General features: G+C 45.2%; 103 protein-coding genes, 5 tRNA genes and 2 pseudogenes (1 of these 110 running past the window's edge). 38 read left to right on the forward strand and 72 right to left on the reverse strand.

All coding sequences use genetic code 11. The features are described from left to right. Positions 1 to 173: 173 nt before the first annotated feature. The 15 genes from tuf (AAEU32_RS09805) to deoC all read right to left on the reverse strand — a co-directional run bounded on the left by tuf (AAEU32_RS09805) (position 174) and on the right by deoC (position 18,284). The gene (gene tuf, locus AAEU32_RS09805) at positions 174 to 1,358 is read right to left on the reverse strand and encodes an elongation factor Tu (protein ID WP_347391331.1); all 1,185 of its coding nucleotides are present in this window, start codon (positions 1,356 to 1,358) and stop codon (positions 174 to 176) included. 57 nt (positions 1,359 to 1,415) lie between these two features. Then, positions 1,416 to 3,533, reverse strand: a complete 2,118-nt coding sequence (gene fusA / locus AAEU32_RS09810) for an elongation factor G (protein WP_421970362.1) — start codon at positions 3,531 to 3,533, stop codon at positions 1,416 to 1,418. A gap of 27 nt (positions 3,534 to 3,560) precedes the next feature. Continuing rightward, entirely contained in the window at positions 3,561 to 4,031 is a 471-nt protein-coding gene (rpsG, locus tag AAEU32_RS09815; protein WP_421970363.1) for a 30S ribosomal protein S7, read from the reverse strand. Between the two features lie 98 nt (positions 4,032 to 4,129). Next, positions 4,130 to 4,504 carry a 30S ribosomal protein S12 gene (gene rpsL / locus AAEU32_RS09820; RefSeq protein ID WP_105189351.1) on the reverse strand — a complete coding sequence of 125 codons (375 nt, stop codon included), beginning with the start codon at positions 4,502 to 4,504 and terminating at the stop codon, positions 4,130 to 4,132. Positions 4,505 to 4,693: 189 nt separating this feature from the next. After that, positions 4,694 to 8,872, reverse strand: a complete 4,179-nt coding sequence (rpoC, locus tag AAEU32_RS09825) for a DNA-directed RNA polymerase subunit beta' (protein WP_421970364.1) — start codon at positions 8,870 to 8,872, stop codon at positions 4,694 to 4,696. A gap of 90 nt (positions 8,873 to 8,962) precedes the next feature. Continuing rightward, the gene (rpoB, locus tag AAEU32_RS09830) at positions 8,963 to 12,988 is read right to left on the reverse strand and encodes a DNA-directed RNA polymerase subunit beta (RefSeq protein ID WP_421970365.1); all 4,026 of its coding nucleotides are present in this window, start codon (positions 12,986 to 12,988) and stop codon (positions 8,963 to 8,965) included. A gap of 273 nt (positions 12,989 to 13,261) precedes the next feature. Next, positions 13,262 to 13,624, reverse strand: a complete 363-nt coding sequence (gene rplL, locus AAEU32_RS09835; protein WP_070982798.1) for a 50S ribosomal protein L7/L12 — start codon at positions 13,622 to 13,624, stop codon at positions 13,262 to 13,264. A gap of 81 nt (positions 13,625 to 13,705) precedes the next feature. Continuing rightward, complete coding sequence (gene rplJ, locus AAEU32_RS09840) at positions 13,706 to 14,200, reverse strand: 50S ribosomal protein L10 (RefSeq protein ID WP_421970366.1); 495 nt, start codon at positions 14,198 to 14,200, stop codon at positions 13,706 to 13,708. A gap of 290 nt (positions 14,201 to 14,490) precedes the next feature. Then, entirely contained in the window at positions 14,491 to 15,195 is a 705-nt protein-coding gene (gene rplA / locus AAEU32_RS09845; RefSeq protein WP_421970367.1) for a 50S ribosomal protein L1, read from the reverse strand. 4 nt (positions 15,196 to 15,199) lie between these two features. Further along, entirely contained in the window at positions 15,200 to 15,628 is a 429-nt protein-coding gene (gene rplK, locus AAEU32_RS09850) for a 50S ribosomal protein L11 (RefSeq protein ID WP_105189357.1), read from the reverse strand. A gap of 184 nt (positions 15,629 to 15,812) precedes the next feature. Continuing rightward, positions 15,813 to 16,370, reverse strand: a complete 558-nt coding sequence (gene nusG, locus AAEU32_RS09855; RefSeq protein ID WP_421970368.1) for a transcription termination/antitermination protein NusG — start codon at positions 16,368 to 16,370, stop codon at positions 15,813 to 15,815. A gap of 4 nt (positions 16,371 to 16,374) precedes the next feature. Further along, positions 16,375 to 16,752 (reverse strand): preprotein translocase subunit SecE, encoded by a 378-nt coding sequence (gene secE / locus AAEU32_RS09860; RefSeq protein WP_421970369.1) that lies wholly within the window; start codon positions 16,750 to 16,752, stop codon positions 16,375 to 16,377. 125 nt (positions 16,753 to 16,877) lie between these two features. After that, positions 16,878 to 16,954, reverse strand: a tRNA-Trp gene (locus tag AAEU32_RS09865). Positions 16,955 to 17,022: 68 nt separating this feature from the next. After that, complete coding sequence (locus tag AAEU32_RS09870; protein WP_421970370.1) at positions 17,023 to 17,544, reverse strand: hypothetical protein; 522 nt, start codon at positions 17,542 to 17,544, stop codon at positions 17,023 to 17,025. Continuing rightward, positions 17,541 to 18,284, reverse strand: coding sequence for a deoxyribose-phosphate aldolase (gene deoC / locus AAEU32_RS09875; RefSeq protein WP_421970371.1), 744 nt, complete (start codon positions 18,282 to 18,284; stop codon positions 17,541 to 17,543). Before deoC ends, AAEU32_RS09870 begins: the two co-directional genes overlap by 4 nt. Positions 18,285 to 18,579: 295 nt before the next feature. Between deoC and cysG the strand changes: the two genes are divergently transcribed. The 6 genes from cysG to cysQ are packed head-to-tail and all read left to right on the forward strand — an operon-like array spanning position 18,580 to position 25,472. Beyond that, on the forward strand, positions 18,580 to 20,001 hold the full coding sequence (cysG, locus tag AAEU32_RS09880) for a siroheme synthase CysG (protein ID WP_421970568.1): 1,422 nt from the start codon (positions 18,580 to 18,582) through the stop codon (positions 19,999 to 20,001). Positions 20,002 to 20,043: 42 nt separating this feature from the next. Next, the gene (gene cysD, locus AAEU32_RS09885) at positions 20,044 to 20,943 is read left to right on the forward strand and encodes a sulfate adenylyltransferase subunit CysD (RefSeq protein WP_421970372.1); all 900 of its coding nucleotides are present in this window, start codon (positions 20,044 to 20,046) and stop codon (positions 20,941 to 20,943) included. Further along, positions 20,944 to 22,365, forward strand: a complete 1,422-nt coding sequence (cysN, locus tag AAEU32_RS09890) for a sulfate adenylyltransferase subunit CysN (protein ID WP_421970373.1) — start codon at positions 20,944 to 20,946, stop codon at positions 22,363 to 22,365. A gap of 2 nt (positions 22,366 to 22,367) precedes the next feature. After that, complete coding sequence (locus AAEU32_RS09895) at positions 22,368 to 24,086, forward strand: SLC13 family permease (RefSeq protein WP_421970374.1); 1,719 nt, start codon at positions 22,368 to 22,370, stop codon at positions 24,084 to 24,086. A gap of 15 nt (positions 24,087 to 24,101) precedes the next feature. Beyond that, positions 24,102 to 24,698 (forward strand): adenylyl-sulfate kinase, encoded by a 597-nt coding sequence (gene cysC, locus AAEU32_RS09900; protein ID WP_421970375.1) that lies wholly within the window; start codon positions 24,102 to 24,104, stop codon positions 24,696 to 24,698. Between the two features lie 3 nt (positions 24,699 to 24,701). Then, on the forward strand, positions 24,702 to 25,472 hold the full coding sequence (cysQ, locus tag AAEU32_RS09905) for a 3'(2'),5'-bisphosphate nucleotidase CysQ (protein ID WP_421970376.1): 771 nt from the start codon (positions 24,702 to 24,704) through the stop codon (positions 25,470 to 25,472). A 49-nt stretch (positions 25,473 to 25,521) separates the two neighbouring features. Here cysQ and AAEU32_RS09910 read toward each other — a convergent pair whose 3' ends face one another. Next, on the reverse strand, positions 25,522 to 25,821 hold the full coding sequence (locus AAEU32_RS09910; RefSeq protein WP_421970377.1) for a hypothetical protein: 300 nt from the start codon (positions 25,819 to 25,821) through the stop codon (positions 25,522 to 25,524). A 220-nt stretch (positions 25,822 to 26,041) separates the two neighbouring features. Here AAEU32_RS09910 and AAEU32_RS09915 point away from each other — a divergent pair, with 220 nt between their 5' ends. Both AAEU32_RS09915 and acnA read left to right on the forward strand, forming a co-directional pair. Then, positions 26,042 to 26,434 carry an RNA-binding S4 domain-containing protein gene (locus tag AAEU32_RS09915; protein WP_421970378.1) on the forward strand — a complete coding sequence of 131 codons (393 nt, stop codon included), beginning with the start codon at positions 26,042 to 26,044 and terminating at the stop codon, positions 26,432 to 26,434. A gap of 183 nt (positions 26,435 to 26,617) precedes the next feature. After that, positions 26,618 to 29,356, forward strand: a complete 2,739-nt coding sequence (gene acnA, locus AAEU32_RS09920; RefSeq protein WP_421970379.1) for an aconitate hydratase AcnA — start codon at positions 26,618 to 26,620, stop codon at positions 29,354 to 29,356. A 34-nt stretch (positions 29,357 to 29,390) separates the two neighbouring features. Here acnA and AAEU32_RS09925 read toward each other — a convergent pair whose 3' ends face one another. The 14 genes from AAEU32_RS09925 to rpsJ form a co-directional block, all read right to left on the reverse strand. Further along, positions 29,391 to 30,083: a hypothetical protein gene (locus AAEU32_RS09925; protein WP_421970380.1), complete on the reverse strand. Its 693-nt coding sequence runs from the start codon at positions 30,081 to 30,083 to the stop codon at positions 29,391 to 29,393. Next, a complete protein-coding gene (locus tag AAEU32_RS09930; protein ID WP_421970381.1) occupies positions 30,053 to 30,292 on the reverse strand; it encodes a hypothetical protein in 240 nt (79 codons plus the stop codon). Before AAEU32_RS09930 ends, AAEU32_RS09925 begins: the two co-directional genes overlap by 31 nt. 57 nt (positions 30,293 to 30,349) lie before the next feature. Then, positions 30,350 to 31,234, reverse strand: a complete 885-nt coding sequence (locus AAEU32_RS09935) for a transporter substrate-binding domain-containing protein (RefSeq protein WP_421970382.1) — start codon at positions 31,232 to 31,234, stop codon at positions 30,350 to 30,352. Positions 31,235 to 31,419: 185 nt separating this feature from the next. Beyond that, positions 31,420 to 31,677, reverse strand: coding sequence for a 30S ribosomal protein S17 (gene rpsQ, locus AAEU32_RS09940; protein ID WP_421970383.1), 258 nt, complete (start codon positions 31,675 to 31,677; stop codon positions 31,420 to 31,422). Beyond that, positions 31,677 to 31,868 carry a 50S ribosomal protein L29 gene (gene rpmC, locus AAEU32_RS09945; RefSeq protein WP_105189377.1) on the reverse strand — a complete coding sequence of 64 codons (192 nt, stop codon included), beginning with the start codon at positions 31,866 to 31,868 and terminating at the stop codon, positions 31,677 to 31,679. Before rpmC ends, rpsQ begins: the two co-directional genes overlap by 1 nt. Then, the gene (gene rplP / locus AAEU32_RS09950; RefSeq protein ID WP_105253321.1) at positions 31,868 to 32,281 is read right to left on the reverse strand and encodes a 50S ribosomal protein L16; all 414 of its coding nucleotides are present in this window, start codon (positions 32,279 to 32,281) and stop codon (positions 31,868 to 31,870) included. The genes rpmC and rplP overlap by 1 nt, the downstream gene beginning before the upstream one ends. Positions 32,282 to 32,293: 12 nt before the next feature. After that, positions 32,294 to 32,995: a 30S ribosomal protein S3 gene (rpsC, locus tag AAEU32_RS09955; protein ID WP_347391356.1), complete on the reverse strand. Its 702-nt coding sequence runs from the start codon at positions 32,993 to 32,995 to the stop codon at positions 32,294 to 32,296. A gap of 12 nt (positions 32,996 to 33,007) precedes the next feature. Continuing rightward, positions 33,008 to 33,340 (reverse strand): 50S ribosomal protein L22, encoded by a 333-nt coding sequence (rplV, locus tag AAEU32_RS09960; RefSeq protein WP_105189398.1) that lies wholly within the window; start codon positions 33,338 to 33,340, stop codon positions 33,008 to 33,010. Between the two features lie 12 nt (positions 33,341 to 33,352). Continuing rightward, positions 33,353 to 33,631: a 30S ribosomal protein S19 gene (rpsS, locus tag AAEU32_RS09965; protein ID WP_010367084.1), complete on the reverse strand. Its 279-nt coding sequence runs from the start codon at positions 33,629 to 33,631 to the stop codon at positions 33,353 to 33,355. A 16-nt stretch (positions 33,632 to 33,647) separates the two neighbouring features. Continuing rightward, positions 33,648 to 34,472 carry a 50S ribosomal protein L2 gene (rplB, locus tag AAEU32_RS09970; RefSeq protein WP_105189379.1) on the reverse strand — a complete coding sequence of 275 codons (825 nt, stop codon included), beginning with the start codon at positions 34,470 to 34,472 and terminating at the stop codon, positions 33,648 to 33,650. Positions 34,473 to 34,489: 17 nt separating this feature from the next. Then, positions 34,490 to 34,792, reverse strand: coding sequence for a 50S ribosomal protein L23 (gene rplW / locus AAEU32_RS09975; protein ID WP_105189380.1), 303 nt, complete (start codon positions 34,790 to 34,792; stop codon positions 34,490 to 34,492). Continuing rightward, entirely contained in the window at positions 34,789 to 35,394 is a 606-nt protein-coding gene (rplD, locus tag AAEU32_RS09980; protein ID WP_105189381.1) for a 50S ribosomal protein L4, read from the reverse strand. The genes rplW and rplD overlap by 4 nt, the downstream gene beginning before the upstream one ends. 17 nt (positions 35,395 to 35,411) lie before the next feature. Continuing rightward, positions 35,412 to 36,047, reverse strand: a complete 636-nt coding sequence (gene rplC / locus AAEU32_RS09985) for a 50S ribosomal protein L3 (RefSeq protein WP_105189382.1) — start codon at positions 36,045 to 36,047, stop codon at positions 35,412 to 35,414. A 27-nt stretch (positions 36,048 to 36,074) separates the two neighbouring features. Then, complete coding sequence (rpsJ, locus tag AAEU32_RS09990; RefSeq protein WP_010376390.1) at positions 36,075 to 36,386, reverse strand: 30S ribosomal protein S10; 312 nt, start codon at positions 36,384 to 36,386, stop codon at positions 36,075 to 36,077. 688 nt (positions 36,387 to 37,074) lie between these two features. Between rpsJ and plsB the strand changes: the two genes are divergently transcribed. After that, positions 37,075 to 39,513 carry a glycerol-3-phosphate 1-O-acyltransferase PlsB gene (gene plsB / locus AAEU32_RS09995; protein WP_421970384.1) on the forward strand — a complete coding sequence of 813 codons (2,439 nt, stop codon included), beginning with the start codon at positions 37,075 to 37,077 and terminating at the stop codon, positions 39,511 to 39,513. Positions 39,514 to 39,702: 189 nt separating this feature from the next. Here plsB and AAEU32_RS10000 read toward each other — a convergent pair whose 3' ends face one another. Both AAEU32_RS10000 and tesB read right to left on the reverse strand, forming a co-directional pair. Then, positions 39,703 to 40,005: a hypothetical protein gene (locus AAEU32_RS10000; protein WP_421970385.1), complete on the reverse strand. Its 303-nt coding sequence runs from the start codon at positions 40,003 to 40,005 to the stop codon at positions 39,703 to 39,705. Positions 40,006 to 40,494: 489 nt separating this feature from the next. Then, a complete protein-coding gene (gene tesB / locus AAEU32_RS10005; protein WP_421970386.1) occupies positions 40,495 to 41,352 on the reverse strand; it encodes an acyl-CoA thioesterase II in 858 nt (285 codons plus the stop codon). Between the two features lie 84 nt (positions 41,353 to 41,436). Here tesB and AAEU32_RS10010 point away from each other — a divergent pair, with 84 nt between their 5' ends. Further along, entirely contained in the window at positions 41,437 to 41,898 is a 462-nt protein-coding gene (locus AAEU32_RS10010) for an EVE domain-containing protein (protein ID WP_421970387.1), read from the forward strand. A 16-nt stretch (positions 41,899 to 41,914) separates the two neighbouring features. On the opposite strand, the gene AAEU32_RS10015 is transcribed toward AAEU32_RS10010, so the two are convergent. The 7 genes from AAEU32_RS10015 to AAEU32_RS10045 form a co-directional block, all read right to left on the reverse strand. After that, entirely contained in the window at positions 41,915 to 42,703 is a 789-nt protein-coding gene (locus tag AAEU32_RS10015; protein WP_421970388.1) for a TIGR00266 family protein, read from the reverse strand. 101 nt (positions 42,704 to 42,804) lie between these two features. Then, positions 42,805 to 43,017, reverse strand: coding sequence for a GDCCVxC domain-containing (seleno)protein (locus AAEU32_RS10020; protein ID WP_421970389.1), 213 nt, complete (start codon positions 43,015 to 43,017; stop codon positions 42,805 to 42,807). 163 nt (positions 43,018 to 43,180) lie between these two features. Next, positions 43,181 to 43,837, reverse strand: a complete 657-nt coding sequence (locus AAEU32_RS10025) for a CoA transferase subunit B (protein WP_421970390.1) — start codon at positions 43,835 to 43,837, stop codon at positions 43,181 to 43,183. Between the two features lie 2 nt (positions 43,838 to 43,839). Then, positions 43,840 to 44,541: a CoA transferase subunit A gene (locus tag AAEU32_RS10030; protein WP_421970391.1), complete on the reverse strand. Its 702-nt coding sequence runs from the start codon at positions 44,539 to 44,541 to the stop codon at positions 43,840 to 43,842. Positions 44,542 to 44,549: 8 nt separating this feature from the next. After that, on the reverse strand, positions 44,550 to 45,308 hold the full coding sequence (locus AAEU32_RS10035; protein ID WP_421970392.1) for a 3-hydroxybutyrate dehydrogenase: 759 nt from the start codon (positions 45,306 to 45,308) through the stop codon (positions 44,550 to 44,552). A 2-nt stretch (positions 45,309 to 45,310) separates the two neighbouring features. After that, on the reverse strand, positions 45,311 to 46,489 hold the full coding sequence (locus AAEU32_RS10040; protein WP_421970393.1) for an E22 family MetX-like putative esterase: 1,179 nt from the start codon (positions 46,487 to 46,489) through the stop codon (positions 45,311 to 45,313). Between the two features lie 12 nt (positions 46,490 to 46,501). Then, complete coding sequence (locus AAEU32_RS10045) at positions 46,502 to 47,806, reverse strand: GntP family permease (protein ID WP_421970394.1); 1,305 nt, start codon at positions 47,804 to 47,806, stop codon at positions 46,502 to 46,504. A 292-nt stretch (positions 47,807 to 48,098) separates the two neighbouring features. Between AAEU32_RS10045 and AAEU32_RS10050 the strand changes: the two genes are divergently transcribed. Both AAEU32_RS10050 and AAEU32_RS10055 read left to right on the forward strand, forming a co-directional pair. Continuing rightward, positions 48,099 to 50,390, forward strand: a complete 2,292-nt coding sequence (locus AAEU32_RS10050) for a TonB-dependent receptor (RefSeq protein WP_421970395.1) — start codon at positions 48,099 to 48,101, stop codon at positions 50,388 to 50,390. A gap of 149 nt (positions 50,391 to 50,539) precedes the next feature. Continuing rightward, positions 50,540 to 51,196 carry a response regulator gene (locus tag AAEU32_RS10055; protein WP_421970396.1) on the forward strand — a complete coding sequence of 219 codons (657 nt, stop codon included), beginning with the start codon at positions 50,540 to 50,542 and terminating at the stop codon, positions 51,194 to 51,196. Here AAEU32_RS10055 and AAEU32_RS10060 read toward each other — a convergent pair. Then, positions 51,193 to 54,654 carry a PAS domain-containing hybrid sensor histidine kinase/response regulator gene (locus AAEU32_RS10060; RefSeq protein WP_421970397.1) on the reverse strand — a complete coding sequence of 1,154 codons (3,462 nt, stop codon included), beginning with the start codon at positions 54,652 to 54,654 and terminating at the stop codon, positions 51,193 to 51,195. The two genes, AAEU32_RS10055 and AAEU32_RS10060, sit on opposite strands and share 4 nt — an antisense overlap. 118 nt (positions 54,655 to 54,772) lie before the next feature. Between AAEU32_RS10060 and AAEU32_RS10065 the strand changes: the two genes are divergently transcribed. Next, complete coding sequence (locus AAEU32_RS10065; protein WP_421970398.1) at positions 54,773 to 57,736, forward strand: DUF3857 domain-containing transglutaminase family protein; 2,964 nt, start codon at positions 54,773 to 54,775, stop codon at positions 57,734 to 57,736. Positions 57,737 to 57,755: 19 nt separating this feature from the next. On the opposite strand, the gene AAEU32_RS10070 is transcribed toward AAEU32_RS10065, so the two are convergent. Continuing rightward, entirely contained in the window at positions 57,756 to 58,361 is a 606-nt protein-coding gene (locus AAEU32_RS10070) for a lysophospholipid acyltransferase family protein (protein WP_421970399.1), read from the reverse strand. Between the two features lie 463 nt (positions 58,362 to 58,824). On the opposite strand from AAEU32_RS10070, the gene AAEU32_RS10075 reads away from it, so the two are divergent. Genes AAEU32_RS10075 through AAEU32_RS10085 form a run of 3 tightly spaced genes read left to right on the forward strand, consistent with a single transcriptional unit; the run spans position 58,825 to position 60,543 of the window. Continuing rightward, positions 58,825 to 59,502, forward strand: coding sequence for a CsgG/HfaB family protein (locus AAEU32_RS10075; protein WP_421970400.1), 678 nt, complete (start codon positions 58,825 to 58,827; stop codon positions 59,500 to 59,502). Positions 59,503 to 59,516: 14 nt separating this feature from the next. Continuing rightward, positions 59,517 to 59,861 carry a DUF4810 domain-containing protein gene (locus AAEU32_RS10080; RefSeq protein WP_421970401.1) on the forward strand — a complete coding sequence of 115 codons (345 nt, stop codon included), beginning with the start codon at positions 59,517 to 59,519 and terminating at the stop codon, positions 59,859 to 59,861. 1 nt (position 59,862) lies between these two features. Beyond that, a complete protein-coding gene (locus AAEU32_RS10085; protein ID WP_421970402.1) occupies positions 59,863 to 60,543 on the forward strand; it encodes a DUF799 domain-containing protein in 681 nt (226 codons plus the stop codon). Between the two features lie 178 nt (positions 60,544 to 60,721). Here AAEU32_RS10085 and AAEU32_RS10090 read toward each other — a convergent pair whose 3' ends face one another. The 10 genes from AAEU32_RS10090 to murB all read right to left on the reverse strand — a co-directional run bounded on the left by AAEU32_RS10090 (position 60,722) and on the right by murB (position 67,257). Next, positions 60,722 to 61,390: a penicillin-insensitive murein endopeptidase gene (locus AAEU32_RS10090; protein WP_421970403.1), complete on the reverse strand. Its 669-nt coding sequence runs from the start codon at positions 61,388 to 61,390 to the stop codon at positions 60,722 to 60,724. Between the two features lie 74 nt (positions 61,391 to 61,464). Further along, a complete protein-coding gene (locus tag AAEU32_RS10095) occupies positions 61,465 to 61,788 on the reverse strand; it encodes a low molecular weight protein tyrosine phosphatase family protein (RefSeq protein WP_421970404.1) in 324 nt (107 codons plus the stop codon). An 887-nt stretch (positions 61,789 to 62,675) separates the two neighbouring features. Continuing rightward, entirely contained in the window at positions 62,676 to 63,860 is a 1,185-nt protein-coding gene (tuf, locus tag AAEU32_RS10100) for an elongation factor Tu (RefSeq protein ID WP_421970405.1), read from the reverse strand. A 132-nt stretch (positions 63,861 to 63,992) separates the two neighbouring features. Continuing rightward, positions 63,993 to 64,068 (reverse strand) — tRNA-Thr (locus AAEU32_RS10105). A gap of 12 nt (positions 64,069 to 64,080) precedes the next feature. Further along, positions 64,081 to 64,155, reverse strand: a tRNA-Gly gene (locus tag AAEU32_RS10110). A gap of 46 nt (positions 64,156 to 64,201) precedes the next feature. After that, positions 64,202 to 64,286 (reverse strand) — tRNA-Tyr (locus tag AAEU32_RS10115). Positions 64,287 to 64,326: 40 nt separating this feature from the next. Further along, positions 64,327 to 64,402, reverse strand: a tRNA-Thr gene (locus AAEU32_RS10120). Positions 64,403 to 64,527: 125 nt separating this feature from the next. Continuing rightward, positions 64,528 to 65,223 carry a type III pantothenate kinase gene (locus AAEU32_RS10125; protein ID WP_421970406.1) on the reverse strand — a complete coding sequence of 232 codons (696 nt, stop codon included), beginning with the start codon at positions 65,221 to 65,223 and terminating at the stop codon, positions 64,528 to 64,530. Continuing rightward, entirely contained in the window at positions 65,220 to 66,206 is a 987-nt protein-coding gene (gene birA, locus AAEU32_RS10130; protein WP_421970407.1) for a bifunctional biotin--[acetyl-CoA-carboxylase] ligase/biotin operon repressor BirA, read from the reverse strand. The genes AAEU32_RS10125 and birA overlap by 4 nt, the downstream gene beginning before the upstream one ends. Then, positions 66,193 to 67,257, reverse strand: a complete 1,065-nt coding sequence (gene murB, locus AAEU32_RS10135) for a UDP-N-acetylmuramate dehydrogenase (protein ID WP_421970408.1) — start codon at positions 67,255 to 67,257, stop codon at positions 66,193 to 66,195. The genes birA and murB overlap by 14 nt, the downstream gene beginning before the upstream one ends. Before the next feature lie 107 nt (positions 67,258 to 67,364). On the opposite strand from murB, the gene AAEU32_RS10140 reads away from it, so the two are divergent. Continuing rightward, complete coding sequence (locus tag AAEU32_RS10140) at positions 67,365 to 69,203, forward strand: M1 family metallopeptidase (protein WP_421970409.1); 1,839 nt, start codon at positions 67,365 to 67,367, stop codon at positions 69,201 to 69,203. 50 nt (positions 69,204 to 69,253) lie between these two features. Here the strand turns inward: AAEU32_RS10140 and AAEU32_RS10145 are convergent, their stop codons facing one another. Beyond that, positions 69,254 to 69,844, reverse strand: a complete 591-nt coding sequence (locus tag AAEU32_RS10145; RefSeq protein WP_421970410.1) for a DUF2057 domain-containing protein — start codon at positions 69,842 to 69,844, stop codon at positions 69,254 to 69,256. A gap of 99 nt (positions 69,845 to 69,943) precedes the next feature. Here AAEU32_RS10145 and AAEU32_RS10150 point away from each other — a divergent pair, with 99 nt between their 5' ends. From AAEU32_RS10150 to AAEU32_RS10160, 3 genes are all read left to right on the forward strand, one after another. Then, positions 69,944 to 70,309, forward strand: coding sequence for a histidine triad nucleotide-binding protein (locus tag AAEU32_RS10150; protein WP_421970411.1), 366 nt, complete (start codon positions 69,944 to 69,946; stop codon positions 70,307 to 70,309). 201 nt (positions 70,310 to 70,510) lie between these two features. Continuing rightward, a complete protein-coding gene (locus AAEU32_RS10155) occupies positions 70,511 to 71,167 on the forward strand; it encodes a helix-turn-helix transcriptional regulator (protein ID WP_421970412.1) in 657 nt (218 codons plus the stop codon). Positions 71,168 to 71,305: 138 nt separating this feature from the next. Further along, complete coding sequence (locus AAEU32_RS10160; protein WP_421970413.1) at positions 71,306 to 73,465, forward strand: ATP-binding protein; 2,160 nt, start codon at positions 71,306 to 71,308, stop codon at positions 73,463 to 73,465. On the opposite strand, the gene AAEU32_RS10165 is transcribed toward AAEU32_RS10160, so the two are convergent. The 4 genes and pseudogenes from AAEU32_RS10165 to AAEU32_RS10180 all read right to left on the reverse strand — a co-directional run. Beyond that, positions 73,462 to 74,874 (reverse strand): mannose-1-phosphate guanylyltransferase/mannose-6-phosphate isomerase, encoded by a 1,413-nt coding sequence (locus tag AAEU32_RS10165; RefSeq protein WP_421970414.1) that lies wholly within the window; start codon positions 74,872 to 74,874, stop codon positions 73,462 to 73,464. The genes AAEU32_RS10160 and AAEU32_RS10165 overlap by 4 nt on opposite strands. A gap of 48 nt (positions 74,875 to 74,922) precedes the next feature. Next, positions 74,923 to 75,699 carry an amidohydrolase gene (locus AAEU32_RS10170; protein ID WP_421970415.1) on the reverse strand — a complete coding sequence of 259 codons (777 nt, stop codon included), beginning with the start codon at positions 75,697 to 75,699 and terminating at the stop codon, positions 74,923 to 74,925. Between the two features lie 9 nt (positions 75,700 to 75,708). Then, positions 75,709 to 75,951, reverse strand: coding sequence for a VF530 family protein (locus AAEU32_RS10175; protein WP_421970416.1), 243 nt, complete (start codon positions 75,949 to 75,951; stop codon positions 75,709 to 75,711). 67 nt (positions 75,952 to 76,018) lie between these two features. After that, positions 76,019 to 76,798: pseudogene (locus tag AAEU32_RS10180) on the reverse strand (glutamate synthase-related protein); the annotation flags it as partial. Between the two features lie 73 nt (positions 76,799 to 76,871). Between AAEU32_RS10180 and AAEU32_RS10185 the strand changes: the two are divergent. The 4 genes from AAEU32_RS10185 to AAEU32_RS10200 are packed head-to-tail and all read left to right on the forward strand — an operon-like array spanning position 76,872 to position 82,782. Next, positions 76,872 to 78,362 carry a site-specific integrase gene (locus tag AAEU32_RS10185; protein WP_421970417.1) on the forward strand — a complete coding sequence of 497 codons (1,491 nt, stop codon included), beginning with the start codon at positions 76,872 to 76,874 and terminating at the stop codon, positions 78,360 to 78,362. Then, positions 78,355 to 80,325, forward strand: coding sequence for a hypothetical protein (locus AAEU32_RS10190; protein ID WP_421970418.1), 1,971 nt, complete (start codon positions 78,355 to 78,357; stop codon positions 80,323 to 80,325). The genes AAEU32_RS10185 and AAEU32_RS10190 overlap by 8 nt, the downstream gene beginning before the upstream one ends. Next, positions 80,322 to 82,376 (forward strand): hypothetical protein, encoded by a 2,055-nt coding sequence (locus AAEU32_RS10195; protein WP_421970419.1) that lies wholly within the window; start codon positions 80,322 to 80,324, stop codon positions 82,374 to 82,376. Before AAEU32_RS10190 ends, AAEU32_RS10195 begins: the two co-directional genes overlap by 4 nt. Continuing rightward, positions 82,366 to 82,782 (forward strand): hypothetical protein, encoded by a 417-nt coding sequence (locus AAEU32_RS10200; protein ID WP_421970420.1) that lies wholly within the window; start codon positions 82,366 to 82,368, stop codon positions 82,780 to 82,782. The genes AAEU32_RS10195 and AAEU32_RS10200 overlap by 11 nt, the downstream gene beginning before the upstream one ends. A gap of 381 nt (positions 82,783 to 83,163) precedes the next feature. Here AAEU32_RS10200 and AAEU32_RS10205 read toward each other — a convergent pair whose 3' ends face one another. From AAEU32_RS10205 to AAEU32_RS10240, 8 genes are all read right to left on the reverse strand, one after another. Then, positions 83,164 to 83,946, reverse strand: a complete 783-nt coding sequence (locus AAEU32_RS10205) for a M48 family metallopeptidase (protein ID WP_421970421.1) — start codon at positions 83,944 to 83,946, stop codon at positions 83,164 to 83,166. 21 nt (positions 83,947 to 83,967) lie between these two features. Beyond that, positions 83,968 to 87,276 carry a type I restriction endonuclease subunit R gene (locus AAEU32_RS10210; protein ID WP_421970422.1) on the reverse strand — a complete coding sequence of 1,103 codons (3,309 nt, stop codon included), beginning with the start codon at positions 87,274 to 87,276 and terminating at the stop codon, positions 83,968 to 83,970. A gap of 10 nt (positions 87,277 to 87,286) precedes the next feature. Then, on the reverse strand, positions 87,287 to 87,937 hold the full coding sequence (locus AAEU32_RS10215) for a hypothetical protein (RefSeq protein ID WP_421970423.1): 651 nt from the start codon (positions 87,935 to 87,937) through the stop codon (positions 87,287 to 87,289). A gap of 54 nt (positions 87,938 to 87,991) precedes the next feature. After that, complete coding sequence (locus AAEU32_RS10220) at positions 87,992 to 89,380, reverse strand: anti-phage deoxyguanosine triphosphatase (RefSeq protein WP_421970424.1); 1,389 nt, start codon at positions 89,378 to 89,380, stop codon at positions 87,992 to 87,994. Continuing rightward, on the reverse strand, positions 89,380 to 90,594 hold the full coding sequence (locus AAEU32_RS10225; protein ID WP_421970425.1) for a restriction endonuclease subunit S: 1,215 nt from the start codon (positions 90,592 to 90,594) through the stop codon (positions 89,380 to 89,382). The genes AAEU32_RS10220 and AAEU32_RS10225 overlap by 1 nt, the downstream gene beginning before the upstream one ends. Beyond that, positions 90,584 to 92,101 (reverse strand): type I restriction-modification system subunit M, encoded by a 1,518-nt coding sequence (locus AAEU32_RS10230; RefSeq protein WP_421970426.1) that lies wholly within the window; start codon positions 92,099 to 92,101, stop codon positions 90,584 to 90,586. The genes AAEU32_RS10225 and AAEU32_RS10230 overlap by 11 nt, the downstream gene beginning before the upstream one ends. Before the next feature lie 27 nt (positions 92,102 to 92,128). Then, positions 92,129 to 92,713: a restriction endonuclease subunit S gene (locus AAEU32_RS10235; RefSeq protein ID WP_421970427.1), complete on the reverse strand. Its 585-nt coding sequence runs from the start codon at positions 92,711 to 92,713 to the stop codon at positions 92,129 to 92,131. 179 nt (positions 92,714 to 92,892) lie between these two features. Next, positions 92,893 to 93,123 (reverse strand): helix-turn-helix domain-containing protein, encoded by a 231-nt coding sequence (locus tag AAEU32_RS10240; protein ID WP_421970428.1) that lies wholly within the window; start codon positions 93,121 to 93,123, stop codon positions 92,893 to 92,895. 126 nt (positions 93,124 to 93,249) lie between these two features. On the opposite strand from AAEU32_RS10240, the gene AAEU32_RS10245 reads away from it, so the two are divergent. From AAEU32_RS10245 to AAEU32_RS10255, 3 genes are read left to right on the forward strand one after another with little or no spacing between them, the layout of a single operon-like run. Next, positions 93,250 to 93,783 (forward strand): VspR family transcription factor, encoded by a 534-nt coding sequence (locus AAEU32_RS10245; RefSeq protein WP_421970429.1) that lies wholly within the window; start codon positions 93,250 to 93,252, stop codon positions 93,781 to 93,783. Further along, positions 93,784 to 95,271 (forward strand): DEAD/DEAH box helicase, encoded by a 1,488-nt coding sequence (locus tag AAEU32_RS10250; protein WP_421970430.1) that lies wholly within the window; start codon positions 93,784 to 93,786, stop codon positions 95,269 to 95,271. Positions 95,272 to 95,287: 16 nt separating this feature from the next. Further along, positions 95,288 to 95,617 (forward strand): hypothetical protein, encoded by a 330-nt coding sequence (locus tag AAEU32_RS10255; protein WP_421970431.1) that lies wholly within the window; start codon positions 95,288 to 95,290, stop codon positions 95,615 to 95,617. A 183-nt stretch (positions 95,618 to 95,800) separates the two neighbouring features. Here the strand turns inward: AAEU32_RS10255 and AAEU32_RS10260 are convergent. Together AAEU32_RS10260 and AAEU32_RS10265 are read right to left on the reverse strand one after the other, a co-directional pair. Continuing rightward, positions 95,801 to 96,508 (reverse strand): annotated as a pseudogene (locus AAEU32_RS10260) (glutamate synthase-related protein); the annotation flags it as partial. A 226-nt stretch (positions 96,509 to 96,734) separates the two neighbouring features. Then, positions 96,735 to 97,040, reverse strand: coding sequence for a DUF6482 family protein (locus AAEU32_RS10265; RefSeq protein WP_421970432.1), 306 nt, complete (start codon positions 97,038 to 97,040; stop codon positions 96,735 to 96,737). A 134-nt stretch (positions 97,041 to 97,174) separates the two neighbouring features. Here AAEU32_RS10265 and AAEU32_RS10270 point away from each other — a divergent pair, with 134 nt between their 5' ends. Continuing rightward, on the forward strand, positions 97,175 to 97,897 hold the full coding sequence (locus tag AAEU32_RS10270; protein WP_421970433.1) for a pseudouridine synthase: 723 nt from the start codon (positions 97,175 to 97,177) through the stop codon (positions 97,895 to 97,897). A 164-nt stretch (positions 97,898 to 98,061) separates the two neighbouring features. On the opposite strand, the gene AAEU32_RS10275 is transcribed toward AAEU32_RS10270, so the two are convergent. Beyond that, positions 98,062 to 98,445: an MAPEG family protein gene (locus AAEU32_RS10275; protein ID WP_421970569.1), complete on the reverse strand. Its 384-nt coding sequence runs from the start codon at positions 98,443 to 98,445 to the stop codon at positions 98,062 to 98,064. Positions 98,446 to 98,737: 292 nt separating this feature from the next. Between AAEU32_RS10275 and AAEU32_RS10280 the strand changes: the two genes are divergently transcribed. Then, complete coding sequence (locus tag AAEU32_RS10280; RefSeq protein WP_421970570.1) at positions 98,738 to 99,553, forward strand: lipase family protein; 816 nt, start codon at positions 98,738 to 98,740, stop codon at positions 99,551 to 99,553. Between the two features lie 10 nt (positions 99,554 to 99,563). After that, positions 99,564 to 100,652, forward strand: coding sequence for a DUF4785 domain-containing protein (locus AAEU32_RS10285; protein ID WP_421970434.1), 1,089 nt, complete (start codon positions 99,564 to 99,566; stop codon positions 100,650 to 100,652). 52 nt (positions 100,653 to 100,704) lie between these two features. Here AAEU32_RS10285 and AAEU32_RS10290 read toward each other — a convergent pair whose 3' ends face one another. Beyond that, on the reverse strand, positions 100,705 to 101,160 hold the full coding sequence (locus tag AAEU32_RS10290) for a GNAT family N-acetyltransferase (RefSeq protein WP_421970571.1): 456 nt from the start codon (positions 101,158 to 101,160) through the stop codon (positions 100,705 to 100,707). 51 nt (positions 101,161 to 101,211) lie between these two features. Next, positions 101,212 to 102,468: a nitrate- and nitrite sensing domain-containing protein gene (locus AAEU32_RS10295; RefSeq protein WP_421970435.1), complete on the reverse strand. Its 1,257-nt coding sequence runs from the start codon at positions 102,466 to 102,468 to the stop codon at positions 101,212 to 101,214. 446 nt (positions 102,469 to 102,914) lie between these two features. Between AAEU32_RS10295 and AAEU32_RS10300 the strand changes: the two genes are divergently transcribed. From AAEU32_RS10300 to AAEU32_RS10330, 7 genes are all read left to right on the forward strand, one after another. After that, positions 102,915 to 103,766 carry a formate/nitrite transporter family protein gene (locus AAEU32_RS10300; protein ID WP_421970436.1) on the forward strand — a complete coding sequence of 284 codons (852 nt, stop codon included), beginning with the start codon at positions 102,915 to 102,917 and terminating at the stop codon, positions 103,764 to 103,766. Positions 103,767 to 103,770: 4 nt separating this feature from the next. Beyond that, positions 103,771 to 105,558, forward strand: a complete 1,788-nt coding sequence (locus tag AAEU32_RS10305) for a bifunctional protein-serine/threonine kinase/phosphatase (RefSeq protein WP_421970437.1) — start codon at positions 103,771 to 103,773, stop codon at positions 105,556 to 105,558. Between the two features lie 254 nt (positions 105,559 to 105,812). Beyond that, positions 105,813 to 108,359: a nitrite reductase large subunit NirB gene (nirB, locus tag AAEU32_RS10310; protein ID WP_421970438.1), complete on the forward strand. Its 2,547-nt coding sequence runs from the start codon at positions 105,813 to 105,815 to the stop codon at positions 108,357 to 108,359. A gap of 9 nt (positions 108,360 to 108,368) precedes the next feature. Then, positions 108,369 to 108,722, forward strand: coding sequence for a nitrite reductase small subunit NirD (nirD, locus tag AAEU32_RS10315; RefSeq protein ID WP_421970439.1), 354 nt, complete (start codon positions 108,369 to 108,371; stop codon positions 108,720 to 108,722). Between the two features lie 19 nt (positions 108,723 to 108,741). Next, entirely contained in the window at positions 108,742 to 109,662 is a 921-nt protein-coding gene (gene cobA, locus AAEU32_RS10320) for a uroporphyrinogen-III C-methyltransferase (RefSeq protein WP_421970440.1), read from the forward strand. A gap of 135 nt (positions 109,663 to 109,797) precedes the next feature. Continuing rightward, the gene (locus tag AAEU32_RS10325; protein ID WP_421970441.1) at positions 109,798 to 111,012 is read left to right on the forward strand and encodes an alginate export family protein; all 1,215 of its coding nucleotides are present in this window, start codon (positions 109,798 to 109,800) and stop codon (positions 111,010 to 111,012) included. Between the two features lie 173 nt (positions 111,013 to 111,185). Beyond that, the gene (locus tag AAEU32_RS10330; RefSeq protein ID WP_421970442.1) at positions 111,186 to 112,058 is read left to right on the forward strand and encodes an EamA family transporter; all 873 of its coding nucleotides are present in this window, start codon (positions 111,186 to 111,188) and stop codon (positions 112,056 to 112,058) included. Between the two features lie 28 nt (positions 112,059 to 112,086). Here the strand turns inward: AAEU32_RS10330 and AAEU32_RS10335 are convergent, their stop codons facing one another. The 3 genes from AAEU32_RS10335 to AAEU32_RS10345 all read right to left on the reverse strand — a co-directional run bounded on the left by AAEU32_RS10335 (position 112,087) and on the right by AAEU32_RS10345 (position 115,087). After that, the gene (locus AAEU32_RS10335; RefSeq protein WP_421970443.1) at positions 112,087 to 112,353 is read right to left on the reverse strand and encodes a DMT family transporter; all 267 of its coding nucleotides are present in this window, start codon (positions 112,351 to 112,353) and stop codon (positions 112,087 to 112,089) included. A 222-nt stretch (positions 112,354 to 112,575) separates the two neighbouring features. Continuing rightward, on the reverse strand, positions 112,576 to 114,108 hold the full coding sequence (locus AAEU32_RS10340) for a GNAT family N-acetyltransferase (RefSeq protein WP_421970444.1): 1,533 nt from the start codon (positions 114,106 to 114,108) through the stop codon (positions 112,576 to 112,578). 70 nt (positions 114,109 to 114,178) lie between these two features. After that, positions 114,179 to 115,087 (reverse strand): LysR family transcriptional regulator, encoded by a 909-nt coding sequence (locus AAEU32_RS10345; RefSeq protein ID WP_421970445.1) that lies wholly within the window; start codon positions 115,085 to 115,087, stop codon positions 114,179 to 114,181. Positions 115,088 to 115,221: 134 nt separating this feature from the next. Between AAEU32_RS10345 and AAEU32_RS10350 the strand changes: the two genes are divergently transcribed. Further along, on the forward strand, positions 115,222 to 115,343 hold the 5' portion of the coding sequence (locus AAEU32_RS10350) for a type 1 glutamine amidotransferase domain-containing protein (protein WP_421970446.1). Its footprint extends 727 nt past the window's final position; 122 of the gene's 849 nt are visible here — the first part of the coding sequence; it begins with the start codon at positions 115,222 to 115,224; its stop codon lies off the right edge, out of view.

Consider the following 115,343-nt stretch of genomic DNA (forward strand, 5'->3'; position numbering starts at 1 on the left):
CTTGGTCTACAACTGCCAATTTAAAAGCGAGGGAATAATCTCGTTGAGTTCTTTTGCCAATTGATTTCATTACACTCTCCAAATTAAGTTTGAAAAGTGTCAACGCTATTTAGGACGGGTCAATAGGCACAAAAAAGGCCGCTTTTAGCGGCCTTTTTTCTCGAGAGTAGCTATTACTCTACGATTGATGCTACAACACCAGCACCAACTGTACGGCCACCTTCACGGATTGCGAAACGTAGACCTTCGTCCATCGCGATTGGGCAGATTAGCTCTACTACCATCTTGATGTTGTCACCAGGCATTACCATTTCTACGCCTTCTGGTAACTGGATGTCACCAGTTACGTCAGTTGTACGGAAGTAGAACTGTGGACGGTAACCTTTGAAGAATGGAGTGTGACGACCACCTTCATCTTTTGATAGTACGTATACTTCTGCTTCGAACTTCGTGTGAGGAGTGATTGAACCAGGCTTCGCTAGTACTTGACCACGCTCAACTTCGTCACGCTTAGTACCACGTAGAAGGGCACCGATGTTCTCACCCGCACGACCTTCGTCTAGAAGCTTACGGAACATCTCAACACCTGTACAAGTTGTCTTCGTTGTATCTTTGATACCTACGATTTCAACTTCGTCGTTCACGTTGATGATACCAGCTTCAACACGACCAGTTACTACTGTACCACGGCCTTGGATTGAGAATACGTCTTCGATAGGCATGATGAATGGCTTATCGATGTCACGCTCTGGCTCTGGGATGTATGTGTCTAGCGCGTCTGCTAGCTCAACAATCTTGTCTTCCCACTCTTTCTCGCCTTCTAGCGCTTTAAGAGCTGAACCTTGGATTAGTGGTAGGTCATCACCTGGGAAGTCGTACTCAGAAAGAAGTTCACGAACTTCCATCTCTACTAGCTCTAGTAGTTCTTCGTCGTCAACCATGTCACATTTGTTCATGAATACGATGATGTAAGGTACACCAACCTGACGAGAAAGTAGGATGTGCTCACGAGTCTGTGGCATAGGACCGTCAGTCGCAGCAACTACTAGGATAGCGCCGTCCATTTGAGCAGCACCAGTGATCATGTTTTTAACATAGTCAGCGTGTCCAGGACAGTCTACGTGTGCGTAGTGACGTGTAGGAGTGTCGTACTCAACGTGTGAAGTTGAGATTGTGATACCACGCTCACGCTCTTCTGGAGCGTTATCGATTGATGCGAAGTCTTTAGCTGTACCACCGTATACTTTTGCAAGTACGTTAGTGATTGCTGCAGTTAGAGTTGTTTTACCGTGGTCAACGTGGCCGATTGTACCAACGTTTACGTGCGGTTTTACGCGTTCAAACTTTTCTTTTGCCATTTTAAAAATTCCTATAAAGAAATTAAAGTCCGACCCGAAGATCGGACCGAACTCAAATTACTTAACAGCGCGAGCTGCAATAATAGATTCTGCTACATTCTTAGCCGCTTCAGCATACTTGAGGAATTCCATCGAGTATGAAGCACGGCCTTGCGTTGCAGAACGTAAATCAGTTGCATAACCGAACATTTCAGAAAGTGGAACTTCAGCGTTGATTTGTTTCAATCCGCCTGGTGCCTCTTCCATTCCATCGATCATACCGCGGCGACGGTTTAAGTCACCTACAACATCACCCATGTTTGCTTCAGGAGTGATCACTTCAACCTTCATGATAGGCTCTAGCAATACTGGGCTTGCTTCTAGCGCACCGTTCTTCATTGCTATTGCACCAGCAATCTTAAAGGCCATTTCGTTCGAGTCGACATCGTGGAATGAACCATCGTACAGCGTCGCTTTCACGCCCAGTAGCGGATAACCAGCAAGGACACCTTGCTCCATCTGCTCATGGAGACCTTTTTCTACCGCAGGAATGTATTCCTTCGGTACTGCACCACCAACAACTTCGTTAGCGAACTCGAAAGTTGGTGCATCTTCATCACTGATATCAAGTGGTTCAAGTCGAACCCAAACGTGACCATATTGACCACGACCACCTGATTGACGAACAAACTTACCCTCAACCTCAACGGTTGAACGAATCGCTTCACGATAGGCAACTTGAGGCTTACCAACGTTACATTCAACTTTGAACTCACGTTTCATACGGTCGACGATGATATCTAGGTGAAGCTCACCCATACCAGAGATAATTGTCTGGCCTGATTCTTCGTCAGTTTGTACGCGGAAAGACGGGTCTTCTGCAGCTAGTTTACCTAGTGCCATACCCATTTTTTCCTGATCTGCCTTAGTTTTTGGCTCTACCGCAACAGAGATTACCGGCTCTGGGAATTCCATACGCTCAAGCGTAATGATTGAATTCGCATCACACAGGGTATCACCTGTTGTTACGTCTTTGAGACCAATCGCAGCGGCGATATCACCGGCACGAACTTCTTTGATCTCTTCACGTGAGTTTGAGTGCATCTGTACGATACGACCTAAGCGCTCACGCTTTGATTTAACTGGGTTATATACCGTGTCACCTTGGCCCACTGTGCCAGAGTACACACGGAAGAAGGTTAGCGTACCAACAAATGGGTCTGTCGCAATCTTAAACGCTAACGCCGAGAATGGGGCGTTGTCGTCAGCTGGGCGTGTATCTTCGGTTTCACCGTCATCAAGCACACCTTGGATTGCTTTAACTTCTGTTGGTGAAGGCATGTATTCAATAACGGCATCAAGCACAGCTTGAACACCTTTGTTTTTGAACGCACTGCCGCAACTCATTAGCACGATTTCGTTAGCTAGAGTGCGAGCACGAAGGCCTTCTTTGATCTCAGCTTCGCTGAGGTCGCCTTCCTCTAAATATTTGTCCATTAGTTCTTCAGACGCTTCAGCTGCCGCTTCGATTAGCTCGCTGCGGTATTCTTCAGCTTGGTCTTGAAGTTCTGCCGGGATCTCTTCGTATGTGAACGTCATCCCCTGGTCCGCTTCGTTCCAGTTGATGGCTTTCATTTTGATGAGATCGATTACACCTTTAAAGTCTTCTTCAGCACCGATAGGTAGCTGAATTGGAACAGGAGTTGCACCCAGACGGGTTTTCACCTGATCTACAACCGACAGGAAGTCGGCGCCCATACGGTCCATCTTGTTCACGAAGATCATACGAGGAACTTCGTACTTGTTGGCCTGGCGCCAAACCGTTTCTGTCTGTGGCTGTACACCTGATGAAGCACAAAGCACGACAACTGCACCATCAAGTACACGCAATGAACGCTCAACTTCAATCGTGAAGTCTACGTGTCCAGGGGTGTCGATGATATTGATGCGGTGATCGTCAAATTGCGCGTCCATCCCCTTCCAGAAACAAGTAGTCGCAGCAGACGTGATAGTGATACCACGCTCCTGCTCTTGCTCCATCCAGTCCATAGTTGCAGCACCATCATGTACCTCACCGATTTTGTGAGATAGGCCCGTGTAGAAAAGTACACGTTCCGTAGTGGTGGTTTTACCCGCATCTACGTGAGCACAAATACCTATATTGCGGTAGCGCTCAATTGGAGTTGTACGTGCCATATTATCCTCTTAAAGGTTAAGGACAGATTACCAACGGTAATGTGCGAACGCTTTGTTCGCTTCAGCCATACGGTGAACGTCTTCACGTTTCTTAACCGCAGAGCCTTTGTTATCAGCTGCGTCAACGATTTCTTGAGCCAGACGAAGGCCCATAGATTTTTCGCCACGCTTACGTGCAGCGTCAACCAACCAACGCATACCTAGCGCGTTGCGACGAACTGGACGTACTTCAACTGGTACTTGGTACGTTGAACCACCAACACGGCGAGATTTAACCTCTACCTGTGGGCGAACGTTCTCAAGTGCAGCTTCAAAGATTTCTAGGTGCGACTTGCCTGATTTCTCAGCAGCCACGTCTAGCGCACCATATACGATTTTTTCAGCAGTAGATTTTTTGCCGTCAAGCATTACTACGTTGACGAACTTTGCAAGTAATTCTGATCCGAACTTAGGATCTGGAAGAATTTTACGTTGACCTATAACGCGTCTTCTTGGCATTTTGAATCTCCGGTTGTCTTCAGGTCTGTCTTTTGAACAGATTCCCAAAACTAATATTTATAAAAACTTAAGTGCTTGGCCTTACTAACGGAGAACCATTAGCCCTTAGGGCGTTTTGCACCGTACTTAGAACGACCTTGACGACGGTCATTTACGCCTGCACAGTCAAGTGCACCGCGAACAGTGTGGAAACGTACACCTGGTAAGTCTTTAACACGACCACCACGGATAAGGATTACACTGTGCTCTTGAAGGTTGTGACCTTCACCACCGATGTATGATGTTACTTCGAAACCGTTCGTTAGACGAACACGCGCTACTTTACGTAGAGCCGAGTTTGGTTTCTTAGGAGTAGTAGTATATACGCGAGTACATACACCACGCTTTTGTGGACATGCCTTAAGCGCTGCTGAGTTACTTTTAGTAACCTTGCTGCGACGTGGCTTGCGCACTAGCTGGTTAATAGTTGCCATTAAATAGCTCCTGAAAAATTAAAATTACTACTGAAATTAAAAATTCCGCCCAATTTATCCACTGCGATAACACCAGCGAGTAAAAGGGTGGCGGAATTTTAATGACCAAAGTTTAGCCTGTCAACTAAAACAATGCCCAGAGCGGCAGAATACCACTCCAGGCATGACTTAATTATGACAAATTAAGGCTTACTCTTGGTCGCCAGATAAATCTGCATTAAGCGCATCTGTTAGTGCTTGAGTTGCCTCTTCTGCACTTACTGTTGGCTCTAGCAAATCTTCAGCTGACTGCTTGCGACGACTTTGACGATCTAAGTGATACGCAAAACCAGTACCGGCTGGGATCAGACGGCCCACGATTACGTTCTCTTTCAGACCACGTAGCTCATCGCTCTTACCATTTACAGCTGCTTCAGTTAGGACACGTGTTGTCTCCTGGAACGAGGCTGCTGAGATGAATGATTCTGTAGCAAGTGATGCTTTAGTAATACCCATCAGCTGAATTTCGAATTTAGCTGGGATCTTACCTTGCGCTTCTAGGTCACGGTTAGCAATGTTTACACGTGCTACTTCAACCTGTTCACCCGCTAGGAATTCAGAGTCGCCACCGTCGATGATGAGACACTTACGCAGCATCTGACGGATAACCGTTTCGATGTGCTTATCGTTGATCTTTACACCTTGTAGACGGTATACGTCTTGTACTTCGTTAACGATGTAGTTAGCTACATCAGTTACGCCACGTAGACGAAGAATGTCATGCGGAGACTCAGGACCGTCGGCGATTACTTCACCTTTAGATACTGTCTCACCTTCGAACACGTTAAGCTGACGCCACTTAGGGATCATCTCTTCGTATGCATCACCTTCTTCAGGCGTGATCACAAGACGTTTCTTACCTTTAGTCTCTTTACCGAAGCTCACCATACCTGAGATTTCAGCAAGAATTGCTGGATCTTTCGGCTTACGTGCTTCGAATAGGTCCGCTACGCGCGGTAGACCACCGGTAATATCTCGAGTCTTCGAACCTTCTTGCGGAATACGTGCTAGTACGTCACCTGGGTTAGATGTCGCGCCATCGCTCACTTCGATTGTGGTGAATGATGGAAGACGAATCTCCTGTAGGCCACGCTCTTCATTTTCAATGATTAGCTTAGGCTCTTTGGCGTTAACTTTTGCAAGATCTTTAACAACAACACGTGTTAGACCTGTAAGCTCGTCTGTTTGCGTTTCCGTGTTCGAGTCGTCGATATCGCTGAACGATACTTTCGACTTGTGCTCGATAATAATTGGGTGACTGTGCGGGTCCCACATCGCTACGATGTCGTTACCTTTCACTTCAGCACCGTCTTGTACAGTTAGTACTGCACCGTAAGGCACTTTATAACGCTCTTTCTCACGACCATGCTCATCGATGATAGTGATTTCTGTTGAACGTGAAGTGATTACAATCTTGCCTTCTGTGTTCAATACGAATTTCGCATTGTGCAGCTTAAGGCGACCGTTGTTCTTAACTTGTACGCTGTTCTCTGCTGACGCTCGAGATGCCGCACCACCGATGTGGAACGTACGCATCGTAAGCTGTGTACCTGGCTCACCGATTGACTGTGCCGCGATAACACCCACTGCTTCACCAGCATTGATGATGTGACCACGTGCAAGGTCACGACCGTAACAGTTTGAACATACGCCGAAGTCGTTTTCACAGGTAATTACTGAACGTACGCGTACTTCGTCCACTGAGTGCTCTTCTAGAAGGTCACACAGTTTCTCGTCGATCATCACGTTACGTGCAATCAGTACTTCTTCAGTACCTGGGATTACTACGTCTTCTGCAACTACACGACCTAGTACACGCTCGCGTAGCGGCTCAACTACGTCACCACCTTCAATAAGCGGCTTCATTGTTAGACCGTTTTCAGTACCACAATCTACTTCGTTGATTACCAAGTCTTGCGCTACGTCTACTAGACGACGCGTTAGGTAACCCGAGTTCGCTGTCTTCAATGCGGTATCGGCAAGACCTTTACGCGCACCGTGCGTCGAGATGAAGTACTGAAGTACGTTTAGACCTTCACGGAAGTTTGCTGTGATTGGCGTCTCGATGATTGAACCATCTGGACGTGCCATTAGACCACGCATACCCGCTAGCTGACGGATCTGAGCTGCACTACCACGTGCGCCCGAGTCGGCCATCATAAACACTGAGTTGAATGAGTCTTGCTCTTCTTCTTGACCTTCAGCGTTTACTACAGTGTCTTTCGATAAGTTAGCCATCATTTCGCGTGACAGGTTTTCGTTCACACGTGACCAGATATCGATAACTTTGTTGTACTTTTCACCCGCTGTTACAAGACCTGACTGGAACTGCTGGTTAATTTCAGCAACTTCCTCTTCGGCTGCTTCGATGATCTCAGCTTTAACCGGTGGAATTTCCATGTCATTGATACCGATAGACACACCCGACTTCATCGCGTAGTGGAAACCGGTATACATTACTTGGTCAGCAAAGATTACTGTGTCTTTAAGACCTAGTAGACGGTAACACTCGTTCAACATGCCTGAGATTTGCTTCTTACCAAGAGCGCGGTTTACTAGCTCAAATGGTAAGCCTTTAGGCATGATCAATGAGAAGATTGCACGACCAACAGTAGTCTCTACAATGCCAGTTACTTCGCTTGAAGTACCGTCTTCTGCAATAACAGTTTGTGTCATACGTACTTTAACGCGTGCGTGTAGTTCAGCTACGCCAGTACGGTATGCTTTTTCAGCTTCTTTCGCGTCTTTGAATACTAGGCCTTCACCTTTAGCATTAATGCGATCACGGGTCATGTAGTACAGACCCAATACAACGTCCTGTGAAGGTACGATGATTGGCTCACCGTTCGCAGGCGAAAGAATGTTGTTTGTTGACATCATCAACGCACGCGCTTCTAGCTGCGCTTCTAGCGTCAATGGTACGTGAACCGCCATTTGGTCACCGTCGAAGTCAGCGTTATACGCCGCACACACGAGTGGGTGTAGGTGAATCGCTTTACCTTCGATTAGTACCGGCTCAAACGCCTGGATACCCAAACGGTGAAGTGTAGGTGCACGGTTAAGTAGCACTGGGTGTTCACGAATTACTTCGTCTAGTACGTCCCAAACCTCTGGTACTTCACGCTCAACCATCTTCTTCGCAGCTTTGATGGTTGTCGCCATACCGCGGCGCTCTAGTTTGCCGTAGATGAATGGCTTGAATAGCTCAAGTGCCATTTTCTTAGGAAGACCACACTGGTGTAGTTTCAGTGTAGGACCTACGGTGATTACAGAACGGCCTGAGTAGTCAACACGCTTACCAAGAAGGTTTTGACGGAAACGACCTTGCTTACCTTTGATCATGTCTGCAAGCGACTTAAGAGGACGCTTGTTAGAACCAGTGATCGCGCGACCACGACGGCCATTATCAAGTAGCGCATCTACCGCTTCTTGAAGCATACGCTTTTCGTTGCGTACGATGATGTCTGGTGCAGCTAAGTCAAGAAGACGCTTCAAACGGTTGTTACGGTTGATCACACGACGGTATAGGTCGTTCAGATCAGAAGTCGCAAAACGACCGCCATCTAGTGGTACTAGAGGACGAAGATCTGGTGGAAGAACCGGAAGAACAGTCATGATCATCCACTCTGGGTTGTTACCAGATTGGTGGAATGATTCCATCAACTTCAAACGCTTAGTAATTTTCTTACGCTTTGTTTCTGAGTTGATAGTTGGTAGTTCTTCACGCATTTCTGCGATTAACTGACCAAGGTCTAGTTCTTTTAGAAGATCAAGTACAGCTTCTGCACCCATCTTCGCTTCGAACTCATCGCCGTGCTCTTCAAGAGCATCTAGGTACTCTTCTTCACCTAACAGCTGGCCACGCTCAAGCGTAGTCATGCCAGGCTCTGTCACAACGAATGATTCAAAGTAAAGTACGCGCTCGATGTCACGTAGCGTCATATCAAGCATTAAGCCGATACGAGACGGTAGTGATTTCAAGAACCAGATGTGTGCAACTGGGCTTGCAAGCTCGATGTGACCCATACGGTCACGACGTACTTTAGTCAGTGTTACTTCAACGCCACACTTCTCACAAATAACACCACGGTGTTTTAAGCGCTTGTATTTACCACACAAACACTCATAGTCTTTCACTGGGCCGAAAATACGGGCACAGAATAAGCCGTCACGCTCAGGCTTGAAAGTACGGTAGTTAATGGTCTCAGGTTTCTTTACTTCACCGAATGACCATGAACGCACCATGTCTGGCGAAGCAAGACCAATGCGAATTGCATCGAATTCTTCGGTCTTATTTTGTTGCTTCAGAAACTTAAGTAAGTCTTTCACCTTAGCTCTCCTGTCGGAGGTTAATCTTGTGGGCGGAAACCCGCCCATTCATTCTTTTCGCAGGTAGTGGGCGCTGTGCGCCCAACCGGCTTATTCTTCTTCAAGCTCGATGTTGATACCGAGTGAACGAATTTCTTTCAACAATACGTTGAATGATTCCGGCATACCTGGCTCCATCTTGTGGTTGCCATCGACGATGTTCTTATACATCTTAGTACGACCGTTTACGTCATCCGATTTCACTGTCAACATCTCTTGTAGCGTGTAAGCTGCGCCGTACGCTTCAAGTGCCCATACTTCCATCTCACCGAAGCGCTGACCACCGAACTGAGCTTTACCACCCAGCGGCTGTTGCGTTACAAGACTGTATGAACCTGTTGAACGAGCGTGCATCTTGTCATCAACAAGGTGGTTCAGTTTCAGCATGTACATGTAACCTACAGTTACTTGACGCTCAAACTGGTCACCAGTACGACCGTCATACAGCGTTACCTGACCGCTTGATGGATAACCACCTAGCTCAAGCATTTCTTTGATTTCGCTTTCTTTAGCGCCATCGAATGCTGGAGTTGCGATTGGTAGACCACCTTTTAGGTGCTCAGCAAGACGACGAATTTCGTCATCTGAGAAGCTGTCGATGTCTACTTTCTGACGACACTCACCTAGCTCGTACGCTTTCTTGATGAACTCGCGCAATTCGTGAAGTTCACGCTGCTCTTTGATCATCTCTTCGATGCGCTCACCGATACCACGTGCCGCTAGGCCCATGTGGGTCTCAAGGATCTGACCGATGTTCATACGTGATGGTACACCCAGTGGGTTCAACACGATATCTACGGTACGGCCTTTGTCATCGTAAGGCATGTCTTCTACTGGTACGATTGTCGAGATAACACCTTTGTTACCGTGACGACCCGCCATCTTATCACCTGGCTGGATGCGACGTTTAACCGCTAGGTAAACTTTCACAATCTTCAATACGCCCGGCGCTAAGTCATCACCTTGAGTGATCTTGCGACGCTTCGTTTCGAACTTCTTATCGTACTCAGCTTTAAGCTCTTCGTACTGAGCAGCAAGTTGCTCTAGTTCTGCTTGCTTGTCTTCTTCAGCTAGGCTTTGCGTTAGTAGCTTGTCTGCTGATAGACCTTCTAATTTAGCTGCATCAACACCTGAATCAGTCAGAAGCTTGCGCGCACGGCTCAATACACCTTCTTCAAGGATCTTGAACTCTTCGTTGAAGTCTTTCTTCGCTTCACGAAGCTGCATTTCTTCGATTTCTAGTGCACGCTTGTCTTTCTCTACGCCATCGCGAGTGAAGACTTGTACGTCGATAACTGTACCTGATACTGAGTTTGGTACACGCAGTGAGCTGTCTTTAACGTCAGACGCTTTCTCACCGAAGATAGCACGTAGTAGCTTCTCTTCTGGTGTAAGCTGCGTTTCACCTTTAGGTGTTACTTTACCTACAAGGATGTCACCGCCTTTCACTTCAGCACCGATGTATACAACACCAGACTCATCTAGCTTGCCAAGTGCTGACTCACCCACGTTCGGGATGTCGGCTGTGATTTCTTCAGGCCCAAGCTTAGTATCACGAGCAATACACTGAAGCTCTTGGATGTGGATAGTCGTTAGACGATCTTCTTTTACAACGTTCTCTGAAAGTAGGATTGAATCCTCGAAGTTGTAACCATTCCAAGGCATGAATGCCACGCGTAAGTTTTGACCAAGCGCCAAGTCACCTAGGTCTGTTGAAGGACCGTCAGCAAGTACGTCACCACGTACGATTGGCTCGCCTACCATGACAGTTGGCTTTTGGTTGATACATGTGTTCTGGTTAGAACGCGTGTACTTAGTTAGGTTGTAGATGTCGATACCTGCTTCGCCAGGTACACGCTCATCTTCATTTACGTTGATAACGATACGGCTCGCATCAGCGTAATCAACCACACCACCACGCTTAGCAACGATAGTTACACCTGAGTCTTTCGCAAGTGTAAGTTCGATACCTGTACCTACTAGCGGCTTGTCAGCACGTAGTGTAGGAACAGCCTGACGTTGCATGTTCGATCCCATCAATGCACGGTTCGCATCATCGTGCTCTAGGAATGGGATAAGTGCAGCAGCAACTGAGATTACCTGTTGTGGCGATACGTCCATATATTGGATGTCTTCGCGCGGCATCAAGGTTGATTCACCTTTGTGACGACATGTAACCAGTTCTTCTACGAATTCGTTGTTATCGTTCAAGTCAACGTTTGCCTGAGCAATTACGAAGTGACCTTCTTCGATAGCAGATAGGTAATCAACATCGTCAGTTACCACACCGTCTACCACTTTACGGTAAGGTGTTTCTAGGAAACCGAAGTCATTGGTACGCGCGTACGTAGACAATGAGTTGATTAGACCGATGTTTGGACCTTCAGGCGTTTCGATTGGACATACGCGACCGTAGTGCGTTACGTGTACGTCACGTACTTCGAAGCCTGCACGCTCACGCGTAAGACCACCCGGACCTAATGCAGAAATACGACGCTTGTGCGTTACTTCTGATAGCGGGTTGTTTTGGTCCATAAATTGTGAAAGCTGTGATGAGCCGAAGAACTCTTTCACCGCTGCCGAGATAGGCTTAGCGTTGATAAGGTCTTGTGGCATTACTGCGTCAAGGTCACCTAAGCTTAAACGCTCACGTACAGCACGTTCTACACGTACTAGACCAACGCGGAATTGGTTTTCAGCCATTTCACCAACAGAACGGATACGACGGTTACCTAGGTGGTCAATGTCATCAACATCGCCTTTACCGTTACGGATGTCGATAAGCACTTTCATAACAGACACGATGTCTTCTTTAGAAAGCGTACCTGGACCTTCGTCTGAATCGTAACCTACACGGCTGTTGAACTTCATACGACCTACAGTTGATAGATCATAGCGCTCTTCGCTGAAGAATAGATTTTCGAATAATGCTTCTGCTGCTTCTTTCGTTGGTGGCTCACCAGGGCGCATCATACGGTAGATTTCAACAAGCGCTTCTAGGCGGTTTGTTGTTGAGTCGATACGTACTGTGTCTGACATGTACGCGCCGCTATCTACGTCATTGATGTAAAGCGTTGCAATTTGTGTGTGGCCCGCTTTTACAAGCTCAGCCATTAGCTCAAGTGATAGCTCATCGTTCGCATTTGCAATCACTTCGCCAGTTGATTCATCGATGTAGTTTTTAGCTAGTACGCGGCCAATGATGTACTCGTGTGGTACTTCTAGTTGGTCGATGCCTTTTTTCTCGATGCTCTTAATGTGACGTGCAGTTACACGACGGCCTTGCTCTACAAGCACGTCGCCATCGTCGCCTTTGATGTCAAAAGCAGCCGTCTCACCACGCAGGCGTGAAGGTACCAGTTCCATAAGAACTTTACCGTCAGCCACTTCAAACGTAGTGGTTTCAAAGAATAGGCCTAGGATTTCTTCAGTTGAGAAATCAAGTGCACGTAAGATGATCGACGCAGGAAGTTTACGACGACGGTCAATACGTACATACAGGTTATCTTTAGCGTCGAACTCAAAGTCGAGCCATGAACCACGGTAAGGGATAACACGTGCGTTATAAAGCACTTTACCCGAAGAGTGAGTTTTACCGCGGTCGTTATCAAAGAATACACCAGGTGAACGGTGTAGCTGAGAAACGATAACACGCTCAGTACCATTGATTACAAAAGTACCAGTGTCAGTCATGAGCGGAATTTCGCCCATGTAAACTTCTTGCTCTTTGATGTCTTTAACAGTGCCTGGTGCTTCTTTGTCCATAAGCACTAGACGAAGTTTCACGCGAAGTGGAGCAGAATATGTCACGCCGCGAATTTGACATTCTTTAACGTCGAATACTGGCTCACCAATACGATAACTTACGTATTGAAGCTCAGAATTGCCCGAGTAGCTTTTAATCGGGAAAACGGAACGGAAAGCAGCTTCCAAACCGAAATCACCGTCAGCGTCCGGCGTTAAGAATTTTTTAAACGATTCTAACTGCATTTGCAGTAAGAAAGGCACATCCAAAACCTGTGGACGTTTACCAAAATCCTTACGGATACGTTTCTTTTCAGAATAAGAGTAAGCCATGGGGTTCCTCAGCTTGCTGATCTTTGACCCTACCTGATCTAGTAAGAACAGGACTTAAATTGACAATTACGCCAATTATTACAACATTTAGAGTTGCGTCTAAATGTCACTGCTATTGCCAATAAATAGTTATAACATATTGATAATAATAGTGAAATTTAGAAAAAGAGTGCACTAAAGTGAACTTTATCTCTATAGCGCAAAAGGGCCGGTGATTAAATAATCACCAGCCCTTGCCTGATTTCTCAGGCAGCGAACCTAGCGTATGCTAGATTACTTGATCTCAACTTCAGCACCAGCTTCTTCAAGATCTTTCTTAAGTGCTTCAGCTTCTTCCTTAGATACACCTTCTTTGATTGGTGCAGGAGCTGATTCAACAAGAGCTTTAGCTTCTTTAAGGCCAAGACCTGTTGCGCCACGTACAGCTTTGATAGCAGCAACTTTGTTACCGCCAGCAGCAGCTAGGATTACGTCGAACTCAGTCTTTTCTTCAGCAGCTTCAGCTGGACCAGCAGCAACAACAGCAGCAGCTGCAGTTACGCCGAATTTTTCTTCCATTGCTTCAACTAGTTCAACAACTTCCATTACTGACATTTCAGCAATAGCGTCAAGGATTTGGTCTTTAGTTACAGACATTGTAAATTTCCTAATAATCTCGAACCCTAAGGTTCATTAAATTCAATACACCGATAAAGAACAATAGCTTATAAATAAAAATTAAGCAGCTTGTTCTTGTTTCTGGTCGCGAACTGCAGCAAGAGTTTTTGCCAGCTTGCCCGCAGAAGCTTCTTTCATAGCGCTCATTAGACGTGCAACTGCTTCGTCGTATGTAGGTAGCTTAGCAAGCATGTCTACATCAACTACAGCACCGTCAAAAGCAGCCGTTTTAAGCTCAAACGCTTCGTGCTTCTTAGCGAAATCTTTAAAGATACGCGCTGCAGCACCTGGGTGCTCAGAAGAGAAAGCGATTAGGCTTGGGCCTACTAGTGACTCAGTAAGACACTCGTAATCAGTACCTTCAACAGCACGACGAGCTAGGGTGTTACGAACAACTTTCATCCATACACCAGCTTCACGCGCTTCTTTACGAAGGGCTGTAATAGCGTCTACAGTTACACCACGAGAATCTGCAACAACTGCAGATAGAGCACCTTTGGCAGCTTCGTTGACTTCAGCAACAATTGCTTTTTTGTCTTGAAGATTTAAAGCCATGGGTGTTACTCCTGGTTGTGAGGAACTTCCATCCCTCAGTTTTACTCTACCCCACTCGTCATTAAGTGGAGCTGCTTGTTACGGCGAGAGCCAGAAGATTAGGAAAAATCTAGCTGGGATTCACACCGTCTACGTAGGAAATTAAGCAATGAATCACTGCACCTACGGTCTTGGACGGAAGCTAAATTCGAAAATTTAGCTTCAACCCGAATTCTTTTATTGTTGAGAAAATTTCTCAACAAAATGGCGCGAAATTATAGTACAAATTTCGCGCCACGTAAACTCTTAAATTACGATACTTGCGTGTTAAGAGTATTTTGGTCAACAGCAACACCTGCGCCCATTGTAGTAGAGATGCTTACTTTCTTGATGTAAGTACCTTTTGCTTGAGAAGGCTTAGCTTTCTTAAGCGCTACAATTAGAGACTCAAGGTTCTGTTGTAGTTGCTCAGTAGTGAAGTCCACTTTACCGATAGTCGTGTGAACGATACCGTTCTTGTCGTTACGGTAGCGAACCTGACCTGCTTTAGCATTTTTAACTGCTTCTGCAACGTTAGGAGTTACAGTACCAGTTTTAGGGTTTGGCATAAGACCACGTGGACCTAGGATTTGACCTAGTTGACCAACAACGCGCATTGCATCTGGAGAAGCAACAACTACGTCGAAGTTCATCTCGCCTTTCTTAACTAGTTCAGCAAGATCTTCCATACCTACGATGTCAGCACCAGCTTCTTTCGCAGCGTCTGCATTTGCACCAGCAGTGAATACAGCTACGCGAACGTCACGGCCAGTACCGTGAGGAAGAACTGTTGCGCCACGTACGTTTTGGTCAGATTTACGTGCGTCGATACCAAGGTTAACAGCAACGTCAACACTTTCAACGAACTTAGCAGTTGCTAGCTCTTTAAGAAGTGCAACAGCTTCGTTGATTTCGTAATCTTTAGTTACATCCACTTTCTCGCGGATAGTACGCATACGTTTAGTTAGTTTTGCCATTATCTTAGTCCTCTACGTTCAAGCCCATTGCACGCGCAGAACCTGCGATTGTGCGTACTGCAGCGTCCATATCAGCCGCTGTAAGGTCTGGTTTCTTCATCTCAACGATTTCTTCTAGTTGAGCACGAGTAACAGTACCTACTTTCTCAGTGTTAGGACGGCCTGAACCAGACTTGATGCCCGCAGCTTTCTTAAGAAGGTAAGCAGCAGGTGGAGTCTTCATTTCAAACGTGAATGAACGATCGCTGTAAACAGAGATGATTACTGGTACCGGAGCACCTTTCTCTAGAGACTCTGTACGAGCGTTGAACGCTTTACAGAATTCCATGATGTTTACACCGTGTTGACCTAGAGCAGGACCTACTGGTGGACTAGGGTTAGCCATACCAGCAGCAACTTGTAGCTTGATTAAAGCTTCAACTTTTTTAGCCATGATTATACCTCGTTAGGTGGGTCTTAGCCTCGTGCGCGCGAGGACGCGTACTCAAGCGGCTTCCCAGTTTAAAAATTTAATACTCTTTTTACAGCCACCGACAAGCGCTGAATGCAAAAAGGCCGCTGATTATAAGTTAATCAGCGGCCTTTGACAATATGGTTTTGTCGTTTAAATAGACAAATTACTTATCTTGTTCTACTTGACCGAACTCAAGTTCAACAGGAGTAGAACGACCGAAGATAAGTACAGATACTTTCAAGCGGCTCTTCTCGTAATCCACTTCCTCAACAACACCGTTGAAGTCAGCAAATGGACCATCAACAACGCGAACCACTTCACCTGCTTCAAACAGAGTAGCTGGCTTCGGCGCTTCTGCATTTTCTTGCAGACGGTTAAGAATGCGGTCCGCTTCTTTTTTGCTGATTGGCGCAGGGCGATCTGATGTACCACCAATGAAACCCATCACACGTGGTGTGCTGTTCACTAGGTGCCAGCTTTCGTCATTCATGTCCATTTCCACCAGGACGTAACCTGGGAAGAACTTACGCTCTGATTTGCGCTTTTGACCTGCGCGCATTTCTACTACTTCTTCAGTAGGCACTAGCACTTCACCAAAGCTGTCTTCAAGACCTTGGATCTTGATGTGCTCTTTGATGGTTTGTGCAACACGCTTCTCAAAGCCTGAGAAAGCTTGAATTACATACCAACGTAATTTCTTTTCTTTGTTCTCTTCCGTCATGGGACTAGATCTCCAATCCAGTTAAAAAGCCTACTACTCGGAATAAAATTCCATCCAATCCCCATAGGATTAGCGCCATGATAACTGTAGCAATCATTACGATGAACGTTGTGTGTGTTGTTTCTTGACGCGTTGGCCAAACAACTTTACGTACTTCGATACGCGCTTCTTTGGCGAAGGCGATAAACGTACGACCTTTTTCAGTCGTCGCTGCTACACCCAATGCAATTGCAACTGCTGCAACTACGCCGATCGCTCTGATTAACACCGACTGTTCAACGAACATTGTGTTACCTACAACTGCCGCTGCTAGTAACGCGATAGCGAATACCCACTTAACCATGTCCATCGAGCTTGACGGGGTTTCTACATTTGCACTCATAATTCCTGACACCCTAAATACAGACACAACAACCCCGTCACGCGACAGGGTAAATCTATCCAAATCTAACCTTAAAAACTTGCTTTTAAAACAGATTTTTAGACTTAGACTTGCACATTGAAAAGTGGCAGGGGCGGAGAGATTCGAACTCCCAACCGTCGGTTTTGGAGACCGCTGTTCTACCAATTGGAACTACGCCCCTGCAAAGTGGATGCCCATTATACTGACCAAGCGCGTTAACACAAGAGTAAAAGCTAAGCACAAAGAAAATTATGTCTGATTATTATCTTTTGACCATAGTAATATGGGCGTTTCCTTCGCATGCCAATCACTGAGCAGCCAAATTTGCTCAAATACATGGCCCTGAGGGACATCAATATCACCGATGGTTTTAACAAAATCATCATGATGCCACAAGGTGCTGGCGTTACGGATCAATAACCACACCCTTTGGCTGTCATAACGTTTCGTTGCTTTCGCTGCTAGCAGCCTTGTCAGCGCCACATGCAGTTGTTCACTACCGGCATTAAGGGCAAGTTGTGCGAGTTGACGCTGAATATCCAAGTTAAGGGGGCGCCCAAGCACGGCCATCGCTTCGTGCTCATTGGCGTACAGGTGCGCAATCTCAATATCAAGGCGCTCGTTGTCCATGTAACAACTTACGTCTGGCTTAGCTGGCTCATTGTGCCAAATGTGGCGCATTGGGGTGTGATACTTGCGCTCATAAGCGCGCAGAAATAATCGCGCGGCCTCATGCTCCAGTTTTAATTTTTCAATTTCACTGTCGCTCATAGTACCGCGTATAGTTCCTCAAGTAGTGATGATGCGCCAAATCTAAAATGATTTGGCGTGATCCATTCTTTCCCCATCATAGAAGCTACCAGCTGCATATATTCCTGAGCTTGCTGTAACGTCTTAACTCCTCCGGATACTTTCAGGCCCACTGTTTCGTCGCTACGCTTAATTTCCTCAAGCATAACCTCTACCGCCTCCAAGGTGGCATTCACGGGTACCTTCCCGGTACTGGTTTTTACAAAGTCTGCTCCACCTTCTATGGCGATACGAGTTGCCAAAGCCACTCTCTGAATTGGCAACTCACCACTTTCAATAATCACTTTGAGCTTTGCCCGACCTTGGCACACTTCCTTGCTGTTGCGCACATACTTCAGCGCCAGGGGCTCATCTGATGCGAGCATGGCCTTGTATGGCAATACTAAATCAATTTCATTGGCTCCGAGTTCAAGTGCTCGTTGGGTCTGCTCAAGCACTTCATGCAATGGCTGCTCACCACTTGGAAAGTTGGTGACGGTAGCCAAGCTTATCGGCGCTGATAAATGCGCATTCATATAGTCGCACACGAGCTTCAACCACTGAGGGTAAACACAAATAGCCGCAGGAAGTGGCTTATTCACACGCAGCTGATCGAGAAAACTTATTATTGCTTGTTCATCATCTTGTTCGTTCAATCGCGTGAAGTCCAAGCATGCCAAAGCAAGCTGTGCATCACCCGCCACAGTATTTACACTTGTCATCTATGAATCTCCTTGTGGTCTTTGGCAATACTAGCACCCTTTATTGCATAGATAACGGCATTGAGATCAAACATTGCCCTTAGGGTGAATACTTCTATGCAAGTTCTAAATTGAATAACCTGCATGACCCCTTGTTTTTATTGCCTTAAGCCATTTCAAAAGTCAGCATATAACTTTTAGTTATATAAGCTTGGAACAAATTATTTTTTAACCGATATCAGGCCCTTTATTCTTTGCTCCTGTTCGCGTAGTAATAGATATGCGTTTTTGTTTTGACGAATCAGGCGGTAACCCAGTGCAATATTTGCCCATTTTTACAAAATTAGATGATAAGCCGGTACTTATAGTCGGTGGTGGCGATGTTGCGCTTCGCAAAGCCAGTGCAATGTTAAAGGCGCGTGCCAAACTAACACTGATAGCCCCAGCATTTTGTGACGAGCTACACGCATTGCAACAACAGGGCAAGGTTACGCTTGTTGAAGATTTTTTTAATGACGCTCACATTGACGGTCACATGCTGGTGATTGCGGCTACAGATAACGACATCGTTAATGCTCAGGTGCATGACGCGGCACAGCAGCGCAATATTTTTGTTAATGTGGTGGATGATCAACCCAAGTGCAGTTTTATTTTCCCATCAATTGTTGATCGCAACCCAATTACTATTGCTATTTCCAGCGCTGGTACAGCGCCAGTTTTGGCAAGACGCTTACGCGAGAAGCTTGAAACCCTAGTACCGCAACATATCGGTCCATTAGCACAATTAGTGGGTCGTTTTCGTAACCAAGTCAAAGCGCGTTTTAAACATTTCGCCGATCGTCGTCAGTTCTGGGAACGTGTATTTGATTCCAATGTCGTCAGTGAAGTGCAAAAAGGCAATCATGACGCGGCATATAATGAACTGCAAAACATGCTCACTGGTACTGCTCAACCGCAAGGTGAAGTGTATGTAGTAGGAGCAGGTCCGGGCGATCCGGAGTTATTAACACTAAAAGCGCTGCAACTGATGCAACAAGCCGACGTAGTGGTGTACGACTACCTAGTCTCTGATGAAATTATGGAACTGGTGCGCCGCGACGCCGATCTCATTTGTGTCGGTAAACGCGCAGGTGATCACAGCGTGCCACAAGAGCGCACCAATGAGATGTTGGTGGAGCTGGCACAACAAGGTAAAAAAGTGTGTCGCATCAAAGGGGGCGATCCATTTATTTATGGCCGTGGTGGTGAAGAAGTGCAGGTGCTGGCCCAACATGGCGTCAAGTATCAAATTGTGCCTGGGATCACCGCAGCTGCAGGATGTAGCGCGTATGCAGGTATTCCTCTGACTCATCGCAACCATGCCCAAAGTATTCAATTTGTGACAGGTCATTGCCGAAAAGAGGGGCAAGACTTAGATTGGCAGTCACTGGCCAAGCCACAACAGACTTTAGCTATTTACATGGGGGTCATGAAATCCCCTGAAATTAAAGAACAACTTATTAAGCACGGGCGCGGCGCAGATACGCCCGTCGCCATCATCGAAAATGGTACGCGCAAATCACAACGTGTGGTGACAGGTACACTTGTTGAGCTGGATAACTTGGTGCAAACGCACGCAATCCAGTCCCCTGCACTACTTATCGTTGGCGAAGTTGCTTCTTTACATCATCAGTTAGCGTGGTTCTCACAGCAAGCGCAAACCAGCAGCTTCGCTCAGCCGTTAACAGAAATGGTTTAACATTTTCAGAATAAAATTTAGCGTTTAGGTAGGTACCAAGCTATGGCATTAACACATCTTCAGCAGTTAGAAGCTGAAAGCATCAAAATCATTCGCGAAGTCGCGGCTGAATTTGATAACCCCGTAATGCTTTACTCCATAGGTAAAGATTCATCGGTGTTACTTCATTTAGCACGAAAAGCATTTTTCCCAGCAAAGATACCTTTCCCTTTGCTGCACGTTGACACCAACTGGAAGTTTCGCGAAATGATTGAGTTTCGTGACCGCTTAGCGAAAGAGTATGGTTTTGACCTCATTGTGCACAAAAACCCTGAAGGGTTAGCGATGAATATCAGCCCGTTTGTGCACGGTTCATCTAAGCATACAGATATCATGAAAACTCAAGGCTTGAAGCAGGCGCTAAACCAATATGGTTTTGACGCTGCGTTTGGTGGCGCACGTCGTGATGAAGAGAAATCTCGCGCTAAAGAGCGTGTTTACTCATTCCGTGATAAGCACCACAGGTGGGATCCCAAAAACCAGCGCCCAGAGCTCTGGAATACCTACAATAGCGAAGTAAACCAGGGTGAAAGCATTCGCGTGTTCCCGCTATCAAATTGGACTGAGCTTGATATCTGGCAATACATCTATCAAGAAAATATCGAAATCGTGCCTTTGTACTTGGCACAAGAGCGCCCAGTAGTCGAGCGCAACGGCACCCTCATCATGGTTGATGACGAGCGCATGCCTCTGAACGAAGGTGAGCAGCCACAAATGAAGTCTGTGCGTTTTCGTACTCTAGGATGTTATCCACTGACCGGCGCAGTTGAATCGCGCGCTAACACACTCACTGGAATTATCGAAGAAATGTTGCTGTCGACATCATCTGAGCGCGAAGGGCGAGTGATAGACCATGACTCAGCAGGGTCGATGGAGAAGAAAAAACGTGAGGGGTATTTCTAAATGTCAGCAACAGCAAATGAAGTAAAAGAATTAGGCATTGAAGCGTATTTATCACGCCAACAAGACAAAAGCCTGCTGCGCTTATTGACGTGTGGTAGCGTGGATGATGGCAAATCAACACTCATCGGGCGCTTATTACACGACAGCCACCAAATTTATGAAGACCAACTTGCTGCATTGCACAAAGACAACGAAAAAGTCGGTAATGCGGGTGAAGAACTCGACCTAGCACTGCTGGTAGATGGCTTACAAGCTGAGCGCGAACAAGGGATCACCATTGACGTGGCCTATCGCTATTTCTCAACGGCCAAGCGCAAGTTCATTATTGCCGACACACCAGGACACGAGCAGTACACGCGCAACATGGTAACCGGTGCTTCAACCAGCGACTTGGCGATCATCCTCGTTGATGCGCGCTACGGTGTGCAAGTGCAAACCAAGCGCCACAGCTTTATCTGTGACTCATTAGGTATTGAACAGTTTGTAGTTGCTATCAACAAGATGGACATAGTCGATTTCGATGAATCTGTGTACGAGAAAATCAAAGCTGACTATCTGAAGTTCGCTGAACAATTGAACGTACAAAACATCAAATTCGTGCCTATGTCTGCGCTTAAAGGCGACAATGTAGTTTCTCGCTCAGAGCACACCCCTTATTACACAGACAAACCTCTTCTAGAGTTACTTGAAGACTCACCAGCCGCGGCAACAAACAATGGTTTTGAACCACGTCTGCCAGTGCAATATGTGGTGCGTCCAAACTTAGATTTCCGAGGTTTCCAAGGCACCATCACCTCTGGTGAGTTCAAAGTGGGTGATGCAGTGAAAGTTCTACCTTCAGGCAAGACTTCGAGTATCAAAGAGTTGGTTACTTTTGATGGCAATCTAGATACCGCTGAAGCGGGCCAAGCAATCACCATGACATTAAATGATGAAATTGATATCAGTCGTGGCGATGTCATTGTTCCTGCAGCATCTAAGTCAACGCCAAGCAATCAACTGCAAGCAAAGTTGGTATGGATGCATGAAGAACCATTAGTCATTGGCAAAACCTATTTCCTCAAAATTGGCGCTAAGAAGACCGCTGCAGTCATCTCGCGTATTGACTATACCATTGATGTAAATACGCTCGCGCATGGTCAAGCTGACAATTTGCAACTCAATGAAATTGCCATCGTAACAGTTGAGTTAACAGAGCCGGTGCTAGCCGATGTATACCGCAACAACAAAGAGACAGGCGCATTTATCCTCATTGACCGCCTATCTAATCTCACTGTAGGTGCGGGCATGGTAGAGCAAGTACTTGCACAAACCGATAAGGTTGCGCACAATCAGTTCAGTGAACTTGAATTAGAATTCAATGCGTTAGTAAGAAAGCACTTCCCGCATTGGCAAGCAATCGATATCAGTAAGTTGAAATAAACATGGATGCAGTCTTTTATGTAGCGATTATTACAGGCTTGTTTTTAGCGTTAGTGCTAACACATGCGCGCCCTGCCGCCCTGTTTTTCGCTGCATTGTTAGGCTGCTATATGTTGGGGTATCTTGATACTCCAACTTTACTCAATAACTTTACGAATACGGGCTTGGTGATACTGGTATTACTCATGCTGGTGTCCATTGCCCTTGAACGCACTTCGCTACTACAGGTGCTCGCAAAACGTATTGTTTCCCCGTCTTTACCCGTGAGTCTGGTTAAAGTCAGCACCATAACAGCAGCTGCTTCAGCATTTTTGAACAATACCGCAGTTGTTGCTTCTTTAGTGGGTCCTTTGACGCGAAACAAGCACCATGCACCTTCTAAGTTATTAATCCCATTATCCTATGCCGCGATTTTAGGTGGCACCACTACGTTGGTCGGCACCTCAACAAACCTAATCGTTGCCAGCTTTACACAGCAGTACGACGGCGTCAGTTTGGCCATGTTTAGCTTTTTACCGATTGGATTAGCACTCACCTTGGTGGGTATTGTGGTGCTTATCGCATGCCATAAACTGCTGCCAAATTACCCGCGAGTAGAAGGTGAACACAAGAAATACCTGCTTGAAGCAAAGGTCAACCCTGATTCACCTCTGGTTGGGAAAACCATTGAGAGTAATGGCTTGCGTGACTTGGACTCACTCTTTTTAGTAGAGATAGTGCGCGAGAAACGACTTATTAGTCCGGTTCGACCTGAAAATAAAGTCCGCGCAGGGGATAAGCTGATATTTACAGGCAATGCCAACAGTGTCAGCGCTTTGCAACGCATTCCTGGATTAACGCTATTCGCCGACAGCAATGGTCTTTTGAGCTCAAACCTTCAAGAAGTCATTGTTACTCACACCTCCGCACTCGTTGGCCGAACACTCAAGCAAGTTGGTTTTCGCGCTAAATTTGATGCCGCAGTCGTTGCAATTCACCGCAATGGCGAGCGCCTATCTGGCAAGTTGGGAGAAGTGACTGTGCGACCAGGCGATCGCTTTATGCTGGCGGTGGGTCCTGATTTCCAAAACCGTAAAAACCTCGACAAAAACTTTTATTTCGTCAGTGAACATCAGGTTGACAAAGCACAAAGCAAAAAAGGTGAAGCAGCCCTGCTGGGTGGCTTTGCCGCAGTCATAGCGCTGGCAACAACGGGGATGATGCCTCTAGTACAAAGCTTACTGTTATTCGTCGCCTTATTACTGGCAACTAAGGTACTTGACGGTCAAGAACTTAAGCGTCGTTTTCCATTTGAGCTCATTGTCATCATTGCATCAGCGCTTGGGCTTGCTAATGCATTCACAGGTTCAGGTGCAGCTGAAGCATTACAGCAGTGGCTCGCTACTCATAGTGCGTTCACGCCTTTTATGGCTTTAGTCGTGGTTTATATCCTCACAGTGATACTGACCGAATTGATCACCAATAACGCTGCGGCCGCATTGATGTTTCCACTTGCATATGGCCTTGCCACTTCTTTGGATGTGAATGTGATGCCATTTGCGATGGTGGTTGCCTATGGCGCTAGTGCCGCATTCATTAGCCCTTATAGCTATCAAACCAATATGATAGTAATGAATGCAGGACAATATCGATTCACTGATTTTGCGCGTATCGGCGTGCTGATGTCACTCGCCTATGCGGCTGTGGTTTTGAGCTTGATAAACGTCGTATTCCCATTTTAATTTCGAGTATAAGCAATGGATGAGAACATAGTTTGGCACCGCCATGGTGTCGATAAACACAAAAGACAGCAAGGCAATGGCCACAAAAGCTGCATCATTTGGTTCACTGGCTTTTCTGGTTCAGGTAAAAGCACCATCGCAGGCGCACTTGAAAATACGTTGCATGAGCTAGGCCATAAAACATATTTACTTGACGGTGATAATGTACGCCACGGTTTATGTGGCGACTTAGGGTTTACTGATGCCGATCGCAAAGAAAATATTCGCCGCGTTGGCGAAACCGCGAAGCTCATGGTTGATGCGGGTCTTATCGTTTTAACGGCATTTATCTCCCCATTCCAAGCAGAGCGAGACATGGTTCGCAGTCTTGTTGAAGACGGTGAATTTATTGAAGTGTATCTCGACACTCCCATAGCTACATGTGAGCAGCGCGACCCAAAAGGCTTATATAAAAAGGCCCGCGCTGGTGAAATTGCCCACTTCACGGGTATTGATTCAGATTATGAGATACCCTTACATCCCGAGCTCAGTGTGAATACCGCTGAGCTATCCATTGAAGAGTGTGTAGCAAAGCTACTTAACCACCTAAAAACCAACCACATCATAGGATAAATAATGACTTCTCCAGAGCTGCTAGAGCAAGTATTACAGTTGGCCCGCGACGCGGGGCAAGCTGCAATGACCATCTATAACAAAGACTTTAACGTTGAATATAAAGACGATAAAAGCCCAGTTACGGATGCTGATCTGGCCGCTCACAAGGTGATCGTTGCTGGCCTCAAAGAACTGACACCCAATCTACCTATTCTGAGTGAAGAGAGCGCATCTATTAGTTGGGAAGAACGTAAAAACTGGCAAACGTATTGGTTAGTAGACCCCATCGATGGCACAAAAGAGTTCATCAAGAAAAATGGTGAGTTCACTATTAACATTGCACTCATTGACAATGGTGAACCAGTTTTAGGCGTGGTTGATGCCCCAGCATTAGATGTAAGCTATTTAGCAGCAAAGTACATCGGTGCTTTCAAACAAGAAGGCGAAGCGCGTATTGAGCTCAAAGTGACAGAAAAAGAGAACAACGGTCTTATACGCGTTGTAGGCAGCCGCTCTCACCCTTCTGAACAACTTGCTAGCTTCCTTGAGCAGTTTGAAGAAGTTGACATGGTGCCTAAGGGCAGCTCATTAAAGCTATGCTTGGTCGCTGAAGGTACTGCAGATATTTATCCGCGTTTGGGCCCTACGAGTGAATGGGATACAGGTGCTGGCCATGCTGTTGCGGCAATTGCCGGCGCAAAGGTCACCAACATTGACGGTGAGCCATTAAAGTACAACCAAAAAGAAAGCTACCTCAACCCATTCTTTATCGTCAGTGCACTACGTTCATAACCCATAAAATGAAAAAGCAGCTTTCGCTGCTTTTTTTATATCTGGCTGTTTATAAAGTTAACTCAACACCCCATTTTTTTGCCCACGCATGTACGCTGGCCTTTTCATAGGTAACCTCTTTAAACAGCTTGTGATGGTAAAATACCAATTCAGGCTCTGAGCTTGGATTGTGATACAACACACGACTGTGGTTATCATTAAATTTCGAAAGCAGCTCAAAATACTGCTCTGTTTTATTCTGCGCGTGTTTAATCGCCTCTGCGATAGCCAAACGCACTTGTTCTGCGCTGCAATGGTCAGCGAATCTATTATTTAGGAACTCTTCAAATACACTTTGTCTTGCGCCCATGTTTCTCTCCCGCTAAATCGATTACTGCTTTAATTAGCTTGGACAGCAAATTTCACACCACTTATGGTAAGTAGCTGTTGCTGGTTATTATTCTTATACTTTGGGGTTTTAGACCACCGCGAAACAAAAAAGTTTTGCCTCATGGCGGTGCGAATAAACCCACACTAGTGCAAAGCTGGGGTATAATGCAAGGTACAAGAGGTAAAAGAATTTCACCAAGATGCAAGACGAATTTATTGAAGTACAGTTAGAAGAAGAACCTATTGAGCTGTGTAAGCTATTAAAGGTGCTTGACCTTGCTGAGGGTGGTGGTCACGCCAAACTGATGATTGCCGACGGCTATGTGGGTGTAAACGGTGAACTGTGCACCCAAAAACGCAAGAAGCTGTATGCGGGTGACACGGTGCATTTTGACGGCGAAAACTTCTTGTTGAGTGCAGCAGAAAACATGGTTCAGCGTGAGCAAATAAAGGAGAGCTCACACAAACAAGCTAAAGCTCCTAAACAAAAAGCCGCACAAGCAGTGCCTAAAGAAGCGGCGGCTAAAAAAGCAAAGAAAAAAACCTCAAACCGCGACGAAAATACCGGTAGAAAGCCGATTTCTTTTGGCTAATCGCCCAACCCCTTAGCACTTATGCAAAGCGCTTTGCCAAAACCATGGTGAAAATAGCTTGAAAAATACGCACTTCCCCCCAAGCTCTTAAAGGTGGCTAGGTTATAGTCACCTAAGACTTTGTACTCGATATCACAGGATACGCCTGTGCATAGTAAGTACAAAACAACAAAGGGGATTTGAATGAAGAACAGCTTTAATACGCTTGACCAACTCACCGTCAATGCCAAGCAATACCATATTCACTCATTAAAAAAACTGGGCGCAAAGGCGCAGAGACTACCCTTTTCCTTAAAAATACTGCTCGAAAATTTACTGCGCCATGAAGATGCAGAGAATATTACTGCTGATGACATACAAGCGCTTTTGAATTGGGATCCCAAAGCAACTCCATCCAAAGAAGTGGCATTTACTCCGGCACGTGTAGTGATGCAGGACTTTACCGGCGTTCCCGCAATAGTAGATTTAGCAGCGATGCGCGATGCAATGGAAAGACTCGGCGGCGATCCAAGTAGAATTAATCCACTCTCGCCCGCTGAACTCGTGATTGACCATTCTGTTCAGGTCGATAGCTTTGGCAAAGATGGCGCCTTCGACCTTAATGCCAAACTAGAGTACCAACGCAACAAAGAACGTTATGAATTTCTACGTTGGGGTCAAACAGCTTTTGATAACTTCAAAGTCGTCCCTCCGGCCACGGGGATCGTTCACCAAGTAAACCTCGAATACTTAGCACGGGTCGTATTTGAAAATAGCCAAGATGGTCATACGTTTGCGTATCCAGATAGCCTAGTAGGAACGGACTCTCACACCACCATGATCAATGGTCTGGGCATACTCGGTTGGGGTGTCGGTGGCATTGAAGCTGAAGCAGCGATGCTTGGGCAGCCTATCAGTTTACTCATCCCACAAGTGATTGGCTTTAAACTCAAAGGCGCGCTGCCTGAAGGCACCACAGCAACAGATTTAGTGCTAACAGTGACACAAATGCTGCGACAAAAAGGAGTTGTTGGTAAATTCGTGGAATTCTATGGGGATGGCCTTAGCGATTTACCGTTGGCAGATCGCGCAACTATCGCCAACATGGCTCCCGAGTATGGTGCCACGTGCGGCATCTTCCCGATTGATCAAGAAACCATTGAGTACTTAAAACTCACGAATCGTAGTAATGAGCAAATTAACTTGATTGAAGCTTACGCGAAACATCAAGGAATGTGGCGCGAGCAAGGTGATGAGCCCATGTATACAGACACCATGGAGCTTGACTTGAGCCAGGTGGTGCCTAGCCTTGCCGGTCCCAAGCGACCACAAGATAGAATTGCACTTGATGAAGCTGGGGCAGTGATACGTCAGCATCTGGTGAATTTTCAAGACGAAAGAGCACAACAAAATGCATTGGCTGACGAGCAAGAAGCACGTATTGTCTCTGAGGGTGGGCAACCAGCACAATCAGACAATGCAGCGCAAGTAACTGGTGTAGCGAAAGTACACTATAACGGCCAAGATTTCGAACTCAGCGATGGTGCTTGTGTAATAGCGGCAATTACAAGCTGCACCAACACCTCAAACCCAAGTGTCATTTTGGCGGCTGGCTTAGTAGCAAAAAAGGCAAAAGAACTAGGACTTGAAGTCAAACCTTGGGTAAAAACCTCGCTGGCACCAGGCTCTCAAGTAGTCACCGATTACCTCATTCAAGCTCAATTAATGGATGACCTCGAAGAGCTAGGCTTTAATCTTGTTGGTTATGGATGTACAACATGTATAGGCAACTCAGGTCCTTTACCCGAAGAGATCCAAGCGGCAATTACGGAGCATAAATTAGTCGTCAGCTCTATCCTCTCTGGGAATCGAAATTTTGAAGGCCGAATTCACCAAGACGTCAAAATGAATTTCCTCGCATCGCCGCCTTTGGTGGTGGCCTATGCCATTGCTGGTAGAACCGATATCGATGTATACAACGAACCGCTTGCACAAGATAAAAATGGCAACGACGTTTTCTTAAAAGACATCTGGCCATGCGCTACAGAAGTAGCCGATTTGGTTAAATCAACGGTAACTAAGGAGATGTTCGCCAAAAGTTATGCCGATGTGTATAAAGGAGACGAGCGTTGGCGAGATATTAGCGTGCCACAAGCAAAACGTTACGAATGGAATGACGCATCAACATATATTCGCCGCGCACCATTTTTCGATGATATGGGTATCGAGCCACCGGGTATCCCAACCATTGAAGGTGCGCGTTGTTTGGCGAAATTGGGGGATTCGGTGACAACAGATCACATTTCCCCAGCGGGCTCCATTAAAGCTGATGCACCAGCTGGTGAGTACTTACAAGCGCATGGTGTTTCCCCTGGCCAGTTTAATTCCTACGGTTCACGTCGCGGGAATCATGAAGTGATGATACGCGGTACCTTTGCTAATGTCCGATTACGCAATCAGTTAGCGCCTGGCACAGAAGGTGGCATAACTCGCACCCAACCAGAGGGTGATATTGCCAGTATTTACGATGCGGCAATGCAGTATCAAAAGAACGACATTCCCCTAGTGGTTCTTGCTGGTGCTGAATATGGTACTGGCTCGTCACGAGACTGGGCCGCAAAAGGCTCTCTACTATTGGGCGTCAAGGCAGTCATTGCAAAGAGCTTTGAGAGGATCCACCGCTCAAATCTTATCGGTATGGGCATATTGCCCTTGCAGTTCAAAGAGAGTGAGGGACATGAAGAGCTCAATTTAAGTGGCGAGGAGACATTCACCATTACAGGTTTGGTGGATAAAGCAAAAGAGCTCGTTGTCATTGCCACCGACAATGATGCCAATGAAATACGCTTTAATGCTGATATCCGCATTGATACCCCTAAAGAGTGGGAGTATTACAAACACGGCGGCATATTACAGTACGTACTGAGGAAAATGCTCAAGTAAGTATATCAGAGGTCGCGCTTACGCGGCCTTTTTACTATTCATTGGTTTGATTTTCGATTAGGTCTTCTAACGTTAACCAGTATAGAGGCGTCAATAATGGAACTGATTCTGGTAGTAATGGATTTCTTAAGTGAATCAATTCTCTGCCTTTGAGTCGAACAATTTTCAATGCATCTTTATGATGGGGGTGATTCAATAGTAATGACTTCAATTCCCCAGATTCAGCTAAGCGCTCTAACCCATATTCGATTCGTGCCGCTAAATGGGCGTTACTCTTAGCCACAAAAAAGTACATCGCCGTTGGGTAATAAAGAAGCCAGCGCTGTTCCAAGGCTAACGCCTGTTCTGTGTCAAAGTCTCGTAATTCATGGGCAACTTCTAATAGCCCACGTGGAAAGTAATCGAAATGGCTGTTGCTGAGCAAACGGTACATTTTGTCACTCCAACTTACTCCATGCACATCGAATCCATTAGCTAATAAAATATCCGTATCAGGCCAGTCATGTCCTTGTAGCGCGAGCATCTGTTTTAGCTCACTTGCTGAGTGCAAACTAGCAAAGCGCTGTTGCTCATTATTTCTGATCACCAACACACGATACCCCATTAACCCCATTGCGGTTGGTATTTTAATCGCAAGCGCCTCGTTTCCACGTTGTTGAGATGTCATAGACCAGAAAACGTCAATATGACCATTTTCTAGCGCTCTAAATTGACGTCCCTGAAGCATAGGTGAGTAGCTTGGTTTGACGTAATTGGACCAAATTTTTGTTCAGTCAACTCAACAATTCTCGCTAACAAAGTAGCTGGATAACTTTTCTGTTCGAGGCTTCCTTCGTAAACAGGTTCAATGAAGCGAATTACCGGCTCTTGCGCATAACTCATCGACGTAAAACATAGCATCATTAGCCATACTACTAACTGAGGGACAAATTTCATGTACGACTCACTTTAATTATCCAACATCTATCATGTGGCTCAATCACCTGAGCGCTGTTAATAGGCATATTGCACTAACTCTTCATAAGTGACCCAGTATTTGGGATTTAGAGTTGGGGCGTTATCAGGCAAGACTGGGTTACGCAATTCCACTAATGTTCTACCCTCCACGTGCGCCATGCGCAAGGCGTCTTTATGAATGGGGTGACTGAACAGCATCTGTCTGAGCTCCCCGGAGTCAACCATCTGATTAAGTCCCCATTCTATACGCTCAGCCAATTCAGTGTTGCCCTTGCGGACAAAAAAGTAGGTTGCCGTGGGGTAGTACAACATCCACTTACGCTCCAACGCTAAAGTATGATTTTTATCGAGATCATTGAGCTCTCTACCCACTTCTGTGACCCCTCTAGGAAAGTAATCATAATGGCTTCGCGCCAAGAGTTTATACATTTTGTCGCGCCAACTAACACCGTGCACATTAAAACCATTGGCTTGTAAAATCTCAGTATCGGGCCAGTCATGCCCCTGAATGGCAAGCAGCTTCTTCAACTCGGCTATATCTTCTATTTCAGCGAATCGAGCTTGATCCGCACTTTTGATAACAAACACCCGAAAGCCAATCAGTCCCATAGTGACAGGAATTCGAATAGGTAAAGCCTTATTCTCTCGCGTGCGCGAGGTCATAGACCACATCAAATCAATTTCACCCGTATCGAGCGCCCGAAACTGCCGCCCTTGCAACATCGGCGTAGGTAGTGCTTCAAGTTCCACATCACCAAATTTCTCATTGGAAATGGCAACAGCACGCCTGAGTACCGATGCTACGTAACTTTTATCCTTGGCATCGTTCCCATAGAAAGGCTCTATGTAACGTATTGTTTGTGTCGAGTAGGCGGCCTGTGCCAACAAGCAACAGACTGCAAATAAAACGATGCGGACCATAAAATAAATGCGCTCAAAATATATACTTCAAGTGTAGGACGCAAATGCATGTTAAGCCACTCAACACCTAGGTAGCTGTAGATAATTATGATTTAAAAAGAGGGAGTTATGTGATTAGTAGGCAGAAAGTAAAAAGCCCCAGCAATTGCCGGGGCTTTTTCGGTCCGAATAGACTTAATTAAAAATTAAGCTTTCTTTGGACGCTCAACAACGTCTACTAGTGTCCAAGACTTAGTCTTAGAGATAGGAGCACATTCACGAATAGTAACTGTGTCGCCTGTCATAGCAGTGTTGTTCTCATCATGTACGTGCAACTTAGTAGTACGCTTCATGAATTTACCGTATACCGGGTGCTTCACGTAACGTGCCACAGCAACAGTGAAAGACTTGTCCATCTTGTCGCTGATTACACGGCCTTGTAGAGTACGGATCTTATCGCTCATTATGCACCTGCCTTCTGGTTAATAACCGTTTTAACACGCGCGATATCGCGACGTACTTTACGTAGCAAATGAGATTGAGCTAGCTGACCTGTGCTCGCTTGCATGCGCAGGTTAAACTGCTCACGAAGAAGCTCAATAAGTTCAGCGTTTAGCTCTTCTACGCTTTTATCTTTAAGTTCGCTAGCTTTCATTACATCACCGTCCGAGTTACAAAAGTGGTTTTGAATGGTAATTTACGAGACGCTAGGTTGAATGCTTCACGAGCAAGCTCTTCTGAAACACCTTCCATTTCGTAAAGTACTTTACCAGGCTGAATTTCAGCAACCCAGTATTCAACAGAACCTTTACCTTTACCCATACGAACTTCAAGCGGCTTTTCAGTGATTGGCTTGTCTGGGAATACACGGATCCAGATTTTACCCTGACGCTTGATGTGACGTGTCATAGCACGACGAGCTGCTTCGATTTGACGAGCAGTCATACGGCCACGACCAGTAGCCTTAAGACCGAAAGTACCGAAGCTTACTTTGTTACCGTTTTGCGCAAGACCACGGTTGCGGCCTTTGTGCACTTTACGGAATTTTGTACGTTTTGGCTGTAACATTATTCGCTACTCCTACTTAGCACTTTTCTTGGCTTTCTTCGGGCCACGTTTAGCAGGCTTCTCTTGCTCTTGTACTAGTGGAAGACCACCAATAACTTCGCCTTTGAAGATCCATACTTTAACACCGATGATGCCGTAAGTGGTTGAAGCTTCAGAAGTTGCGTAATCGATATCAGCACGAAGAGTGTGTAGAGGTACACGACCTTCACGGTACCACTCAGAACGTGCGATTTCTGCGCCGCCTAGACGACCGCTTACTTCAACTTTGATACCTTTTGCACCAAGGCGCATTGCATTTTGTACCGAACGCTTCATAGCGCGACGGAACATAACACGACGCTCTAGCTGTGACGCAATACCGTCAGCTACTAGTTGTGCATCAAGTTCTGGCTTACGTACTTCCGCAATATTGATTTGCGCAGGTACACCAGCGATCTTTGTTACAGCTTGACGTAGCTTTTCAACGTCTTCGCCTTTTTTACCGATAACAACACCAGGACGAGCTGTGTGAATTGTTACACGGATAGATTTTGCTGGGCGCTCGATAACGATTTTAGCTACAGAAGCGTTCTTAAGTTCCTTAGTAAGGTAAGAACGTACTTTGTGATCGCCAAAAAGCTGCTCAGAATAATCTTTTGTATTCGCGTACCAGGTAGAAACCCAAGGTTTAGAGATACCTAGGCGAATACCAGTAGGATGAACTTTTTGTCCCATTACTTATATCTCCTAGTTATCCGAAACCACAACAGTGATGTGGCTTGTACGCTTAAGGATGCGGTCAGCGCGTCCTTTAGCACGAGGCATGATGCGTTTCATTGTAGGACCTTCGTCTACAAATACTTTCGCTACTACAAGCTCATCAATGTCAGCACCTTCGTTGTGCTCCGCGTTCGCGATAGCAGACTCAAGTACTTTCTTAACTAATGCAGCCGCTTTCTTAGGGCTGTACGCCAGGATTTCTAGGGCGCGATCTACCGGTAGTCCACGGATTTGGTCTGCAACTAGACGTGCTTTTTGCGCCGAACCAGAGGCGAATTTGTGTTTAGCTAATGCTTCCATCATAACCTCCGATTAACGTTTCTTAGCTTTCTTATCAGCAGCGTGGCCGCGATAAGTACGTGTAGGTGCGAATTCACCCAATTTGTGACCGATCATTTCGTCTGTGACAAACACAGGAACGTGCTGACGACCATTATGGACAGCGATGGTCAATCCGATCATGTTAGGTATGATCATTGAACGACGGCTCCAAGTTTTAATTGGCTTCTTGTCACCGCTTTCCAACGCTTTCTCTACCTTCTTCAGCAAGTGCAGGTCAATAAAAGGACCTTTCTTGAGAGAACGTGGCATGGCTATTCCTCAACTATTATTTAGTACGACGACGTACGATGAACTTATCAGTACGCTTGTTCTTACGGGTCTTGTAACCTTTGGTTGGTACGCCCCATGGAGATACAGGGTGACGACCACCAGAAGTACGACCTTCACCACCACCGTGTGGGTGATCTACCGGGTTCATGGCAACACCACGAACTGTCGGACGGATACCACGCCAGCGGTTTGCACCAGCTTTACCTAGTGAACGTAGCATGTGCTCAGCATTACCTACTTCACCTAGAGTAGCGCGACAGTCAGCTAGTACTTTACGAACTTCGCCTGAACGAAGACGTAGAGTCACGTATTGACCTTCACGTGCTAGGATTTGTACGTAAGCACCAGCAGAACGTGCAATCTGTGCACCTTTACCTGGTTTAAGCTCTACGTTGTGTACAGTCGAACCTACAGGCATATTGCGCATAGGTAAGGTGTTACCAGCTTTGATTGGTGCATCAACACCAGACTGGATTTGATCACCTGCTTTAAGACCTTTTGGAGCGATGATGTAACGACGCTCACCGTCTGCATAACAAACCAACGCGATGTTCGCGCTACGGTTTGGATCATACTCTAGACGCTCTACTTTAGCTGGAATGCCATCTTTAGTGCGTTTAAAGTCAATTACGCGGTAATGATGCTTGTGACCACCACCGATATGACGAACCGTGATACGACCTTTGTTGTTACGACCACCAGTTTTAGAGTTCTTCTCTAGAAGCGGAGCGTATGGCTTACCCTTGTGTAGATCAGGGTTAACCACTTTAACGACGTGACGACGACCCGCAGAAGTTGGTTTACACTTTTGAAGTGCCATAATTCTAACTCCCCTTATTACTCGGCGCCGCCGACAAAGTCTAGCTCGCTACCTTCTTTAAGAGTAACGTAGGCTTTCTTCCAGTCGCTACGGCGGCCGAAACGCATACCAGTACGTTTTGTTTTACCCTTAACATTAAGTGTGCGAACACCAGTTACTTCTACTTCAAAAAGCTTTTCTACAGCTGCTTTAACTTCAGCTTTAGTTGCATCTTTTAGTACTTTGAAAACAATCGTGTTGTTATCTTCAGCAGATACAGTGCTCTTCTCAGAGATGTGTGGAGCAAGGATTACTTTTAAAAGACGTTCTTCACGGATCATGCTAGCGCCTCCTCAAGTTGCTTTACAGCACCCTTAGTCATAACAACCTTATCGAAAGCGATTAGGCTTACTGGGTCGATGCCAGCTACGTCACGTACGTCAACCTTATATAGGTTACGAGCAGCAAGGAATAGATTCTCTTCTACTTCTTCTGTCACGATTAGTACGTCTTTAAGCTCAAGCTCTTTTAGCTTAGCTACAAGTGCTTTAGTCTTAGGAGCTTCGATACCGAAGTTCTCAACTACAACTAAACGCTCTTGACGAACAAGCTCAGATAAGATGCTTTTGATCGCACCGCGATACATCTTACGGTTAACTTTTTGGCTGTGATCTTGCGGCTTAGCTGCAAAAGTCACACCACCGCTGCGCCAGATTGGGCTACGGATTGTACCAGCACGTGCACGGCCAGTACCTTTTTGACGCCATGGCTTCTTACCACCACCGCTTACTTCAGAACGTGTCTTCTGAGCTTTAGTACCTTGACGAGCACCTGCTGCGTAAGCAACAACTACTTGGTGTACTAATGCTTCGTTAAACTCACGTCCAAAAGTAGCTTCGGAAACTTCAAGAGCGCCTGAAGCGTCTTTAATTGCTAATTCCATCACTAAATCTCCAGGACTTATGCTTTAACAGCTGGTTTAACGATAACGTCACCGCCGATAGCGCCAGGTACTGCACCTTTAACTAGAAGCAGGTTACGCTCAGCGTCAACACGTACTAGTTCTAGGTTCTGAGTAGTTACACGCTCAGCACCCATGTGACCGGCCATTTTCTTACCTTTAAACACCTTACCAGGTGATTGGTTTTGACCGATTGAACCAGGAGCACGGTGAGACAATGAGTTACCGTGAGTTGCGTCTTGCATGCTGAAGTTCCAGCGCTTAACACCACCTTGGAAACCTTTACCTTTAGAAGTACCAGTAACGTCAACTTTGCTCACTTCGTTGAATACTTCAACAGTGATTTCGTTACCAACTTCAAAGTCGCCTTCACCGCCATTAAGACGGAATTCCCACAGACCGCGACCCGCTTCAACGCCAGCTTTAGCGAAGTGACCCGCTGCTGGTTTGTTTACACGGCTAGCTTTTTTCTCGCCTGCGGTTACTTGAAGCGCGTTATAACCGTCTGTTGCGTCAGATTTGATCTGCGTAACACGGTTAGGAGTCGCTTCGATAACTGTCACAGGGATAGATACGCCATCTTCAGTGAAGATGCGAGTCATACCCACTTTACGACCGACTAGACCTAATGCCATTTTCCTAAAACCTCTCTAATCTTCCGATTAACCCAGGCTGATTTGAACATCAACACCAGCAGCAAGGTCTAGGCGCATAAGAGCGTCTACAGTCTTGTCTGTTGGTTCTACGATGTCGATCAGACGTTTGTGGGTGCGGATCTCGTACTGATCACGCGCGTCTTTGTTAACGTGCGGAGAAATCAATACTGTGAAACGTTCTTTGCGTGTAGGAAGTGGGATTGGACCACGAACCTGAGCACCTGTGCGTTTCGCTGTTTCCACAATTTCCGCCGTTGATTGGTCAATCAAACGGTGGTCAAAAGCTTTTAGGCGAATGCGAATGCGTTGATTTGACATTCTAAAACCTCAATTAAAAGAGCATTTAAAAAGAGCATAAAAAAACACCCGAAACTTACTTACTACTAAGAAGTCGGTTGTTCTCTTATTTCTACCATTGAGCTCCAAATCGGAACTCCTGTTTATGCTTGAAATCCAAGCTATATCTAACTTTCAACTACCTAGACACGAAGCCTGCGGTAAAGAAAGTCTGCGTATTATAGAGAGATTGGTGATAAATGCAACAGTTTTTTATAACCGCCCACATAAGAATTGCCACAAAGTACACGGGACAAGGGGATGTAGGTGCAACCTAACAACGCATCGCCCTTGTCCAATGTGGCGCAGAATTCAGCCCCAGGGATTGACTAAAATTCGAGCAAGGTGCATGTGCCAACATAAAACGAATAGTTAAACAAAAGAGTTAGCAGCATGCATAGCCACAGACTACTCCATAAAAGCCACACAAATAAACCCTAAAATAGGGCCAGAACGTGAGAATTATTAAAGTGACAGGCGCGAGCGAACAAAGAGTTAATGGTCAGTCCAGTTATAAATTGATATCCTGTAGGACTGTCCGCCCAGAGATGCTATGTTGCTCAAAGCACATATAATTATCGAAGGCGGTCTGCGCAACCCCTTTTTGTTTCTTATCCGTTATCGAGCATGGCTGCCAGCCTAGGTAATGTGTTTAAGTGAGTATTGGTCAATGAAACTACTAAATCGCAGCATCAACTTTTTGGCTCGCTGCCTAAATGCCATTTGTGTTAAATCTAAAGTGCTCCCGGGGCATCCTGTTACCGAGTTCGACCTCGATACCTCAGTACCCACATTTTACATTGGCCGCTTAAACTCTCGTACCGATATTGCCGCGCTTGCTAAAGTTTGCCGCAAATTAGGCCTACCAGACCCAACAGAAGAGCAACAATTAGTAGGTACAGAGCTCTCGCGCTTTATTGGCATTCAAAACCCACCACCATTGTTTGGCAGCAAACGTCGCCCAAGTTGTGCCCTAGCGCAAGGGAAAGCCATTTTTGAATCATTAGCCAAAGCACCAGAACAACACATTCAGGTGATCCCCGTCACTATTTTATGGGGGCGAAATCCGGGTAAAGAAAAGCCAGGAGTGGGCACATTAATCTCACACTCACTCACACCCAGTTGGTTTCGTAAGATTTTTGTGGTGCTATTCTCAGGTCGCGACAACCTCATTCGCTTTAGCCAGCCACTAGATTTAAACAGGCTCGTTGCCGATAAAGTCGATACCAGCGAGTTACCGCATAAATTGGTACGAGTGGCACGCGTGCATTTCCGTCGTCAAAAATTAGCCGCGACAGGGCCAAAGCTGCCTTCTCGTGAAGCATTATTTAATTCATTACTGGCATCGCCGACTATCAAAAAAGCCATTGCTGATGAGGCGAAATCCAAAGGCTTAAGCCATGAAGAAGCGCGCCAAAATGCGTTGCGATTACTTGATGAAATAGCAGCAAACTATTCTGACGCTATGATCCGCGTGGCCGACCGTATTCTGACGTGGCTCTGGAACAAGCTGTATAACGGCATTGATGTGCGCTATGCAGAGCAAGTGCGCGAACTGACCGACAAAGGCCACGAAGTCATTTATGTGCCATGTCACCGTAGCCACATGGATTACTTGTTACTGACCTATGTGATTTACCATCAAGGTCTGGTACCACCACATATTGCCGCGGGTATTAACCTTGACTTCTTCCCTGCGGGGCCGATATTCCGTCGCAGTGGCGCATTCTTTATTCGTCGCTCCTTCAGTGGCAACAAACTCTACTCAGCAGTATTTAAAGAATACCTAAGCCAGCTCTTTATTAAAGGTTACTCAGTAAAATTTTACACCGAAGGCGGGCGTAGCCGCACAGGTCACCTGTTGCCGCCTAAAACCGGCATGCTGGCGATGACCATTCAAGCAATGTTGCGCGGCATAGACCGCCCAATCTCAATAGTGCCTGTGTACATTGGCTATGAACACGTGATGGAAATTAATACCTACCTCAAAGAACTTGCTGGCAACAATAAGAAAAATGAGTCGGTATTAGGCGTATTCAAGGCGATCAAAAATCTGAAAAACTATGGACGTGGCAACGTGAACTTTGGTGCGCCAATTAACGTAAATCAATTCCTCAACGAGCAACAGCCTGACTGGCGCGATTCGATTCATCCAACCGATGTGCAAAAACCAAACTGGCTAGGACCACAAGTGAGCAAACTTGCTGACGAAATCATGGTGAACATAAACAGTGCTGCGGCGATCAACTCAGTGAACTTGTTGGCAACCATCTTACTTACCAACGATCAGTTTGCTTTGAGTAAGCCTCAGCTACTTGAACAAATGGCATTTTATTTACGCCTGCACAAAGATGCGCCGCTAAGCGAGCAAATCACCTTACCAGAGCAAAATGCCCAGGAGTTGCTTGAACACGCTCTTACCCTTAACAAGTTTGACGTGGTGAACGACCAGTTCGGTGACATTATCGCCATCAAAGAAAAAGAACGCACCTTATTCAACTATTACCGCAATAACGTGCTGCATCTGTTCGCAGTGCCAAGCGTGATTGCTCAGCAGCTATTCAACAACCACAGCATTACTCGCAGCGAGTGCAAGGCTCAAGTTAAGCGCCTTTATCCACTATTCGCTAAAGAGTGGTTCTTACTGCCATTAACAGACGAGTACATTGATAAGATTATCGACAGCTTTAACACCCAAGGCCTCATTCGCCAAGACGGTGAGCGCTTAGAGGTGATCAAAGAAGGCGACAATCAAGCAACACTGGAAATGCTAGGCAAAGTGCTGCACAACACCCTATTGCGCTACGCACTGGTGATTGGCTTATTAAGTGAAGAGAAAAACCTAAGCCCATCAGAGCTGGAAAAGAAAAGTGCCGCAGTAGCACAGCGCCTAGGCACACTGCACGGCATTAAGAGCCCCGAGTTCTTCGACAGCAAAGTACTCGCTGCGTTTATTGCCAACCTACGCGAAGAGAAGCTGATAGAGAAATGTGATGACAACACGTTAGCACATAGCGAACAATTGCTTGTGCTTAATGAAGATTTGCATCAGTTGCTGCCAGCACGTATTTGGCAGTCAATCAGTGATACAGTGGCGGCGACAAGGTAAATGTGGGTCAGGCTTTAGCCTGACAACCTTGGGATAACCGTTATATTTTGTCGGGCCGCCGACAATAATTTACCTTGAAGACCTAAGTGCAAGCAATTCGTCCCTGAAGCTACATTCCTGTTCGTGACGAAGTTACGGCATCCATGCCTGCACCACCCAGCCTTGCTGCATGGATTAAAGCGCGCAACTTTAAACTGTAAGTTTGAAATAAACAATCGAACCTAATAATACCGAGCAAACATAGGTGACAAATTGAATACCTGCGACACGGTGTTTACGTGCAAGTTGGATCACAGTTTCGTTTGTGACTTGTTTTAACAGCCTAGAGCCTTTCGGCGAGATAAATATCATGGGCACTTGAGCAAACACCGGGGAACCCAATTGCTCCCATATAGCCGGTTCCAATTGTTTAACAGACTGATAATACTTATATTCAACTACACCAGAACGTACCATCAAGATCAGCCATATAATGATCAATACTGCTACCATCAGGATTCCCCCTATTAACAATAGAAAAATTATAGACCAACCAACGAAAAAATAGCGCGACTCGCTTCGTAAGCAAGAGAACTTCGGTATCAAGTTGACCGAGCCAAGACGACGAGTTAAACCGTGTTGAAAGCTAAGCACAGCATATAACAAAGACCTGAGTTCGTAAGCTTTTGCGAATCACAGGTACGGGGGGATTCCAAAGGGGGAATCGTATCATTCCCCTTTTGGGTGCTGTCGCCAACGCGACAAGATCTATCAGCCCCCACTAAGATTGTCAGGCTAAAGCCTGACCTACTACACCAAAACCAGCACCGACCTACAAAAACCGCCACAGTCGGCGGCCCGACACAAATTGAAACTCACGAAAACGTCGCGAGCGAAGTCAGTACACGACAAAAATCGCTGAAAAGCCGCAGTTTACTGGTCGTAAATGAGGACTTTGAAGCGATTTTTAACGCCGTAATGACGAGCGCAGCAGTTTTAAGCCTACCTTTCGCGCATCACCCCTTCTTGAATGGTCGAAACCACCAAATTCCCCTGACGGTCAAAGAATTGGCCACGCACTAGGCCGCGTCCACCGCTGGCGCTTGGGCTATCAACGCTGTAGAGCATCCATTCATCCATTCTAAATGGACGGTGGAACCACATAGCATGGTCAATAGTAGCAACCTGCATGTTCGGGTGCATAAATGATTTACCATGCGGCAGCAGCGCCGTAGGTAGAAACTCAAAGTCAGATGCGTATGCCAGTAAGTAGTTGTGAATGCGCTGATCGTCTGGCATCTCACCGTTGGCTTTAAACCAAATGTGTTTTACAGGCTCTGCTACTTGTGGATCAAACGGGTTTTGAAAATTCACAGGGCGCATATCAATGGCTTTTTCGCTGATAAACTTATTGCGAATTGGCTCGGGGATTTGATGCGCGTGTTCGCGATAGAAATCCAGCGCTGAGCGCAGCCCCTCGGGAGCAGGCACATCAGGCATAGTGCTTTGGTGTTCCAAACCTTGTGATTCACCCGAGAATGACGCCGTCATGTAGAAAATCGGTTTCCCGTATTGAATCGCACTCACGCGTCGAGTGCTTAGGCTTTTGCCATCACGGATGTTTTCAACGTCATAGACGATAGGTCGCGCGGCATCACCAGGGCGCAAAAAGTACGAGTGTAATGAATGCACCACTCGTCCTTCAGGTAAGGTTTCTTTTGCAGCAGACAGTGCTTGGCCCATTACTTGGCCGCCAAATACCGCTTTAAAACCGAGATCTTGGCTAGCACCTCGATAAAGGCCGAGCTCAATCTCTTCTAACTTTAATAACGACAGTAAATCATCTAATGCTTGGCTCATTGTGTCCTCATTACCACATAGCAGCTAATACAATGATAATACTATACAATAGCGGTGATCACATAGTTCAGCACAGGATAGACAATGGCTTACTGGTTGTTAAAAACAGAGCCCGATGCATTTTCATTGGCAGATTTAAAAGCAGCGCACAATAGCACTACGATTTGGGATGGTGTGCGTAATTACCAAGCGCGTAATTTTATTCGCGATGGTATGCAAGTGGGTGACAAAGCGTTTATCTATCATTCAAGCTGTAAGGTGCCAGCCATTGTTGGAGTAGCTACCATTTCAAGGGGGCCGTTTGCGGATCCTGCGCAATTCGATGCCAGCAGTGATTACTATGATCCCAAGGCCACAGAAGAGGCTCCGCGTTGGTTTAGTGTCGATGTGTGCTACAGCGAGACCTTTGCCAAGCCTGTTACTTTGCAGCAAGTAAAAGCGGACCCTGCGATTGTGGAATTGGCCCTGAAAAAGTCCGGACGACTCTCTGTGATGCCAGTCACCGATGAAGAATGGCAATACCTATACGGCATTGCCACAAAATGAGTATTAACGAAGGCTATTAATCGCCGTCAATAAAATCGCCGATGCCGCCGAGGATAGAACCCTCACCTTGGCGCGCACCACCCGCGCGTGGCGCATGTTCTAACACACGGTCCGCCAAGCGCGAGAATGGCAAGCTTTGGATCCACACAGTGCCGTGGCCGCGAAGCGTCGTTAAGAATAACCCTTCACCGCCAAAGAACATGGAACGCAGGCCTTTCACCCGTTCAATATCGAATTCAATACCGCCAGTAAAGCCAACGACACAACCTGTATCTAGGCGCAGAGTTTCACCATTGAGCTTTTTCTCAACCACAGTGCCGCCAGCATGGGCAAACGCCATACCATCACCTTCCAAGCGCTGTAAAATAAACCCTTCACCACCGAAGAAGCCCGCACCTAACTTGCGTTGAAAAGCAATATTCACCTCAGTGCCTAGAGCTGCACATAAGAATGAGTCTTTTTGCAAAAATACCTGCTCGCCGAGTTCAGCCATATTTAGAGGAATAATGGTGCCAGGGAAAGGCGCAGCAAAGGCGACGCGTTTTTTACCCATACCTTGGTTGGTAAAATGGGTCATAAATAAGGACTCGCCGGTGATCATGCGCTTGCCCGCACTAAAGAGTTTACTCATAAACCCTTGATTAACCTGCGAGCCATCACCCATTTTTGCTTCAAATTGAATACCATCTTCGAGGTAGTTCATCGCGCCTGCTTCGGCAATCACGGTCTCATTAGGGTCGAGTTCCACTTCCACCATTTGCATGGAATGGCCGATAATTTCATAGTCAACTTCATGACATCGCATTGTGCTTTCTCCTTTGCGTTGATGTACTTAGCATGACGCAAATTCGAATTAAGCGCACTGCCTAAAATGTAAGCATCTTTTTCAAATTGAGAAACAACAACCTAACCACAACATTTTCCATCTTGTTGAATGGGTGGGCATTTCACTGTGCCATACGAGCAGTACACACAGCAGTCACCGCTCAGCGGCTTTAACAAGGTATGGCACGATGTGCATTCGTAGTAATACTGGCAGGCGTCGGTGGGCATAATCTCGTGCTTGCTGGCACCACATTCTGGGCAAGTGATCAGCGTTTCAATAATGACATTATCCATTTACACCTCTTACATTTATTGCGTTAAGGCTTTTACTGCACCAGCATAACGCCTATTCACTGTTTGGCATACCAAAGGCACGTCCCTGCATGCAAAAAAATACCCAGCAACGCACGATACGAGCTGGGTATTTACATATTGCAATGTGGGATAAGGTATTAGCTTAAAACTGCATTACAGGAACATGGTCGGGGCAAACAAGTTTACCCTGCGTCTTTTCTTTGATTTCTTCGACGCTCACACCGGGGGCGCGCTCAAGTAAATGAAAGGCCCCATCTTTAATTTCAAGCAGCGCGAGATCGGTAATCACCTTGTCTATACAACCTACGCCCGTCAGAGGTAATGAGCACTCTGTCAGTAATTTTGAGTCGCCATGCTTGCTGGCATGAGTCATGGTGCAGATAATGTTCTTCGCACCTGCCACCAAATCCATGGCGCCGCCCATCCCTTTGACCAGCTTGCCGGGGATCATCCAACTCGCTATGTTGCCATTTTGGTCAACTTCGAATGCACCTAGTACGGTCAAATCAACATGGCCGCCGCGGATCATCGCAAAGCTCTCCGCGGAGCTAAATATAGCCGCGCCAGTGCGTGCAGTCACAGTTTCTTTGCCCGCGTTAATCATATCGGCATCCACTTCGGCTTCACTTGGATACTCACCCATGCCCAGTAAACCGTTTTCTGATTGCAGCATTACATCAATGCCTTGTGGCACATAGTTGGCAACCAGCGTTGGAATACCAATACCGAGGTTCACGTAGTAGCCGTCACGTAATTCTTGCGCTACGCGCTGCGCCATTTGCTCTCGTGTCAGCGCCATGATTATGCTCCTCGCACTGTGCGTTTTTCGATGCGCTTTTCAAATTTGCCTTGAATTACGCGTTGTACATAAATGCCGGGAGTATGAATTTGGCTTGGCTCTAGCTCGCCCGGCTCAACAATTTCTTCTGCTTCCACCACGGTGATTTTACCTGCCGTAGCCGCCATGGGGTTAAAGTTCATCGCAGTATGGCGATACACACAGTTACCAAAGCGATCTGCTTTCCATGCTTTCACTATGGCGAAGTCACCAACAATGCTGGGCTCCAGCACATAGTCGCGACCATCAAACTGCTTGATGTTTTTGCCCTCGGCAACCACTGTGCCCACCCCTGTTGCGGTATAAAATGCAGGGATCCCTGCACCACCAGCACGCATTTTCTCTGCGAGTGTGCCTTGTGGCGTAAGTTCAACGTCAAGCTCGCCGTTAAGAAGCTGCTGTTCAAATAACGCGTTCTCGCCCACGTACGAGGCCACCATTTTTTGAATTTGTTTGTCTTCGAGCAAAATGCCCAGACCAAAACCATCCACACCACAATTGTTTGAAACCACGGTTAGCCCTGTGGTGCCTTTGTGTTTGATTTCTTTGATCAACCCCTCGGGAATACCGCATAGGCCAAAACCACCTGCGATCACCGTCATATTATCTTCAAGGCCTGCCATTGCCTCTTCATAGCTAGTGACTACTTTATTAAAACCAGACATCGTCTCTCCTATTGCGCTGTCCAACCACCGTCAAGGGCGATTGCTTGGGCGGTGATATTGCGTGCGGCATCCGCCACCAAAAAGTCCACGGTGTGAGCAATTTCATCCAAGCCAATAAACGCTTTTTTCGGCATGGGTGCGAGCATAATCGTGTCGATCACTTGCTGCTCTGAAATGCCGTGTTGTTTTGCTTGGCTGGCAATTTGCGCCTCCACCAGCGGGGTTTTTACATAGGCTGGGCAAATGGTATTGACGGTAATGTCCACATCTCCCGTCTCCAGCGCGAGCACCTTACCAAGGCCAATCAAACCATGCTTGGCAGAGACATATGCCGACTTATATTTCGATGCCACTTGCGCGTGAATCGAACCAATGTTGATGATGCGGCCAAAGTTTTGCGCACGCATCGCTGGCAGCACAGCCTTGGTGAGCATGGCAGGGCCGTTGAGCAATACATCTTGTAGCAACTGCCACTTATCAAGCGGGTAATCATCCAAACGCTCTACATGCTGAATACCAGCGTTGTTAATTAGCACATCAATCGTTGGCTGCGATGCAACAAATGCACTTAATGAGGGTAAATCAGCGACGTTCAATGCAAAACCTAGGGCATTAATACCTTGCTCGCGCAACGCACTAGCCTCTGCTTCAGCGCGCTCACCATCAAGATCTGTCAGTAATATCTCATGACCTTGCTTACCAAGATGCTCAGCCACATAGCGGCCAATACCACTGGCTGCGCCAGTAATTAAAACTCGTTTACTCATCATTACTCCGCTAAAAATTCACTGATCACTGGCGCGTTTGATTGAATTGAGAAAATACCGTCAAGATGTCCCCATATGCCTTTAATTTCTTCTATTTTCACGTCTTTTCCCTGCTCTTTGAGCAGCTTTGCGAAATCTCGAACTGGCTCAGGGCGCAGCAGTAAGTCGTTACTCGCTGGCATCAGCAATATTTTTGCTGTGATTTTTTGTGCCGCCGCGCTCAAGTCTTCTTGCATTCCCGCACTGTAAAGTTGAGATGCGCGTACTAAATACAAGATATGGTTGGCATCTTGCGTTTGTGCACGCGCTAGTGCACGTTGCTGGAGCACTTGGTTAATGGCAGGCAGGGTACGAATATCTTTTTTCGCCCCTTCATCTTGCACTTTGAAATCAGGGAAGCTGGCCTTATAGATTTCAGGATGCATGGCATCTTGAGTAATATTCAGCATAGTTGCAGTCACCCCTGCTAATGGGCGCTCACCATCGTAGTAATTACCATTGTTCCAGTTGGCATCTAAGCGAATTGGTAATGCCCACTTTTCCAGCGCAGGCACGGTCCATGCGTCCATTTTCGCCGCACCAATGACATGCACTAAACGCTCAACCATATCGGGATAACGTACAGACCATTCCAGTGCTTGGAACGACCCCATCGATGCACCAATTACAGCGTGCAACTTGTCAATCCCTAGGCTATCAAGCAAGCGTTTTTGTACTTCGACAAAATCGCCAATGGTCACCACAGGAAAATCTAAACCATAAGGCTTGCCTGTTTTTGGATTAATTGACGCAGGGCCAGTGGTGATCACATTTTTGTCGTGCCAGTTAGCATTAACTAACGTATCTGAACTGATCACGTAATACTTGTTGGTATCAATGGCTTTACCTGGGCCGATAATGGCATCCCAGTAACCTGGCAGGGCGTCATCTGGGCTGTATTTACCCGCAGCATGCGACGTCCCAGAGAAAAAGTGGGTGATTAGAATCACGTTGTCTTTAGCTTCATTGAGTTTGCCGTAGCTTTCCCAACCGACCTGCACCTGTGGCAAAGTAACACCCGATTCAGTGGTGTAATTGTCAAAAGCAAAACGTTGCTTTTGCACCAACATAGGCTCGGCTTGTGCACAGGCCCATTGGCTGACAACGATTAAAGCGACACTAATAATGCGTATAAGTCTCACGTTATTCACTCCTTAGAATAAGATAAATAGGGCGAGCGCTAGCGCCACACCAATGAGCGGCACGACAGCAGTTAAAGCAGCCATAGACCAATAAGCACGCTGGTGTGTTTCTTTACAGATAGCGCGAATAGTCGTCACTACGTAGCCGTTGTGCGGCAGAGTATCGAGCGCTCCTGAGCTTATCGCCACCACGCGGTGCAATTGCTCGGGATTCACACCTGCATCGAGATAGTGCGGTGCAACTAACGGTAAGGCGATGGCTTGTCCACCGGAGGCCGAACCGGTTAAACCGGCAATTACACTCACAGCAACCGCAGCGCCAATGAGCTCATTTCCTGGCATATTGGTCATCACCTCTACCGCTACTTGGAACGCTTCTGTATTTTTAGCCACGGCACCAAAACCCACCACAGCACTGGTGTTCCCTATGGCTACTAACGCCCCCGTTGTGCCTTCGTTTATAGCACCAGCAAGGTTATGAAAATGTTTGAAGTTGATGACCAACAACGTCAATACACCGCCTAGCAAGGCCACAATAAGTGCACTTTGCTGTAACACGTCATGCAGAGTAAAAGAAAGCAACAGCACCACCAGCAGTGGGATCACACCGGTAATAGGATGCGGGTAGTCGCGCTCTGGAATTTCAGGGTCGTCATCACGCGCTTCAAAACACTCACCATTAGCAACCGCTTTGGTGATCATCTTCTTAAGCCACCAGTAACCAGCAATCGCCATAAACACCGCAACAAACAAGCTCACTTCCCACGCCGCATAGGGTGAAGTGCCTAAATATTTAATTGGGATCCAGTTTTGAATTTCCGGCGAGCCAGCCGATGTCATGGTGAATGTCACCGAGCCAAATGCGAGCGTAGCGGGAATAAAACGACGCGGTAAGTTAGCGTCTTTAAACAAGCTCAGCGCCATAGGGTAAACGGAGAATGCCACGATAAATACGCTTACACCGCCATAGGTTAAAACCGCACAGGCAATGACAACCGCAAGCACCGCATGTTTCATACCAAGCTTATCGACAATGGTGCGGGCCACACTATCTGCAGCCCCACTGTCTTCCATGAACTTACCAAACAACGAGCCGAGTAAGAACATGAAAAACCATGCGCTGAGGAACCCAGCAAAACCATTCATGTAAGTGGAGACAAAATCCAGCGACACATCAGCGCCTGGAAACAGTGCCATATTGCCGCTTAGCGCAACAATCAGCGCACATAACGGAGCTGCAATAAACAGGTTCACGCCACGTAGCGTGAGAATAATAAGCAGAACAAGGCCACCTATGAGGCCAATCATACTGAGCATACTGTGCTCCTCGAATTATTATTTTTTTATTAGCAGGGACAGCATAGCAGCTGTTTCTGTTAACAACATATGCAACCAGTCTGGCTCTGGTTGACGTTAAAATACATAGTACTAAGGTTATAGAATCCTCGTAAGCCACGTAAATAAAGGGCTAAGCGCATGATAGTACTAAGGTACTAACCCATTGAGCGCATTTTTCCCCTACAGTCACAATTAATTAATATTCTAAAAACAACCCATACCCGCTCAGCGAAGTATTTGTGCGGATAATCAAAATAACAGGGGAAACAGGATGAACACACTAAGCTTACGCCGTTCTAGTCTAGCCTTAGCGATTGGTGCGGCACTTACAAGCGCTATTGCTAGCCCAGCGGCAATGGCAGAAGAAGGCGCGAAGAAAGCAGAACTCGAGCGTATCGAGGTCACAGCGCGTAAAACCGTAGAAAATCTGCAAGAAGTGCCCGTAGCGGTTACGTCAATCGGCGAAGCAGAATTACAAGAATATGGCTTTGCAGTATTAACTGAGGTCCAACAGTTCTCGCCAAACACCACCTTGCAAGCAAGCCGTGGTACCAACTCGACCATCACCGCATTTATCCGTGGTGTAGGCCAACAAGACCCGCTGTGGGGTTACGAGCCGGGTGTAGGTATTTACATTGACGACGTATACGTCGCTCGTCCTCAAGGTGCGGTTTTAGACTTACTCGACGTACAACAAATTGAAGTGCTACGCGGCCCACAGGGTACGCTTTATGGCAAAAACACCATAGGTGGTGCGATTAAATACGTCACCAAAGAGATGTCGGGCGATACTACCTTCAATGTCCAAGGTACGGTAGGCAGTTATAATCAGCGTGATTTGAAAATTACTGGCCAACTTCCGCTTATCGAAGACAAGCTGTATGTAGGTTATGGCTTTGCCACCTTAAACCGCGATGGTTTTGGTGAATTCATTACCTCTGATTTAGATAACCAAGACCGTGAAAACTACAACAAAGACGTCACTGCGGCGCGCGTTACGTTAGAGTATCGCCCTACAGAAGACTTATTCTTCCGTCTTGGCTGGGACAAAACAGACGACGAGTCAAATTCAAAAGGCGGTTATCGCCTACTGCCGAGTATCCTAACTGATGCACCAGTGCCTGATAGTGTGTATGACTCTTACACAAGTATGCCTACATGGAACAAGGTTGAACTTGAAGGTGTAAGCTTGACTGCACGCTGGGATATGAGTGACAGCACAACACTGAAATACATCGGCGCGATGCGTGAAAGCTACTCGCCAACAAACATCGACTTTGATAACACCTCGCTGCGTATTTTTGACGTACCAGCTATTTACGATGATGAGCAAACGACTCACGAACTACAACTAAACCACACAGGCGATAACTACAGTCTTGTTTCGGGTCTGTACTACTACGATGGCGAATCTTGTGGTCAGTTTGAGGCTATTCTTGAAGTTCTCGGTCAAGCACTCGGTGCGCCTGGGTTAACCCGTGAAGTGAGTGGTTGCAGCAATTCAACGAGTAAAGCGGCGTACATTCAAGGTTCAGTAGACTTGTCAGAGCAATGGTCAATGACACTCGGCGCTCGTTACACCCGCGACAGCAAAGAAGCAATCGTAAACAATGGCTTGGTGTTCGCGACTGTGTATCCTGAATCAGGTTGGGTACCAGGTTATGTTCGCCCTGAAGGTCAACTAGTCCCGACTGTACTAGACGATGAGAAAGATTGGTCACGCTTTACACCACGCGTTGGTGTTGAGTACCAATACAATGACGATGTCATGTTCTTCGCCAGCTACGCGCAAGGCTTTAAGTCAGGTACTTTCAACCCGCGTGCAAGCACAGCTGAGCCTGCGGCGAACCCTGAGATTGTTGACTCATTCGAATTGGGTATGAAGAGCGAGTGGAACGATAACTTGCGTGCCAACTTAACGCTATTCTCGCTTGACCACAAAGACCGCCAGTATATCTCGGTATTACCGGGTGATAGCGCAGCTGACCTAAACCAACGCCTAGGTAACATTGGTAAATCAACATCAACAGGGGCTGAATTAGAGTTAGACTTTGTTGCCACTGACGCACTGAGTTTTAATGCTTCATTGGGTTACATCGACTCAGAGTTTGAAGAAGTGATCGATACCGACCCTGCAACAGGTCTGCAATTTGATAAGTCAGATCGCTTCAGTGTCTCAAACACCCCCGAGCTGACCATGAACTTAGGTGCGACGTATCGCTTGTATACCGATAGCGGTGATTGGGCATTCAATGCTAACTACTACTATCGTGGCGACTATGCGCTGTTCGAAGAAGATAGCTTACTGACACAAGATAGCTACGGCCTTGTGAATGTGAGTGCCAACTGGTACAGCACAGATGGTAAATGGCGTGTCGGTGTGCATGCGAAGAACTTAACCGACGAAGAGTACATGATTGGTGGTTACCAGTTCGTCGCACCGGATCCGTCTGACCCAACGAACATCAGCAAGTACACACCTGGCCTAGGTGGTGACAACACCCTGATTGGCTACTATGGTGACCCGCGCACTATCTCACTAACCGTGGGCTATAGCTTCTAAGGAAAAAGAACAAAGGTGGCTGGCTTTCCCCCCAAGCTATGTAGAGCCACCTTTGCTTTTTATTTACACCGCTTTTGCAGCAACTCACCCCAAACCCTTGCCGCACAAAGCAAAATCCCCTATAACGTGAAGCATGGAGTTTTATCAGGATGCCCGATGTGCAAGCTATCATAGCCGATGATCACCCGTTGTTTCGCAGCGCCCTAAAACAAGCAGCCGCCCAAGCTATGGGTGAACACCCTGTTTTAGAAGCCAGCGATCTAGATGAATTATTCATCGCCCTTGCACAGCATCGCGAAATTGAACTGGTGTTTCTCGATCTCACCATTCCCGGCGCTAAAGGCGTAGAGGGCCTAGCCCGATTGCGCAATCAGTACCCTGATATTCTGGTAATTATGGTCTCAGCCAATGAGCAGCCAAAAATCATCGAACAAGCCATGGCACTTGGAGCCAGTGCGTATATTCCTAAATCTTCATCGCTCGATGTAATAAGCGAAGCGATTGCTCAGGTGATTGAGGGGGAAAACTGGTTACCGCCGCAAACCGACATTTGCACCGACGATGACAGCGAACAGGCACAGTTTGCCCGCAATTTGGAAAAGCTCACCCCGCAGCAATATCGTGTACTAAGTATGATTGCCGACGGCATGCTCAATAAACAAATTGCCTATGCCATGTCGATTCAAGAAACCACGATTAAGCAACACGTATCCGCCATTCTAAAAAAGCTCAACGTCTATAATCGCACCCAAGCGGGTATTTTATTCAACCAAATGGCCACCGTTGCCGAAGGTGATGAAAGTTAGTTTTTAGCACTTTGTGTTCTTAACTTTTTCAACATGCGTTTAAGAGCGGGCGTTTTCAGCGGCTTATAAAGTAACGGATAGCCACAATCACTGACGCGCTCGCGAATGGCCTCATCGTGATTTGCGGTGTTAATCATTATCGCCATGCTTTCTAAACCTAGCGCCGCAATAACTTCGAGCCCAGTTACACCGTCATCTAATTGATAGTCAGCGATGAGAATATCGGCGTGTTGCTGCTCCATTAACTGCGCCAGTTCTCCTTGGTTTCGGGCCGTGGCAACTGAACATCCCCAGTTATTCAACACTTGTGAGAGTGCGCTGAGGACATTTTCATCATTGTCCAATAGCCAAATACGTACACCAGCCAATTGATTATCAACATGACGCGGTTCTGCGCTGGCCGACTCTGCAGCCTCGGTAAGCTCAAAACACGCTAACGTAAGGGTAAATTGCGTGCCCTTGCCAAGCTGGGAGCCCAAGGTCAAATTAATGCCCAGTACTGAACAAATACGCTGGCTAATGGCTAAGCCTAAACCGAGCCCTTGCGCTTGCTCTTTGCCCTGCAACTGTTTGAACTCTTCGAATATAAGCTCTTGATCTTGTTTGGCAATTCCTGCGCCTGTGTCTTCAACCATGATCGATAATTGCCCTTCATGACTTTCACAAATAACGCGTATCTCGCCACTTTCGGTATAGCGAATGGCATTGCTGAGCAAGTTACTCAGCACGCGTTTGAGCAAGGCTTTATCGGTTTTAAGTTGCACCTGCGCGCCATGCATTTTAAACGCGAGACCTTTTTCATGAGCAAGAGCGCCATATTCATTCGCCAAAGGCTCCAGCAAGCTCGATAGGGCAAAGTCTGTACTATTAACTTTGAATGAGCCCGATTCCAATTTGGTCAATTGGAGAATACTTGAAAGCAAGTCTTCCGCGCTGGCTAGGGAGTTACGAATATTATCGGCCAGCTCTGAAAGCTCTGTACCTTGTGCTTTTTCACTCATTAATGAGCAAAACAAGCTCGCTGCATTAAATGGTTGCAACAAATCATGGCTGGCTGCTGCGAAGAAGCGTGTTTTGCTCTCTGTTGCTTGCTCTGCTTGGCGTTTAGCTGCTGCCAGGGCATGGTTAGTCGTTACCAATTCTGAGGTGCGTGCCGCAATTTTCTCTTCGAGGTTCAGGTTAGCTTGCTCTAATTCTCGCTGCTGGCGCACAAAGTCAGTGATATCTGTGTAGGTCGTGACAAAGCCACCACCAGGCAGCGGGTTACCTTGCATTTCAAACACTCGACCGTCATTGTGTTCACGGCGATACTTATAAGCGGTACCACGGCGTAAATGGTCAATACGCTTGGTGACTTCGATATCAATGTCCTGATGCTCAAACAAGCCGCGCTCGGCATTGAGACGAATAAGCTCAGCTACAGGACGACCAACAGCCAGCATATCTTGCGGATAAGCAAACATTTCCTGATAAGATTGATTCCATGCAACCAGTTTTAAGTCACTATCAACAACGCTAATTCCCTGCTCAATGTTTTCAATAGTGGCTTGCAGTAAATCACGGTTAAAACGCAGCACTTGCGATGCTTCATCAACAAACTCTGCAACTTGTTCAAAAGGTTGACGTTTTTCATCTTTAGCCACATCAAGAATGAGCCGCGCCGAAGCACCTCCTATCAGCGCCGACATTTCCCGCTCTACTTGCTCTTCGACATGCGCTGGCGCTTGCTCCTTCCAGCGGTTACGTGCTGCGGGGAAGAAGTTATCCACCAGCTCCGTTGCGCGCTCTGGCTCACTAAAGCGCTGTAATAATAAAGCTAAGTCCTGATAACTTAAGGCGATGTTAGTATCGCGCTCTTCCACACTGCGCAAAATAAATTTATTACTTTGCAAACGCTCAGCGAGTTGCGCCGCACTGATAAATGGCACGGCTAAATACACCAGCGTATTAACACCAAGTGACAACATGACCGCTTGAGTGAGTGGATCTAAATTTAAAGCCAGTAAGTTAGTGGGTGCTAGCCAAGCAATTTGCCAAGGACCTTCACTGAGCCATGGCGCATCACCGAATAAGGCAGTGTAAAGACTCGGGAGCAACAATGTATAAAACCAAATTGCCGAGCCGCTAAGGATCCCAAGCTGCGCTCCTCGACAGGATGCTTTTGACCACCACAAACCGATAATCATAGCGGGAGCAAATTGCGCTACGAGGGTAAAAGACATCAATCCCATATTCGCCAGCGTATTACCCTCCGCTAAAATGCGGTGACTGGCATAACTCAATAATAAAACGGCCACTATCACCGCGCGCCGAGCTTGCAGTAACTTGAACTTGGACAAACCACGATGCGATGAGCTTAGTTGAGAGCGGCGCAGCAAAAATTGGTTAATAAAGTCATTGGTGATCATGATAGACAACACGATGGTCGAGACAATCACCATACTGGTTGCGGCAGAAAAACCGCCTAAAAAGGCCAGTAACGACATCCCCGGAGCATCCGCTGCAATCGGCAAAGCCAATACAAAGGTGTCATAACCAACATCTTGACCTTGAAAATACACCAAGCCCGCATAGGCGATAGGCAAGATGAACAGATTTATCAGTAATAAATATACAGGGAACAACCAGCGCGCTGTGGCCAATTGCTGCTCGTTATCATGCTCAATAAACGCGGTGTGGAATTGGCGCGGCAAGCACAAGGTTGCCAGCAACCCGAGTAACACATGCACCCAATACACATAGGTTGGGCTTGCAGTAGCTTGCACTTGCGCCGCAATGTGCGGTTGCTGCGCGGCTTCCAATATTGCTGCGGGCGAGTCAAACACACCAAAACAAATAAATAGCCCCACTGCGACGAAGGCTAGGAGTTTGACTACCGATTCAAACGCAATGGAGGCCATAAGCCCTGGGTTGTGCTCACTGGGACGCACGCGTCGCGCACCGAATAAAATGGCAAATAGCGCCAAGGATAAGGTGATGTAGAAGGTACTGTCTTGCCAGAAGAAGTCACTTTGCCCGCGCTGGGCGTCGGTGATCATGGTGATACTGGCACTCGTTGCGTTTAATTGCAGAGCTATGTAGGGGACGATAGCGATAACAGAAATAAACGACACCAAGCCAGACAAGCGCGACGATTGACCATACCGCGTTGCCAAAAAATCAGCCAATGACGTGAGTTGCTGCTGCCGACACACCCTCGCAATACGAGTATAAATTTGCCAACCGAAAAGAAAGAGTAAAATGGTGCCCGCGTAGGTCGGTGCCAGCCACCAACCGTTATTCGCCGCCTGTGCAGTGGTGCCGTAAAACGCCCAAGATGTACAGTAAACCCCCAAAGATAAACCGTAAATCCAACCACTTGCGCGATTTTTACTGTACTTGTCCGCATACCATGCAACCGCAAATAACACCCCAAGATAGGCAAGCGCGATAACACTTATTACCCCAATCGAGAACATACTAGATCAATTTATTATTGTTTTATCTCAATCATAACGGTTACCTTATACAAAAACACCACTGACTTTAGTGTTACCTCATTTGAGGCCGTCACAGGGAAGTATAAGAGCAATAACAATGACACGAGCTATCTCACTATTTTTGCTATTGATTAGCATCACATTATGCAAACCTGCATTCGCTGACTACCAAATCACCCACACTGGGCACTGGGTCAAACCAATTGGACTTGCTCCTTTGGATACTGAAACCATTCCTTATGAGCAACTCTCTGACGGCGTTTACTATCGCCTTGTCGATGACCAATTCAAAGTAAATGATAAAGAGAAAGCCGAGCACTACATACGCTATGTCATGCTGGCCACCAATCAAACCGGGGTAGAAGATATATCACAGCTTAACTTAAGCTTTGATCCCACCTATGAGCGACTCGAATTACACCATTTACAAATCATTCGTGATGGGCAAGTAATCGATAAACTCCCCACCGCACGCATGCAAGTGATTCAGCGCGAGCAAGAAGCTGAGCAACTTATTTATGATGGCAGTAAAACGCTCAACATTATTCTTGATGATGTGCGCCCAGGGGATTCACTGGATTACGCGTACACGAAAATAGGCCGAAACCCCATATACCAAGGTCTATTCGGTTATACCGCACAATTTGACTGGAGCGTACCAGTTGGCGAGCAGAATGTGCGCATGCTGTGGGACAAACAAGCCCCTTTGCATATCTCCCAACTTAATGGTGAGCTTGAAGTGAGCACGGTGCAAACCGCACAGGGAATGGAATACACTATTAATGCGCGAAATCCGGCAACCAAAACCTACGACTCACAAACCCCCAAATGGTATGACCCTTATCATTTGGTGTTCCTCTCAGAATTTGACTCATGGCAACAAGTGGTACAGTGGGCGCAACCTTTATATGAAAATGCGCTATCTAACAGTGCCAGTATTGCCGATATCGCCACGCAGATACGCGCCGAACACGGTGATATAGAATCGCAAATTGGCGCGGCACTTAAATACACCCAAGACGAAATCCGTTATCTCGGACTAGAGATGGGCAGTAACTCCCACATGCCCACGCCTGCGGATGAAACATTACGTTTGCGCTACGGCGATTGCAAAGATAAAACCGTGGTATTGATGAGTATCCTAGACGCGTTGGGCGTGGAGTCACACCCTGCACTGGTCAATACTGAAGTAACTAAGGGACTCATCAATCTAGCGCCTGCATCAAATCGTTTTGACCACGTGCTTGTCACACTTGAACATCAAGGTGAGCGTTATTGGCTAGACCCAACCAATAGTTACCAAACCGGTTCGCTAAAGCATTTGAGTGAGCCTGATTTCGGCTACGCACTGATTGTAAAACAAGGCGAAACTGCGCTCAGGGCAATGTTCAAAGAAGAACCGCAAATCCATCGCAGCATAATCGAGCGCTACACAATACCGAGTGCAGGAGAAACAACCGCCACCTTTAGCGTTCATTCCCATCTAGCTGATTCTGATGCCATTGATAAGCGTCGAGAACTAGCGAGTAAAGGCCTACAAAAAGTACAGGAAAATTACACCAATTATTATCAAGACTATTTTGCAGGCACACAGCACAGCCAACTTTTGACGGTAGAAGAAGACCCCGAAAAAGGTGAAATCATCGTCAAAGAAAGCTATGTCATCAATGATTTTTGGACACCTAACGGCGATGATCTCAACGCCTATTTTTATGCGGATGATATTCGCGACGCACTGTACAAGCCTGATGTAACCAGCCGTATTAGTCCGTTATCATTGCGTCATCCATTCAATGTTGACTACATCATTGAAGTGCAAGTGAATGAATTAGATTGGGGCTTTGATAACGACAGCTTTGAGCTTAGCAATGACTTTTTTGACTTTAGCTCTTCAGTCCACTTTGAAGATAAGTTACTCACGCTGAGCTACCACTACCGCAGCAAGACCGACCACATTCCCACAGAGCGCATTGGTGAGTATTTGCAGGCGCAAGAGACGGTCAAGCGAGAAACGAGTTACGGCATTCGCCAAGATAATAGTGCCGCTGTGGCTGCACCAGACACGGTAACAGACAATGAAGAAGACACTCTAGCGCTAGCAATAGGTATTTATGTATTGGCAGCGTTAGGCGCACTTACCATGTTTTTCACTCTGTGGCGCATTGAAGCGGGGCAACGTCCGCATTTTGAAGCACAACGTTACTTCCCCGTCTCTGTGGTGAAATTTTATATCTACTCTGTACTAAGCTGGGGCATATACCCATTTTATTGGAGTTATCGCAACTGGCGTTACATCAAAGAAGCAAACGACGAATCCATCATGCCCATCGCCCGTGGCATTTTTGGCGTGATTTGGTTTTATCCCCTCTTTCATCGTTTTGCGCAAGAGAGCGAAAAGCTTGGCACCCGAGCGCACTTGCCTGCCACCTGGTTTGCACTACTGTTAGCTGCAGCGGTTATCGCGGTTCAAGTAGCAGGTGAACTTACCGATCATCTTTTAATTATTACGCTATTGCTGCCATTGCCATGGTTGCCGCTTGTGAACTACACCGCCTACCTCAATCGCAACAACGAGGCACTGCACTATCACAGCAAGTGGCGAGTGCATCAAGCTGTTGTGTGTGCTGCATTCGCTCCTTTGTTCTTATATGTATCGTCTATGGAGCTTGGTTTAAGCGCAAACTATGCCGTGATTGCCGGAGATAAAATATGGCAGCACGACAAACGCTTTATGGTGCGAAAAGGCTTACTGAACCAAAACGAGCAAATTATTTATTTTTACTCTGACGCCATTTGGAATATTCGTGAAGATGGCAATGGCATCACCAACAATGGCGTATTTAGCTATTACCGCGATGAGGGAGCGCTCATAGCCGAGCGCGCTGATTATGCCGATATAGGCGACATCAAGGCGACCTTTGACAACAGCGATTCCGGCTACACAGTCGTTGATGTTGAACGCACCGACGGCAGCAGTTTTAGATTAATACTCTCTGGTGAAGAAGAGGGTGATCACACCTTTGTACAAGAGATGAAGCGACGTTGGCGAGAGTCAATGTAATTAATCAACTCAGGTATGGCTAATTTTTATGAGCCCTACCTGACAATTGCTCCGGGTATTTAGCCATGCGCGGAGGGAACAAAGCTTGCACCTCAGCTAGGGTTTGTTCGATGTCATCATCTACATCCAGTGCTGGCATCACAATAAACTGCTTCTTACTGTAGTCTAAAGCCATTGGTACGACGGGCACATTCGCCGCCTTAGCTATGTGCAAAAAGCCACTTTTCCATTGTGGTGTGTACTTGCGCGTCCCCTCAGGAGCCAGCCCTAAAATCAGCGCGTCAGCGTCATCAAATAAACCTTTTACTTGCCCCACTACCCCATGCGATGAGCGCCTATCTACGGGTATGCCACCCCACTTCCGCAGCAATAAACTCAAGGGCCACACAAAGATACTGTGTTTTCCTAAAAAGCGAATACGTACTTGTAGATGCATCTTTACTGCGATAGCAATAATGAAATCCCAATTCGACGTATGTGGTGCCACCGCTGCAACAAATTTACTGTGTTCTGGGAATTCTCCTACAACCTGCCAACCAAATAAATTCAGCACCTTGGTACCCAGCCAGCGCCCAAAGCGACTTTGGGTACGGGGGATCGCATTGGGAATATTCACATTAGCCATAAACGTTAAAGATCGGTGCAATATCTTGATAGATTGGCGCTAACTTACTGATTAGTCAATTTTTAATATGCTTTTAGAAGGACTTTTTAAGATGAACATTAGGTATTTGAGCAAGTTTGGAAGTCCACCCAAAAGCTGAGAGAGCGCAAATTTACACGACATACGCTATTTTTAGTAGACATTAAAATTTGCTCGAAATCACTTCGGGATAAATTTCGGTTTCTGCAAATTCTTACTTCAGCTTCGGGTTTGTCTGCATTTCAATACCATATTCCCAAAACAGCAACATGAATCCTCAATAATGTCTTGAGAGCTCGACACCAAATCAGGTATAAAGATATTGGAAAAGGAGTTCTAATTTTTATACTAACCAATCTAGAGAACATGAAACTCTTAGCACTCCTATTTTTCATCAATATATCGCTGTAGATATCTCATTGCAGTACGAGAAAAGGAAAGAGTCATGCCGAATAATAATAAAATAGTGATGACAGCAATCATCGCGTCCTCCATTGCACTCGCTTCAGGCTGTGCCACAACCACAACTTCACAAGTGATCGAAACCCCTACTGTAGCAAGTTACAACACCACCTATACTGGCGAAAAAAGTAAATTAGCTGTTGGCAAATTCGTAAATCGTTCGAGCTTTCATAATGGGATTTTCTCTACTGGACAAGATCGCCTTGGTAGTCAAGCTAAAACATCACTGATGAGTCATTTACAACAAACGAATCGTTTTAGTGTGTTGGACAGAGACAACATGGAAATGCTCGAAAGTGAAGCCAAAAGAGCAGGGGCGCAGCTCGATATCGCTGGTGCAAGGTATGTTGTCACGGGTGATGTAACAGAGTTTGGCCGTAAAGCTGTCGGAGATCGACAATTATTTGGTCTTTTGGGCAAAGGTAAATCGCAAATTGCCTACGCCAAAGTTACGCTCAACATCGTCGACGTAACAACATCCGAAGTAGTGTACTCAGTGCAAGGCGCCGGAGAGTACAGCTTATCTGAACGTGAAGTCATTGGCTTTGGCAGCACTGCGAGCTATGACGCAACGTTAAATGGTAAAGTGCTAGACCTCGCTATCAGACAAGTAGTCGACAAACTTGTCGTAGGCCTTGAATCTGGCGCATGGAAAATATAAGCAGGGGATTGCACATGAAAAAATTCATTCTTATCGCCGTATTTGCAGTGGCCGCTACGGGATGTAAAACAGTTGAACCACTGTACTATTACGGTGATTACAACGCTTCTGTTTACAACTATTTCAAAGCTGAAGATTCTACTATTGAAGAGCAAATTGCTGCGCTTGAAGAAGTGATTGAAAGAGCCGCAGCACAAGGCAAAAATATTGCCCCAGGGATTCATGCGCACCTAGGCATGCTGTATTTTGAATCAGGCGACAGCACTCAAGGCGCAGCACATTTCGAGCAAGAAAAAATGCTATTCCCCGAGGCAACACAGTACATTGATTTTCTCTTAAAATCAGCAAAGGAAGTATGATATGAATAATATTAAGCTCATTTTTACCGCTGCCGCAGCACTACTAGCAAGTGGATGTGTTACAACGCCACCGAGTCATGATTATTCAAACTTCCGTGAAGCAAACCCCTATTCTATTTTGGTACTGCCACCGATTAATAATAGTCCCGAAGTGATTGCAGGATATAGCGTTATGTCGCAAATTACTGCACCTATCGCCGAAGCAGGCTTTTATGTTTTCCCAGTTGCCTTGGTTGACCAGACATTTAAAAGCAACGGTATTACTGTAGCGAATGATGCGCAAGCTGTGCCGATTGAAAAGCTGCGTGAGATATTCGGTGCGGATGCTGCTATGTACATTACTATTGAAGAATACGGTACTAGCTATGTCATTATTTCAAGCGAAACACGTGTCACAGCTTCTGCACAACTTATTGATTTAAGAGACGGTAAAGTACTTTGGGAAGGCCGAGGTACTGCATCTTCAGCAGAAAATCGCGGCAATAGCGGTGGTGGTCTTGTCGGTATGTTGGTCGAAGCCGCAGTCAGCCAAATTGTTGAAACTGTTTCAGATGCTGGGTTTGACGTATCAGCTATGACAACCAATCGCATGCTGTCATCAGAGTCTTACAATGGTTTGCTATATGGACCTCGCTCACCGAAGCATGGTCAGCCAGCGCCGAGTGAAAAACAAGCCAAATAACTCTTGTACTCTTACATTTATAAAAAGCGGGCCATCAATGCTCGCTTTTTTGTTGTATAAGGAGTCTATAATTAGAAGCAGCATCTAAAAATGTCCATCAAATTATATAAAATCTCAATTTTTGATCGACATACATTATTTTTAGCAGACATTCAAATTTGCTATTTTTTGACGACATTCACTTACACGGCACGTCGAAGTCAATGTGATAGTGCTCGTCGTGCCGCACCCATGAAGGTTTAGTTGAGAATCTAATATGGGCTTTAAGATACTCACCATATTTGGTTTTTAATAGATAAGGTTGTAATTTGGGGTCGAATATCACACGCCAAATCTTCACTCCTGAGATTTCCGCAGCTTTGTCTAGTTCAAAAATATGGGCAGCCATAGCTTCATAATCGATTCGATAGCTCTCAAATTTACCACTTCCATCAAACTCGATATTGTAACCAAACTTATTCCATGGGTTTGTCGGCAAATGAACAGATTTGTCTCCTTCATCGACTACAGGCACCATGAAATCCACTGACAAACCATTTCGATGCGTTTTATGAGGTTTGAATTCACCACCATTCTCAAAACCAGTTTCAGCGTACTGAAAGACTTTTTCTGGCCGCGAAACCTCAAGAGCTGTGTAAGCGTCGACAACGATTTGATACACAGTTGAGTGCTCGTAAGTCCTTCCTGCTAGCCGTGCAATATTGCTGTACCCTACAAAGTTAGCGCCATTACTTGGCAATTGCACACCATTATCTAAATGACCATTTGCGGTTGTGCCGTAACAAATACTTTCAGTAGCTGAGGCAAAGAAAGATAAAAGAAACAAAAAGGATAAAAATATTTTCATGGTGCTATCGTCTTCGCTGAAGATATTAGCAACATGACACAAGTATTTTGTATGATTGATGAATGACTTAAGTATTAACGAATGTTTGGTAACACCTTGTCCTTGAGAATACTTATTAGAGTCTCATCCATGTAGTCGTAGTTATCAGGGATCCCAAGCGTTATGACTTTCTTCTGATGTAATGCAGGGCCAAACTTACTAGCCAGTTTCTTCTGATGCACCTTTTCCATCACAAAGATGTAATCTGCCCATGCAATATCTTCAATGCTCACATGAACCTCTGCGTCATTGCTGATACCAGCTGAATACACTTCCCACCCTTCAACATCACTGAAAACAGCTTCAGCAGTCGGACTTCGTAATTTGTTTTTGCTACACAGAAAAAGGAGTTTGGTCATTGTTGCGTTATCTTGTTGAATCGGGTCTATATTAGCATGAGTGAATAATCTTGAGAGCTTGTCTTGTCGCCGACACAAACTGTCAGGTTGAGACCTAACCTACAGGTATCGAGTTTCCCATTTAAATTCGCGCTTTCGATCTCGGCTTTTGCTGCGTAGCGTGGCTAAGACAGCGAGGCACGACGCCGAGCGAGATTTGTCGGCACATGGAAATGCCGTTAAATCGTGTCGCAGCATAAGCGGAGCGTTTAACAAAAACCTGAGTTCGTAAGCATTGGCGAATTACGGGTTCGCGGAGTTTCCAAAGAGGGGCGACGAGTGACCGACGATTGATAATCATCACGAACAGGAATCAGGATTCAACGACAAATTAGTGATAGCCAATGCAAGGCTAAAGCCTCGCCCACAGCCACAAATTCCGACCCACCTCAAGAACACCGATGTATCAGGCCAATTCCCCGTGCATTTGCGCTGAGCATGTTGGTGCTGATAGCACAACGAGGCATGGATGCCGAGTTAAGCGAATCGAGACAGGATGTCGAGTTTCGCTGGGTGCGTTAGCAGCGCCAGCACGCGCAGGCAATAGCAAATGCTTCGGGGTACGGGGGGATTCCAAAGGGGGAATCGTGTTATTCTCCCTTTGGTTGCCGTCGCCAACGCGACAAGATCGCACTACAGAGAGCTGTGGATAGTTTTAACGGGAAAGGTGAGTATAGGCTTCTTGAGGGGCTGAAAGGACGATATAAGAAGATACAGGGATTGTCAGGCTGAAGCCTGACCTACAACCGACCTACAATTCACGGCCGTGAAGGTGGCCGACTTTGCTGCTGGCATAAAAAAAGGTCGCCTAAGCGACCTCTTTTTTAGCGTCTTAGCTATATCGTTGATTACTCAACGATAGAAGCTACAACACCAGCACCAACTGTACGGCCACCTTCACGGATTGCGAAACGTAGACCTTCGTCCATCGCGATTGGGCAGATTAGCTCTACTACCATCTTGATGTTGTCACCAGGCATTACCATTTCTACGCCGTCTGGTAATTGGATATCACCAGTTACGTCAGTTGTACGGAAGTAGAACTGTGGACGGTAACCTTTGAAGAATGGAGTGTGACGACCACCTTCATCTTTTGATAGTACGTATACTTCTGCTTCGAACTTCGTGTGAGGAGTGATTGAACCAGGCTTCGCTAGTACTTGACCACGCTCAACTTCGTCACGCTTAGTACCACGTAGAAGGGCACCGATGTTCTCACCCGCACGACCTTCGTCTAGAAGCTTACGGAACATCTCAACACCTGTACAAGTTGTCTTCGTTGTATCTTTGATACCTACGATTTCAACTTCGTCGTTCACGTTGATGATACCAGCTTCAACACGACCAGTTACAACAGTACCACGACCTTGGATTGAGAATACGTCTTCAATAGGCATGATGAATGGCTTATCGATGTCACGCTCTGGCTCTGGGATGTATGTGTCTAGCGCGTCTGCTAGCTCAACAATCTTGTCTTCCCACTCTTTCTCGCCTTCTAGCGCTTTAAGAGCTGAACCTTGGATTAGTGGTAGGTCATCACCTGGGAAGTCGTACTCAGAAAGAAGTTCACGAACTTCCATCTCTACTAGCTCTAGTAGCTCTTCGTCGTCAACCATGTCACATTTGTTCATGAATACGATGATGTAAGGTACACCAACCTGACGAGAAAGAAGGATGTGCTCACGAGTCTGTGGCATAGGACCGTCAGTCGCAGCAACTACTAGGATAGCGCCGTCCATTTGAGCAGCACCAGTGATCATGTTTTTAACGTAGTCAGCGTGTCCAGGACAGTCAACGTGCGCGTAGTGGCGAGTTGGAGTGTCATACTCAACGTGTGAAGTTGAGATTGTGATACCACGCTCACGCTCTTCTGGAGCGTTATCGATTGATGCGAAGTCTTTCGCTGTACCACCGTATACTTTTGCAAGTACGTTAGTGATTGCTGCAGTTAGAGTTGTTTTACCGTGGTCAACGTGGCCGATTGTACCAACGTTTACGTGCGGTTTTACGCGTTCAAACTTTTCTTTTGCCATGACGGAACCTATCAGTTTTTGTGTATCTAGATTACATATCAAACGATCGACAAAAATTGACGATCAATTCAATTCTTCATTATTGAATATTTTTTAGACAAATCAAAGGAAGTATTTTATGAGAATCAGGACTGGTGCTGATAGGCAGATTTGAACTGCCGACCTCACCCTTACCAAGGGTGCGCTCTACCGACTGAGCTATATCAGCACACCAGAAAACTGGAGCGGGCAGCGGGAATCGAACCCGCATCATCAGCTTGGAAGGCTGAGGTAATAGCCATTATACGATGCCCGCTTTATAGGAACCTGTTCTTAACTACCTCTAACCGTCAAGAATAAAGTGGTGGAGGGAGCTGGATTCGAACCAGCGAAGGCAATGCCGTCAGATTTACAGTCTGATCCCTTTGGCCGCTCGGGAACCCCTCCACGCAAAATTCTTTCTAAAGCTTTCCAAGGGTAAGGAAAATGGTGCCGACTATCCGAGTCGAACGGATGACCTACTGATTACAAGTCAGTTGCTCTACCAACTGAGCTAAGTCGGCACTGCTTTAGTACGGGGCGAGATTCTAAGGCATGGTATTGAGTGATGCAACAATAAAATCAAAAAAAGTTCAGGTTTCATGCGCAAACGTTCAATATTCGCGCAAAACCATAGTTTTTTGGCGCTTTAGCGGCCTTCTCGCCAGCGCAGCAACCCCTCTAGCACCAAATGGGGTCGGTATGTGCTGTGGGGCAAATGCATATGCAATGATAGCCCATCACCACCGGTGATCAATAACATAGGTGCTTGTTCTTTGCAGGTGTGCTGCACTACATATTCAATGGCTCCTAGCGCAGCAATAAAGGCGCCATTTTTTACTGCTTCAGGTGTTGATTCACCAGGCAATGGTTGAGCATGAAGCCCTTCTACGCTAAATACGTTTTGGGCACGATTAACAATACTTTGCTCACTGAGCTTTAAGCCACTGAGAATATAGCCGCCAAGATGTTGGTGTTTATCATTAATGACATCAATGGTCAGTGCCGTACCGGCATCTACAACTACCGTATACCCGCTTGGGTTTTCACCATAACCTGCGATAACAGCCAACCAGCGATCAATGCCCAAGGTTTTATAGTTATCGTAAGCACAATGCAGTTGCTGCCACAGCGCGCTGGTTGACGCGCGATGCACTGTTTTACCATTGGCAGCGGCAATTGCCAGCAATTGCGTTAGCGCACTTGAGTCGGCAACTGCCGATACTAAAACTTCTTCCACGTGCGCCCAGGGTACTTCTTGTAAGCTCACAGCACCGAGCGTGTCATCGTCGTGCGCCAACATCATTTTTACTGCGGTGTTACCCGCGTCAACCAGCAATTTCATGACTTTACTCGCAAACTAATTTCGCCACCAAAATAACGCTTACTTTGACCATCGATGCGCAACACAATCGCTCCTTGCTCATCAATTCCCTCACAAATTCCGCGCCACTTACTGGTTCCAGAGCTCAATTCAACACATTCTCCAGCAAAGGCATGCACCGCATTCCATTGTTTATACACTGCTTGCAGTCCATGCTGCTGGTATTGCCCAAGGCGCTTTTGCAAGAAACAGGTAAGCACTGCCACCAACTGATTCTTGTTTACATCTTGAGCGAGCTCATTTAGGTCGCACCATGGCTGATCAATATGCTCAGCAGCGGCTTCGGGCATGGCCACATTTAAGCCTATACCAATGACCAAATGACAGGGGCCTTCTGCCGTGCCATCAAGCTCAACGAGGACTCCGGCTAGTTTTCTGCCATTAATCAAAACATCGTTAGGCCATTTCAACTGTACATCTAAGTCATACAGCGCTTTGAGCGCGTCATACACAGCTAAACCAACCGCAATAGACAACCCCATTGTGGCATGAATACCATCATCTAACCGCCAGTAATAGCTGTAATAAAGATTGGCCGCAAAAGGAGACTGCCAAGTGCGTCCGCGCCTACCTTTACCCTGCTTTTGCATTTCTGCCACCAATACAGAGTTATTACTTATATTGCCACTTTGCAGGCGGCGCATGAGCTCGGTGTTGGTAGAATCAATAATTGGCTGCACTTCAAACGTACAGCCACTACCATCAAGTTGTGCGTAAGTGCTCTCAATATCCTGCTGATTAAGCAAACTCAGGGGCTGACTCAAGCAATAGCCTTTGCCGTTAACCTTATAAATGTCCAATCCCATCTCTTGCAAAGTGATTATGTGTTTACTAACCGCGGCTCTGCTTATTCCTAGCTGCTCACCTATCACTTGGCCAGAAATAAATCCGCCTTGGCTTAGGGCATGCAATATAGCTAGTTTATTCCCATCAGGCGCCTTCATGAGCTGCTCCCACGTGATACTCTCCGTTTGCACCCATCAGTCGCACTTCATGTTCTAGCGCTACACCAAACTTGGTCAACACACAGCGCTGCACATGTTCAATCATTGCTAGAAGCTGTGTAGGAGTCCCTTTGCCTCTATTTACCAATACCAGTGCTTGCTTGTCGTGTACGGCAATATCGCCTATCGCGTGGCCTTTAAGTCCGGCCTGCTCAATTAACCATCCAGCAGCGACTTTTTTATGGCGCTGATCAACGTCATAACAAGGGATATTTGGGTGCAATGTTTGCAAGCGCTTAACAGTATTAACGGACAAAATGGGGTTTTTAAAAAAACTACCGCAGTTAGCGAGCTCTTTGGGGTCTGGTAATTTAGATTGGCGCACCGCAACCACCGCCTCAAACACCTGTTGTGGCGTTGGCTCATGCAATTGCTGCAACGGCCCATAGCTAAGATTTGGTTGCCAGCTTTTGCTCACGCGCAACCCAACGCGCGTAATGATAAATTGTCCTTTCAAACGATGCTTAAACACCGAGTCGCGATAACCAAACTCACATTGTGAAGCGCTGAGCTTTTGCGTTTTACCAGTGGCAATATTGTAGCCTTCAACATAGTCAACAAACTGGGCTAATTCCACACCATAAGCACCAATATTCTGAACAGGTGCAGCCCCCACATTACCAGGGATCAGCGCTAAGTTTTCAAGACCGGGCATATTCAACGACAACGTGTGTTGTACCAACTCGTGCCAGTTTTCTCCCGCTTCACAGTGCAATAGCCAATCGTTGTTAAGCTCTTCGATACGCATGCCTTTATTGGCAATGACCAATACAACGCCGCGATACGAGTCTGTGAATATGGTATTGCTGCCTTCACCTAACACGCAAAATGGCTGACTAAAATCAACATCTTTAAGCTGCTGAGCGTCATGGATTATCGTCATTCGGTCGCAATGAGTATCCAAAGCGAAGGTATGATGGCTTTGTAGTGCAGGCAATGTAGTATTCTCAATAAGGTTTTCTTCAATTTCTGGTAGACAAGTGTAACTCATGCGCCGCTACTGACCTAGCCTCTAGCTGACGATATTCCTTTGAGTATCAGTTACCAACAAGATCTGTTATAAATGCTGGTCTTTTATTTTCCCGTTCTGAGGATGCTATGAAGTTAAAACCAGTTGCACTCGCACTTGCACTTTGCGGTATGAGCCTACACGCTGCGGCCGCCAACGATGAGCACACCTACGCCAACCTTGATGATGTCGTATCTACTCATCTTTACCTAGACCTTGATGTTGATTTCGCACACAAGCAGTTACACGGTTTTGTAGAGCATAGTCTTGATTGGCAAAATGCCAGTGCTCGCACACTTGTGCTAGATACACGCGACCTAGAAATTGACCGCGTTGTATACCAAGGTAAGAACGGCAAGTGGCATGAAGCAAAATTTGATTTAGCTCCTCGCGACGACGTTAAAGGCGCCAAACTGACGATTAAATTCAATCAACAAGCGCCTAAAGTCCGTATTTACTACAACAGCCTACCTCAAGCGTCTGGTCTACAGTGGTTAACCCCAGAACAAACCGCAAGCAAGACGCAGCCGTTCATGTACAGCCAGTCGCAAGCGATTCATGCGCGCAGCTGGATCCCTGTACAAGATACGCCTGCCATGCGTGTGACCTATCAAGCGCGTATTGAGACTCCTGATAATGTCCGCGCGGTAATGAGTGCTGATAACACGGGTGCATTTGTAAAAGATGGCGACTATTTCTTCGACATGCCACAAGCCATTCCTCCTTACCTTATCGCGATTGGCGCAGGTAACTTGGAATACAAGGAAATGTCGCATCAAACAGCTATTTTTGCAGAGCCTCAAATCCTCGATGCTTCAGTGGCGGAGTTTAACGACACCCAAGCGATGATCGACAAAACTAATGCGATGTACGGTGAATATGCATGGGGTCGTTATGACCTGCTAATGTTGCCTCCTAGCTTCCCATTTGGTGGCATGGAAAACCCTCGCTTGTCATTTATTACACCTACTGTAGTCGCCGGTGATAAGAGCTTGGTTAACCTGATTGCCCACGAACTCGCACACTCTTGGTCAGGCAACCTTGTCACCAATGCCACGTGGGAAGATTTGTGGTTAAACGAAGGTTTCACTTCATACGTTGAAAACCGCATCATGGAAGAAGTCTTTGGTCGCCAACGTGCAATCATGGAGCAATCTTTAGATGCAGCAGGTTTACGTGCACTGCTCAAAACATTACCAGCACCAGATACTCGCCTGAACCTTAAGCTTAATGGCCGCGATCCGGATGATGCATTCAGCTCAGTGCCTTATACAAAAGGTCAGCTGTTTTTGATTTATCTTGAACAGAAGTTTGGTCGTGATGTATTTGATGAATTCGTTAAAGGCTACTTCGACGAGTATTCATTTAAGTCTCTCACTACAGCTCAATTCGTGACGTACTTAAAAGCGAACTTGATCGACAAGCACCCAGGTGTTGTAAGCATGGACAAAGTCAATGAGTGGATTTTTGCACCAGGCTTGCCTGCCGATGCGCCAAACCCAACCTCTGACGCGTTCGAAAAAGTCGATGCGATTACTGCAAACTGGCTCAATAGCGAGATCAGTGCAGCTGATTTACCGACCGCAAATTGGACAGTGCATGAGTGGTTGCACTTTATCAACAATCTACCGCGTGATTTGAACACCGACAAAATGGTGGAACTAGATACCCAGTTCAACCTCACCGCTTCAACCAATAAAGAAGTGGCATTCGCTTGGTTTATGCTAGCGGTCGGTAACGGCTATGAAGCGATTTACCCAGCGCTTGATAAGCACTTAACTGAAATTGGTCGTCGTAAGCTCATTGTGCCACTTTACAAAGCGCTTATCACAAATGGCAAACGTGACTGGGCTTATGAGGTTTACCAAGGTGCACGCGCCGGTTATCACCCGCTAGCCCAAGGCACAGTTGACGCATTATTTAACTAATCGTCCTGTAATTAACTAAAAAAGGGTGCGCTGTGCACCCTTTTTGTTTTTTACTTTTGCACTTTAATCAAAAACGCCTCTCGCTCTTGTGGCGTTGCTTGTTGCCACCAAAACTCGAGCATGGCTGCTGCATTGACGCCCGAGCCCGTAGCTGAGGCCTCATTAGTAGCACCTAATTTAGCAGGTAAGGTCACAGGTGTAACCTTGGGTGCTGGCGTATATTCTGCCACCGGCTTGGCGCTGACTAACGCACTCGTTTGCGAAGCATTATCACCTTTTACTTTTACCTGCACTTGAGGTTGTTGCGCGTAGCGTTTTGCCTCTTCAATACTCTGAGCCCTGTTAAATACAATGTCATAGTCTCGGTTTGGAGCAACGTCTAACGTGACCCAAAATGGCTCTGATTCAACGACTGTGTGGTCATCAAATCCCTCGTCATACAAATCGCTGTATTTAAGTTGTAAGCGGTAACTTCCCGGCGCAAGGTCGAGTTCGTCGACGGTGTTAAAAAAAGAGTGTTCTACTTTCTTATCATTGACTTGCAAAGGGATAATTTCGGCTGGAAATGAAACTGTTTCTGCGTATACCGACGGCATACCCAGCGCAATCAGCGCCGCTATCGAAGTGACTTTTTTCCACATAAGTGTGCTTCCTTGTTAGTGAGCGTTGTGGTTCAGTTTGACACTTATACATTTCTTTGTCATTACTGGCATATATTCAGCAAATACAAGGAGCTCAGTGTGAGCACAGAGACTATTTTCACTAAAATTATCAATCGCGAAATTCCTGCTGACATCGTGTACGAAGATGATCAATCATTGGCATTCAAAGACATTAATCCTCAGGCACCTTTTCATGTGCTAATCATTCCCAAAACACCGATAGCAACAATTAATGACATCACAGAAGATAACGCTGCGCTGGTTGGCCACCTCTACGTTGTGGCGGCAAAGCTGGCCAAAGAGCATAGTTTTGCTGAGGACGGATATCGCGTGGTGATGAACTGTAATAATCATGGCGGGCAAACTGTGTACCATATTCACTTACATATGCTCGCTGGCAAAGCAATGGGATGGCCTCCGTATCAAGACACCCTCAAAGGCTAAGGCCTTAAGTCACAAGCAAAAATCCGAGTTTTATTGTTTCAAAAAGCGCATCAGCTCGGATTTATGTAACTTTATTTTTACAATTGCACTAAAAAACCGCAATAATAGTCTTTTATCACTATTTATTATATTTTTTCTAATACAAAAGAAGTGAACACCGTGTTAGGATGTTGCAAACAAACATCAATAACCGAGCTACACATGAATAAAAGCGTATTTTTATTGCTTGAGAAAGAACCAATTAACCAAATTGGTGTGAACGTATTAGAACCCTTGCTACGCACACAAGGACTTGAGGTTTATAAAGGCACTGATGTTGCTCAAGTTCCTGCGGGCACCGCTTACCTGTTCATCGAAACTCCCAATGAAAATGCGTGGAATCGCCTAAAAGAACACCTAACTAACTTGGAAGTTGAGTGTGATATTGTGCTGTTCAACCTTGATGAAAATCCAGAACTAGCAAACCGCGCGCTTTTAAGCGGTATTCGTGGCGTGTTCTACACCTCAGATAATGCCGATGTCATGGTTAAGGGCATTCGTTTATTGCAAGAGAACCAACTGTGGTACCGCCGTGATGTGATGTGTAACGTGCTAAACCGTATGTTGCATTTCAACAAAGACTCTCTGCACAAGTTAACTGAAGGCGATATTGAGCCTGTTAAGCTAACCAAACGCGAAAAAGCGATTGTTGCGTTAATGAGTAAAGGCGCGAAAAACAAAGAAATCGCAGATGACTTGAGCATCAGCCCGCATACGGTAAAAACGCACTTGTATAGCGCTTTTCGTAAAACAAAGTGTCGCAACCGAGTCGAACTACTGTCGTGGGCGCAAAACAATATTCCTAACGAACTGCGTTAACACTTTCCCTTCGTCATTTTATTAGCCGGTTATGCCGGCTTTTTTTATGGCCGTTTACGTTTGTCCTTTTAAACACTTAGTCATTACCTCAATTACGCGTATAGTATATTTAGGAACAGTTATTACCTACTTTTTTGAATGCTAGACGCAACAACACTTTTTTATACCAGCGCGACGGTTATTTTCGTTATGGCCGTCCTGAACTTCATCACGTGGCAAGCCAATCGCAACTTTGTCGGTATTGGGCTTTATGTTTTTTACCCTATCTTACTCTTTGCTGGTGTGTGTTTATTCGCGACTTTCCCAAACGATCAAACAATGTATGTGTCGGCACTTGCCTATTTATGCCTAATTGCGGCTTCTGTCGTGCATGTTTTAGCACTTAATCGCTTTTTGAATTATCAGGGTTTGATCCCCTCTATTTTTATCGCCATCAGTGTGTTGATATTTATTGGCATGAGTTACTTCATGTTCGCAGATAACAACTTAGCCATGCGAATTATGCTTATCGACATACATCGTATTGTTGAGGCATGCTGCCTAATCCCTATTATTATTTACTTTGCAAGAAGCAAATACCCCAGCGCCAGTTTGGTGTACCTCATTGCATTAAGTTTAACGCTTATTATGTATGGCTCTCGAGTCGTATTAATGAGTATTAGTGATCATGCTGACTTTATTCAAAGCGATTGGTTTAGCATCGCAGTATTGGTCAAAGGTGTGGTAACGCCGATGCTCTATGCCGCAGGTTTGGCGCTATTTTGCAATGAGCGCCGAGAGCTAAACCTAAATCAACTCACTGAAAAAACACAAAAAGATCTCGAAATTCGCGGCTTGTTTTTATCCACTGTCAGTCATGAGATACGTACACCACTCAATGGCATTCTCGGCAGCGCCCAGTTAATTATGAACCAATCAACCACGCCCAAGAACAGACCTTACTGTGAGGCCATAATCAACTCTGCGGAGTCGCTCACCTTACTCATCGATAAAGTGCTTGAGTTTGCTAGCCTAGATCAAAGCGATGAGGCCCTTTATGAGGAAGACGTTGAACTGCATCATTGGCTCAATAATCTATGTCTGTTGCTTAGCCCCCTAGCAGAGCAAAAAGGAGTTAAATTTGAGCTTAACTACCAGCTGGCTAAGCAGGCCTGTTACTACTGTGATCATCAAAAGCTCAGGCAAATTCTCATAAACCTCGTGGGCAACGCCATTAAGTTTACTGACAAAGGCACGGTTACCTTGCAAGTAGAGCAAATCAGAGAAGGGCAAGATGAACACACGATTCGCTTTAGTGTGATTGACTCTGGCCCTGGTATCGAGGCGGATGAGATTGAGTTTTTAACCGAACCTTATGTGCAAAGTAATGCCGGCAAGATCAAAGGGGGATCTGGCTTGGGGCTGGCGATTACAAGTCGCTTGTTAGATCATCTTGATAGTAAATTACATATCAGCAGCGAACTGGGGGTAGGCAGTACATTTAGCTTTGACGTGCGTTTTGCCATTGGTGAACTGAGTCTGGTAGAAAAACGCCCACAAGATGGCGCCTATCTAACTGGTTTAGACGTCTTACTTGTCGAAGATTTAGAGCTAAACCAAAAAATTGCCATCGAGTTTATGGCAGCGGATGATCACCGCGTAAAATTGGCTGTAGACGGTCAAAGTGCCATGGATTTACTGCAACAGTACCAGTTTGATGTGGTGCTATTGGATATGAACCTGCCTGACTTTAATGGCCAAGAGGTATTACGCCGCCTTAAGAACACCGAACACCGTAATCACCGCACGCCGTTTTTAGCCTTTACCGCCAGCCTCAGCCCAGATGAAGTAAAAGAGTACTTGGCGCTGGGTATTCAAGACATCGTGGCTAAGCCCATCAAGCAAGAAAAGCTACGCCAAGCACTCAGCGATTCGCAAACAACACAAACAGCAAATTTAAGTGTGGCGCTCAAAGATGTGCTCTATGACGATACAGCTATCAACATGATGTCACACTCGTTCGATGAGCAGGAGGTAACGTCTATTTACAATGAATTCGTGCTCTCTGCTCGTAATAAACTACTGCGTTGCCAGCAACTTATATCCAGTGACAAAGAGCAATGCATTAAGATATTGCACCGCCAAGCCAGCACAGCGATGCAACTGGGTTTTAATCGCTACGGCATGGCCTTGAAAAAAGTAGAGCGCCGCTTACTTGAGAATAAGCCAATCGATACCCAACTCAGTGATTGCTTAGACTTATGGCAGCAAAGCCTCGAGCAATACCTTAACCATATGCGCGCTATGCCTTTGCGCTAGCGCCCGTAGTCATCATCAAAGCGCTCAATGTCGTCCTCGCCAAGGTAAGCGCCGTTTTGCACTTCAATGATTACGGCAGGGGCTTTGCCCGTATTGCAAAGGCGATGCTTTTGCCCCGCTTCAATATAAATTGATTGTCCACTGCGCAGCGGATGTTGATGCTGTTCAACGGTGACTTCTACTTCACCCGATACCACAACCCAGTGCTCTGAGCGATGCTGATGGGCTTGCAAAGATAACCGCCCTTTAGCATTGAGGACAATGCGCTTCACTTTAAAGTTGTCACCCTCATTTAACACTTGGTAATGGCCCCAAGGCCGAAATGTTTTGTTATGGAATTCCCGTCGCTCGGGGTATTGCTTACCAACGTTATCTAATAAATCGGGTAATAAGTGCAAACTTTCCCGAGCCGCAATCAGTGTTGTATCGGCGCTATGCACCACCACGGTATTTTCTAGACCTAAGGTTGCAACGACGTGGTTGTCTTGGGCGTAAATAAAATTATTGGTACTGTGTTGTAACACTGCATCAGCCAATACCACGTTGCCATCTTCGTTGGCCTCATGATAGCGATAGAGTTGCTCATAGCTGCCCAAATCAAACCAATTTAACGACGCAGGCATAACCAGTAATGAGCTGTCATGTTCAAGTAGTGCATAATCCAGAGATTCGCCCTCAAGCGCGTTCCATGTATCGCTGACAATACGAATAAAATCGAGGTCGGGCTGAAATTGCGCGGCTTCACTAACTTGTATATACATGCTTGGTTGATAGTGCTTGAGGCGTTGCAAAAAGTGTTCTACCCCCGCCATTAACATTCCCGAGTTCCACAAATAGTTCCCGTGCGCCAAATACTCTTGGGCTCGCTGTGAATCCGGCTTTTCAGTAAACGCACACACCTTAATTAAGTTGCAATCATGGCTTTGAGGCGTGGTTTCACAATGAATGTAACCAAACCCTGTTTCTGCATGGGTTGGGGTAATGCCAAAAACAATGAGATGTGAGCATGCATGCTCGTGTAGCTGTGCGAGTTGCTCGCCCATAGGAGTGAAATTTTCTATCGCGTGATCCGCGGGTGCGAAAAAGAGGCTCGCACTCGGGTGGTGTTGCTGCGCCCACAGTCCAGCAAGCAATGCTGCAGGGGCGGTATTCTTAGCGCTTGGTTCTAAAATAATGGCACTCGCCGTTACTCCTATTTCTAACAGCTGCTGCGCCACCATAAAACGGTGTTGTTCATTACACACCACTACAGGAGGCAAACACCCATGCTCAACAAATCGCAGTGCAGCTTGTTGTAATAAAGAGTATCCATTGCCGAAGCGAATAAATTGTTTAGGTTTATCTTGGCGAGAAAGGGGCCATAAACGGGTGCCACTGCCACCAGCAAGAAGTACAGGTAAAATCAACACACGACTCTTTAGCTATATCAGTGCAGCAATTGTAGCACCGCCAAGGGGCTAGCCGATATCTAAAGTGAATTTATCGCTGTCTTGCCATGCGGGAAATGCCTTTTTGTAAGCATTTTGTGGTGCGCTATCGAGTTCGATAATCAACACTTCTTCGCGGTTATCTTGTGCTAGGGCCATGGTTTTACCGTCGAAACGATACGCGGCTGTTCCACCATTGTGGGCAACATTATGACCATCGCTGCCAATACGATTAACAGCCAATACATAGCTCTGATTTTCAATGGCTCGCGCTTTGAGTAACGTATCCCATGCATCGCGCCTTGCAGATGGCCAGTTAGCAATATTAAGCATCACATCGTAATCATTACAGTTTCGAGCGAATACAGGGAAACGTAAGTCATAACAAACTTGTGGTAACACTCTAAAGCCATTGAGCTCAAAGATAACGCGCTGGCTTCCCGCTTGGAGGTGATCTCCTTCTTTACCCAAGCAAAATAAGTGGCGTTTATCGTAGTACTGCACATGCTTATCTGGGGTTACCCAATATAGCCGATTAAAACGCGCCCCTGCTTGTTCAGTAATGATGCTTGCGCATATAACCGCTTGATGCTGCTGCGCTTGTGTTTGCATCCATGTGAGTATCATTTGCGCTTTCTCACTCACCTCGGCGCAATCTACAGCAAAGCCAGTGGCAAAGGTTTCTGAGAAAACAATAAGATCAACGCCCGTGAGCGGTGCAGTTTTAGCCTGCAATAACGCGAGATTTTGTTCTACATCTAGCCACGTAATATTGTGCTGGACGAGGGCGACGGATAACTTTGCCATAGCGCTGCGTTACATTCCCGCGTTATACGGCCACGTATGAAAGGTCTTGAGGTATAACTGTTCAACTTCGTCACGCGCCCATTGTGTGCGTCGTAAGAATTTTAACGAAGACTTCACTGACGGGTCTTTCTTAAAACAGTTGATGTTGACGTGTTGGCTTAGCGCTTGCCAGCCATAATGCTCAACCAAACGGGTAACGATTTGCTCAAGCTTAACGCCATGCAATGGATTTTTGGGTTGCTCCTGATGCATGAAAACAACGCCTATATTAGTGCTGATAACAGGCAGTGTAACTTAGTTGCACTGGTGTGATCACGCACTACTTGTACATGGCGTACATTTCGTCCAGCGTTTGCGACAATCCATCCTCTTGCACCACGCGCACATGGGTGCGGTTTAAATGACGAATATCCGTCACGCCACAAGAGTGGGCGATTAGGCCAATGCCATAGTGAATATAAGCATTATAGTTAGCGACGCGATGCTGTTTATCTTCAACATCCAACCCTTTCATTAATTTAGGGTTGTGGGTTGTGATACCCGTTGGACAGGTGTCTTTGTTGCACTGCATCGCTTGAATACAGCCCAACGAAAACATGTGGCCGCGCGCTGAGACTACAAAGTCAGCTCCCAGAGCAATGGCCCACGCCACTTTTGAAGGCACAATCAGCTTACCTGAAGCTATGATGCGAATACGCTCACGTAAGCCATGGCGCTCGAGTAAGTTGACCACCAAAGGTAAACTTTCTTTGAGTGGCAGACCAACAGAATCAAGCAGTGGCAGAGGTGCTGCTCCGGTGCCCCCATCTGCACTGTCTATGGTGATAAAGTCAGGCGCGCTGTCGATGCCACGACGATTAATTTCTTGGGCTAGATTTTCTAACCAGGTGGTTTCCCCGATTACCGCTTTAAAGCCCGTGGGCTTGCCCGTCACCTCACGCACATGGTTTATCATGTCCAACAAGTCACTGACATTTTTAATCTCTGGGTGGCCATTGGGGCTAATTGAATCTTTCCCTTGTTCAATACCGCGAATATGGGCTATCTCGGCATTTACTTTGACACCTGGCAACATACCACCTTTACCGGGCTTTGCACCACACCAAAAGTATTTATATTGACACCCCACACTAAAAGTAATAATGTATTGACATCAGTGTTAGGGTATCTCAATGTCAGAAGCAAAAATAATTTATATTAATAAGTTTTATCCAATGGAAATGCACGTTGATTTTTCTTCAAACGAAAAGGATTACCGTGTTTTGAAGGAGTTGTCAGGATACCTACCAGACTTTCCTATAATTATTCAAAGTAATTCCCTGCCGTGGACAATTGGTAATTTATACCTTGTCAGACTAGTCCTTGATTATAGAGGCCCTCAATACAATCCTGAGACGCATAAACAAAAAGCCATAGCTTTAGTTAAGTATCTGCGCTTCCTCGATAATGAGGGTCTCCACTACGCTCAGTTTCCAGTTCAAAAGAGAAGACGGCCCACATATCGGTTTCGAAACTTCCTTTTAGACCGAGTATCAAAGAATGAGATGGCAATTTCGACCGCGCAATCTCGGATAAATCAGGTGGTTAGCTTTTACAAAACTGTAGTTGATTGGGGGCTGTTGGATAAATCGTTAATCGAAGATGAACTTGCTTTTGAAGAAGTAACGAAAACGTTTTCTTATGTAAATGAATCTGGTTTCTCGAAGTCCTTATCCATCTCATCAACAGACTTAGCAATAAGCAGCAATAGTGCTCCATCAGATCCTGATGCGATTATGGATGGCGGCAGGCTTAAGCCCTTAACTCCATCTCAACAACTGATCTTATTAGATACGCTTAAGAGTTTTAGCAGAGGAATAGAACTATTTTTCCTGGTCGCTCTTTATACAGGTGCCAGATTGCAAACTATAGGGACTCTTAGAATTCGGCACTTGAAGAATGTGCTTCGTTGGGAGGATGGATACGCGATAATTCCCTACGGTGGCTCCTACGATTTAGACGGTAAGAAAGGAAGATTAGGGCAACTTTGGGTTCCCAAATCGCTTTTAGACGACTTGCTCACTTACGCCAATAGTCAAGCAGCAATAGATAGAAGGAAAAGCTCATTTTATGGGGAGTCTGATGATAATTATCTGTTTCTAACTCGTAACGGGACTCCATATTATACCAGCCGAAAAGAGACGAATGAACGAAGAGATGCCGATGCAGATTATCGAGTAGATGGGGAACATGCCATAGAAGATGAAAGCTTAAAAAAGGGGGAAGCGATAGGTGTATTAATTCGGCAAGAGATTTTGCCTAAAATTAGAATCACGCATCCCCATTTCCCATCTTTTTCAATTCATGATTTACGGGCCACCTATGGTATGAACTTACTTGAAGCCTGCTATCGATTAATAGATCGAGAAAACTTTATTCGAAAGGAAAAGAAACAACCGCTTATCGGTTATTCAAACGCTGTAGATGTTGTTCAAATAAGGCTGAATCACAAAAGTAGATCTGTTACAGAGCGTTACCTGAAGTACAGAGATAGGTCAAAATGGAAAGCGAAACTCATTAGCGAATTTGAAAGCAGGCTTATTGGTGAAATGAGTATTGAGGTTGAGGACGAAACCTCTGCAAGTACATGTTTGATAATCAATAGAGAGGTTGCGAGTGCTTAAATTCGAAGTTAGAAAGCAAACTATAGTCAACTTCAAAGATAAAGATGTTGAGCTAATCCATCCCGAACAGACGGTAATTGAATTTAACAATCTAAAATCAGATATCGGTAAAATATGCTTTACCAAGCGACAACCTGCACTTCGGGCTAAGGATTGTACGGTTGTTCTTAGCAGTTTAGATATGAAGCGATTAGAAATTGCATCGTTGCTTGCTGATGACTTTTTAAATGAGAATAATATTGACACTGCAAAAACAAAATTGAATGACCGAATACGTTTTTTTGATTTTATTGATGAACATTTAAAAAGTAGTATCGATTTTAAAAATAACCAATCATTACTATATGCTTACAAGCAATACTCACAACATCTAAATGAAAGGGTATCTTCAGGTGCAATTATCAAAGGAAAGTCCGACGAAAAAGAAAAAATGGCACCTCGTTATGCTGCCGTACTTCAGTCGGCAGCACGGAAGGTAATATCATTCGCCACAGGACTAAAGGACAAGCAGATTAAGCTTACTTCACACATAGTGTTGAAGGAAACGCACAAAGACCGTGCCGCAGTACAGGCAAAGCTTGCTCGAACCCACGACGATGTTGAGTATCAATTTAATTGTTTGCGATCATTTGTTGATATGGCCCATGAGGTTCTAGTTGAGAGCAAGCACCTCCCCTATTCATTTACAAGACCTGACCATCCGAACGGATATTTTCACCCAGCCTTTGTAACAAATGCTGACGCTTGGCTAACGGCTGAACTTATAGCACGTGATTCGATTATGGATTATGCCACTTGGAGTTCGAATATCAGAAAATACAATACTGGCTTGACTGAGCTACAAATCAAAAGAAAGTCCAGTACCACTATGTATAAAATTTCTTATACGGATTCGTATCAGGCATCATCGGATAAGTACAGTACGGTTAAAAAAAGACTAGCTAACCATGCCATGAGAGCGGCAGCAGGGTTATTTGCAATGGCAACAGGGACTGATACAACAAGTGTTAGCAATGTTGAAGTTAACACGCTTGAGTTTAGTCAAACGACAAAAAGTTGGAGAACCAGTGGGACGAAGTTGAGAGCGAAAGGACGCACAGTTTATCCCGAATTTGGAGTGAGGTTTGTCCCGATAATGCAAAAAATATTAGACTTACGACAATATATATTGCGTGGGTTAGGGATGGAATCAAAATGGATTTTTGTAAAGTTTGTTTTAACCACTGGCTCTGAGAAATTAGCCAAGGGCGCACTTGCTAGAAATAGTCCTACGAGTCTCTTGTTGAACAATTTATATGATAATTTCAATTGGGTTCTTTGCAGCGAAGCTCGTGATCATAGGGTTCTTGAAATTAACAAGCTTGCTGAAGGCGATATTGAAAAGTCTGCCTCTTTAAGTGACCATTCAGTTGAGGTTGAAAGAAAAAGCTACTTGAAGGTTCATCCTGATGATGCACACAAGGAACTAAGTAGTTATGTTGACAGCGTTCATCGCTGGGCAAAGGATAAAACCCGAACAAAAAATAAAATTGATGTAGCAGTGCTTTATACTGATAAGGGCGACGAAATCCCTGCTGGTCAGTGTAATGAACTAAATAACGCTCATTTGATAGATGGGTTTACCGAACATGCCCCACAGCCTGATTGTCGGAAGTTTGAAAATTGTCTCTTTTGCGATAAATATGCAGTTCATGCCGACGAAACAGACATCAGAAGATTGCTGAGTATACGCTACTTAGCCACTAACATTCGTGGCAGTAGAGGAACTCTTGAAGATTATGAATCGCGTTGGGGAACCATCATATATCGTATTGATGAAATATTAGACGAAATATCTTCTAATCTTTCAGATGAAAGCAAACTTATCAAAAAAATATCGAAGGAAGTAGAAGAAAACGAGGAATTGGATGAGTTCTGGAGTATTCACTTAGATGCTCTGATTGATATTGGAGTGGTTACATGAGTGTGCTGGAAGCATTTAAAGTTGATGGGGGCTATGTTCCTGAGTTATTGCCCGACGATCCAGAGCGACTGTCTATTAAGGGAGATGCGTTTGTCATATCTCGTGGTAGAGATGGCTCAGTAAAGAGCACATATGGAAGTAAAAGTTGGGACTTATCCACCTTAAATCCTTCAGGCGAAAGAGCTATATTTAAGTTCACTAGCTGGCTGGACGACAATACAAATACGAATGGCCTGACAACTCAAATAACAGGGCAAATGAAACAAATAATGTTTGCTCGTTTATTTTGCTATACAAAGACAAAGCGTGTCCCTAATAGTTTCAAAATGGCACCCTTAAATCTTTTAGCAAAACTGGCACATAGCAAAAGAACAACGATATTTAATCTCCTGATAGAAGATAAATATCATTCGTTAATAGTCAATAATTATAGTAACGGAGCAAAAGATACTCAGCGGCATCTATTGCGATTGATAGATGAAATAGCTGTTTTCACAAGTGAAAACAAGCTCAATGATCTTCACCAAACACGCGCAACTCCGATATTCGAGCTTCTTCATGCCTTGGCTTCTGTTGAAGTAAGTATAGAAGATATCGACTATGAACTTAGCCAAACACCTATTATCCCATCCAGAATCTATGCTGAGTTTATAAGCTCATTGAGTGGTGAGCTTGATGAAGCAAAAAAAATTGCCACGAAGATTGTTCGTCTATATGAAGCTAGGCATTCATTTGAACATCCGAAAGGCTATGAGGCTTTTGGAAGGCCACCTTCAAAAGTAAAGGGAATCAAAGGTGCGACTCTGTGGAGCGAAGAAATAAAAAAATTTGGACTACAGAGAAATTTTAATCGATTAGGAATAGATCATTGGGAAAGCTTACGGCTGTACTTATTGAGAAAAGCTTGGGTATGTAGATATTGGATCATGCTTTTTACAGGAATGCGGCGTGGTGAAATGTTAAAGCTCCCGTTCAACTGTTTACAAACAGCAATTACTAAGTCAGGTAAAACAGTAACAATTAAAGGGTATACGCATAAAACGTTAGGGACAGGTCAGCTAATACATGCTGAATGGATAAGCGGGCCTATCATTGAGAAAGCGATCATCGTTGCCAAGGCTATTGCCCAGGTAAACGGCTTCATAAATAATTTTGACATGTCCGAGAAAAATATCGGTATGTACCCACTTTTTCCAGCTTTTAAGATCACTAATGACAACAATGATTCTAGCACTTGGACGTATCCTAGCGCCCCTCTTCAAACTTGGACTAAACATCCTTACCATAAATCTATTGATGGCATAGTCGTTACGCAGGAAGATATTGAAGAGCTTAATAAATTTATGGCGTTTCGTGACTGGGAAGGAAGTGACTCTATTAAGCTAGGTAAGCACTGGCCTATTGCTCCACACCAATGCAGACGCTCGTTAGCTGTATATGCCGCAAGATCTAGAGATGTATCATTAGGTGTTCTAAAGCATCAATTTAAGCACCTAACAAAAGAAATGACTCTGTATTACCAAAACCGTTCAGCATGGGCGGTTAATATTATCAACTCAGAAGATGAGGGGCTAGAGGATGTTGCTGGACTAATTAGAACAATTGAACTGGAACGGAAACTATCTGAGTTTTTATTGTTTGAGAAGGAGGTGATGAACAGTTCAGACCGCCTTTGGGGAGGGGAAGGAAACAGAATAGATTCAGCAAAGCAGAGGGGTATACCGCTAGTTATAGTTGAAGATAGGGAGTCTACTTTAGAACGATTTAAGCAAGGCCAGATGACATACAAAGAAGGGCCTTTAGGCGGATGCACTAATCCTGAACCTTGTGACAAAATTAGTTTAACCGTCATCGACAGTTGCGTTACCTGCACTTGGGCTATAAACAACTCAGAAACCATTAACAAACTAGTTTCTGCTCTTAACCGTTTGCAACGACAACTATTACTATTTCCAAAGGGAAGTTTGTTTTTCAAGCAATTGAAAGATGAGGAGAAAAAGCTCATGAAAACGATTGACACCTATAGCGAGGCCATTAAGTATGACAAGTAAAAGTAATGCTGAAGATATTTACAGAAAAGCTCTTGCCAAGCTGATTCGTAAAGGGGTGAAAATTAGTGCGGACGCTGTAGCAAGAGAAGTTGGAAATAAACCTTCTGCGATCAGAAAAGATCGTATGCCTGATTTAGTGAAAACAATTAACGATGCCGCCGAGGAGCAGGCTAAATTATCAGCAATATCAGGCGAAGAACAAGAAAAAGCAAAGAAAGAAATTTACAAGGCTGATGCCGATGACTACAAAGAAAAGTACAGTAAAGCGCTAGAAAAAATTGTATCGTTAGAAAATCAAGTTTGGGAATTGCTTTCGGAAATAGAACAATTGAAAAGTCACGGTAAAATTTTGACTTTTAATAAAAAAAATAACGTAAAGCTAAGTGACTTCAACGATGAAAGTTGAAATGTAATAGCTCAGGCTTGCTCTGACAGTTTACCAGTTTTTTAATGTAGGCAACTGTCAGATCTTGTCTAAACTAATACAGGTATTCACACTAATGCAATTCAAGGAAATCCATGCATTAAACTCACTTGATCTTGTAAGTAATTATCTATCATTTTTAGCTCACCCAAACCACCTGCAAGCATTATTAATAAAGCACTCTTTTTGCCGAACTGCTTATTTGGCTTATGAATCCAGTTATTCGACTGAGCGCCAATAGATAACAATATCCTCAGCGATCTTTGAAGTAACTCAGAATATTATCTAACTCTCCGCGCAAAAACAGCTAGCATCAAAGGTGTCCAACCGTCATTGTCTTGTTTTTCAATATCGTTTGACTTGTTACTCATTCAAATACAACTCCGCCATGTCATCCAACTTAGCTTTAACCTCTTTCCAATGAGGCATTACTTGCGTTAATAAGCGCCAGAATTTATCGCTGTGGTTATGTTCAGCAATATGGCAAAGCTCGTGCAAAATCACGTAATCGATACATTCTTTTGATGCTTTAACTAAATGAGGGTTTAGCATCAAGTTTCCTTTAGTTGAGCAGCTTCCCCATTGTTTAGTCATCGCCATTACTCGAAAGCGCGGTAAGCCTGTTACCCATGATGCTTTAGGCAACATAGCTTGTAGTCTTTCATGAAAAATAGCTTCTGCTTTTCGTGCATACCAACGGTCTAAAAGTGCTTTAATTTCAACCACCCGATCATCACAATCTTTTTTGAGGCTGACGGTTAATTTGCCTCTATGAAGCTTCACACTTGGTACTTGTTCAGCGTCAACAATCACCTTTAAAACATAGCGTCTGCCAAGATAAAACTGAGTTTCACCGCTAACGTATTGCCGTGGTATTACATACTCATGTTGAGCAGAAAACTCACAAATGCTTTCCCAGATCCATCGAGCACGCTTTAGCATAGCCTCTCGAATTGAATCTGGTGTCGCGTCATGCGGTACAGTTGCAACTACACGTTGGTCAGGGTGCACTTTAATGATAACTTTTCGCGCCTTCGGCTTGGCATCACTTTTTTCGAAGGTACGGCGAATGATGTCATAGTTAATAACTTCATCACCGTACATAAATACGCCTTGCTCTTGCGTAGTTTTGTTTATTTCACTCATTTAAAAACAACAGCTTCATTATCATTGACGAGAAAGCCCTAATCGCGTGATCTTCAGCACCTCTTCAATAAGTTTTTGAGCATTCGCAATACCAAAATCCGCGAATAGCATAGGTAGTAGTTTTACGCTAATAGTGTTTTCAATTTCACTAGGGTTTATAGAAAACTCTGCTACAGCGGTCTTAACTACTTCATCAATGTCGAAGGCATATTTCACAAGTTTATCTTCATCAATATCACTGCCTGTATGAGCGTCTTTTTCAAATAATTGTTTAAATAATCCAAAATATGCTTGGGCATGTTTGTTTAGCTTGCCGTCAGTATCAGTAAACTCATTAGGCATACCTTTAACTTTGCGCTCTTTAACCTCTTGCTCAAAGTCGGCAAATAGCATGTATTGCTTCACTGGCGCATCAAACATGGCCTTGGTCTCATCTATCGCTTTTTTGAGTAATTTTGAGAAATATTCTTGCGCATAAGGATCATCAGCCAAATCTTGCTCGATCATTTTAGTAATACGGCCTGTGATCTTATCCGTTTGGTTTCGAGCTTCGTCGTCAGTCAGTTCTTCAGGCTTAACATCTTTGCCTAAATTGCCAACTAGGTATGCACCGTCAGGATCTATTACTTCGATTCCTGCAATATGCTTGTCTAACAACTGACGCACGTCTTCAGCATACTCATCGTAGTTTACGGTTTCATTAGCATCTTCACGTACCTGCTTACGCAAGTTAACAAACATTTTCAGAGTTTCTTTGTAGTGGTCGCGTTTATTATCAAAGCTCTTATCATCGAAAAAGGTCGCTGACTGTAAAGCTACTTTCATACAGTTAGAAAAGGCTGTTAAAGCGGCATAAAACTCATCACGCTTTTTAAGGTTTTTATCTAAAAGCTGACCTTGAACATCCTCAATCTTAGGCGCAAGTGCTTGACGTAAAGCTGCATGATCTTTTTTATTTGCAACACCGTCAAAAATAGCCCACAGATCGTTGTACAAACCTGGTAGCTTTTTATATTCGGTATCCATTCGGTTATACAAACCTTTAAGATCATCAACATCAAAGCCATTTTGATTGCGCTCAGCAAGTTCTTGATACTTCTCAATTGTCATATCAAGTTCTTTCAAAATACCTCGATAATCAATTAAGTAGCCGAATTGCTTTTTACTGTGTAAGCGGTTTACACGAGCAATAGCCTGTATCAAGTTGTGCTCTTTTAATGGCTTGTCGATATATAGCACGGTATTCTTAGGCTCATCAAACCCAGTAAGGAGTTTATCTACAACAATCATGATGTCGGGGCCATCATCTCGGCCATAGTCTTTGATTATTGCTTTGGTGTATTCTTTTTCGTCTTGCCCATACGTTTCGGCAACATTGTTCTTCCACCAGTTTTGAACAATATCTTTACTTTCTTGATCAACAGCCTCGTGCCCCTCACGCGTATCAGGAGGAGACATTGCAACAACTGATGTCACTTTACCTATTTTATCTAAAAGCTCCTTGTAGCGAATTGCAGACGCTTTAGAGTCACATGCAAGCTGGCCTTTTAAACCTTGCTGTTTAAAGTTTTGGAAATGATCAGAAATATCATGTGCAATTAGCTCAATTCTGCCTTCTGTTTGATAGATCTGACCTTTCTGAGAAAACTTCTTCTTCAAATCAGTTCTTTGTTTTTCCGTGAGCTTTTCAGTAATTCGGTCAAACCAGGCATCAATAGCTTTGTCATTCACATTAAGATCAGCAATACGCTCTTCATAAAGCAGCGGCGTTACCGTTTTATCTTCAACCGCTTGCTGCATGGTATAAGAGTGAATAATCGAGCCGAATTTGTTTTCAGTTTTATCGTCTTTAAGCAACGGCGTACCAGTGAAAGCAATAAACGCTGCCTTAGGCAAGGTTTGCAGCATTCGAATGTTGTTTTCACCGTTTTGGCTACGGTGGCCTTCATCAACCAAAACCAAAATATTCGGACTATCGTTATAGCACTCATCATATTTAATCGCAGAACCAAACTTATTAATGATTGAGAAGATGACTCGCTCATTACCTTTACCAATTTGTTCTGCTAAGCGCCTACCTGATGTTGCCATAGCATCTTTTTTATCGCGCTCGGTGAGTACACCTCCTGAGGCAAAAGTGCGGCTTAACTGATCTTCAAGGTCAACTCGGTCAGTTACAATAATCACGCGACATTGTGAAAGTTCTCGCAACCAAATCAGTGCTTTTGATAAGAACACCATAGTAAATGACTTACCACTTCCTGTGGTGTGCCAAATTACACCGCCATTACGTGCACCTGGACGTTCGCCCGTTTCATCAAAGCTGGTAATGCGCTCTATCAATGCTTTAATACCAAATACCTGCTGATAACGCGCCACAATCTTGCCAGCTTTTTGGTCAAACAAGGTATATAAACGGGCCATCTCAAGAAGGCGGTCTGGTCTCAGTAAACTAATAATTAATCTGTCTTGATCTGTTACAGCGAGGTCGCCTCCTGCCAGTAAAGTTAAATACTCGTCTTTGGCAGCGGCAGGACGATGGTTGAAAATAGCATCCAGTTGTTCAGTGCTTAAACCTGCATTTTTTAACCGAATAAACTCGGCTTCAATGATTTCTTCTTCCTTCCATTTAGCCCAAAACTTTTCAGGCGTGCCGCAGGTGGCGTATAAACCTTCATGCCCATTCACTGCGAGCAATAACTGGCTGTAAGCAAACAGGTGTGGGATTTCTTTTTGGCCTTGGTTTCGAATCTGTTGCGAGACCGCTTCGCTTAACGTCGATTTACCTTCAGTTGAAGAGTCAGGACGCTTCGCCTCAATCACTACCCAAGGCAAGCCATTTACAAAGCAAACAATATCGGGAATACGGTTCCCTGTACCTTCACTGTTTTGCACCACCATTTCTTCAGTAAAGTGGAAAAAATTATTTGAAGGTGTTTGCCAATCGATAAGCTGAATAGTTGGCGATGCTTTTTTACCATCAATAAACTCAGTAACCCCAACGCCATACATCATGGCGTTGTAGAGCTTTTCATTCGCGCCTTTTAACCCCTCATTCATTGCAGGGCTTAGGTCATGCATGATTTTATCAATGGCAGCACTTGAAAGCTTATGGTTTTTACCTGCAAATGGGAACGTTTGTTTACTCAAAAACCCGCGCATAATAGGCAACAGCATCACTTGGCCTTTTGATTTTCCTACTACGGAATTACCCCTAACTTCCTCACAACCATTAGGAGGTATAAACGAGTAACCAAGCTTACTTAGTAGGGTGAGCGCTGGGATTTTAGAGCTAAACTCTTCTTTGAAATTTGCCACTGATATTGTCATAGCTATCTACTTATATACTTTGATTGAGCTGGTTATAATCCATTTTTATTTTTACACTTAATGGTTTGAAATTAGGTAATAAAACGACTTCACTTTCTGCATTTCTCAGCCATGCAATATCCGAATTTTTTACCTTGGCTTCCAGAACAACACGCGGTTTCTTATCTGTATTAAAATGTGTAAAAGCAAACGCCTTAGCAATTTCGAAGTCTAAACTCCATGATTGCCTAAAACAGTTTTCATTGAATTCATTGATGTTGCACCCTCTGTAAACTGTCATTTCCTCTGGCTCATTTGTATAGTCAGCGACAGGGGATGAGATTGTGACCACAGGAAACCAATTATCACCACCTCTGTTTGTGTGTTCAAAGATTGCCTGATGAAGTTCTAATCCTTGCTTAGTGCTAAACTCTCTAAAACAATCAAACATTGCTTGCATGAACTCATTCTGCTCTTCGGTTCCATCTTCAAAATAATGTTTATTTGCATCAAACTCTTGAAGTTTTTTAGAATCATCGAGCATACTCACCAATAATTCATTTGCCTTATCCTTAAAGCTTGTATCAAAGCAATGGTATTTCGTAAGAAAGTGCTCTGTATTGATGTTCATTTCATTCCTTAAGCAGTCTAAAACTACTTGTGGTGGTTCAACTTTTGTCATTTTAAACTGCTTAATTTAGTTGCTAATAAACAAGGTCAATAAAGACTATTTCGATCAAAGACGATCAAAAATAGAACCTTTACTTGGAGTAAATAACTTTTCATAGAACTTGGTCGCGTAATCATCAGTCATACCAGATACAAAGTCACATATAACTCTAAGCTGAGCTGACTTTTTAACCTTATCTTCTAAATCTTCACCTGCTTTTTTCCACCTTTCTCTGGTTGGTTTTGGCAAGAACCTATTAGGATCTTTAGCTAACGTTTGAAACAGCTCAATGACTAATTTTTGTCCTTTAAACTCAAGTTGTTGAACATTTTCATCAAAAATCACTTGTTCGCATACTAAGTCAAAAATGTGCTTTCTAAGCTTTTCAATTTGAGGCTCTAATTTAACCTCCAAGCTAAGCAACGGATTTTCACAACCCGACTGGTTTTTTTCGATAACTGCATTGGTAATCATTAAGTTAACCAAGTTGCCGATAGCTTCTTTTCTACAGTGACTTTCCTTATGAAATAAGTCGGCAGTAATTAAATCAAAATTTAAATCGTTTCTATCAAGCTGCTTTGCTAAATCATCAAATAAAGCTTCTTTGCCTTCAAAGTGCTCTCGCCAGTGCCTTTGAGTGATCATCCCAAGTGACAAAGCGTCTTCAAAATCATGCAAACTATATGAAATGTTGTCTGCTAAATTCATAATTGTGCAGTCCAAAGATTTATATAAACTTTTCTTATGCAAAGGTTTCTCTGGCTCATCTTTATCTATCGGTTGCTCAGTTTGAGTAAACTTCGCAAGGTCATCCCTAGCAAATCCATCAAAAATGAAATCAACAATTTCTTGGTCGCATTCGTGGTAACACTTAGGAGGCTTCTGTGTTCGGGCCTCAAATAACCAGTAAGGAGCATTCTTGTCAGGGACTTGTTCATAGGCTTTTTCATTAACAAGTTCATTGTATGCAACTGGATATTTCAGTATGCCGAGCAGCATCCTTCTCGTAGGGTTTAATCCGTACTTACCCGTATACTTGTCAAGCTTTCCAAGGATTCTTAACGTTTGACCATTACCCTCAAAACCACCATGCTCGCGCATACAGTAATTTAAAGCGACTTCACCACCATGACCAAAAGGAGGGTGACCAATATCATGAGCTAAACAAATTGCAGTTATTAATGACGTGTTGGGTAAGTGTTCATGATATTCCACAAATTTCTTATTTTTACTTAGGTACTGAACAATACCTCTACCAATTTGAGCTACTTCCATTGAGTGCGTTAGTCGAGTTCTATAAAAGTCACTCTCACCAAGTCCCAACACTTGAGTTTTTGACTGTAAACGTCTGAACGCCGCTGAGTGAATTAATCGAGCTTCATCCCTATCATATTCATCCCTAACATCATCAGGTCTTTTGTCTTGCTCTAATCTACGTTGTTCTAAAAAGTCCATTATGCGACCTCCTTATCATCAATTTTTACTCTGCGCTTGCCAGTTAACAATTGCTGCATTAACGCTTTTTTCTCTTGTTTTAAATCGCCCAGTTGCTTTTCTAACAATTCGATTTCTTTATCGGCATTAGTAAGAACTGAAGCAATTCTCTCCTGTTCTCTGATATCAGTAGGATACTTAAAATCTTTTTCTTTAAGCTCCCGCATATGTCTGCTATAGCCAAGATTAGGAATATCGGTATCTGACAATAAATAAAATGCATATTTATCGTTCAAGAGCTTTGTACTTTTTAATACTTGAGTTCCATCAGCACCTTGCGCAAATGCAAAGTTAACCCACTTTACAACACGAGTATGGTCTCCAAAGATAATTACTGGTAATTCGGTATATTTTTCATCATTATTTGTATAACCAGAAATAAGTTGTTTACCTTGATCAACGATTGGCGTTTTTCCATCGCTTAAATACTCACTTGATTTAACTTGTGTTTTTTTGTTGTTTGCAACTTTAAAAAGCTCAGAAAATGTAGAAAATCGCCACTCAGAATCAAATGACTTACCTGAATCATCAAGCAGACGTTTTTTGCCCGTGAGCAATTGTTGCATCAGCGCTTTTTTCTGCTGCTTGCTGTTGTCGATTAGGCGCTCGGTGGTGTTGATCACTTCATCCCAAGTAGATAGGATTTTGGCTATTTTCTTTTGTTCTTTGAGCGGTGGTATATTGAAGTTCCATTTATACCAGTCTTCTAACTTGAAAATCATTTTTTCAATATGAACACCAATACTTGAATGAAAGCAGGTCTGCTGAAAATAAAGTGTTTCTGATAAATATTGAAAAAATTCCAGATCAAAATTTGGTTTAGCATGAAATACCGAATACTCATTTGAAACGATAGAACCATCAAGGTCAGGTGGAACCAGGCCACAAGCACCATGAACAATTTGACGTTTGGAAATAACAAAGTCTCCGGCTTTTACCTCAAATTGGCTTTTTACCTTAATGTCTTTACCTAATAAGTGCTCTCTTCTTACTACACCGCCACGAGAGCGTTTGACTGTCAGAAGGTCATATTCGGTATCATCTTCTAACTTAACTTTTCTAGGGATCAAATCTAAAAAGTTATTTAATGAGGATCTTTCCCACCCATGAGGTTGTTCTCCTAAAATTGGCTTGCCTGCTTTTACACTTGGTGGGTATTTGGAATCAATTGTCATAACCCAACTCCTTCAAGTAGCCTTCCATTTCAGCTTCAAGTGTTTTTAATTCACCCCGTAACTGAACACGCTCACTTCGCACTGCAACCAAATCAATCTCAGCTTCTTCTTCAAAGGTATCAACGTAACGAGGAATATTAAGGTTAAAGTCGTTTTCTTTAATCTCATCAGATGTTGCTAAATAGGCGTACTTATCAACAGTTTCACGCGCTTTATAAGTGTCGATAATCTTCTGAATATTATCTCCAGTGAGCTGGTTCTGGTTTTTGCCTGACTTAAACTCACGACTGGCATCGATGAACATTACATTGTTATCGGTTTTCTGTTTTTTGAAGATAAGAATCGCCGCTGGAATACCTGTGCCAAAGAATAATTTTTCAGGTAAGCCAATCACTGCATCTAGTAGGTTCTCTTCAATAAGTTGTGTGCGGATTTTACCTTCAGATGATGCGCGGAATAGTACACCGTGTGGCACTACAACCCCCATGCGTCCTGACTCTGGCTTCAATGTTTCAATCATATGGCTGATAAACGCATAGTCACCTTTAGTTTTAGGTGGCACACCACGGCGGAAACGACCAAATTCATCATTTGCAGCACCTTCAAAACCCCATTTATCGAGTGAGAAAGGAGGGTTTGCAGTAACAATATCGAAGTGAAGTAAACCAGTACCTTCTTTGTCCAAAAGCATAGGGTGGCGAATGGTATCGCCCCATTCAATGCGGTGGTTATCTTCACCATGAAGGAACATGTTCATTTTAGCGAGTGCCCAGGTAGAGCCGATAGCTTCTTGACCAAATAGCGCGTACTTTTTAGAGCCTGAGTTATTGCGCACCATAGCGCCACATTTCATTAGTAGTGAGCCAGAACCACATGCTGGGTCGCAGATTTCATCACCTTCTTTTGGCTCTAAAATAGCTGCTAGTAAGTCTGATACTTCCGGTGGCGTATAGAACTCACCTGCTGACTTACCGCTACCTGCGGCAAAGTGCTTGATTAGGTATTCGTAGGCGTTACCAATGATATCGAGTGAGCCAACACGACTAGGGCGTAAGTTAAGTATCTCTTTACCAAAGTCTTCTAACAGGTGACGAAGAATGTCGTTCTTTTGTTTTTCCTGACCTAGCTTATCGGTGTTAAAGCTAATGTCTTGGAACACATTTTTTAGCTTAGTGCCGTTCGCTTCTTCAATAGCGTGAAGTGCTTGGTCAATACGCTGACCGTTACCTGCTTCATGACGTTTCTCGTAAAGATCCCAAAAGCTCGATCCTGTGGGCAATACAAAGCGTTGCTTTGCCATCATTGCGTGAATTAGTTCAGGGTTGTCTCCATATTGCTCAACAAGCTTGTCGTATTCATCTTGGTATACATCAGAGATATACTTTAAGAACAACATGGTTAAGATGAAATCTTTATAAATAGAAGGGTCTACCGTGCCTCTAAAGGTATCGCAGGCAGCCCATACCGCCTTATTAATTTCGTCTTGGTTTATTTGTGTTGTTGTCATCTTTTAAGTCCTTAATTTTAATTCTGTTTAGCCCTGATAATCAGAACCTAATAATTCTTTAGCGATGCCTTGCATCTGTTTTGCTCTGTTCTCAATTAGAGCACTTAGAATGCGTTTTTCTTGCTTAACTTTGTTATCAAACCCAACGATAGCGTGCTGCTTTTCGAGAGTTGGAATAACAATCGGAGTTGCTTCGAGTACAGCTCGTCGGATACTCGTTTGTGCGCTACCTTCAGCAGAGTTTGCAAAGTACCGCTGGGCACCATCTTGGTTTAGCTGCCAGGCTACAAATTCAGGTAATACTGCTGTATCAGTTACTTGAATTAAAAAATAATGTGGTGCGCAAACCGTTGGTTTATTAATTTCTCCAACACAACCTGCTAAGTTACGCCCACCACGAGCCGCAAACAGCACATCGCCTTTTTGTAACCAGTCAGGTGTTTTACGCCCTGTAATATTTGTGCGAATGAGTTGATGCCACTGTATGATCCCATCGTTATCAATATCCCTGATCTGCACCGCATAAGCGTTACCTTCCGTGTCTTCAGGTATCTTTCCCCTAAAAGGGTGGCCTGCTTTCACAATCGCAATATCAGATAATGTTTTATTCATTCTTAATTGCACCATATAAATGATGCATTAAAGATAGCGATGGATGATTATTTAGTCAATGATTATTTTGCATCTTTTGAATGGTGCAGCTTTGATTGTGATCAAAGTTAAGTATTTGGAAGGTGTGTTTTAGTGAATGTGGGTATGTGCTTACTTTAAATGTTGAATAAATAAGAAGTTTAAAGTGCGCTTATGTCGTCAGCTTCCGGTATTAATTCAATTAACTTACATTCAAGCGCTTTGGCGATAGCGCATAACTTAATTACAGTAACGTTAACTGTACCTTTCTCAACTCGACTCAAATAACTCTGATCTAAGCCAGATTTAAATGATAATTCGGCTTGGCTTTGGTCTTTATAGACTCTCATCATCTTGATATTTTTACCTAACTTTTTCGCAAAATCGTCCATTAGATTGTCTCAGACAAAAAAGACTAAATATCCCACATTGCGTTGATTTACACGATTGCATATAATCCTAAATAATGCGTATATGCATATTTAAGGTGTTTTTATTATATTTATTGAGGTTTATGCATGGAAAAATTCGAACTAGACAAAACTGTCATCCAAATTTTGTCTATGCCCAACGTCAATCACTTCACAGCCACTGAAATTAGAACGGCATATATAGCAATAAAGCAGGATGTAGAACTTAATCCAACTGTATCCCGTCGTTTCGTTTATGAGGAGCTTTTAAAATTAACTAGGCGGGGTTGGTTAGTAAGAAGCACAACTAAGAAGAAAGGGGTTACTCGTTACACCAAAAGCGACTTGTTCGATCACGCAATTTTAAAAGAAATGGTATCGCCAATGCCTTATGAAGAGATAGACGAGGCTTCACCTGTCAATTACTCCCAAATGCTTATTCAAAGGTTGAATAAATATAACTCTGCGCTATTAGAGGGATTAGGAGCGGTTAAAGAGTATGTCGCTTTGAAAGACATATACCCTGACAAGCATGACGATTTAAAAGGTCGTTACATGGCAGTTCAGGAAAACAACCATATCTTAAAAGGGAAGATTTCAGTTTTAAACGAACTTATTAAATCAATAAAAGAGAACGAATAAATGAAACTAAGAAATTGGCAGTCAGAGTGTATTCACTCTGCAATTTCTAAATACAAATCAAAGAAGCACTTTTTAGCACTAGCTACTCCTGGTGCTGGCAAAACAGTGATGGCCTCAGTATTAGCTAAACAGATGTATGACCAAGGTGATATTGATCTTGTACTTTGCTTTTCTCCTTCTTCAATCGTCGCGCATGATTTCAGTGAAGCGTTAAGTGAACAATTCGATGCACATTTTGACGGCACTATTGGCGCATTAGGCAACTCATTCACTTATCAAGCATTGGGCACACTAGATAGTAAGGTCTGGCGCTTATTTGAAAAGTATCGCGTGTTTGTGATCTTTGATGAGATCCATCATTGTGCAGGTTCAAATATAAAAGATGCTAACGCTTGGGGTAAGCCGATAATAACAACGATTAAAGAAAAAGCGGCGTATACAATCGCACTAACTGGCACACCGTGGCGATCAGATTCACTACCTATCGCACTTGCGGAATACTGTAATGAGTCAGGGCAAATACAATGTGATTACGTATATGGCTTAAAACAAGCTATTGCAGACAATGTATGCCGAATACCGCAAGTAGTCGCATTAGATAATGACCAGATTACTGTTGTAGAGGGTGATGAAACGAGTCACTTCACAAGCTTTATAGATCTCTTATCACAATCAATTATTCCATATTCTGAGATTGTGACTAACACGAGCGTAATAGAGCAACTATTAATTCACTCTAGTCATAAGCTAAATGAGCTTCGTGCAAAAAATAAAGAATCAGGTGGGTTAATCGTTGCCTCATCCATTGCTCATGCTTGGAAAATTCAACTAATTTTGAAGCAGACTATTGGAGATAGTGCTGTTGTTGTCACCAGTGATGAAGGCAACGGAAATGATCTCATTAGATCTTTTAGATATAACCAAGATAAGTGGATCATCAGTGTTGGAATGATATCGGAAGGCACGAACATCCCACGCCTTCAGGTGTGCTGTTACCTTTCAAACGTAAAAACAGAGATGAATTACCGTCAAGTAATGGGGCGTATATTGCGCATTACTGATGCTCCAAATCAGCAGGCAATTCTATTTATCCCAGCAGAGCCAAGCCTTGTTGATTATGCTTATCGTGTGGCGCAAGACATTCCTGACGAATTAGCAAAAGTAAAATTCGCTCAAATGAATGATGAAATCATTGCAGAAGTTCCTGTTTTAAATGAAGGCGACGAAATTTATGATACTGATAGTCATACAATAATTACTGCTAATAAACCAACTATCAGTATTGGTGATGTAATCATTAATGCTGATGAAAGCCTAACTCCTTTTAATGATATACCATCAAGTGAATTAGATATTCCAATAGATAAAATCATGGGGATCTTTGGTCAGTTTAACCACAAAGAGCTTGAAATTGACGGCTTCGATCAACTGATCATCTCCGAGCAATCAATGACAAAACTCAACAAGCTTAGCTCTGAAGTATTTTAGAAAAATTGGTGTATTTATGATTCACAAGCCTCATGGCTGGGTAATTTTAAAATTTACTAGCAAAGAAAAAGTGTATTTTAAAATATTTGCAAGCTGGCGCGGTGGCTACTTAGACGGCGATTCGTGGCGACTTAGCTCTGGTTCTAGAATCCCTCCCGAAATATCTGAGTGTGGGAACTATTGGATTTGGCTACAAGAATCCGGCTCTACCTATCAACTTCCTTTTCTAGGTGAGGGCGGAACTTCTGTATATACAGAGAACGTACTGAACGACATTTTAAGGCAAGAAAAAAGAAGCGGCATAAACATTGAGAAAATGAATATACGAGAAATAAATAAGTATTAGTTTTTAAGAGCTTTGCCAGGTTTATTTCATAGAACTCATAAGGTCTTATTCATGGATAAAAACATTGACATAATAAACTCTAGTTGTCAGTTAGAATATAAAAATCATTGACTGACAAAGTTACAATTTAAGTCTTTTTATACGTGTATATATAAGGTGTCAGTTTTATTACTTTTGGTGTATCGCACCTTGGCTCATTTTTATTTCGAACATTCTCACTTGCTCATGCGTCGCTATCTCTTTGAGCTTCTTGTCGCTGAGCTTTCCATGCTCATCACGCACCCCATATTTAGCAGTGCCTATTTGAAAAACGAGGTCGGCCCCTCCTTCAAGGTGATATGGGCTCAGACCTCCCTCGCCAGTATTCATCCAGCAGCCAGCCTTTTTGGCGCCATGTGACAAGGCTCGTACCGCGCTTTTAGACAACGCGCCGTAACTCATACCAGAGATATTGAACACCTTGCTAGCATGAAAAGGAACTGGGCATTGGGGGCCAATAACAACTGCTTCAGGTTCCAACGCATCTTCCTCAAGAGTAGGAAACGCTGTATTCATGAACATAATCGTGCCCGTTGGATCGAGACTGCGCGTCGAACCAAATGCCGAGGTTCTATCAAGATTCTTGGCAGCACGATAAACCCAGCTTCGCTCGGCACGATTGAAGGGCATTTCCTCGCGATCCATAGCAAAGAAGTACTGCCGAAAAAACTCGCCCTGGCGTTCAAAGAAATAACGAAAACGACCGATCACTGGATAATTCCGCCGGATCGCATGGGAATGCTGAGTGACATCCACGACATACATATAAACGATGGCGACAGCGATAAAAGCAATAATGAGTAAAAAAATACCGGTAAGAATGTCGATGGCGTGAAGGATAAGCTCGCTCATAGTCAATTGTCCTTTTGTACCTGATAAACTCAGAGTTACACAAGAAGTCTCAATTGACCAGAGCGACAGCACGGTCTTTTGCACCCAACCGCACCAGATAAAGAGGTTAGCACAATTGTTGGCATTCGCTAGTTTTTGACGAAATAGCGAAGGTTTCTAAGGAGATAGGCGATTAAAATAGCACAATAGAGGTGCTCCGATGTGGCCCCGTGAGGCAAACATCGAATCAATAATAACTGTTATTACCAAAGGACACTTCTAAGGTGTTGTCCGCCTCCCTCACCGGCTGCCCACACATTTCGTCATACGCACTAGAGTGGCGCAGTGTCATGTGTTGGTAAGCAATGTGATCGAATAGTTTTTGTATGTGCAGCGGACTGTGGGCGGTAAGTGTGTTTCCCTTGTTATCTTTGACGTAGTACTCAACGTTGTTGACCACGACACTGACTTGATACAAGGCCATATCAACCGAATTAATAATCACTTTTTGTAAAGGTTGCAGCTCTATTAACTGCCCAAGTGTAATGCCCATAGTGCACCTCCTATTGATACATATGGCACTACGCATTGAACACCTGAAATGATCAACCTAACTGGCATTATTTTAATCAAGATTGGCGTCACTACCATGTTATGATGATGCTTCGTCTAATGTGTGTTGATCTTATGACTAATCCCATTCGCCTTGCTAAATACTTATCCCATGCTGGAGTATGCTCTCGTCGACAAGCTTCACGCTTAATCGACTCTGGGGTGGTATTTGTGAATGGCCAACCTGCCAATCATATTGATCATGTTAGCGATGCCGACGCCATTGAAGTGGAGGGTCAGCTTCTGTCAGGCTTGGCAAAAAAGCGCTACTTTGCTTATCACAAGCCTGTAGGTATTGATTGCAAATTAAAACCACAAGACCCGCATAGCCTCATTCACCACTTACCCCCAGCACTGCGCACCTATCCCATTGGCAGATTGGACAAAGACTCCAGAGGATTACTCATTCTCACCAATGATGGTGAATTATGTAATCTTCTTGCTCACCCTGATTTCAGTCATGAAAAAGAGTATTGGGTCGAAGTCGATAAGCCGCTCGATAATCCGTTTTTCACTCAGATGCAAGCAGGAGTACCTGTGGACGGTGAAATAACAAAGCCCTGTATTTGCGAACCCATTACTGCAACCCGATTTAAAATAATCCTCACCCAAGGGCGCAATCGTCAAATTCGTAAAATGGCTCGCTTTTGTGGTTATCGCGTCACGGATCTATTGCGAGTGCGCATAGGAGAGTACTCACTGGATACTGAACTCATTCCCCAAGGTACTTATGTTGAACTCGATAGCGCTGAGATCAATGTATTGAAAAAAGTAACAAGATTTCAAGATGGCACTTAGAGGCAATTGGAGATCCATTAGAGAACGCAGAGTATTCATTTAAAGTACAGGTCACAGATTTGAGAAAGTATTGTATATACAACCAAACTATAGAGTGCGACCGCCAAACCTTCAATCAAAGCAAGCACCTTTACCAAGGCGCTTGCTTTGTGGTTTTAATTTACTTATAGACTCAACGACATCATCGCAATGGGGCAAGCCAATGACACTGCCCAAATAAGCGAGCGCATAAGGTGCCAGTCAAACCAATAGCAAACGCAGTAAAGTGCGCGACTGACGATATAGGTTATAGCCAAGCCATCAATCCATGCGCCTTGCGTATTGGTACCTAACACCACAGCAACCGCAACAGAAAAAACAATAAGCGATTCAAAACTATTTTGGTGCGCGGCCAGCGCTCGTGCGCCAAAGCCTTTTAAAGACTGCTGTTGTGCTCGAGGATGGCGATTGTCATAACCCCCACTTTGCTGCTGTGCCAAAGCCAACGGCGCTTTGGCTAAATAAGGGATCACACAGGCAACTAACGCACACATTATCACGGTACTCATCATAGTATTGTTCCTTGTTATTTTGTCTCATTGTGCGTTTCTTTACCGCTAAGCTCAATGATTCTTTTGCCCTGTAATTTCCTGTTTTGGTGAATTCCCATACAGCTAAACGTGTATTTAAAAGACAAAAAAGTTAATTTTTTGTAAATTATTTCTTGCATTTGTACCTGTTTGAACTATTTTCTGATCGGAGGTCACTCCTCCAACCTGATAGATAAAATAACAATCAACAGGAATACACATGAAAACAAAACTACTTTCACTGGCAAGCGCAATCGCGCTCGCTATCGGCATGAGCCAAAGTGCGCTCGCAGCACAGGGGGTCGCATTTGTGCACGGTACGGGAAACCAGTCCGATGCTTACAATGATTATTGGACAAGCAACTTCGTCAACACGGTACGCCAAGGGCTACCTAATACCAGTAACTACACGGTAATCAATTGCGATTTTGAGCAATATATGTGGACTGATGGTGCTGCCGGTTGCCTTGCTGGGCAGCTTACGAATTTCATCAACAATAAAAATATTACCGAGTTAACACTCATCACTCATTCTAATGGCGGCAATGTTGTCCGTTGGATCTTATCTAACCCAACTTGGGACAATCGTTACCCAAATATCATCACCAAAGTAAAACGCACTATTGCACTGGCGCCTTCAAGTGGCGGCACACCGCTGGCTGATGCGGTGGTAGCTGGCAATTCGTTTGAGCAAATCCTCGGGTGGCTACTCGGTTATGCCAACGATGCAGTTAAACAACAACAAGTCTCTTGGATGGCATCTTACAATGCACAGTGGCTCTACGGCACTCCCAATCGCCCGAGTTTACCTTCAACCTTTGAAACTGTGGTTGGCAGTGATGTCGACTCAGCGATTTGGGATAGCGATAGCTATTGTGGTGGCTACCAAAACCAAGTGGCATTGGAAACCACCCAAAACTGGTTAGACAATTGCTCAGATGGCTTTTTAAATTGCAGTTCACAGGCGCTAGCTGGTTCTGTTTGGTTTACTGACAAGTCACGAACCAAAGGCCGTGAACCACTGAGTCACCAACAAAGCCGTCGCAATTGCTTCGGTCTTGGCGACATGTTAAAGAACCGCATTTAGGAGCACAACAATGACAAAACTAATCCCATTTTGCGCTCTAGCACTTTTGGTGAACATCAGCGCACACGCAAATAACGAACAAACTGTGTATCAATATCCACAGGTACAACCCGCTGGCGAGGCGCTGCAATCCTTACACAAAACGAGTGTGGAATATTGGCAAACCGTGTCGGGTAAAGAACTTAAGACAGGCATTCCCGTATTTGTTAGCCAGAGCCAACACTTTATTCGCATCGCGCCGAGGGCACATTTCGACAGCGGTGAGATAATAAAACCACAGAGCCTTGCCAGCAAAGCCTTTATCGCCAAAGACGCCGACACCCAAAAAGAGTTGTCTATACATGTTGTGGCTGAACAACAACACATGCGCGAAGCAGGCTTTGACGATGGCAGTGTCGGCATCAAACTAGCCAATATAAAAGCGCAAGGCCAAACATTGCTGCGCACCAAACAGGCCCTCAATGACAATGATGAGTATCTAGTGCATGTGATTGAAAAAGGCTCGCGTCAGGCGCTCAAAGCAAATACGCAATTCACATTAGGACAATATCAACAACGCCTAGATATCTCGCTTGATTTGGGTGATGCACCGCTCAAAAACGAGCAAGTAAAACTGCGGCTGCACAGCCCAGTAAGTGAGAAAGTCGATGTCGCCTTTGATAATGGTGAAGCAGTGTTCGCTCAACCTTTAACTCACTTAGGAGCGGCTCAAGGTTACTATGAGCTTGAAGCGACTGTGACCACACAAATGAATGGCCAAACAATTAAACGTTCTGTACAAATGCCCTTTGTTTACAGCGCTCAGACCATAGTGATGGACACTGCTACCGTAACAGCGTTAGCGGATAATCACTATCAGGCCATTGTGCCAGTGGAAGTTGAAATGCACGGCCGTTATGCAATTCGCGCAACCTTGCGCGGTCAAAGCAACAATGGCGACCCCATTTCAATTGCAACGGTGGAGGTAGCAAAAAACATCAGTAGTGCCGATCAATTTGTGCTGCCATTTACTTCCACACAAGCGGTCTACGGCCCTTATCAACTTGTTGATGTTGAACTCATAGATCAAACTCGCATGCTGAAATTTACACCTCAGTAGCGCGTGTTGGTTTCTCGACACAACGTCAAGCCGGTGTTAAACACCGGCTTTTTTACAACGCGATACGCATGAAGCGGCTGTGAGGGTCGTCGGTATAGTCAGCAAAAGGCGGGCAATCAACAAAGCCAAATTTTGTATACAACCGATGCGCAGACCCAAAGTACTCTTGTGTTCCTGTTTCTAAACTCACGCTCTGATACCCTTGTTCTTTGGCAAACTGCACCGCATGGGTGAGCAAGTGTGCGCCAACGCCTTGATTTCTAAATTGCGCTCGGGTGCGCATAGATTTTAATTCTGCACTGCCACCATTTAGGTGCTTAAGGGCGACACAGCCAGCTAACGAACCGCCAATCCAAGCACTGAAAAAGGTAATTTCTGGCGCTTTAAGCGCTTGTACATTCAAGGCATGCACGCTTTCGGGTGGCGATGTCGCATGCATGTCATCTAAATGTTCTTGCAACAAGGCTACCACTTCGCCACCGAGCAAATCATCCACTCTTATATCGATATTATTGTTTTGCATAGCGCTTATTGATTTAGTAATCATCATTTATTTAGCTCAATTGGTATCAAAGCCGACTATCACCTTGTCGGCAACGTCCACAAGCTTCAAATTATGACTCATCGCTTGCTTTTGCAGTTCCCGAAATGCTTGCTCTTCAGTAAACTTAAACTTCTGAATGATAAGCAATTTAGCGCGGTCTATTTTCTTCTGATCAGCAATTGCTTGCTTGGCATGAACAAGCTCCTCTTCCATGCGCGCAATATCGCGAGACTGCTCGCGTAATAAGTCATAAAAGGAATCAGGCGCGCGGCCATATTCCATGATATGAAGGTCTTGTGCATGCGGTTCTAATAATTGCGATACACATAAATTCATTGGCCCCTGGCGCGCTTCCATGGCTGCTATCAATGCTTGCTGGTCACCTAACTTTTGCTTCGCTTCAATCACTTTATGTTGCGCAATGTCAGTAAGCTCTTGGGTCATCGCCTGCTCAATTCCTTGCATCTGATCCATACGCGCAGTCGCAATTTCAAACCAAATTTCACTTAATCCAGCATCTATTGCGCTGCCTTCATCGAGCTTGTTGATCATTGCGCGTAAGTGCTCTAACTCATGCCATGCTTGATGCTCAACAAGCTCGTGCCACAGCTTCTGTTGGTGTGTACTTGCAAACTGCACAAATAATGAAAAATGATTCTGTTGTACCTGTTGTAATTGCGCTAAACGCTCACACAAGGCCTTAGTAAAGTACGTTTTTGTAAAACCAATAGCGCCCCATGCACGCTCTTGACCAGCAAACTCTTTACCCTGAATAAAGTTGAACAATGCAATAAGTTGACGACTAATCGCAGCATCATTAGCCACATCAGCTGCTTCGAAAATAACCGCTAATAAATAGGCAATCAATTGCGAAAAAGCCTGCGTAGATTCACTGGATGTGATCTTTAAATCACGGACTCGCTCCCGCAACTCTGGCAAATGGTCCAGCCCCTGCAGAGCAAACGTAATGCTATTAAGTAAACGCCCACTCGTACCATGATGTTTGTCGCTCAAGTAATCATTCAACAGGACCTGAAGCTGCTGTTGTGCTTGCTGGGCAAGTGCTATTTCTTCATTTCGCCGTAGCTCAAACCGATGCCCTGCAGAGGCAAGCCAAATATTGCTGCTACCGCGCTCCCGCTGCAAATAATGAATGGTGTCTCGCACCGCCGAAACGACACGACAATTAAAAGCCAGAGCTTGTAGGCTTGCTATCTCAGAGTGCTTGGCGGACAACAAAAACCGCCGAGTAATATGGCTACAATACTTCATGAAAATCACGGTCGTCAGATTTAAAAATAAGAGTGAACGCAAAATTCATGCCCCGATAGGTCTTAGCAATAAATTTAGTGAACCAAAGCAGAATCACTGACACTACCGTATTGCCGAGCACCTACTTGGCTCTCTTTGTGCCCTAATTTTGCACAAAAGCCGTGCACGATAGGGATCATATTGGTGCTTTTAGGTATAAATTATTTACTGCGCATGAAAGCCAACAGCTTTAAAATCACAATAAACCCATAAATATTAATGAATTAGCAATCATGGTATTAGTATTGCACTGTTGTTAATACTGTAGAGCAACAGTTCTCAATAAATTGCATAGGATAAAGACGTCCACACCAGCTTTTTACTACAAAAGGCGGTTGGGCGTTTTTTTTGTGCTTAATTTGAGGCGTTGACCTGCAATTTCAACACGATAACTAGAGGTGAATGAGATGGCTTACTTACTACCTACAGAATTTGTAACCAAAATGGTCGACGCGGGTGAATCAAAAGTTTACATGTCGACAAGAGATACATTGATCCGTGCATTTATGGCTGGCGCCATTCTTGCTCTGGCAGCAGTTTTTGCGATCACAGTCGCAGTTAAAACCGGCAGCTTACTACTAGGGGCGGTACTATTCCCTGTTGGATTTTGCATGCTTTATTTGATGGGCTTTGACTTACTTACTGGGGTATTTGTGCTCACCCCACTGGCCTGGCTTGCTCGAAGACCTGGTGTAGACATCCCACAAATACTACGCAACTGGGGTCTTGTCTTTGTTGGAAACTTTGCCGGTGCACTGACCGTTGCCTTCATGATGGCTTTTGTATTCACCTATGGCTTTAACATTGAAGGTGGAGCAATAGCAGAAAAAGTGTCTGGTATCGGTGAGGCACGCACTTTGGGTTACGCCGAATATGGCGTCAGTGGCTGGTTGACGATTTTCATTCGCGGCATGCTGTGTAACTGGATGGTGTCAATGGGCGTGGTTGGAGCAATGATTTCAACCCACGTCAGTGGCAAAGTGTTAGCGATGTGGATGCCAATCATGCTGTTTTTCTTCATGGGCTTTGAACATTCTGTTGTTAATATGTTCTTGTTCCCATTTGCAATCATCATGGGTGGTGACTTCTCGGTAATGGATTACCTGGTGTGGAACGAGATCCCAACAGCACTTGGCAACTTGGTGGGCGGCCTCGCCTTTACTGGTTTAACGCTGTACTCAACACACTACCGCACAGCACCTAAGCGTCAGTTAACGAGTAACACTGCCACGACAGCAGCCCCCGTTAGCGCAGGTTAAGCTCGTGACTAACACTCCTGTAATATCACTTCCAAGCGCGACGACTCGTTCGCGCGCTTTGGATCTCACTATCAAAGTACGCTGCGGCGCATACTCTATCAGTGGAGCAAAACCCGACAATCAGGATGCTTGTGCAGCACGCATTCCTGTTGGTGATACTCTGCGAAGTAAAGGTATAGTACTGGCAGTTGCTGACGGTATTAGCAGTAGCGAATTTTCTGCACTGGCCAGTGAGGCAACGGTGCAACACTTTATCAGCGACTATTATCGCACTTCCGAAATTTGGGGAGTGTTACAATCAGGTCAACGCGTATTGCAGGCGATCAACAGCTGGCTGATAACCCAAACCGAAGCGACACCGTATCGTGGCACACCTGACAAAGGCTATGTGACGACATTAACCGCCTTAGTACTAAAACATCATTCTGGCTATGTGTTTCATGTTGGTGACTCACGCCTGTACCGCATTCGACGCTGCTTTGGCACACCCACCTTAGAGTGCATCACTAAGGATCATCAAGTTATTGGCGAAGCGGGGCAAAGTTATCTATCCCGAGCAATGGGCTTTAATCCTGACTTGGCACTTGATACCCATAGCTTTAGTGTGCATGAGAATGACATATTTTTGCTTACCACAGACGGCGTACACGGGCATCTCAGTGAAGCGCATATGTTGCAAATTATTGAGCAACATAGCTCAGACATGGATAGCGCAGCAAAGGCATTGGTCGAGGGCGCTTTGGCTGCGAACAGCACTGACAACCTCACAGCTCAGCTCGTGTGTATCGATAAACTCCCTGACGATCCTTCGGCAGAGTTAAAAGCGTTTGATGACCTACCCGTTCCTCCTGTTTTGGAGGTCAATCAGGAAATCGATGACTTAAGAGTCTTACGTGTTATCTATCAAAGCGCTCGCAGTCACCTTTATTTGGTCAAAGATAAAAAAACAGACGACATCTTTGTACTAAAAGCTCCGTCTATTGAGTTAAGTGAGCAAACAGCACACCTCAATAAACTCATGATGGAAGAATGGGCCGCCAGACGAGTTAACAATCCTCATGTTCTGCGTGTTCCCATGGAGCATCGAGCACGCAGTGCCATGTATACACTGGCTCATTATATCGAAGGTAAATCACTGGCGCAGTGGGTGACAGACAACCCCAAACCCAGTTTAGAGCGAGTTCGTAATATCGTGATGCACATAGGCAAAGGGCTACAAGCCCTGCACAGGGCAGGGATAGTGCATTGCGACTTACGTGAACAGAATATACTTATTGATGAGCATGATCATGCCACGATCATCGATTTGGGAAGTGCTAGCATCGATGGCGTCAGTGAATATTTGGCACAAGAACACACTGTGCGGGGCAATTTACTGATCACTGCGCCAGAGTATTTCCTTGGATATGCAGCATCAAGGCAAGGCGATATTTTCTCCTTGAGTTTATTGACCTACTTTTTATTAAGTGGCTCATACCCTTACGGCACCAAGCTTGCGCGTTGTACCTCGCTCAATGCACAGCGGAAACTGAGCATATCGCCTATCGCTCCCAAACGGGGAGACATCCCCAGTTGGCTCGATGACACGCTAAAAAGAGGCTTGCAGGTAGAGCCATCGAAACGTTATCAGGAGCTCTCTGAATTTTTACACGATTTACATACCCCGAATCGCAAATATCTGACTAAACATAAACCCCCATTGATGGAACGTGATCCGTTGCGATTTTGGAAAGCGATGAGCCTAGTGTGGTTTTGTATCGCCCTGTATCTATGGGCGCAAGTAAATACATAGTGGTGCATGGCCTGCACTACACTTGTGCACATGCGTAAAAACGCATGCTCAAATAACATTAACTAACTGTTTTTAAATAACTAAAATTATTGGCATTAAACTTGATAGACTAACAACCAAGATAGCAAACCTCCCAAATTGCCGGTTTGCCAACAACACAATTTGTCGATGGGTCATATCGACCCATTTCAGGTAATGAAGCCTACACCGAAATATCGGTGTGGGCTTTTTTGTTTTCTAAAGGAACGTAAAGCATGACACACGCAGCACAGACTTCGAAAATTCTCATCATCGGCAACGGCATGGTGGGTCATCACTTTGTTGAGCAACTTCGCCAACAAGATGCAAATGCACACATCACCGTATTGTGCGGTGAGTCAAGACTCGCCTATGACCGCGTTCACCTGTCCGCATTCTTTGATGGCAAGAGCGCGGACGATCTTGCACTGACAGATGCACAAACATATGAGTCATGGGGCGTGCACTTTGAACTAAACGCCAAAGCAAACACGATCAACCGCGACGCTAAACAGGTGCAAACGGAAGATGGCCGCATCTTCGATTACGACACCCTTGTACTTGCAACCGGCTCATATCCATTTGTTCCACCGATCCCAGGTAATGACCAACCACATTGCCTGGTGTATCGGACCATTGACGACTTAGAGGCCATTGCTGCATCGGCACAGCAAAGCAAGGTCGGTGTGGTTGTTGGCGGCGGCTTGCTTGGTTTAGAAGCGGCTAATGCGCTCAAGCAGGCTGGGCTAAAAACCCATGTTGTTGAATTTGCTCCTCAACTAATGGCCGTGCAATTAGATAGTACGGGGGGTGATGTGTTGCGCGATAAAATCGAAGACTTGGGCGTCAGCGTACACACAGGCAAAGCAACACAACGCATTGAAGCCGGTGAAACCTGTCGATATCGCATGGTTTTTGCGGATGGCACCCACCTTGAAACCGACATGATTCTATTCTCTGCGGGGATTCGCCCAAGCGACCAGCTAGCCCGCCAAGCTGACTTAGCAGTGGGTGAACGTGGCGGTATCTGCATTGATAGTAGCTGTCGCACCTCAGACCCAAATATTTACGCCATTGGTGAATGCGCGCTCTGGAATGAGCGAATTTTTGGCCTTGTTGCTCCGGGCTATGCCATGGCACGTGTGGCAGCGGAGCAAATATATGCGGGCACAGGTGAGTTCCTCGGCGCTGATATGAGTACCAAACTCAAATTAATGGGCGTTGATGTGGGCTCAATTGGCGATGCGCACGGCCACAGTGCAAATGCACAAAGCTATACCTACTTTAACCAACCACAAGGCGTGTACAAAAAGCTGGTTGTTGATAGCAAAGCACAGCACATTATCGGCGCGGTATTGGTTGGCGACACCTCAGACTTCGACGCCTTATTACAATTTGCACTCAATGGCATCACATTACCTGAGAACCCTGAGAGCCTCATCCTACCGAGCTCAGGCGATAAACCTGCTCTTGGTGCCGATGCACTACCTAGCACAGCCACCGTATGCTCATGCCACAATGTCACCAAAGCCGGCATTATCTCTGCCATTGATCAGGGCTGTTGCAGCGTCAAAGAGGTCAAAGCAACAACCAAGGCGTGCACTGGCTGTGGCGGCTGTAGCGCACTGCTAAAAAGTGTCGTGGATCATGAATTAGAAAGTCGCGGTGTGGAAGTATCGAAAGCCATTTGCGAACACTTCAACTTTACCCGTCAAGAGCTTTTCCATCTTGTGAAAGTAGAGGGTTATCGCAGTTTTGCTGAGATTCTAAATGCCCATGGTCATGGTCTAGGTTGTGAGATCTGTAAACCTGCGATTGGCTCTATCCTCGCATCTGTGCATAACGAATACATTCTCACTAAAGCGCACCTGCCGCTTCAGGACACTAATGATATCTATCTGGGCAACATGCAAAAAGATGGCAGTTACTCTGTTGTGCCGCGTGTGCCCGGCGGGGAGATCACCCCGAAAAAGCTCATTTTACTGGGCGAAATTGCCGAAAAGTATGGACTGTATACCAAAATCACTGGTGGTCAACGAATCGACTTATTTGGTGCTCGTGTTGAACAGCTCCCTGATATTTGGCAAGAGCTGGTCGACGGTGGCTTTGAAACTGGCCATGCGTATGCCAAAGCGCTGCGCACGGTTAAATCGTGTGTTGGTAGCACTTGGTGCCGCTTTGGGGTGCAAGATTCAGTAGGCAAAGCCATTGATTTAGAGAATCGCTACAAGGGCCTAAGAGCACCGCACAAGATCAAGTTTGCCGTTTCAGGGTGCACCCGCGAATGCGCAGAAGCGCAAAGCAAAGACATAGGCATCATTGCCACGGAAAATGGCTGGAACCTCTACGTCTGTGGTAATGGCGGGATGAAACCTCGTCATGGCGATTTGTTCGCAACCGATCTCGATGATGCCACCTTAGTTAAGTACATCGACCGCATCTTAATGTTTTACGTAAAAACCGCAGATCGTTTACAACGCACCTCTGTGTGGATGGAAAACCTAGAAGGCGGTCTCGATTATCTGCGCAGCGTAATAATTGACAACGCATTAGGCATTAACGATGAGCTCGAAGCGCACATGCAGACAGTAATTGGACAATATCAATGTGAATGGAAAACCACCATTGAGTCTGAATCAGCACGCAAGCGTTTTCGCCAATTCGTCAACAGCAAAGCTACTGACAACAACATTGTTTTTGTTCCAGAGCGCGGACAAATACGCCCAGCATCAGCAGCAGAAAAAGCCGCTAAAGGTGGCGCAATTCCAGTACAGGTTATTTAGGAGAGTACCATGCAAACAGCACAGCAAACACAACAAACATGGGTTGAAGTATGCACTATCGACGACCTTCAAGAATACAGCGGTGTATGCGCGCTACTCAATGACGAGCAGGTTGCCATTTTTATGGTGCCAAGTGCGCATAACACGCACTTGTACGCAATCAGTAACTGGGACCCTGTTGGTCAAGCTAATGTACTTTATCGCGGCATCATAGGTTCAGTGGCATCCACGCCTGTTGTTGCATCGCCATTACATAAACAGCGCTATGACCTGATCACAGGGCAATGTCTTGATGATGACAGCGTGAGTATTGATGTATTTACCGTGCGCCAAGAGCAAGGGCGCGTGCTCATCGCGGTGTAAACACCTTTGGAGTATCAATATGAGCTTTTTTTCTATTTGTAAGCCGCCATTTCTACCTAGTTATCGCACCAATGTCGTGCGGCTGTTTGCCAACCATGATTGGGATTTAGGGCGTACTCACTGCGAACCGCGCAAAGCCAAACGGGGTCAGGTATTTATCGTTGGAGCAGGGCCAGGTGATGCCGACCTACTCACAGTGAAAGCCGTCAAATGCTTACAGCAAGCTGATGTCGTGATGTATGACTGGCTAGTCGACAGCTCGGTACTGGCTCTGATTCCAAAGCGCACACAGCGCGTATTTGTGGGTAAGCGCCGCGCCAAGCACTCCACCAGCCAAGAGGATATTTGTAAGCAACTGGTTGAGTTCGCTAATCAAGGCAAGGTTGTTGTGCGCTTAAAAGGCGGCGATCCTGCTGTATTCGCACGCACCACAGAAGAAACGGTGGCGCTCACAAACGCAGAGATCCCTTTTGCAATTGTACCCGGCATCACAGCCGCATCAGGCGCTTCGGCATTCACTGGCATTCCGCTTACAGAGCGAAGCTGTGCCCAGTCAGTCACCTTACTCACCGCTCACTTAAAAGATGCAGACGAGCAACCTGATTGGCAAAAAATGGTGCAACAGTTAAGCCGCGGCACATTGGTGCTGTACATGGGATTGAGTAAATTAGCGCAAGTGACATGCGCGCTTATTGAACGTCAGGTCGCAGCCGACACCCCTGTCGCGTTAATTGAAAATGCCTGCTGTGCCAGTCAACGTCTTTACACCACCACTTTATACGAAGCTGCGCGCACTGCTGAGCGAGCACACTTTAGTGGACCGGTGCTCATTATCGTTGGCGATGTGGTGAATCACAGGCAAAGCGTGGATACCTCACTTTTTAACTTCGCAACGCAAAGTGAAAGCATTTTTATTAATAAACAACAGGTTGGCTGTTAAATAAAGTCACTGACGACCAACGATTTGTATATACAACTTTGAAGTAAGTAGCAACTAAGGGTAACGACGCCCACATCAGATATTGCCAACAGCGATGTCTGATGTGGGCTTTTTTATGGGAAACGGGGAATATCAATGAAACAGTGTTTAACAATGAACAAACTTGCCGTGCTGTGCGCACTGGCCTGCTCAACAAGCTACAGTCACTCACTTTATGCAGAGGAAATACTCGACACCTTAGCCACTGGCAGTGCTTGGGCAGATTTTCGCCTGCGTTATGAAACGGTTGATCAAGACAACATGGCTGATAACGCCAATGCCTTGACCCTGCGCACGCTTTTCGGAGTTAAGTCAGGAGAGTACAAAGGGTTTTCAGCAACAATTGAAGGTGAAGACTCGCGTATTGTGCTCGGAGTTGGCGACTACAGTGTTGGTCCCACAGGGTATAACGTAGGCCAATACCCTGTTATTGCCGACCCTGAGACAACCGAACTTGACCAAGCGTTCGTGCAATATAAACATTCTGGCTGGCAGGTCAAAGCAGGACGCCAAGTGATTACTTTGGATAATCACCGCTTTGTTGGCCATGTTGGTTGGCGTCAAGACCGCCAAACCTTTGATGGCATCACTATCAACAAACAAGTCACGGATAAGTTATCTCTTTACTATGGCTACCTATCGCAGCGAAACCGCATATTTGCAGAAGCCGCTGACATCGACAGTAACGACCACCTACTGCATCTCGACTATGCGTCAGACATGGGGACATTTAAAGCCTATGGCTATCTGCTTGAAACTGACTCGGCAGCTGATAACGGTCTCGACACATGGGGTGTAAGCTATGCAAACAAGAGCAAACGCGATCAAATCACCTGGCATTACAACGTCGAATACGCCACTCAGCAAAGTGATGTAGGTACTGCGAGCTTTGATGCTGATTACTTCAGTGCCAGCGTGAAAGCGCAATTACAGGCAGTAACAGTGGGGCTTGGCTATGAGCTATTAGGCTCTGACGACGGCCAATATGGCTTTGCCACACCCCTGGCTACTTTGCACAAGTTCAATGGCTGGACAGATCAATTCCTGGCAACACCTAAAGAGGGGTTAGAAGACATTTACGTAACGGTGAATTCGCAATTTGCAGGAGGCAAATGGACATTTGTATGGCATGAGTATTCAGCGGACGACGCGTCTGCGAGTGTAGAAGACTTAGGCAGCGAATTAAACGTGCAATATGTCACCAAAGTAGCACAAAAGATCACTCTAGGCGCGAAGTACGGTCAGTACTTCGCTGAAGACATTAAAGCTGACACATCGAAATTCTGGTTGTGGGTCAGTGCCCGCCTCTAACCCAGACAGAGGAAACTGACCACATTTCAAGGTCCGCGCCAATAACTATTGGCGCGTTACCTTTTTGGCACCAGAATGAGTATCATCGTGCGCTATGATGACTATGCAATTAACTCATTCGCCTCCCTAAAAGGGCCATGTTATGGTGATGTTTTGTCTTTTGGGCGCTTCCTATGGCGTGGATTTTCTTCACATTTTTAGCTGCATTCAGTCAAAGCTGGCGCAACGCTCTACAAAGCAAGCTAAGCCACCATGCCTCGAGTTTAGCGGTCACACTTGCACGTTTTATTCTCGCCGGCCCCATCGCCGCCTTATATCTTGCTTTGCTTTATCACTTTGACCCCGCCCCAGCGCTGCATCCTTCTGACCTATTTGCTCTTTATATTGTTGGTGCTGCTGTTATGCAGATCATCGCCACAGCCTTGATGGTACGGTTATTTAAAATGAACAATTATGCCGTGGGCGCAGGGCTTGCCAAAAGTGAAGCGCTAGTGGCCGCTATTTTAGGAATGCTATTTTTTGGCTCGGCACTGAGCTTACTTGGCTGGTTTGGGGTCATTTTGGGCGCGATTGCGGTGATGCTACTCAGTGGCCCAAGTGTGCGCGATTTAAGCTTTAAAACGGTATTAATGGGCTTGGCCTGTGGCACCAGCTTCGCCCTAACGTCACTGTGGGTGCGTGAGGCAAGCTTATCATCAGGATTGCTCTTTCCGCACAGTGCCGCTTGGGTGTTGTTGCTAGTGATCAGTTTGCAAACCTTGATGCTGCTGCTTTATCTCGGTATTAAAGACAAAGCGGCTCTTGTTAGCCTTTGGCATCACAAGGGCCTGACAACGTGGATCAGCTTTACCAGCTGCATTGGTTCAATCGGCTGGTTTAGTGCCATGAGCCTACAGCACGTGGCGTATGTGAAGACCCTCGGGCAAATCGAGGTATTTTTCACTATTGCGATTTCATACCTGTGGTTGAAGCAACCGGTAAAGCGCCGCGATAGCCTAGGTTTATTGCTTATTGCCCTTGCTGCTATCGCGGTAATGTGGGGATGAGCACTTGTATATACAATTTATACACGCTTTAATTTGCGACTTTTAAGGTGATCACTCCAGCGATAATAAGTAGCACGCCGAAGTAGCGCATCAAGGAGGTGCTATCGCCATAAAACAACACCCCCACTAAGAAAGTACCTGCAGCTCCTATACCCGTCCATACAGCGTACGAGGTGCCCATCGGAATCGTCTTTTGCGCCAGCCATAGCAGCAAACCGCTGATAGCCATAAACACCACCGCCATAATGATACTTGGGGCATGCTGACCTTTGCTATTTGTTTTTGCAGCAGCCATAGGGTTCAACCAAAGGCGTACACTGCGTTGTCATGGACCATGAACATAGTTCACTATGCACCATGACCCATTCCTAGCATTGAAAGCCTTTGATTTGAACAAAATTCATACCTCAAAGGTCAACACGCCCCAACCAACGAGTTTGTGGTTCTTGTGCGAGCTTAAGCCCAACAGGCCAGCCAATTTCGAACAAGCCGGCACAAATCAAATACACCCAGGCCACTAGTTTGTTCCTTTTACTAGGTTGACGCTGTATAAATCGCTACGGCGATCTTTGAGGTTACGAACGGTCCCCTCACTGTGTAGAATTTTCAGCTTATCCATATCCAAATCAGAAAATAGCAACATCTCAGTGTTGGGCGTCGCTTCGTTTAGGCAGGCGTCATGTGGGAATGAAAAGTCTGATGGCGTGAGTACCGCGGCTTGTGAGTACTGCACATCCAAACTTTCAACCTCTGGTAAGTTACCCACACTACCAGCTAGCACCACATAGCACTCGTTTTCGATGGCACGAGCTTGGGCGCAATGACGCACACGCAAATAGCTGTTTTTGGTGTCAGTCCAAAATGGTACGAACAAAATATCCAGCCCCTGCTCAGCGAGAATCCGTGACAATTCAGGGAACTCCACATCGTAACAAATCTGGATACCCACTCGCCCAGCATCGGTTTCAAACACCGCCACACTGTCGCCACCTTGAATAACCCAGTCATTGGCTTCGTGCGGGGTGATATGGATTTTACGTTGCTCATCCACTTTGCCGCTGCGATGACACAAATAGCTCACGTTATAAATGGTGTCATTTTCGGCCACGGGCATTGACCCGGTAATGATATTGGCGTTGTACTCTACCGCCATGCGTGACATGGCTTGTACAAAGGTGTCTGTGTATTCTGCCAGAAAACGGATCGCCTCAGTTTGACTTCGGTGCTCTTGCAGTCCCATCAAGGGTGCGTTAAAAAACTCCGGAAACAGAATAAAGTCACTTTGATAATCGGAGACGGTATCCACAAAGTACTCAACTTGCTTCAATAGCTCGTCAACGCTATCAACCAAACGCATTTGCCACTGCACAGCGCCTACTCGAACTATGGACTTGGTACTCTCAATGACCGTGTCGGTTGGTTCAAATAAGATATTGTTCCACTCTAATAAGGTCGCATAACCGACCGACTCCTCATCCTCTGGAAGGTACTTTTTCAGCAGTCGCTTTACTTGGAAATCATTCGACAACTGGAAGGTCAAAATAGGGTCGTACACTTCTTTGCGATCGACCTTCTCAATGTATTCCATTGGCGACATTTGATTGCGATAGTTGTGATAAAGCGGAATACGCCCGCCCGCGAGAATAGCTCTGAGGTTATATTGGCGGCACAACTCTTTACGAGCATCATATAAACGACGCCCTAAACGCATCCCTCGGTGAGTAGCGGCAATCGCCACATCTAAGCCGTACAAAGCATCACCATTTGGGTCACTAAATACACGGTCGTGACCATCGACGATATCATCATAGGTATGGGGGTTAGAAAAGCGGCTGTAATCAACTTGCACACTCAAGGCGATACCTACCAGTTCACCATCATCAAGAATACCGATTTGGCCTTCAGGGAATTGGTCAATAAGCCGAAAAATAGTATGGCTTGGCCACGCTCCACCCAGTTCTGGGTAGGCCTCATCCATTAACCGTTTAATTTCTGGATACTGTTCTTTTGATAAATTACATATTTCTAAACGGGTTTTTTCGACCGACATCCTGACCTCCTAGTAATTCTGTTCCTATTCATTGTGGCGATATTCATTACGAAACGAAAGGGGCGAGCGACTAATCGCGACCAAAAGCGAAGCGATTAATATTGGAAAATGCCATCATGATATCACGCGCGTAATTCACTCTTGGATGCGCTAATGCCCCCTTGCGCCATGCTAGATAGATATTATTTTCAGGGCCTTGCGGCCCCAAACTCACGAGCCGACCCGAGCGCAAATCGTCGTAACATAAATAATCTGGTAATACGGAATAACCCACGCCCGTGCGCACAATGCCCGCCAAGGCACGAATATCAGGGCAAGTCGCAATAATTTGTGAGCGGCAGTGGGCCTTGAATACCACATCAAAGTACTCACGAATTAATGGCAATTGAGTGTTATAACTCACCACTGGCAAGGTATTTAAAATGTTAGCATCTACCTCCTTGCTTGGCAGTGAATCAGCAAGCAATTTATGGGTAACAAGCATGAGCCTCTCACTATCAAGTACTTGATAGTCATACATGGTGCTATCTGGCAAAGAGGCGGTAATGGCCAAGTCGGCCGTACCATTATCAAGCGCGGCATAAATTTGCTCTCGGTTACCAGGCAAAATCACCACATCAACGTGCCCTCCTTGAAGTAGATTAGCCAGTTGTGCCGAGGCCACGTAACTAATGTACTCAGCTGGACCAGCCAAGGTGACAGTGCCGCGAACTTCACTCGAACGGCTGCGTGTCGATGCCATTTTTTGCTCTATGGCATCAAAGTGGCCTCCGATTTGCGCAGCGAGTTCATGAGCAAGATTAGTAGGCTCAACGCCGCGATGACGGCGCGTGAATAAGGTTTTACCTACGGTAGATTCCACACTTTGAATGTGCGCCGTAGCGGCAGGTTGTGATAGGCCTAAGTTTTTCGCAGCGCGCGAAATATTTAGACAACGATACACTTCCACAAAAGTACGTAATTGAACAAAGTAAGACATAAGCCATCAGATATTTTATACCTGACCCAAATTAAACTGAATTCTACTTATTATAAAGCTTAGCTACACTGTACGCATTGTTCATTTACCTCAGTCTGGGCTATCAGCCCTTAACAGACATATCAGGAGTTTTTATGCGTTTTTTAAAGATAGCAGCTCTGCTTAGCGCATTGCTTAGTTTAAGTAATGTAGCCCAAGCACAGGCGCAAAAAGAGCAAGTATTGGTTTTACTTTCAAGTGAAACTCAGATGCAGCT

The sequence above is a fragment of the Pseudoalteromonas maris genome (assembly GCF_049257235.1).
Classification (GTDB): domain Bacteria; phylum Pseudomonadota; class Gammaproteobacteria; order Enterobacterales; family Alteromonadaceae; genus Pseudoalteromonas.

Excerpts from the sequence above, each read along its gene's own strand:
- tuf (WP_347391331.1), bottom strand. The coding sequence starts at position 1,358 with ATGGCAAAAGAAAAGTTTGAACGCGTAAAACCGCACGTAAACGTTGGT.
- fusA (WP_421970362.1), bottom strand. The coding sequence starts at position 3,533 with ATGGCACGTACAACTCCAATTGAGCGCTACCGCAATATAGGTATTTGT.
- rpsG (WP_421970363.1), bottom strand. The coding sequence starts at position 4,031 with ATGCCAAGAAGACGCGTTATAGGTCAACGTAAAATTCTTCCAGATCCT.
- rpsL (WP_105189351.1), bottom strand. The coding sequence starts at position 4,504 with ATGGCAACTATTAACCAGCTAGTGCGCAAGCCACGTCGCAGCAAGGTT.
- rpoB (WP_421970365.1), bottom strand. The coding sequence starts at position 12,988 with ATGGCTTACTCTTATTCTGAAAAGAAACGTATCCGTAAGGATTTTGGT.
- rplL (WP_070982798.1), bottom strand. The coding sequence starts at position 13,624 with ATGTCTGTAACTAAAGACCAAATCCTTGACGCTATTGCTGAAATGTCA.
- rplJ (WP_421970366.1), bottom strand. The coding sequence starts at position 14,200 with ATGGCTTTAAATCTTCAAGACAAAAAAGCAATTGTTGCTGAAGTCAAC.
- rplA (WP_421970367.1), bottom strand. The coding sequence starts at position 15,195 with ATGGCAAAACTAACTAAACGTATGCGTACTATCCGCGAGAAAGTGGAT.
- rplK (WP_105189357.1), bottom strand. The coding sequence starts at position 15,628 with ATGGCTAAAAAAGTTGAAGCTTTAATCAAGCTACAAGTTGCTGCTGGT.
- nusG (WP_421970368.1), bottom strand. The coding sequence starts at position 16,370 with ATGACGGAAGAGAACAAAGAAAAGAAATTACGTTGGTATGTAATTCAA.
- secE (WP_421970369.1), bottom strand. The coding sequence starts at position 16,752 with ATGAGTGCAAATGTAGAAACCCCGTCAAGCTCGATGGACATGGTTAAG.
- AAEU32_RS09870 (WP_421970370.1), bottom strand. The coding sequence starts at position 17,544 with ATGAGCGACAGTGAAATTGAAAAATTAAAACTGGAGCATGAGGCCGCG.
- deoC (WP_421970371.1), bottom strand. The coding sequence starts at position 18,284 with ATGACAAGTGTAAATACTGTGGCGGGTGATGCACAGCTTGCTTTGGCA.
- cysD (WP_421970372.1), top strand. The coding sequence starts at position 20,044 with ATGGCATTAACACATCTTCAGCAGTTAGAAGCTGAAAGCATCAAAATC.
- cysN (WP_421970373.1), top strand. The coding sequence starts at position 20,944 with ATGTCAGCAACAGCAAATGAAGTAAAAGAATTAGGCATTGAAGCGTAT.
- AAEU32_RS09895 (WP_421970374.1), top strand. The coding sequence starts at position 22,368 with ATGGATGCAGTCTTTTATGTAGCGATTATTACAGGCTTGTTTTTAGCG.
- cysC (WP_421970375.1), top strand. The coding sequence starts at position 24,102 with ATGGATGAGAACATAGTTTGGCACCGCCATGGTGTCGATAAACACAAA.
- cysQ (WP_421970376.1), top strand. The coding sequence starts at position 24,702 with ATGACTTCTCCAGAGCTGCTAGAGCAAGTATTACAGTTGGCCCGCGAC.
- AAEU32_RS09910 (WP_421970377.1), bottom strand. The coding sequence starts at position 25,821 with ATGGGCGCAAGACAAAGTGTATTTGAAGAGTTCCTAAATAATAGATTC.
- AAEU32_RS09915 (WP_421970378.1), top strand. The coding sequence starts at position 26,042 with ATGCAAGACGAATTTATTGAAGTACAGTTAGAAGAAGAACCTATTGAG.
- acnA (WP_421970379.1), top strand. The coding sequence starts at position 26,618 with ATGAAGAACAGCTTTAATACGCTTGACCAACTCACCGTCAATGCCAAG.
- AAEU32_RS09925 (WP_421970380.1), bottom strand. The coding sequence starts at position 30,083 with ATGCTTCAGGGACGTCAATTTAGAGCGCTAGAAAATGGTCATATTGAC.
- AAEU32_RS09930 (WP_421970381.1), bottom strand. The coding sequence starts at position 30,292 with ATGAAATTTGTCCCTCAGTTAGTAGTATGGCTAATGATGCTATGTTTT.
- AAEU32_RS09935 (WP_421970382.1), bottom strand. The coding sequence starts at position 31,234 with ATGGTCCGCATCGTTTTATTTGCAGTCTGTTGCTTGTTGGCACAGGCC.
- rpsQ (WP_421970383.1), bottom strand. The coding sequence starts at position 31,677 with ATGAGCGATAAGATCCGTACTCTACAAGGCCGTGTAATCAGCGACAAG.
- rpmC (WP_105189377.1), bottom strand. The coding sequence starts at position 31,868 with ATGAAAGCTAGCGAACTTAAAGATAAAAGCGTAGAAGAGCTAAACGCT.
- rplP (WP_105253321.1), bottom strand. The coding sequence starts at position 32,281 with ATGTTACAGCCAAAACGTACAAAATTCCGTAAAGTGCACAAAGGCCGC.
- rpsC (WP_347391356.1), bottom strand. The coding sequence starts at position 32,995 with ATGGGACAAAAAGTTCATCCTACTGGTATTCGCCTAGGTATCTCTAAA.
- rplV (WP_105189398.1), bottom strand. The coding sequence starts at position 33,340 with ATGGAAGCATTAGCTAAACACAAATTCGCCTCTGGTTCGGCGCAAAAA.
- rpsS (WP_010367084.1), bottom strand. The coding sequence starts at position 33,631 with ATGCCACGTTCTCTCAAGAAAGGTCCTTTTATTGACCTGCACTTGCTG.
- rplB (WP_105189379.1), bottom strand. The coding sequence starts at position 34,472 with ATGGCACTTCAAAAGTGTAAACCAACTTCTGCGGGTCGTCGTCACGTC.
- rplW (WP_105189380.1), bottom strand. The coding sequence starts at position 34,792 with ATGATCCGTGAAGAACGTCTTTTAAAAGTAATCCTTGCTCCACACATC.
- rplD (WP_105189381.1), bottom strand. The coding sequence starts at position 35,394 with ATGGAATTAGCAATTAAAGACGCTTCAGGCGCTCTTGAAGTTTCCGAA.
- rplC (WP_105189382.1), bottom strand. The coding sequence starts at position 36,047 with ATGGCATTAGGTCTAGTCGGTCGTAAAGTGGGTATGACTCGCATCTTC.
- rpsJ (WP_010376390.1), bottom strand. The coding sequence starts at position 36,386 with ATGTCAAATCAACGCATTCGCATTCGCCTAAAAGCTTTTGACCACCGT.
- plsB (WP_421970384.1), top strand. The coding sequence starts at position 37,075 with ATGAAACTACTAAATCGCAGCATCAACTTTTTGGCTCGCTGCCTAAAT.
- AAEU32_RS10000 (WP_421970385.1), bottom strand. The coding sequence starts at position 40,005 with ATGGTAGCAGTATTGATCATTATATGGCTGATCTTGATGGTACGTTCT.
- tesB (WP_421970386.1), bottom strand. The coding sequence starts at position 41,352 with ATGAGCCAAGCATTAGATGATTTACTGTCGTTATTAAAGTTAGAAGAG.
- AAEU32_RS10010 (WP_421970387.1), top strand. The coding sequence starts at position 41,437 with ATGGCTTACTGGTTGTTAAAAACAGAGCCCGATGCATTTTCATTGGCA.
- AAEU32_RS10015 (WP_421970388.1), bottom strand. The coding sequence starts at position 42,703 with ATGCGATGTCATGAAGTTGACTATGAAATTATCGGCCATTCCATGCAA.
- AAEU32_RS10020 (WP_421970389.1), bottom strand. The coding sequence starts at position 43,017 with ATGGATAATGTCATTATTGAAACGCTGATCACTTGCCCAGAATGTGGT.
- AAEU32_RS10025 (WP_421970390.1), bottom strand. The coding sequence starts at position 43,837 with ATGGCGCTGACACGAGAGCAAATGGCGCAGCGCGTAGCGCAAGAATTA.
- AAEU32_RS10030 (WP_421970391.1), bottom strand. The coding sequence starts at position 44,541 with ATGTCTGGTTTTAATAAAGTAGTCACTAGCTATGAAGAGGCAATGGCA.
- AAEU32_RS10035 (WP_421970392.1), bottom strand. The coding sequence starts at position 45,308 with ATGAGTAAACGAGTTTTAATTACTGGCGCAGCCAGTGGTATTGGCCGC.
- AAEU32_RS10045 (WP_421970394.1), bottom strand. The coding sequence starts at position 47,806 with ATGCTCAGTATGATTGGCCTCATAGGTGGCCTTGTTCTGCTTATTATT.
- AAEU32_RS10050 (WP_421970395.1), top strand. The coding sequence starts at position 48,099 with ATGAACACACTAAGCTTACGCCGTTCTAGTCTAGCCTTAGCGATTGGT.
- AAEU32_RS10055 (WP_421970396.1), top strand. The coding sequence starts at position 50,540 with ATGCCCGATGTGCAAGCTATCATAGCCGATGATCACCCGTTGTTTCGC.
- AAEU32_RS10060 (WP_421970397.1), bottom strand. The coding sequence starts at position 54,654 with ATGTTCTCGATTGGGGTAATAAGTGTTATCGCGCTTGCCTATCTTGGG.
- AAEU32_RS10065 (WP_421970398.1), top strand. The coding sequence starts at position 54,773 with ATGACACGAGCTATCTCACTATTTTTGCTATTGATTAGCATCACATTA.
- AAEU32_RS10070 (WP_421970399.1), bottom strand. The coding sequence starts at position 58,361 with ATGGCTAATGTGAATATTCCCAATGCGATCCCCCGTACCCAAAGTCGC.
- AAEU32_RS10075 (WP_421970400.1), top strand. The coding sequence starts at position 58,825 with ATGCCGAATAATAATAAAATAGTGATGACAGCAATCATCGCGTCCTCC.
- AAEU32_RS10080 (WP_421970401.1), top strand. The coding sequence starts at position 59,517 with ATGAAAAAATTCATTCTTATCGCCGTATTTGCAGTGGCCGCTACGGGA.
- AAEU32_RS10085 (WP_421970402.1), top strand. The coding sequence starts at position 59,863 with ATGAATAATATTAAGCTCATTTTTACCGCTGCCGCAGCACTACTAGCA.
- AAEU32_RS10090 (WP_421970403.1), bottom strand. The coding sequence starts at position 61,390 with ATGAAAATATTTTTATCCTTTTTGTTTCTTTTATCTTTCTTTGCCTCA.
- AAEU32_RS10095 (WP_421970404.1), bottom strand. The coding sequence starts at position 61,788 with ATGACCAAACTCCTTTTTCTGTGTAGCAAAAACAAATTACGAAGTCCG.
- tuf (WP_421970405.1), bottom strand. The coding sequence starts at position 63,860 with ATGGCAAAAGAAAAGTTTGAACGCGTAAAACCGCACGTAAACGTTGGT.
- AAEU32_RS10125 (WP_421970406.1), bottom strand. The coding sequence starts at position 65,223 with ATGAAATTGCTGGTTGACGCGGGTAACACCGCAGTAAAAATGATGTTG.
- birA (WP_421970407.1), bottom strand. The coding sequence starts at position 66,206 with ATGAAGGCGCCTGATGGGAATAAACTAGCTATATTGCATGCCCTAAGC.
- murB (WP_421970408.1), bottom strand. The coding sequence starts at position 67,257 with ATGAGTTACACTTGTCTACCAGAAATTGAAGAAAACCTTATTGAGAAT.
- AAEU32_RS10140 (WP_421970409.1), top strand. The coding sequence starts at position 67,365 with ATGAAGTTAAAACCAGTTGCACTCGCACTTGCACTTTGCGGTATGAGC.
- AAEU32_RS10145 (WP_421970410.1), bottom strand. The coding sequence starts at position 69,844 with ATGTGGAAAAAAGTCACTTCGATAGCGGCGCTGATTGCGCTGGGTATG.
- AAEU32_RS10155 (WP_421970412.1), top strand. The coding sequence starts at position 70,511 with ATGAATAAAAGCGTATTTTTATTGCTTGAGAAAGAACCAATTAACCAA.
- AAEU32_RS10160 (WP_421970413.1), top strand. The coding sequence starts at position 71,306 with ATGCTAGACGCAACAACACTTTTTTATACCAGCGCGACGGTTATTTTC.
- AAEU32_RS10170 (WP_421970415.1), bottom strand. The coding sequence starts at position 75,699 with ATGGCAAAGTTATCCGTCGCCCTCGTCCAGCACAATATTACGTGGCTA.
- AAEU32_RS10175 (WP_421970416.1), bottom strand. The coding sequence starts at position 75,951 with ATGCATCAGGAGCAACCCAAAAATCCATTGCATGGCGTTAAGCTTGAG.
- AAEU32_RS10185 (WP_421970417.1), top strand. The coding sequence starts at position 76,872 with ATGTCAGAAGCAAAAATAATTTATATTAATAAGTTTTATCCAATGGAA.
- AAEU32_RS10195 (WP_421970419.1), top strand. The coding sequence starts at position 80,322 with ATGAGTGTGCTGGAAGCATTTAAAGTTGATGGGGGCTATGTTCCTGAG.
- AAEU32_RS10200 (WP_421970420.1), top strand. The coding sequence starts at position 82,366 with ATGACAAGTAAAAGTAATGCTGAAGATATTTACAGAAAAGCTCTTGCC.
- AAEU32_RS10205 (WP_421970421.1), bottom strand. The coding sequence starts at position 83,946 with ATGAGTGAAATAAACAAAACTACGCAAGAGCAAGGCGTATTTATGTAC.
- AAEU32_RS10210 (WP_421970422.1), bottom strand. The coding sequence starts at position 87,276 with ATGACAATATCAGTGGCAAATTTCAAAGAAGAGTTTAGCTCTAAAATC.
- AAEU32_RS10215 (WP_421970423.1), bottom strand. The coding sequence starts at position 87,937 with ATGACAAAAGTTGAACCACCACAAGTAGTTTTAGACTGCTTAAGGAAT.
- AAEU32_RS10220 (WP_421970424.1), bottom strand. The coding sequence starts at position 89,380 with ATGGACTTTTTAGAACAACGTAGATTAGAGCAAGACAAAAGACCTGAT.
- AAEU32_RS10225 (WP_421970425.1), bottom strand. The coding sequence starts at position 90,594 with ATGACAATTGATTCCAAATACCCACCAAGTGTAAAAGCAGGCAAGCCA.
- AAEU32_RS10230 (WP_421970426.1), bottom strand. The coding sequence starts at position 92,101 with ATGACAACAACACAAATAAACCAAGACGAAATTAATAAGGCGGTATGG.
- AAEU32_RS10235 (WP_421970427.1), bottom strand. The coding sequence starts at position 92,713 with ATGAATAAAACATTATCTGATATTGCGATTGTGAAAGCAGGCCACCCT.
- AAEU32_RS10240 (WP_421970428.1), bottom strand. The coding sequence starts at position 93,123 with ATGGACGATTTTGCGAAAAAGTTAGGTAAAAATATCAAGATGATGAGA.
- AAEU32_RS10245 (WP_421970429.1), top strand. The coding sequence starts at position 93,250 with ATGGAAAAATTCGAACTAGACAAAACTGTCATCCAAATTTTGTCTATG.
- AAEU32_RS10250 (WP_421970430.1), top strand. The coding sequence starts at position 93,784 with ATGAAACTAAGAAATTGGCAGTCAGAGTGTATTCACTCTGCAATTTCT.
- AAEU32_RS10255 (WP_421970431.1), top strand. The coding sequence starts at position 95,288 with ATGATTCACAAGCCTCATGGCTGGGTAATTTTAAAATTTACTAGCAAA.
- AAEU32_RS10265 (WP_421970432.1), bottom strand. The coding sequence starts at position 97,040 with ATGGGCATTACACTTGGGCAGTTAATAGAGCTGCAACCTTTACAAAAA.
- AAEU32_RS10270 (WP_421970433.1), top strand. The coding sequence starts at position 97,175 with ATGACTAATCCCATTCGCCTTGCTAAATACTTATCCCATGCTGGAGTA.
- AAEU32_RS10275 (WP_421970569.1), bottom strand. The coding sequence starts at position 98,445 with ATGAGTACCGTGATAATGTGTGCGTTAGTTGCCTGTGTGATCCCTTAT.
- AAEU32_RS10280 (WP_421970570.1), top strand. The coding sequence starts at position 98,738 with ATGAGCCAAAGTGCGCTCGCAGCACAGGGGGTCGCATTTGTGCACGGT.
- AAEU32_RS10285 (WP_421970434.1), top strand. The coding sequence starts at position 99,564 with ATGACAAAACTAATCCCATTTTGCGCTCTAGCACTTTTGGTGAACATC.
- AAEU32_RS10295 (WP_421970435.1), bottom strand. The coding sequence starts at position 102,468 with ATGAAGTATTGTAGCCATATTACTCGGCGGTTTTTGTTGTCCGCCAAG.
- AAEU32_RS10300 (WP_421970436.1), top strand. The coding sequence starts at position 102,915 with ATGGCTTACTTACTACCTACAGAATTTGTAACCAAAATGGTCGACGCG.
- nirB (WP_421970438.1), top strand. The coding sequence starts at position 105,813 with ATGACACACGCAGCACAGACTTCGAAAATTCTCATCATCGGCAACGGC.
- nirD (WP_421970439.1), top strand. The coding sequence starts at position 108,369 with ATGCAAACAGCACAGCAAACACAACAAACATGGGTTGAAGTATGCACT.
- cobA (WP_421970440.1), top strand. The coding sequence starts at position 108,742 with ATGAGCTTTTTTTCTATTTGTAAGCCGCCATTTCTACCTAGTTATCGC.
- AAEU32_RS10325 (WP_421970441.1), top strand. The coding sequence starts at position 109,798 with ATGAAACAGTGTTTAACAATGAACAAACTTGCCGTGCTGTGCGCACTG.
- AAEU32_RS10330 (WP_421970442.1), top strand. The coding sequence starts at position 111,186 with ATGGCGTGGATTTTCTTCACATTTTTAGCTGCATTCAGTCAAAGCTGG.
- AAEU32_RS10335 (WP_421970443.1), bottom strand. The coding sequence starts at position 112,353 with ATGGCTGCTGCAAAAACAAATAGCAAAGGTCAGCATGCCCCAAGTATC.
- AAEU32_RS10340 (WP_421970444.1), bottom strand. The coding sequence starts at position 114,108 with ATGTCGGTCGAAAAAACCCGTTTAGAAATATGTAATTTATCAAAAGAA.
- AAEU32_RS10345 (WP_421970445.1), bottom strand. The coding sequence starts at position 115,087 with ATGTCTTACTTTGTTCAATTACGTACTTTTGTGGAAGTGTATCGTTGT.